Consider the following 114,841-nt stretch of genomic DNA (forward strand, 5'->3'; position numbering starts at 1 on the left):
GCCGAAACCGAAGATCAGAGACAGCGCCCAGGTCGCCAGCGCCGGCGTGTTGTGCTTCACGCCCTTGTAGCGTGCCCAGTAACGGCTGAAGCCGAGTTTCGGGAACAGGTGATGCTCAGCGAAGATGATCCCGCCGACCGGCACCAGCACCAGACCCGCATAGGTCAGCAGCGGCAGCATACTGCGATAGACGAACGGGAAGCAGCTGAGCACGGCAACGCAGATACCCACGGCCAGTGTCGCCTTGTTGCGCGACAGGTTCGGCATCGCCGACTGTGCGGCAAGGCCCGCGCGGTAAAGGTTGGCGTTGGCGGTTGTCCAGCCTGCGACCACCACGATCACGAAGCCTGCGGCACCCAAGGCGTGCAGTGCCACTTCACCCGGTTCCAGCACATCGATGCTGATGCCGGCGACGGCAGCGGTGGCCGCGCCCATCAGGCCGGCGGAGATCCAGGCGACGTAGTGGCCGAACATCATGCCGGTGCTGGTGGCGAGACCGGAGCGCATGCGCTTGGCATAGCGCAGCAGCGCCATGTCGATCAGACCGAAGTGAGAGAAGGTGTTGGCCGCCCAGGCGAAGCCGATGACTTCCCAGATGCCGATGCCGGCTTCACCTTGCGAGTTGACTCCGGTGAATACCGTACTGCCACCGACTTCGATCAAGGTGGCGAAGCTGTCAAAAGTGGTCTCGCCGGTGACGGATTCGGTCAGCTCCGGCAGCAGCACCATGCCGCCGACGGTGAACATCAACATCAGCCAGGGAGCACAGATGCTGGCGAATTCGGTCAGGGCATTGAAGCCATAGACGGCAACCAGTACCACGATGGCGGCAACGGCCAGTGCCAGCAGGATGAACTCGAAGCTGGTGGGGTAGGACTGGGTCTGGGCCGGAATGTCGAACAGCAGCCTGACCGCCGTGGCGGAAACGGTGATCATGGCCGCCGAGATGGCGGTGAATATGATCACGTTGGCCCAGTTGTAGAGCCGTGACATCGAATCACCGGCAATACGGTGAAGATAGGTGAAGAGGCTCAGACGGGTTTCGATCGCGATTGGCGTCGTGATCAACCAGAAGCTGAGCACTGCGAGGCCATTACCGATCAGCAGGCCAAGCAGGATATCCCAGATACCCGCACCGAGCGCCACGAAGGTGGCACCGATGACAAATTCGGTCGCGGCAACGTGCTCTGCGGCATAGAGACCGGCAAAGTGCGGCCACCGATGCAGTTTGTGACGTGGCACCGGCAGTAGCTCATCGTCCATATGGGCGATCTGCCGATCCAAATCTGGCGCAGTACTGGCCATGATTGGCTCCTGTTTTTTTACGGCTTGTCTTGCTGCTCCTACCCGAGATGTCTCGCAGCCGCCTTGGCGACCCTGTCGGCGATGACGAGGGTAGATCGTCTATTGTCGATCAAATGACTCAGGTTTGGTGCAAATGATCGGTGAATGGTCATCAAAACGCAAAGCCCGCGTGCTTGAACTTTGGGCTATGCCTTTGAGTGATCCTGGCTATTGACCTCAGGAATGCGCTGAAGGCCGCATGTAATCTGGGATTGCGCGGGAGTGTCTCGGTTCAATGACACGATTCAGCAATGTGAATTTTTCCGTTCTCACACCTCGTTCGGTGTCTGAAGCATTGTGTCCTGGCTAAACGGACAACGATCCAGGGTCAGATATCCCCCATCTTTGAGGGTGGTCTTGCACCGATGTGGTGCGAGTGGGGGCCAGATATCGCGCCTTCTTGCCATGCCTCAGCAGTCTCCTGATCGAGGCTCGAGAGTCGAATCGACAAGTGGGCCGGCGGAAAGGGTAATGAAGAGGTCAGCGAAAGCCGAGTCGCTATGAAAGGGCGCTATAGAAGTGGCGACATATAAAGGAGGGTGTTGGCCAGTGGCGACATCGAGTTCGGTGTAATGCGACAGAAAGTGCATGAAATAACGACAAAGAGCGAGAAAAATGAGACATCTTGCGGGCTTCCTCGGTTCTCGCTAAGGTTGCGCAACACTGTTTCCTAACCAGGAAGCCCCCAACATGATTCCCGGCGCTGTGATTGGCGGCGGGGCACGGCGAGGAGGCCAGCCATGCGAACGCGCACACTGACCATTCTGATGATGATATTCACGCTGCTGGGAGCCCCGCTGGCTCAGGCAGGACCGCACGATAGAGGCCATGGGCATCATGACCGTGGGCATGGCCACCACGACCGCGGCCATCATCACGGAAAACATCATAAGAAGCACTATAAGCAGAAGCGTCACCATGAACGCCACCGTCATGAGGCGCGACGCCACCACCAGTGGCGCCGTGGCGATCATCTGCCGCGTCATTACTATTCCGACAGCCGCTACTGGGTGAAGGACTGGCACCATCGCCACCTATCCAAGCCGCCGCGTGGGCATCGCTGGCTCAACATCGACGGGCGCTATGTACTGGCGGCGGTGGCGGGTGGCGCGATCACGGCCATCATTCTCAATCGCTGATTTCTGCCGCATGGTCAGACGTCAGACAGCAAGACCAAAGACAAGGGCCTCCAGTGAGGCCCTTTCTTGTGCTCGTCGTCCACGTTATGACATGGCGAGGCTGCCGACGCAGGTCAGGCTCGGGCAGCATTCTCAGGCGTAGGCGCTGCAAACCCAGGTCATGGTCGCCGGGGTGTCACCGTTGTAGGTGATGGCGTGTCCGAGGGTGCTGTCGAAGGCCAGGCTGTCACCGACCCTGAGCAGGATGGGGTCGTAGAGTTCGGTCCAGACCGTCACCTCGCCGCTGGTCACGATGATCTGTTCCTGGCCGGAATGTTTTTGCAGGCCGCCGAACTCCTCGAGACTGCGATTGAGCACGGTGGTTTCCAATACCATGTATTCCTTGGACGCCACATTGTTGCAAAGCGGTCGATAGCGGTAGTTGGGCGTCTCGATGACGTCTCCCTCCTGCGCTCGCGTCAAGGCGAGCCAACCCCGAAATGACGTGTCCTCCGTGTGATAGAACAGCTCGCTGACATCCACCTTCAGGCCTTTGGCGAGGTTCACGATCGCCTCGAAGGTCGGTGAGATGCGTCCATTCTCGATTCTCGACACGCTGGCCGCCGAGATACCTGACGCGCTGGCCACGGCCGCGATGGTCAGCCCCTTCTCCTTGCGTAGTGCCTTTAGATTGTCACCAATGGCGCCTGCCTTGCGTTCTCGGTGCTTCAGGGCGATCGGCGTTTCCTGGTGGGGTGTCATGTCAGCGTGCTCCATCGTGTTCATCTGCTGGGGTGGCGTCTGTCGCTGCTTATGCCGATGTAGCGCAAGAGCACGAGCTTTCAGGTCATGCTGCGGCAGGGAGAGGCATGAACGCCATGATGGCGTCCATTTAGGGCTCCCATGAGAAAAATGTCGAGCCTGATATCCATATTTGACCCAATATTGCATATATGCAATTGTGAAGGCGAATGCGCAATCGACAGTGGCCGCCCACTGGGTGTGTATCCGTCCTCAGCCTGCATCAGGCATTCGCCTGCAAGTGCGCATGGCATTGCGCGCTAATTAAAATAATTACGGGAAAACAATAATGTACAACTTCAAGAAACAGCTCCTCGGCATGGGTATCGCTGCCAGCCTGTTGGCGACTGCCACGACTCAGGCGGCGGACATCGAGTGGAAGATGGCGACACCGTGGGGCGGTGGGCCCTGGCTTGAACGGGATGCCAAAACCTTCGCGGACTATGCAAACGAATTGACCGATGGTGATGTGAGCATCCAGGTGTTCCCCGGCGGCACCTTGGGCGGCGCGCTGCGTGTCACCAATACCGTGAAGTCCGGTGTCGCACAGATCAGCCATAACTACATCAACTATGACTACGGAACTGACCCGACGGCAGCGCTGCTGGCCGGGCACTCCAGCGGCCTGACGCCGGAAGAATTCATGCTGTGGATGTACGAGGGCGGCGGCGTCGAGCTCTATGAAGCCTTCCGTCGCGAGGTATTCGGCGTCGTGGCCTTCCCGTGCTCGACTCTGGGCACCGAGATATTCCTGCACTCGAGCAAGAAGGTGCAGACGCTTGAAGACTTCCAGGGCCTGCGCCTGAGAACCTCCGGTGCCTGGGCGGAGATCGCCTCGCGGCTGGGTGCCTCCACCGTGGTGATGGCCGGCAGTGACATCTATACGGCGCTGGACCGGGGGGTGATCGATGCGGCGGAGTGGGGAAGTCCTGAGCTCAACAAGCCGACCGGTTTCCAGAATGTGGCGCAGTACGTCATCTTGCCCGGCATCCATCAGTCGGGCGGCATTCTTGAGTGTGAAGTGAATGTCGAGGCCTGGGACGGCCTGAGCGAAGCCCAGCAGAGCCAGTTGCGCCTCGCGGGCAAGCTGAGCGTGTTCGAGTCCTGGCTGGATAGCTCCTTTGCCGATCTCAAGGCCTTCAAGGAGCTGGAGGAAGGCCCCAACGAAATCGTGCAGCTGGACCAATCCTTCATCGATGCCATCTACGACGAGACGCGCGCCTGGGAAGACGAGAAGGCGGGCGAGAACGAGTGGTTCGCACGTGTGCTCGAGTCGCAACGTACCTTCAAGCAGAACATGACGACCTGGCAGGACTACCGTTTGCCGATCGGGGGAATGGGGCGCTGAGTCCTCCTGAATGATGTCCATGGCCCGGGCGATACCTGTATCGCCCGGGCTCTTTCCTCGTCGTCAGCTTGGTGAGTTGCCATGAAAATCGTCGCTGTCATTGAGCGCCAGACCCGCTGGGCCGGGTATCTGGGGGCAGTCTTGATACTGCCGCTGGTGCTTGCGTTGGTCTATGAAGTCTTCAGTCGTTATGTGCTGGGAAGGCCCACCTTGTGGGCGTATGAAGTCAGCTACATGGTGATGGGTGCCATCTTCATGCTTGGCATGGCCAATGCCCTGCGTGTCGGCCAGCACGTCAGTGTGGATGTGTTGAGCCAGAATTTTGCACCGCGTCTCAGGGCGGGAGTTCATCTGGCCTGCTATGCGGTATTGCTGCCGGTATTGATGTGGCTTGTCTGGGAGCTTTGGTTCTATGCGCTCGAGGCGTTCTCCAGCAATGAGCGCTCCGGACGTTCTGCCTGGAATCCGGTGATCTGGCCGGTCTTCGGCGTGTGGTGGTTGGGCTTTGTCTATCTGACGCTGCAGGTGATCGCGGAGATATTGAAACTCTGGAGCACACTGCTGGGCCATGATCATGGCGCGGAGGTGTCCTCATGAGCGACTTCATTGCCCTTATCATGTTCCCTGCGCTCATCGCTCTGATCGTGCTCGGTTTCCCGATCGCCTTCTCGATGATCGTCGTCGCTACCGTCTTTGGTGTTGCCCAGTTCGGGGATGCCGCGGCCTATCAACTGCTGACCAAGATCGAGGACACGGCGTCCAACTCCATTCTGGCTGCCGTGCCCCTGTTCATCTTCATGGGCGCGATGCTCGAGAATTCCGGCATTGCCGAGCGACTGTTCGGGGCCATCCATCTGTGGACACGCCGGATGCCCGGCGGACTGGGCGTCGGCGCGGTCATCATGGGCACCATCTTCGCCGCTGCCAGTGGTGTCGTCGGGGCCACCGAGGCCGTGATCGGCATGCTGGCGGTGCCTGTCATGCTCAAGCACCAATATGACAAGTCGCTGATCTCCGGCACTATCTGTGCCAGTGGCTCATTGGGCACGGCGATTCCGCCTTCCATTACCGTGGTCATTCTCGGGCCTGTCGCGGGTGTCTCAGTCGGATCACTGTTCAGTGGTCTGCTGATCCCGGGCCTGCTGATGGCGCTGCTGTTCCTCCTCTATATCGTCGTGGTCTGTGCGCTGAAGCCAGCCCTTGCGCCGCGACTCAAGGAAGATGAGCAGCATCCGGGGTGGGGCAAGCTGCTCACCATTACCCTGAGTGCGCTGCTGCCGACCATGAGTCTGATTCTGGTGGTGCTGGGCACGATTCTGATGGGCATCGCCACGCCGACGGAAGCGGCAGCCTGTGGGGCGCTCGGCTCCGTATTGCTGGCACTGGGGTATCGCAATCTCACGCTGTCCATCCTGTGGAACGCGGCGATACGCACACTCAACATCACCGCGATGATTCTGCTGATCGTGCTGGGCGGCAACATGTTCGCGGGCGTCTTCTTCGCCTCCGGCGGGATGGCCACCGTCCAGTCGCTGCTGCTGGATACCGGCTTGAGCCCGTGGCTGATTCTTGGCGCCATCCTGCTGATCGCCTTCCTGGCCGGTTTCGTGCTCGACATGATCTCGGTGGTCCTGATCGTCATCCCTGTGGCGATGCCGGTCATCGGCCTGCTCGGGTTCGATGAGATCTGGTTCTGCGTGGCCTTCCTGATCGTGATGCAGACGAGTTATCTGACACCGCCGTTGGCGCCCTCCATCTTCTATCTGCGTGCCATCACGCCTCCTGAAGTGACGCTGAAGCACATGTACAAGGGGGTGATGCCCTTCATCTTCCTGCAGCTGATGGTGTTGGCGCTGATCCTGGTCTTCCCGGGGCTGGCGCTGTGGCTGCCTGATGCCATCAGCGGACCGTCATGGAAATGATGGACACCTTATTGGAAAGGAACGAATTCTCATGAGCGATGCAATGAAGGAAGCGGCAGGAATGGACGTCAATCTCGATCGGGCAGCGCTCAAGGCGCTATGTCACAAGGTGTTGAGCCGTCATGGCTTCAGTGAGCCACACGTCGCTGCCATGAGTGATGCGCTGGTGGCGGCGGAAATGGACGGTTGTCGCTCCCATGGGCTCTATCGCCTGATGGGGTTCGTCGCGACGCTGAACAATGGCGGAGTGGTGCCGGACGCCGTGCCGGTGGTCGAGGATACGGCGCCTTCCATCGTCAAGGTGGATGCCAAGGGTGGCTTCTCGTCGCTGGCCTTCCAGCAGGGCGTACCTGAACTGCTCAGCAAGGCGCGAGCCAACGGCATTGCCATTCTGGCCATCAATCATTGCGTGCATGGCACGGCATTGTGGGTCGAGATCGAGAGGTTGACGCGGGAAGGGCTGGTTGCCATCGCCTGCAACCCGACCCAGTCGTACATGGCACCCTATGGAGGCAGCCAGCCCCTGCTGGGCACCAACCCCATTGCCTTCGGCTGGCCGCGCGGGGATGGCAACCCTTACGTGTTCGACTTCGCGACCAGCGCCATCGCACGTGGCGATATCGAGCTGCATCGTCGTCAGGGAGATGAGATCCCGCTGGGCTGGGGAGTCGATCGAGAGGGTACGCCGTCACAGGACCCTGCCGAAGTGCTGGATCATGGGGCGATGTTGCCCTTCGGGGATCACAAGGGCTCTGCGCTGGCGATCATGATCGAGCTGATCGCAGGGCCGCTGATCGGTGACATGCTGAGTATCGAGTCCAGCGAACACGATCAAGGCAAGGGCAGCCTGCCGTATCATGGTGAGCTGATCATCGCGATCGACCCCGCGCGCCTCACGGGTGGCAGCACCCAGCAGAACATGCTGCGCTCTGAAAGGCTGTTCGAACTCGTGAAGCAGCAGGGCGCAAGGCTCTCCTCCGAGCGTCGCTTCAAGGCTCGCCAGAAGCATCAAGAACAGGGCGTCACGCTGTCGAGAGCCTTGTATGACGATATTCTAAAGCTGGCCTCATGAACCTCCGTGTAGACCGAGCAGTAGAGCTCTCGCTGAGAGCACACCTCGAAGAGTCAAATTGCATGAAAAAGAACGGCCGCCCTTGTGCGGCCGTTCCTGTATGAGAGTTTCTGTCGTCGGGCTTGTCATCGGCGTTGTCTTCGGTGCTGCCAACCTCACGCCTGCCAATACTGAGCGCTCATCCAGTTCTGCCTGATAATGCGCACCACTGGTTGAGCCTGCTTTTCAGCAAATGCGCAGATGCTGATAGCGTAAGGTGTAGTGAGGGTGGCTGACGTCACCTGAAGGTCACGCAGGGGAGAGGCACATGACGCTTGAGATGACATCGCGGTTTCGTGGTTGCCTGTTGGGTGGTGCGGTGGGTGACGCCTTAGGGGCGCCGGTGGAATTCCTGTCACACGAGGAGATCCAGGCACGCTTTGGAAGTGATGGCATACGTGACTATGCACCAGCCTACGGTGGGCTGGGGCGGATTACCGATGATACGCAGATGACGCTGTTTACCGCTGAGGGGCTGTTGCGCAGTCATGTGCGTGGCTGTCTGAGAGGCATCACGACGCAAGGCAGTCTGGTCAACAGTGCCTATGAACGTTGGCTTTACACCCAGGGTGAACGCTCGCGGCAGGATACCGAGCAGGAATGGCTGGACAGTGGCTGGCTGATCAAGCAAGGCGAGCTCCATTCGCGCCGCGCCCCGGGCATGACATGTCTGGCAGCGTTAAAGCATGTGCGTCGCTACAGTGACACTGCGCAGAATGACAGCAAGGGCTGTGGCGGTGTGATGCGCGTCGCGCCGATTGGTCTGTTCGCGCATGTGATGGGAGCCTCCCATGAGATGTGCTTCGCACTCGGGGAAGAGGTCTGCGCGCTGACCCATGGGCATGTGACCGGCCAGCTGACGGGCGGCGTGCTGGCGGTGATGATCCAATGTCTGGTGGCGGGGGATTCGATGGCACAGGCACTTGCGCACGCCATGCGCATTCTCGAGCGCAAGCCGGGCTGCGAAGAGACCATGCAGGCTCTGCAGCAAGCCCGCGAGCTTGCCGAGTCCGGCACTGCGCCGCAGGTGGCTGTCGTGATGCTGGGACTGGGCTGGATCGCGGAAGAGGCCCTGGCGATGTCCGTGTATTGCGCACTCACGGCGCGGGATTTCCGCTCCGCGATTCAGCTGGCGGTCAATCACGACGGGGATTCTGATTCTACGGGCGCCATCACGGGCAATCTGCTCGGGGCGCAATGGGGAGAAGAAGTGATACCGAGTGACTGGCTGGCCCCACTTGAACTGCGAGATGTCATCGGTGAGATCGGGCAGGATCTCCACGATTGTCCGCGCTGGGAGCTCTACACCAACGGCGGTGGCAAGGATGAACGGTGGGTCTGGGAGAAATACCCGGGTTATTGAATCGCGATGCAGCAGCATGAAAAGCGCGGAGCCATCTTCCAATGGCTCCGCGTTTTCGTGTCTGGACAACAATTTTCATCGCCCGTCGCGATGAAGGGGAACGCAGAGGTGCAGGGAGCGCTTGAAGCAGGTGACTTGAGAGGGCGCCCACGGGCTTCGTAAGCGGTTGATAATCCTATGCTTATTACCAAAGTCGTAGATGGGTGTCTGTCCAGCTGGTCAGGCGAGTGACGCATTGGTTCGTGATTGGAATCAATGCTGTTCCAGTGGAGGGATATCTCGCGTGGCGGGTTTCGTCCACAATGCGCTCATTCCACATTGCATGAAACGGCAGTCTGGATCGGGTCGATGGCTGGCGTCTGTCAAGACGGCACCACTTTTTTGAAGATGGCATGCATCCAACCCGTTGGCGCAAGCGTAAGACTCTACAAGCACAACGGTGAGGGTTTCAGCAGGGTGGAAAGACATACTGCTGACGAATGCCTTCCTCATGATCGCGACCAAAGTTGAAGTGTCAGGCAGCGGTACCGGAGCAGACCTGAGTGACTGATCGACATTCGATTACTGGCGACATGCACCTTCTTAGTTGTACAGAAGTGATGCAAAAGGCTTGCAAGGGTTTTGCGTAGTGAGGGTTTTCATCACTTGCGGGTACCGAGGCAATGACAAGGCATCGCAATCTGGTTCTTTGATGGAAACAGTGAGCTGCCAGCGACACGGCTAGTGTGATAGCGCAATAATCATTAGTCTGTTAACAAGTTAGACGGGTACAGCCGAGACTGCACACGACATCACAAGGGCAACATCGCCCAGGACAAGCAAAGGAAAATCATCATGAAAACTCTGAACCTCAAGACTCTGATCGCCGCCGCCGCTCTCGCCACCGTGAGCACTGCCTCCTTCGCCGCGGATGACAGCCCGGCCGCACAGCGTGTTCAGCAGTCCATCAGTCAGGACGTCGTCGTCGGCGCTGCCCAGCAGGCACCGACTGCCCAGGCCACCTTCGCCGATACCGGCATGAGCGTTGCCGCAGGCCGTGTCGAGACAGCCCTCAATCAGTCCGCCATCGAAGGCAAGGGTGTGGCCACCGTCAGCCGCGAGCAGGCCTTCGACAATGATGCCGGCAAGAGTGTTGCTGCCACCCGTGTTCAGCACGCCCTGAACGACAGTAACGTCTGAGTCATTCAACCTCTTACCCGGGCGCTCACGCCCACTGACCACTTTGTTCATCGAGGAGATTCATCATGAAAACCATCAAGACTCTGATCGCCGCCGCCGCTCTCGCTACCGTCAGCACCGCCACCTTCGCCGCGGATGACAGCCCGGCCGCCCAGCGTGTCCAGCAGTCCCTCAGCCAGGACGTCGTCGTCGGCACCGCTCAGTCAGCCGCTACCCAGCAAGCCAGCTTTGCGGAAACCGGCATGAGCGTCGCGGCAGGTCGCATTCAGCAGTCCATCAGTGCCGATCGCATCCACGGTCAATCGCACACCGTGGCCACTGCCAGCCAGGCATTCGATAACGATGCCGGCAAGAGTGTCGCAGCGACTCGCGTCCAGCACGCCCTAAACGACAGCAACGTCTGAACCATCGTCAAGCCTGACCTGGATTGCCGGGTCTGATCATCGCTTTGCTTTTTATCGAGGAGATACACCATGAACACTCTCAAGACTCTGATCGCCGCTGCCGCACTCGCCACCGTCAGCACTGCGTCCTTCGCCGCCGACGATAGCCCGGCTGCCAAGCGCGTCCAGCACAACGTCAGTGACAGCGTCATCCATGGCTCTGCCCAGCAAGCTCCGACCGCCCAGGCGACCTTCGCGGAAACCGGCATGAGCACTGCTGCTGGCCGTTTCCAGGTGGCATCCGGTGACGACGAGATCCGTGGCCATGATCGCTCCATCCATCTGCAGGAATTCGATGTTGCCAATGATTCCGGCGATAGCGTTGCCGGCACCCGTGTTCGTCACGCCGTGAGCGACGTCAACGTCTGAGACGCCCGACGTCTGCGTCAGGCGCTTGCAGGCCAGGTGTCTGCACTGACATGACCTTTTTCGACAGGAGAACCCCCATGCAATCCCTCAAGTCTCTATTTGCCATTGCCGCATTGTCCGTTGCCGCCACTGGCGTGGCTTCTGCCAATGACAGCGAAGCCGATGCCCGCGTCCGTGCCACCCTCAGTGATCGCGTGATCATGGGCCAGGCACAGCCGGTGACTCAGCAAGCCGCACTGCATCACGATGATGTCGTGGAAACCGGCATGAGTGTCGCTGCCAGCCGCGTCCAGAAGTCCATCAGCAACGCCGGCATCCAGGGTACCACCCGCGCACTGGCGAGCGATTCGGCGGTTTACGTCAACGATGCTGGCAAGAGTGTCTCTGCCACACGCCTCGAGCATGCCTTGAACGAAAGCGCATGATCTCTCGTCGGCGGATGAACATCCTCCGACTCTGCAAGACAGCCAAGGATGCCGATATGCCATCGACTTGCCCCTGTCAGTTGCTGAATGGTCCCACTGACCATCGTGTCGCGTCATGATGGTCAGTGTCCCAGAGAAGAATACGTGAGAGAGAAGAACGCTTGAGCAAGTGTTTTGGCTGAGTGGAAGCCAGTGTGGAAGTGCGCACTCATCGTCAACTGCAGAGCCCTTGCTCAAACGCTTTCCTGTCCTGAATGTCCTGTCCCGACATTCCCTGCCCGCCATTGGCGGGCTTTTTTCGTTGCATGAAGGTAATCAGCAGCGGAGATCGGCAGCAGGGAGAGGCAGCCGGAACAGGCGGGCGGGACAGAATGGTGGGACAGAAAGCCGGGTCATGCCGCGACCAGCTTGGCCTCCATCAGGGTTTGCACATAGGGCGGCAGATCCCCTGTGGCGAGGCTTGCGACATTTCCCAGATGCTCGGTGCGGCCATTGCGCAGCACCAGTACGCGGTCCGCGAAATGACTGACCAGCCCCAGGTCATGGGTGACGAAGACCAGGCTCAGGCCGCGCTCACGCTTGAGGCGTTGCAGCAGGCGAATGATGGCGGCTTGAACCGAGACATCCAGCGCCGAGGTGATCTCGTCACACAGCAGGATGTCGGGCTCGGCGGCCAGCGCTCGGGCGATGGCGACGCGCTGCTGCTCGCCCCCCGACAGCTGGCTGGGCAGACGGTCGAGATAGAGCGCGGGCAGGCGCACCTCTTCCAACAATGACTGGGCACGCTGGCGGGCGCCATCGCCCTTGAGATCGAACCAGCGAGAAAGCACCGGTGCGAGAGATTCGAACACGGTCAGACGAGGATTCAGCGCCGTGCTGGCATGCTGGAAGATGTACTGGATCTTCTGACGCTGCACCGGACGCCGCTCGGCGACCAATCCCGCCAAGGGCTCCTGACGCAGACTGAGCTGTCCGGAGACGGGGGAGAGCAGGCCGGCCAGCGCCTTGAGGATCGAGGTCTTGCCGCTGCCGGATTCGCCGATCAAGGCCAGCGTCTCGCCTTGCTGGAGCGAGAATGCCACATCGCTGACGGTGAGTGCCGGCGTTTCACCGCGCAGGCGCGCCAGCCAGCCGGGCATGCGATAGCACAGGTTCAGCGACTCCACGGCCAGCAGCGGCGCGATGTCCAGCGACGTGGCTGACTGCGAGTCGTTCTTTACGCGATCCGCCCGCTCATCGGTTGCTGCGTCACTTTTCGTACTTTGGGGTCTTTCCGCACTTTTCCCGCTCGCCTTTGCCGCCATTGCGTGACCTTCCAGCGCATGATGACAGGCGTAGCGACCTTGCCAGCTCGGCACGCTGTCACGGCACGTTACACTTGCGCGCGGGCAGCGCGGTGCAAAGGCACAGCCCTTGATGGCGCTTCCCACCAGGGGCGGCGTGCCTTCCAGCGCGGCGTCAGGTCGATAGCACTGACTGCCCGGCGTCGCGGCCAGCAGCGCGTGACCATAGGGGTGGCGCGGGCCGTTCAGGAAGTCGCGAGTCGCGGCGACCTCCACCAGTTGACCGGCGTACATCACCGCGACGCGGTCACACAGGTGAGATACCGCGCCCAGATCATGGCTGACGAAGACGATGCTCATTCCCAGCTCAGTGCGCAGCGAAGCCAACAGCGCCAGAATCTCATTCTGGGTGCTGGCATCCAGTCCGGTGGTCGGCTCATCCATCACCAGCACTCGTGGGCGTTGCGCCAGGGCCAGCGCCAGACTGGCGCGTTGCTGCTGTCCGCCGGAAAGCTGGTGTGGATAACGCTGCATCAGCACTTCGGGGTGAGGGAGGTGGACGCGTCGCAGCCATGCCACGGCCTGTTGTTCGCGTTCTGTCTTGCCTTTCACGCCCTGCGACAGCAGCGTCTCGCACAGCAGGCTGCCGAGCGTGAGATGGGGCGTCATGGCCTTTTCGGCATGCTGGGACACCAGCCCGAGCCTGAGTTCGCCCAGCCAGCGCCCCGGTTGATGATGAAAACTCAGCTGGCGGTGCTCGTCGTGAAGAGGGTCATGACTGGTAGAGGTAGAGGCGATGGCAGAGGTGGAGGCAGTGGCAGAAGTGGAGGCAGAGGCGGGCGCAGGTAAGGCGACACTCACCTCGCCGGTGCGCACCAGGCTGCCCCGACGCAACAGACCCAGCATGGCTGTGGCCAAGGTGCTCTTGCCGCTGCCGGACTCGCCCACCAGACCCAGAATCTCGCCCTGGCCCAGGCTCAGGTCGATACCGCGCAGCACGGGTCGCCAGGTCTGCTGGCGATCATGAAAGCCGATGTTGAGATCGCGAACGCGGATCACGGTGTTGTCCGTCATGGCGTCACCTTTGGAGTTCGGAATCATTCGGGGCGCCCCGCACGGTCGATGCCCAGTGTCTTGGCCAGGGTGTCGGCGACCAGATTGATGGCGATGATCAGGCTGGACAGCGCCACGATGGGCGGCAGCACGGCCCAGGGCGCAAACGACATGAAGCCGCGGCCATCGGCGACCATCAGTCCCCAGTCCGGGGTCGGCGGGGAGACGCCGAAGCCGAGAAACGACAGCGAGCTGAAGGCCAGCAATGCCCAGGACCAGCGCATCGCCAGCTCGACGAGGATGGTGTCGAGCACGTTGGGTTTGATCTCGCGCCACAGCAGACGCATCAGGCTGTCGCCGCGCAGCCGTGCGGCCTGTATATAGTCAAGGCACAGCACTTCGCGGCACGCAGTGACCATCACGCGCACCACCGCCACGCCATAGAAGATGCCCAGAGTCAGGATGAAGACCAGTGGGCCGGGGCCCATCACGCCGATGACCAGCAAGAGGAACAGTAGCCAGGGAATCGACAGCAGGGCGTCCACCAGACGCATGGCAATGTTCTCGACCCGCCCACCGATGATGGCCAGCAGCATGCCGCAGGCGCTGCCCCATACCACGGCCAGCACGGCGGCCGGCAGCGAGGTGTAGATGGCCTCGCGGCCCCCGGCCAGGGTGCGGCTGAGGACATCGCGGCCGAGCTGGTCGGTGCCCAGCCAATGTTCGGCACTGGGGGGCAGCAGCGAGGCGAGACTGTCGCCCGCGGAGATGTCATAGGGCGCCAGCCAGCGGCCAGCGACGGCCAGCAGAAGGTGCAGGCCGATCAGCACCAGGCCAATCCGGCCCTGGCGGTTGGCCCACAGCAGCGCCAGGGTGTGTTGACCCGGCAGGCTGGCCAGGGCCAGCCGCGGGCCGCGCGCGATCGTCGAGGAAGAAGCGTTCATGAGTGACTCAGGCTGTCTTGAGTTTGGGATTGAGCACGATGACCAGCATGTCGGCGACCAGATTGCACAGCACATAGGTGACGGAGAGCACCAGTGCGCAGGCCTGCACCACCGGCATGTCGCGGTCATTGATGGCCGAGATCATCAGGCGCCCCAGCCCCGGATAGTTGAATACCTGTTCGACGATCACCACGCCGCCCAGCAGCCAGGCGATGGTCATGGCGGCCAGACTGATGGTCGGCAGCAGGGCGGCTGGTGCCAGATGACGGATCACCAGTCGCCAGCGCGGCAGCTGGCGGATACGCGCCATGTTCATGAAGTCGCTGTCCATCACGCTGATGGTGTTGGAGCGGGTCATGCGCATCATGTGTGCCATGGCCACCAGCGCCAGCGTGATGGCGGGCAGCCAGACACCGGGCAGCAGGTTCCACAGGCTCTCGTTGGCACCGGCCACGGTGATGGCAGGGAACCACGGCAGCCAGATGGCGAAGGCCAGGGTCAGCAGGGTGGCGCTGATGAATTCCGGCACCGTCATGGCGATCAGCACCAGGCTGGAGAGGCTGGAGTCGAGCCAGCTGTCGCGCTTGAGCGCCGCGATCAGCCCCAGCAGGATGGCCAGCGGGATGGCCATCACGGTCGCGATGCCGCCCAGCAGCAAGGTGTTGGCCAGGCGCGGCATCAGGGTATCGCTGACCGGTGCACGACTGGTCAGCGAGGTGCCGAAATCACCACTCAGCAACTGCCCCCACCAGCTGACGAAGCGTGTCGTCACCGGCGTGTCCAGGCCAAGCTCGGCGCGACATTGGGCGAGATTGATCGGGGTCATGCTGCGTCCCAGATAGTTGACGCAGAAGTCGCCCGGCAGCATCTCGATCACCCAGAACACCACGCAGGCCACGAAGACCAGCGTGAAGCCGCCATACAGGCAGCGCTGCAACAGCATTGCCCACATCTCAGTTCACCTCTTGAAGATCGCGTGCCCGCTGTGGCGTCGAAGCCTCATCGAGGGGCGGCAGGTCCAGCACCTGACGCAGGCGCGGGTGGAGGGCCAGTGACTCGAGCTCAAGGCGCTCGCCCGCAGTGATTGACGGGCCGTGCAGAACGGCGAAGCGCTGGTCCGACGTTGCGCCGGGGCCGAAACCGTGCGTGGAGACATAGCCGGGCGCCGCCACCAGCTCCGCGTGATGGGCATGCTTGCAGGCGGGTTCGAAGCTCATGCCCGGCGGTGCCTGATAGAGCTGGATATGCCTCACGTCCGGGGGCAGGAAGTCGGCCGGCTCGAGCGGCGTGACGCCGAACTCGGCCAGGCGCGCGGCCTGCTCGCGTTGGCGTTCGTCATCGTCACAGGCCACCAGCAGCAGGCCACCATCACATTGCAGCGCGACATCCGGTAGAAGGCGGTCTGCCACCAGTGCCCGCTGTACCGGGGCATGACCATGATCACTGAAGACACACAGGTGGTAGGTCTCGCGCTTGTTGATGGCTTCAAGGCCGGCCAGCAGGCTGCCGAGCTGGGCATCGACCATCATCAGGGCACCATCGACCAGGGCGTCATCATTGCCATGCACATGCAGGCAGTAATCGGGGGTGTTGAGTTCGAGCAGCACCAGCTCAGGCGTTTCGCGCTCGATCAGCGACAGCGCCTCGTTGAGCAGTTGCTGGTCATTGCTCATCGCGCGCATCAGGGCGTCATTGCGGGCATCCCAGTGATTCAGGCGCGGCGCGGTCATGCCCTTGGCGCGCAGGTCACCTTCCTCCCACCAGGGCGACAGATACCAGTCGCAGCTCTCGGGGCGGGCCAGCCCGAAGCCGAGGCTGGCCACCCGCAGTCCTGCCGCGCGCGCGGCCTCGAGCAGGGTCTCGCCACGCAGGTCCTCGACCCTTGCTGGACGAAAATGCTCTGCAGTGGCGCTGGCGCCTGTGGCGTGACGGTCGCTATCGGTCTCAGCCCCTGTAACAGACGCAAACTCCACCTCAGAACCGGGGCAATGGATGCCGTTGGAATAGATACCGTTTGAGTAGATGCCGTGCACCTGAGCCGGTTGCCCGGTCAGGACACCCGCTCGCGCGGGCATCGAATTGGCATTGGTATCGGCACCCAGGCGCTCGATCAGCAGGCCGTCTCTGGCCAGGGCGTCGAGATGCGGCAGACGCGCCCGCGTCTCGGCGAAGCGCTGACTGCTGATGCCGTCCATCAGAATCAGGATCAAGCCAGGGCGGGACATCAGCTCTCTCCCTGCTTGTCGACCTGGTGCCAGCGAATCGCGAAGTGTTCGACTGCCGGGATATGCACCTCACGCTTCATGACGCGGTTGTTGTTGAGGTGGAAGGGAATCAGCGTCGCGCCGGTCTCGGTCAGCAGCGCCTGGGCCTGGTGATAGAGCTCGGTGCGCGCTTCGTCATCCAGGGTGGCGCGCGCCTTGGCGAGCAGGGCATCGAATTCGGGATTCTGGTAGGCCGACTCGTTCCAGTTGGCCTCGCTCTGGAAGATCTCGTTGAGCACCTGATCGGTCGGGCGCTGGCCCCAGGCTGTGGTGAAGGCCGGCTTCTTCATCCAGGCGGTGTTCCAGTAATCCGCCGCGGGCACGTTGTGCACGTTGACGGTGATGCCGGCCTCGGCTGCCTGACGCTGGTAGAGCTCCGCCATCGGGCGGAAGTAGTTGTCGACGCCGCTGGTGTAGACGTCGATCTCCAGCCCATCGGCATACCCCGCGTCGCTCAACAGGCTGCGGGCGGTGTCGAGGTCCTGCGGGCATTGCTGTGCCAGCTTGTACTGATCGCCATTCCAGACCGGGTTGTCACAGGTAATGGTGGCGCCGCCCTTGCCGAACAGCAGGTTGACCATCTCTTCACGGTCGGCCACCAGACGCAGCGCACGGCGCACGCGCACATCCTGGAAGACCTCGTCGTCGGCGCGGAACACCATGCCACGCCAGTCGCCGGTGGCGATGGAGTCGTAGTGGTAGGCCGGGTTGCTGGAGAACAGGCGCAGCTGCTGGGCGTTGACGCCATTCCAGCCCGACCAGTCAATCTGGCCGGCCAGCAATGCCTGGGTGCGGGCGTTGTCATCGGGGATGCCGATCAGGTCCATGCCATCCAGCTTCGGTGCGCCTTCCCAGTAGTCAGCGAAGGCTTCGAAGGTGGTGGTGCCCTGCGGATCGAATTCGACCAGCTTGAAGGGGCCGGTGCCGATGCCCTGCAGTGAAGTGTCGTCATCAAAGCCAGCCGGCACGATCTTGGCGCGGTAATCCATCAGCAGAATCGGCAGGTCAGCATGGGACTGGCTGAGGCGGAACACGATCTGGCCAGCCTCATTGACGCTGACGTCCTCGATGACGGACAGCGCGGCACGTGCCGGGGCATCGCGCTCGGGGTCGAGCAGACGCGTGAAGCTGTAGATGACGTCATCCGCGCTCAGCGCCTTTCCATTGTGGAAACTGACCCCGTCACGCAGCGTGAAGGTCCACTCATCGGCAGCGGGGTTGGCCTGCCACGCGGAGGCCAGGTCCGACACCGGCTCGCCCTTGCTGCCCTGACGGACCAGGCGGCTGTAGATCAGCTGGTTGGCCGAGTAGAAGCGCGTCGGGGAGATGGGGTCCAGCGACTCCTTGCCACTGAACTCGACCCAATGCGGGGTGCGCAGTGTCTCGGCATGGGCCAGCTGGGGGACGGCAAGTTGGGCAAGCGCGGCAAGGCCGATGGCAGCGATCAAGGGCTTCTTCATGTCAGGCTCCAGGCAAGGGCGACGGTCAGGGACGGTAGTCAGGGACAGTGGTCAGGGGCGGTCGTCAGGTACGGTCATCAGTGACAGCAAGCAGGTTCCGCAAAACCGGGTCAGGCCGACAGGCAGGCCGTTGGATGGCTCATGGCGCAGCCCGCCGGGACGGTCGAACTGCGTCAACGCTGTCGTCTTGAGGCGTCATCTTTGGTGCAGATGATGACGTTTCCGTGACAGATGCCAGCCGTTGGCCGCAACAAAAACTGCGACTGTGCCTTAGAAATTCTGAGGCTCGCGTCTTGCTGCCCGTGCTAGCGGGGCTGAGAGGGCAACTCGCTGGTGACAGGATTGGCCTGAGAGGTGTGCATGGTGCTGCGCAACCAGGCACAGAAATCGTTGACCGCCGGGGCATGGCGGCGTTCTGGAGACACCAGCAGGTACTGACTGCTGGTGCTGGGCATGCGCAAGGCGTGCGCCAGTTGCAGGCGTCCGTTCTTGATCAGATCCATCACGAAGGACTGGCGGACGAGCAGGAAGCCGTGCCCCTCGAGTGCCGCGGCAATCGCCAGACTGGCATTGCCGAACTTGAGACCGGCCGGCGGGATGTGGCCACGAAACTTCTGCAGGCGGAACCAGTCCAGCCAGCTTTCGCGGTAGCCGATGCACTCGATTCTGGGCGCACGGGCCAGATCGTCGAGTGGACTCGCGGGTGAGGCGTTGGGGGCGAGGGAGGAGTGCAGGAAGGTGGGGCTTGCCACGACGACCCACTGCTCATCGGCCAGTTTCTCGTACTCGCGCCCGCACCAGCCGCCGTAGCCATTGATGATCTCGATATCGACATCGGGCTGCTCGTCCGGGAGTACCTGATTGTGTGGCAGCACCGTGACCTGGATGTTCGGATGCAGCCGCTGGAAGTCCTTGAGCCTGGGGATCAGCCAGTATTCGACGAAGCTGTGATTGGAGCGCAGCGTCAGGCTTTGTTGCTCATCGTGCTGGAAGAGGGTGGCGGTACCGCGCTTGAGGGTCTCGAACACGCCACTGACCAGCGGCAGATAGGCATGCGCCTCATCAGTCAGCTCGATGCGATTGCCGCGGCGAACGAACAGGCTGACTTCAAGAAAGTCTTCCAGCTGCTTGACGCGCTGACTGACGGCGCCCTGGGTAATGCACAGTTCGGCGGCGGCGCGGGTCAGGCTGCCGAGGCGGGCGGTGGCCTCGAAGGCGGTCAGGGCATTGAAGGGGGGCAGGCGCTGAGCGAGGCGCTGGGAAGGGTGATAGGCAGGACGCGACATGCAGAACTCCAGCTTGACTGAGCCAGTCGCCGCATCGGCGGCTGGTGCTGAAGCCATGACTGCAGATCCTGCCGCGGCACGCGGCCGGGCGTTCATTCTTGCAGCCGTGCATGACGATGACGTGACAGTCTGCGCGCATAAAAACTAAGGCTCGCCGCCAGAAAGTCTCGCTATGGTCACGGGTCTGCGTTCACTAGCATGGCGGGCATCCACTGGCGGAGCGCTCGTTTGACATGAGCCTTTGCCACACCCGTTCGTCATGCCGTGCCTTGCGGCTTGTGATCGCACTCGACAGACAGGAAGACTCTGCATGCCTCGCCTCGCGTTTGACGCCGAACAGCTTCACCTGACTCTGGATGATGGCCAGACCCTTGCCCAGCATGTGCTGTGGCTGCAAGACCACGACCCCGCCCGTCGCCATGCCAATGGCCAGCGTCTGGACAGTGTGCTCGACCTCGACTGGGACGCCGCCATCAGCGAGGCGGCGCTTGAGGAGGGCGACGTCCTGCGAGTGACACTGAGCAATGCACGCGAGATTCGCTACGGCGTCGATGAGCTGGCCGCCTTGAGCACCGGCTTCCCCGATGAGCGCAGCAGTGCGCACAAGACACTGTGGCAGGGCAGCGAGTTCTCGGTCGCCCGGGTCGAGTGGGCCGATGTCATCGCCGGGGGAGAGGCACGTCGCAAGGCACTGGCCTGGGTCCGTGACACCGGGGTGGTGTGCCTGCGTGGCGTGCCCGTCGAGCCGGGCAAGGTGCTCGAGGTAATCGAGCAGTTCGGGTATGTGCGCGAAACCAATTACGGCAAGCTGTTCGATGTCCGCACCGAGGTCTCGCCGAGCAATCTCGCCTTCAGCAATCTCGGGCTCGGGGCGCATACCGACAATCCCTATCGCGATCCGGCGCCGAGCATTCAGCTGCTGCATTGCCTGAGCAACGAGGTGGAAGGCGGCCAGACCCTGCTGGTGGATGGCTTCGCCGCCGCCGAGCGCCTGCGCGAACTGGCGCCCGAGAGTTTCGCGCTGCTGACGCGCACGCGGGTGCCGTTCCGCTTCCATGACGCGGACCATGCCGATCTCAGAAGCTGGGTGCCGTTCATCGAGACCGACCACAAGGGCAACATCCGCCAGGTGCGTTACAACAACCGCTCCATCGCCTCGCTGCCGCTGCCGCTTGAGGCGCAACGCGCCTTCTATCGTGCCTATCACGACTGGGCGCGCGTGATCGGCCAGCCGGAGCAGGCAACGCGCCTGCGCCTTGCCCCGGGGGACTGCCTGCTGTTCGACAACAGTCGCGTGATGCACGCCCGTACTGCCTTCGTGGCCGGTGGTAATCGTCATCTGCAGGGCGCCTACGCCGATCTCGACAGCCTGTATTCCACTCTCAACCTGCTGGAGAACGCCCGATGATCACGCAGCCTGCCAACGCCGAGGGGATCGTCGGCCTGATCGAGGACATCTTCGCCCTGCACGGTGCGGACTCCTATCTGGGTGAGGAGGTGACCATGGCCGAGCACATGCTGCAGGCGGCGCATCTGGCCGAGCAGCAAGGGGAACCCGAGTCGGTGATTCTGGCCGCCTTGCTGCATGACGTGGGGCATTACGCCAATGCGCTGCCGCCGGAGGTCTTGATGAACGGCCAGGACAATCGTCATCAGGTCAGCGGTGCCGACTGGTTGGCGCGCTTCTTCCCGGCCGAGATCGTCGAGCCGGTACGCCAGCACGTGGCGGCCAAGCGTTATCTGGTCGTGGTGGAACCGAGCTATCGTGCTTGTCTGTCACAGGCCTCGCTGGATAGCCTGGCCCTGCAGGGCGGGGCGATGGAGCCGCACGAGGCCGCGGCCTTTGCCCAGCTGCCCCAGCTTGCGGCCATTCTCAAGGTGCGACGCCTGGATGATGCCGCCAAGGTGGCCGGCATGCAGACGCCGGACTTCGCTCACTACAAGCCGATGCTTCAGCGCTGGGTGCTGGCGGTGGGATGACAGGCTTTCCGGCATCTCAGTCCTGTTGGACATCCCAATAGGGCGGGCTGCCGAAGTATTCGGAGAAGTAGTCCAGAAAGGCGCGCACCTTGGGTGCCAGCTGGCGGTTGCTGGGATAGACCGCCCAGATGCCCGTCTCGCTGATCAAGGGCGTCTCGGGTAGCACCTCTACCAGGCTACCTTCGGCCAGGTGGCGGTAAATGCTCCATGTCGAGGACAGGGTGATGCCCAGGCCGGCGGCGCAGGCGTCGCGAACGGCTTCGCCATTGTCGGTGCGGATGCGTCCCTTGACGCGAATCGGTTCGACGCCGTTCTCGCATTGAAAGCACCACTGGTCCATGCCGATCAGGGTCAGGCATTCGTGTTCGTGCAGCCTCGAGGGATGCGTTGGAGTGCCATGGCGCGCGAGATAGTCCGGCGAGGCGCACAGAATGCGCTTGTCCGGTGCCAGGCGCCGCGCGATCAGACTGGAATCCTTGAGGGCGGAGTTGCGGATGGCGATGTCAAAGCCGCCCTCGACCAGATCGACGATGGTGTCGGTCAGGCGCAGGTCCAGCTCCAGATCAGGGTAGCGTTCGAGAAAGCCGGCCAGACCCGGCACCAGGTGCATACGCCCGAAGGAGGCGGAAGCGGTGATGCGCAAGGTACCGCTGGGGGAGGTCGTGCCGACGCCGACGGCAGCTCGCGCGGCCTCGGCGCTGATCAGCACCTCCTCGGCGTGGGGGAGAAAGGCGCGACCTTCTTCGCTCAGTGCCACATGCCGCGTGGTGCGATGCAACAGGCGCACCCCCAGGCTGTCCTCAAGCTTGCGCAGGTGAGAGCTGGCGACGGCGGGTGACAGTCCCAGGTCCTCGCCGGCCTGGCTGATACTGTTCACGGCGGCGAGACGGACGAACAGCTTCAGGTGCTCAAGATTCATGCGTGTTTCCTCATTTGCGTCGACTCGCGTGGCTCCCGATGACGAAAGGCACGCCAGCAACGGCTTGGCGCAACGTTCGTGACGTCCACTACGCCCAATACATCCAACAAGCTCAATACGCCCAATACGCCCAATACGCCCAATACTTTCAATAAAACCAATAAACTGATTGTAGTTTATCGCCGTTTATCATTCAGGCTTATGACAACTATGCTGGCTCCACATCCACGCAGGAGACAGACTCATGAAAGCGATGCTCGTCAAATCATTCGGTGGTCCCGAGGTGTTCGAAGCGGCGGAAATCGCCAAGCCCCAAGCGGCGGCAGGTCAGGTACTGGTGCGCATCGCCGCCACCAGCATCAATACCGTCGACACCATGATTCGCCAGATGGGCCCTGAGCTGCCGCTGTCTCCGGCGCTGCCGGCGCTGCTGGGCATGGACTTCGCCGGTACTGTCGAAGCCGTGGGCGAGGACGTCGAAGGCTACGCCATCGGGGATGAAGTCTATGGCTGTGCTGGTGGCCTGGCGGACCTTCCGGGCACGCTGGCCGAGTACATCGCCGCTGATGTCCGCCTGATCGCCCACAAGCCGAAGTCCCTGAGCATGGTGGAAGCCGCGGCGTTGCCGCTGGTCGGCATCACGGCCTACGAAGGACTCAAGCGCGCCAACATCGAGGCCGGTCAGAAGGTGCTGGTTCACGGTGGTGCGGGTGGCGTGGGTCACATCGCCATCCAGTTGGCCCGTCACTTCGGCGCCGACGTCGCCTCTACCGTCGGGCGTGATGAGCACGAGACGCTGGTCGAAGGGCTGGGTGCCAGTGCCATCAATTACCGCAATGAGCAGGTCGCCGACTATGTGGCCAAGCACACCGACGGCAAGGGCTTCGACATCGTGTTCGACTCCGTCGGTGGCGCCAACCTGCCGACCTCCTTCGAGGCTGCGGCACTCAACGGCCATGTCTCGACGACCGTGTCCTTCATGGAAATCGACCTGACCACCGCGCACTTCAAGGGGCTGTCACTGCATGTCGTCTTCATGCTGATCCCGATGCTGCATGACTTCCGTCGTCAGGAGCATCACGAGATTCTGGCCGACATGGCGCGTATCGCCGATGCGGGTGCACTCAAGCCGATCATCGACGACAAGGTCTTCCCGCTTGCGGAAGTGGGCCAGGCGCATGCCCGTCTGGGTAGCGGCCAGGCCACCGGCAAGGTCATCGTCGAGGTCTGATACCGAGACCGAAAGCCCCATTGGCAGGATCATCCTGACACTGCGCTGGCACAGATGAACGACAGGGTGTGGCCTTACGGCACACCCTGTCGTTCGCGTCTCAAGCGTCGTGTGACATTTCAAGGAGAGAGCGCATGAAAACCATCCTTATCACCGGTTCTACCGATGGCATCGGCCTGGTCACGGCCAAGGCCCTGCTGGAGCGCGGCCATCGCGTGCTGATCCACGGGCGCAGCGAGCAGAAGGTCAATGGCGTCGTCGCTGAACTTGCGGCGCAGGCCGGGGCTGAGCGTGTTGCCGGTTTCGTGGCCGACCTGTCCGACCTGTCCGCCATCGATTCACTGGCAAGCGACGTGCTGGCGGCCAACGCCAGTCTGGATGTCCTGATCAACAATGCCGGTGTCTTCCAGGCCCCCAGCGTCGTGACGGCTGACGGTCTCGACCTGCGCTTCGTGGTCAATACCCTTGCCCCGTATCTGCTCACCCAGAAACTGGCTTCGGCACTGCGTCCGGCCGGGCGGGTCGTCAACCTGTCCTCGGCGGCTCAATCCTCCGTGGACCTGAAGGCGCTGACCGGCGAGGTCGCGTTCAACGACCACTATGCGGCCTATGCCCAGAGCAAGCTCGCGATCACCATGTGGACCCGCACGCTCGCCCAGGACTGGGGAGGCCAGGGGCCGATCCTGATCGCGGTCAATCCGGGCTCTCTGCTGGCCAGCAAGATGGTCAAGGAAGGCTTCGGCGTGCCGGGCAAGGACCTGGGTATCGGTGCCGATATCCTGGTGCGTGCGGCACTGGATGAGGAGTTCGCCGGCGCCAATGGTCAGTACTTCGACAACGACGCCCAGCGTTTCGCGCCGCCGCACGCCGACGCACTCGATGCTGCCCTGTGCCATGAAGTGGTCGCGACGATGGAGAAGACGCTCGGCTCTCTGGCGGGCTGAAGCGCGCCAGGATCCGCTGTCACGCTGCAATATGACGCCCCGCTCATGCTGATGATCTCTCAGCGTGGGCCGGGCGTCGTCTTATGCAAGGGCATGCAAGGGCATGAAACGGCTGGTGGATGGATGGCGCAGGCTAGCCTCAGAGGCGATCGATCGCGGCGCTGACCTGTCGGGCTCGGAGGAAGACCGGCGTCTTCGATAGGCCATTGATGACTGTCGTTTGCCAAGAAACTTTGCTTGCTAGGGCCTCGGATAGACAAGTCCAGGGAGCATCTCCTCCAACAACATGGCCGCATGCATGACTTTCATGTCTTGGAATTTTCCTCCCACAAGATGCAGTCCGACAGGCTGCCCGTTGTCATCCAATCCGCAGGGGAGTGATGCCGCGGGTTGTTGGGTCAGGTTGAAGGGGTAGCTGAACGGCGTCCAGTCCATCCAGTCAGCGTATTTCTCGCCGGGTGGGACGTTATGACCGGCAGTGAAAGGCGAGATAGGCATCGTCGGCGTTATCAACAGATCCCATTGTTCGTGGAAGGATTGCATGTGTGCGCAAAGTGCAGTCCGTTTTCGTCTTGCCGCCAGATATTGCGACAAGGAAATGTTGTTGCCTCGTTCTGCAATGTCCAGCAAGCCCGGGTCCATTTGTTCTCGCTGGCTGTCGGTCATCTTTTCGACCACCTGGGTGGCACCCGCGAACCACAAGGTATTGAAGGTATCGAGGGGGCAGGCAAATCCGGGGTCTATCTCGATGACGTCAGCGCCCAGTCTCGAGAGTAGAGCGACCGCTTCGTCCACTCGCAGGCGAATGTCCTGCGCAACGTCGACATACCCAAGTGTCGGGCTGTAAGCGATTTTCCATCCCTCAAGAGATAGCGGGGGTGGCGCTTTCCAATCGATGCCATGCGGGTTGCCGAGCAATCCGTCTCGGGCATCCGGTCTTGCCATGCTGGCAAGCATCAAGGCGCTATCGGACGCCGTCCGCGTCATCGGTCCCAGGTGTGAGAGGGTCGACATGGCACTGGTCGGCCACTGGGGAATCCACCCAAACGTGGGTTTCAGGCCAAAGGTGCCGGTAAAACTGCAGGGGATGCGGATCGAGCCACCGGCATCACTGCCCTGATGGAGCATGCCCAGGTTGAGCGCAGCCGCTGCTCCAGCGCCACCTGAGGATCCCCCGGAGGTCAGTGCGGTATTCCAGGGGTTGCGCGTCACGCCGTGCAGCGGGTTGTCAGTCACTCCCTTCCAGCCATACTCCGGCGAGGCTGTCTTGCCGAGAAAGACGGCGCCTGCCTTGCGAAGACTCGCGGCGACGGGGGCATCGACGTCACTGCCACCGTCGGGTGATGTGGTGGCGGAGCCATACCGGGTAGGCATGTCCCGGGACAGCGTCAGGTCCTTGAGGGTTGTCGGTACACCGTCCAGCGGCCCGCAAGGTGTGCCTTTCATCCAGCGGGCTTCGGCGTCTCTCGCCGCCTTCATTGCCCCATCATGGGCGATATGCACTAAGGCATTGATCTTGGGATTGAGCGTGTCGATACGTTCCAGACAATCCCGAGTCAGCTCGACAGGGGAGAGCTCGCCTTGGCGAAAGAGCGTCAGGGCGTCTGTGGCGGTCAATTCCGATAATTGCGTGGGAAAAGAAGCTGGGGTCATGTCAGATCCTGTCCATTGGCTATCAAGTGCCGACTATCAGGTACTGTGATCAAGCACTCGCACGTGGGGCGTTCTTGGCACGTGAGGTGTGCTCGGCAATGAAAAGGGCCTGCGCAATGCAGGCCCTTGTCGCTGGTCAGCGGGCTTCGATCACCTGAGGTGAGGGAGCCACATCATCTTCCAGCTGCTCCGGGTGATATTCCGCGGTGTAATCCCGGCGCGCCTGCGCGAAGCGTTCCACCACATCGGCATCCTTGCGCTGCAAGGCGAGGCTGAGGATGACGAAGGCTGACGCATTGAGGATCAAGCCCCAGATGCCGGCATGCAGGCCAAGCGGGTTGCTGACGCTGGCGCCGTAGGACAGCCAGAGGACGGTCACGATACCCAGAATCAGGCCCCAGAAGGCCGCTTGCGGGTGAGCCTTGCGCCAGGTGATGGCGCCCAGTGTCGGCACGATCAGCTGAGCGGTGCCCGCCAGTGCCGCGATCCCGATGGTGACGAGCAGCCCCGGAACGGTCAGTGCCAGGATGTAGGCCGCCAGAGAGAAGCCGACCAGGGACAGGCGACCGATGTGGACGATGCGCTTTTGATCCGCTTGCGGGTTCACGTAGCGCTTGTAGATATCCATGGTGACGACGGTCGATACCGCATGAATCTGGGAGTTGGCCGTGGACATCGCCGCTGCCGCGCCAGCCGCCATGATCAGCGATGCCAGCAGGTAGGGCGCATAGTTCATCAGCATGACGGGCAGGATCTGGTCAGCATTCTCCAGGCCAGGCTCCAGCAGTACGCCGGTATAGCCCGTCAGTACCGAGCCGAAGTAGGCGAAGGCGGCGAGCCCCAGCAGGAAGGGCATCAAGCCGAACAGCTTGCCGCTTTTCACCGAATACATGCGCAGCCAGATCTGGGGGCCCATGAAGGCGCCGATGGCCACGATCACGAACAGCGAGAACCACATGGAGTAGCCCATGTTGCCATTCGGCCCCGGCAGCGTCAGATGCGCGGGCGAGTCGCTGGCGAGCTGAGCGAACATGCTGGTCGGGCCACCTGCCTGGCCGGCGATGTAGTAGCCCGCATACATCATGCCGAAGAACAGCAGCGCCCCGTAGATCACATCTGTCCAGGCGATGGCGCGAATTCCGCCGACCCACACATAGACGATGATGATGAAGTAGAACAGCAGTGCGGCCAGCCAGAAGGGCACGACGCCACCGGAGGCGACCTCGATCAGGTAGGCGCCGCCTGTCAGCTGGATCTGCAGATAGGGCACGGTGAAGATCAACGTGATGACGGCGACGAGGATTCGCAGCGCTTCACTGTTGTAGAAGTCGCCCATCAGGTCTGACGGCGTCAGGTAGTCGAAGCGCTTGCCGAGATACCAGACGCGCTTGCCTACCCAGTAGTACATGAAGCCGAAGAGCAGATTCCACGCAAGTGCGGTGAGATAGATCGGGCCACTGGTGTAGAAGGTGGCATTCGAGCCCAGGAAGGCAAAGGCGCTCCACCAGGTAGCCGCCACCGTGAAGAACACGGCAATGCTGCCCATGGCCCGCCCCTGAACGAAGAAGTCTTCGCTCGTCGTCTGGGACTTGCGGGCCGAGACGAGCCCGACGATCAAGGGGATGATCATGAAGGCCGCGATGATCAAGATACTTCCCGTCATGATGAGCTCCTCAGCGCTTGCCGCCGGTGGAAGGGGCCTTGGCGCTACCCCAGTTGGTCAGGTAGGCATACAGGAACACGGCGGTGAGGAACCCCCACCACACCAGGTTCCAGACGAGGAAGAACGGGATTCCCATGACCATGGGCTCGATCTTGTTGGCCATCAGAATCATCGGACTCTCGAGCATGAAGAACCCGAGGAGCATGCTCCCGTAGATGGCGACCTTGCGGGTCGTGAAACGCTTTCTCATTGCATTCCCCTTTATTGTGGTTGTGGGGCGTGTTGGACCTGTCGTGGACAACGACAGGGGATCAAGCATGGCAATGTCTCAATTATTGTATTTATGCGTATAAATTAACCAATAGGTGACAATCCCCTTGCCGTCAAGGAAGTCGCGGCGTTTTCGCTTTTCGCCTCACCCGCGACGCACGCCCCCAAAATCTGGATAATGGCGGCCATCGCGTAGCCGCCGGTCTGGCGTGCTGGCGCCCACACTCTTCACAGCGGTGCATCGTTCATGGAAATCAAGGTCAACTTTCTCGACAACCTGAGGCTCGAGGCGAAATTCGACGACTTCACGGTCATCACCGATCAGCCCATCCGCTACAAGGGTGATGGGTCGGCGCCGAGCCCGTTCGACTACTTCCTCGCGTCGTCGGCGCTGTGCGCGGCGTACTTCGTGAAGGTGTACTGCGTGGCGCGGGATATCCCGACCGAGAACATCCGCCTGTCGCAGAACAACATCGTCGACCCGGAGAACCGCTACAACCAGATCTTCAAGATCCAGGTGGAGCTGCCGGAAGACCTCTCCGACAAGGACCGCCAGGGCATCCTGCGCTCCATCGAGCGTTGCACGGTGAAGAAGGTCGTCCAGACCGGCCCGGGCTTCGAGATCGAGACGGTCGACAACCTCGACGAGGATGCTCAGGCATTGCTGATGGCGGAGCCGCCAGAAGGGCAGAGCACCTGGATCGAAGGCAAGGACCTGCCGCTGGAGCAGACCATTGCCAACATGACGGGTCTTTTGAATGATCTCGGCATGAAGATCGAGATCGCCTCCTGGCGCAACATCGTGCCGCACGTCTGGTCGCTGCACATTCGTGATGCTGCATCCCCGATGTGCTTCACCAACGGCAAGGGCTCGACCAAGGAGAGCGCGCTGTGCTCGGCCCTGGGCGAGTTCATCGAGCGTCTGAGCTGCAACTTCTTCTATAACGATCAGTTCTTCGGCGAAGCCATCGCTGACAGCGAGTTCGTGCACTACCCGAACGAGAAGTGGTTCCAGCCGGGCCCGAACGATGAGATCCCGGAAGGTGTGCTGGACGATTACTGCCTGGAGATCTTCAATCCGGACGGCGAGCTGGGTGGCTCCAATCTGATCGACATCAATTCCGGACGTGCGGATCGTGGCATCGTGTCCCTCCCGTTCACTCGTCGCTCGGATGGCGAGACCATCTATTTCCCGTCCAATCTGATCGAGAACCTGTACCTCAGCAACGGCATGAGCGCCGGCAATACTCTGCCGGAAGCGCAGGTGCAGTGCCTGTCCGAGATCTTCGAGCGTGCGGTGAAGCGCGAGATTCTCGAGCAGGAACTGACGCTGCCCGACGTACCGCAGGAGGTGCTGGCCAAGTACCCGCAGATCGTCGAGGGTATCGAGGCGCTGGAAGCCCAGGGCTTCCCGATTCTGGTCAAGGACGCCTCGCTGGGCGGCCAATTCCCGGTGGCCTGCGTCACGCTGATGAACCCAAAGACCGGCGGTGTCTTCGCCTCCTTCGGTGCGCACCCGAGCTTTGAAGTCGCCGTCGAGCGCAGCCTGACCGAGCTGATGCAGGGCCGCAGCTTCGAGGGTCTCAACGATTTCATGCCGCCGACCTTCAATTCGCTGGCCGTCTCCGAGCCGAACAACTTCGTCGAGCACTTCATCGACTCCTCGGGCCTCGTTTCCTGGCGCTTCTTCAGCTCGAAGACCGACATCGAGTTCGTCGAGTGGGACTTCTCCGGCAGCAATGAAGAAGAAGTCGCCAACCTGTTCGGTATCCTCGATGAGATCGGCAAGGAGTCCTACATGGCGGTGCACGAGGATCTTGGCGCGCCGGTGTGCCGTATCCTGGTGCCGGGCTATTCCGAGGTCTATCCGGTCGAGGACCTGGTGTGGGACAATACCAACATGGCGCTGGATTACCGCGAGGACATCCTCAATCTGCATCGTCTCGACGACGATCAGCTGGCGGACTTGGGCGAGCGTCTCGAAGAGAGCCAGCTTGATGAGCACATGGACATCAAGACGCTGATCGGCATCGAGTTCGACGAGAACACCATCTGGGGCCAGCTGACGATTCTCGAGTTGAAACTGATGATCAATCTCGCGCTGGGTCAGCACGAGGATGCGCTGGATCGTGTCGAGATGTTCCTGCAGTACAACGACAATACCGTCGTGCGCGGCCTCTATTATCAGGCCATGAAGGCGGTGCTGGAGATCACCCTCGACGATGAGCTGGAGCTTGAGGACTACCTCTACAACTTCCGCCGCATGTTCGGTGAAGACACCATGGCTGCCGTGGTCGGCTCCGTGCAGGGCGAGGTGCGCTTCCATGGCCTGGAGCCCACCAACATGCAGCTGGAAGGGCTGGATCGCCACCTGCGTCTGATCGAAAGCTACCAGAAGCTGCACGCCCATCGTGCTGCCCTGGCGGCCAAACAGGCCTGATGCTCGCTTGCTGAGTCCTGTGGCACGACCCGGGGCACGACCTGCGGCATGAAAAGAACGGCCCCTCACCGAATGGTGAGGGGCCGTTTTCGTTTCCGGATGCTTGGGTGCGCGTACCAGTGGCTCAGGTCAGGACCTGCTATCCCTGTGCCAGACGCTGACAGCATTCGATGATCTGCTCGCGGATCCAGCGGTGCGCCTGGTCCTTCTGATAGCGGCGATGCCAGCTCAGATGGAAGGGGAAGGAGGCGAAGGCCACGGGTGGTGCCACACGGGTGACGGCAAATTGACGGCTGAAGTGGTCACAAAGGCCGCTAGGCAGACTCGCGATCAGCGGCGAGCGCTCCAGCAGAGAGGGCACGGCCATGAAGTAGGTGACCGCCAGGGCTACCTCACGCTTGAGCCCCTGGCCCTCGAGCTGCTTGAAGATGCCGCTTTTCAGGCGGGTATGAGGTTGCACCAACACGTGGGCGTGGTGCTCGAAATCCGCCTTCGTCATGCGGCCTTCATCATCCAGACGCTCCAATAGCGGATGCCCGTTGCCGACCAGGCAGTCGATGCCCTCCGTGATCACTTCCCTGACCACCAGATTCTCGGGCGGGTCGACCTGACGCCCGAAGGCGAGGTCCGTCGTGCCGCTCATCACGCCGGCTTCACTCATGTCCTGCGAGAGGCGGCGTATCTGAATGGTGATGCCCGGTGCCTGTTTACGCAGGATCGTCGCCAGTTGCGGCAGGATCAGCACCTCAAAGTAGTCATTCGCGGCAATCTCGAAGTGACGGCTCTCGGTGGTGTGGTCGAAGTGTCGCTCGCTGTTGATCAGGCCATCGAGATCGGTCAGCGCCGCCTCGATGGTCGGGAACAGGTGGTCGGCCTTCTCGGTAGGGCGCATGCGCTGGTGGTCGCGGATGAACAGCGGGTCATTGAACAGCTCGCGCAGCCTGGAGAGCGCCGCGCTCACCGAAGGCTGACTCAGATGCAGACGCTCGCCGGCGCGCGTGACGTTCTGCTCCAGATACAGCGCATGGAAGGTGCGCAGGAGGTTGAGGTCGTAGTTGAGCTTCATGATGACTACCAGAGCAGGCGGAGTGTCTCGGCTGCACTCGGGCGAGTGAGCACTATTTGTCTGGATGATAGCAGCTATCCGCACTATCGATTATCGCGATGGGGAACTCAGGCGCTAGGCTATCCATCACAACAGAGTGAGTGATTCACGCGACCCACAGGAGTGAGCCATGAGTGATGTGAAGCGGACACAAGCCGACGGGGAAAAGATCGTACTGATCACCGGTGCCTCCAGCGGTATCGGTGAGGCCACCGCACGTACACTGGTCAAGGCCGGGCACAAGGTTGTCGCGACTGCCCGTCGCAAGGAGCGCCTCGATGCGCTCGTCGATGAACTGGGCAGCGACAAGGTGCTGGCGATTGCCGCTGATGCGACGGACTACGATCAGCTCGCCAAGGTCGTCGAGCAGGCCGTGGCCCAGCATGGTCGTCTGGACGTTGCGTTCGCCAATGCCGGTACCGGCATCAGCCAGCCAGGCACCGAGAACGGCGATCCCGAGGAGTGGAAGCGAGTCATCGACATCAATATCAATGCGCTGCTGTGGACCGCCCACGCGACCCTGCCGCATCTGAGAGAGAGCAAGGGTCACTTCATCCTCACCAGTTCCGTGGCCGGTCGCGCCAACCATGCGGGCTCCATCTACAGCTCCAGCAAGTGGTTCGCCTACGGCTTCGGCCAGAACCTGGCGATGGAAATGGCCGAGTGGCAGGGCCGCTGCACCACCATTACTCCGGGCATGGTCAATACCGCCTTCTTCGACCAGCCCAAGCCGGACAAGCTGGACCCGCAGGATGTGGCGGATGCCGTGCTCTACGCCATCAGCGCCTCGCCGCGTGCCAATATCCGCGAAGTGCATCTGATGCCAACTTACTGATCTGGCAAGTCAGGCCCTTCACAGCTGATCTGCTGACATGGATGTGCATGACCATCTTGAGCTGAGCGACATGCGCACTATTTATCTCAATGATAGTGGCTATCCGGGCTATCGATTATGCCGATGATGGTGAGAGCAGTAGCCTTGATTCAACACAGGGCGAGCACCATTTAGTGACCATCACGTGGTGACCATCACGTGGTGACCATCACGTCGCCGATATCTTTCGTGAAGTGACCATTGCGGGCTATCCCGCACGTAGAGGAGAGCAACATGAGCAAGGTTCTGGTAGTAGTGACCTCCCACGATACGCTGGGTGACACGGGCAAGAAGACGGGCTTCTGGCTGGAAGAGCTGGCGGCTCCCTACTACGTCATGAAGGACGCCGGCATCGAGGTGACGCTGGCCTCTCCCAAGGGCGGTCAGCCGCCGCTGGACCCGGCAAGCCAAGGCGAGGATTTCCAGACGGATGCCACGCGTCGCTTCGACAAGGATGCCGCTGCTCAGCAGGATCTCGCCACCACCGCCGTACTGGCAGACATGAAGGTCGAAGACTTCGACGCCATCTTCTACCCGGGCGGCCACGGTCCGCTGTGGGACCTGACCAACGACGCGGATTCCATCCGTCTGATCGAGCAGTTCCATGCGGCTGGCAAGCCGGTCAGCTCCGTCTGCCACGCCCCGGCAGTGCTGCTGAACGCCCGCAAGCCTGATGGCACTCCCTTCGTGGATGGCGTGCGTGTCACCGGCTTCACCAATGGCGAAGAAGAAAGCGTCGGTCTCACCAATGTCGTGCCGTTCCTGGTGGAAGATGCCTTGCAGCAGAAAGGCGGCATCTATGAGAAGAAGGCCGATTTCACCTCCTTCGCGATTCAGGATGGCCTGATCATCACCGGTCAGAACCCGATGTCCTCCGAAGGTGTCGCTGAGTTGCTGATCGACAGCCTCAAGAAGTAAGCCGGGCGAGTTCAGGCTCCATGAAAAACCCCGCGACCGGGTTACCGGTCGCGGGGTTTTTGTCGATCAGGCGGGACTCATCTGCGCTCGTCCGGTCCAGCTGTCCGGGCCATTGGAATGAGCTCTTGGAATGAGCCATTGCAACGAGCCAGCAGAACGAGCCAGCCGTCATCAGTCCTTAGCGGCTTCTGCGGCACGCGACAGCTCGGCGATATAGGCATCCAGCACTGCCGGCATCGAGAGGGGTGTCGGGTTGGCCGCCGTGCCCATCGGGTCATTCTCCAGCAGGATGACCCTGTCATTGCTGAAGGTAGGCAGGTCATTGTCCGCGAGGTGTTGGTTGAGGCGCTCGATCAGCGCCTGGCCGCCATAGGTCAGGAGGATATCGACGTCGGCCAGTTCCGCCAGTTGCTGCGGGGGCACCCGCCCGCCAATCTTGCCGTCGCTGGCACTTGCCGACACGAAGGACGGGGAGGTCAGCCCCAGCTCGGCAAGGAAGCGCAGCCGAGTATCGTTGTCGTTGTAGAAGGCGATCCGGGTCGGATCTTCGGGATCAATATAGCGCAGAATGATGGCCGATTTGCCCTGGATCTCCGGATGGCTTGCGACATTCTCGGCGACCTGCGCCTCGAGACGCTCGATCAGCGCTTCGCCCTCGGCAGCCATGCCCATGCCGGCACTGTCGAGGCGAATCATGTCACGCCAGCTGGAAGACCAGCGCGGGCCCGGACGCGCCACCACGGGGGCTATCTCGCTGAGTCTTGCATAATCGTCTTCGCTCAATCCTGAGTAGGCAGCGAGAATGACATCCGGTTTGCTCGCTGCCAGTGCCTCGATATCGGGGGTTCTGCCATCCTCACGCAACACAGAGGCATCCCCGCCCAAGGCCTCGAGACGTGTCTTGACCCACGGCATCATGCCGTCGCCATCATCATCTCCGAACCCCTGGCGGGGGAAGCCCACCGGCACGACGCCCAGTGCCAACGGCACTTCATGATTGGCCCAGGCGACGGTGGCGATACGTTGGGGCTTATTCTCGATGACGGTCGTGCCGAAAGCATGTTGGATCGTGAGTGGATACTGAGCCGTTGTCTCGGTGACATCTCGGGCAGGCGAGGAGGTGTGGGTGTCAGCCTGTGAAGAGTGTGACTCGTGTGCCTGGGCGGCAGGCATGAAACAAGTGGCCATGACGGCCAGGCCAATGGCGCAGGAAAGTCGCGTGCGTCGCAAGGGAGAATCCTTTTGTGATCGTGTCGCGGTGAATACCGCCATCAAGATGAGACCAGACAGACCCTGTCGGTGAGGGCCTGTCTGGTCGTCGGATACAGAGAAGGTTCCTACAGGGAATGCTCGACTCAGAAGTCGTAGGTCATGCTCAGCAACGCACTACGCGGCGCGCCGTACAGGTACTGGCTGTAGAAGCCCTGCTGCGTGTAGTACTCCTCATCGAAGAGGTTGGACACGTTGAGCTGGGTGCTGAAGTTGTCATTGAAGCGATAGCGCGCCATGGCGTTGGCGAGGAAGACATCGCCTTGGCCGACCTTGGCGGTACCGGTGGGCGTGTCGGTCCCCTTGTAGGTATCCCCCTGCCAAGTGCCGCCGGCGCCCAGGGTCAGGCGTGACCAGTCGCCGGGCAGCTGCCAGGTGGCATAGACCTTGGCCTGCTGGCGCGGATAGCTGGTATTGAGCTGGGTGCCATCGGAGTCCTCGGCATCCACCAGTGCGTAGCTGGCGGAGAGGTTGATGCCCGGCGCGACTTCACCGGCCACTTCCAGCTCGAAGCCTTCGACCACGGCACCGTCTGACTCGGTATAGGCCTGATCGGTGGTGCCTTCGACATAGACGCCCGGAATCTCGACGGCCAGATTGTCCTGCTCGCTGCGGAAGACGGCGAAGGACACGTCGGCGCGGTCATCGAACAGCTCGGCCTTCAGGCCCGCTTCATAGCTGGTGCCTTCCAGCGGATCGAGCAGGGCGCCATCGGGGGCACGCTCACTCTGGGTGTTGAAGATCTGCGTATAGCTCGTGTAGGCGGTGAGGTTGTCGGTGATATCGACGATCAGGCCGGCATAGGGCGTGAACTCGTCGTTGTACTCGTAGCTGCGCTCACCGCGATAGTCTTGGTCGATCTCCCAATCCGTCAGGCGGGCACCGAGGATCAGGTGCACGGGGTCTGCCAGCGAGAAACGCGTGACAGTGTAGAAGCCTTCCTGCTGGGTCTCGGTGTCGTCCGTCAGGCCCCACTCGCCCCATTCGGGCTCGGCCAGTGCCGGGTCGTCACGATCAGTGAAGCTGCCCAGCGCCGGTACGCTGCCCGCCGGGGTGCGGCTCCAGATCTCGTACTCTTCCTTGAGCTGCATGTAGCCGAAGCCCAGCTGGTGCTCACGGCCAAACAGCTCGAAGGGGCCCTCGGCACTCAGGTTGAGATTCTTCTGGGTGCGGTCCCCGCGGTAGTCGACCAGATAGGAGGCCGTTGGCACCTGGCGATTGGTGTCGTAGTAGAGGATGCCGTTGTCACGATCCACATAGCCGCCACGGTAGTTGTAGGTCAGGCCGTAGTTGGCATCGCCATGACTATAGGCGGCGGTCGCCTTCCAGCCGTTGGAGAAGTAGTGGGTCAGGTCGGCGAAGCCGCGCGTATTCTCGGTGAAGAAGTGCGCCCACTCGGTGTTGTTGGCGGTCGACTGATCGAAGTCGGTGCGCGTGCCGTCGGTGTAGTAGAGCGGCACGCCCAGATAGGCACCGTCTTGGTCGTAGCGCTGATACTCGACCCCGACGTTCAGCTCGGTGTCCGGCGTCAGTTCCGCGGCGATCACCCCGTAGAGGGTCTCGCGGTCATTCTCGACATCATCCATGAAGCTGTCGGAGCGGTCCTTGGCGGCCACGAAGCGCACGCCGACCTTGCCGGCATCATCCAGAGGCGTGCTGACATCCACCACGCCACGTCGACGGTCCCAGCTGCCGACAGCGCCTGTCACGCTGGCGGCGGCTTCGTCCAGCGGCTTCTTGCGCACGAAGTTGACGGTGGCGGACGGGTCGCCCACGCCAGTCATCAGGCCGGTGGCGCCGCGGACGACTTCGACGCGATCATAGATGGCGGTATCCCACTCGGCGTCGCCGAAGGGCCAGAAGCCGCTGGTGTTGCTCTGCTGGCCATCGAACTGGAAATTGCGGATGGTATAGCCGCGTGACTGGAAGCTGGCGCGTGTGCCATCGAGGCGATTGGAGGATACGCCCGGCAGGCGCTTGACGGCTTCAGTGGTGCTGGTCAGCGCCTCGTCGTCCATCTGCTGGCGGGTCAGAAAGCTGACAGACTGCGGTGTCTCGCGCGGTGACAGCGTCAGGCCATTGGCACTGGTGCTGGAGTCGACCGTATAGGCCTGAGTCTCTTCCGTGGTACCGCCTTGCGCCTCGCCGACGATGGTCATCGCCTCAAGTGTGCGAGTCTCATCCGCGAAGGCGGTGGCACTGAGCAGTGAGGAGGTCGCGAGGGCAATGGAGAGGGCGAGTGGCGAGCGAGTGAAACCTGGACGGCGGAGTGAGTGAGCCAAGACTGCGTTCCCTAGTTGTTTATAATAATCATTATTATTTACCCGCCGGCGGCACTTTTGTTTTGCGAAATGCCAGACATGCTTTGCGGGATGCCAAGAATGAAAATTTCGGGGAACTTAGCTGAAGATCTCAAGGCTTCGTTTTTATCGTTAAATTAATGTTTAATGTGATTCTATGCCACGAATGAATTTGTCATGTTAAACATCTTGGCCGCAGATTCTGAGTGCAACACCTGAGTTTCCCTGTAAGGTATTGCGCTCATGTCATACTCAGAACTCAGCATCACCGATCGTGCCACTATCCAGGTTTGCCTCTCTCAAGGCCTGAGCCTCCGAGCCATTGCTCGATGCCTAAGTCGTTCTCCCTCCACTATCAGCCGCGAAATTCGCCGAAATAGTGTACCGGGCAACGACTACCGAGCTGAACGCGCGCAAGTGTCGCGACTCAAGCGTCGGCGCTTTTGCCGGCCCAAGCGAAAGCTTTCCATCGGTAGTGAGCGGTTCAGGCTTGTCGAGTACCTTCTTCGTCGCTACTTGTCTCCTGAGCAGATCGCCGGCAAGCTTCGACACATGAATTTACCCAAGCTTGAAGACGCCTACGTCTGTCGCGAGACGATTTACACCGCCATCTATGCGCTGCCGGTTGGGCAACTACGCAAAGAGCTCATCCATTGCCTGCGGCATGGCAAAAGTACGCGTAAGCCTCGCCGTGGTGAGACGGACCGGCGAGGTCAGATCCCCGACATGGTCAGCATCCACCTTCGCCCGCCCGAGGTGGACAAGCGCGAGATGCCTGGGCATTGGGAAGGCGACCTGATCAAGGGAAAAGGCAATGCCTCAGCGGTTGGCACTCTTGTAGAGCTCAGTAGCGGATACTTGATACTGGCAAAGATGCATGATGCGACTGCGACCTCAGCCGTAGAGGGCTTCAGTGCCGCGCTGAACAGAATGCCATTGGCAGCACGAAAAACCCTGACGTATGACCAAGGACGAGAGATGGCCAGACATGCCGCTATCACGCAAAATACTGGCGTCGCCATCTACTTCTGTGATCCCCATAGCCCTTGGCAAAGAGGCAGCAACGAGAATATCAATGGCCTTATTCGCCAGTATCTCCCCAAGGGAACGGATCTGTCACTGACCAGTCAGGAAGAGCTGGATGCCATTGCCTTCGAGCTGAATATGCGGCCTCGAAAACGCTTCGACTTCAAATGCCCTATCGAGGTGATGAATGAACTGATGGCAAAGCACAATGAAGCACCACCCTCAATTCAATAGGGTGTTGCACTCAGAGCCTGCATCCGCCCATTCATAGTTTTGTGGAATACAGTAAGACCAAGATAATTTTTGTTAATACTTGTCGGGTTCCGTCTGATTGACTATAGCTTGCGTAAACAGCTCAGGTCGTTCGACCTGCCACTCCTTCATTGCTGCTATAGGCGCTTTGTGGTGTAGTGCCTTCTGAGGAATGTGGTGGTTATAGAGCCAGCAATAACGCTCGAGTGTCTGTTCTAAATCCTCACTTGAGTCATAACGCCGAGTCGCCAGAACATCGCTGATACGCCCATTGAAGCGCTCCACCATCCCGTTCGTTTGGGGTCTGCCTGGCCTGATCAATCGATGCTCAATACCATGGTTCTGACATTCCTGATCGAAAAGATGATTTCCACTGGGCTTACGTTCGCCACCCACGGTGAAGCGATCGGTAAAGGATTTACCATTGTCCGTGAGCACGGTTCGAATCGTGAAGGGAGCCTCCTCTTCTGCACGCTTCATGAACGCCTGGGCGTCCTTTGCAGATTGACTTGATCTGACCTCCAGATACACCCACCGAGTGGCACGATCAATCGCGACGTAGAGATAACGCTTCTGATCTTCGTCAGGCATTTGGGGCAGGTGCTTGATATCAATGTGCACATACCCGGGCTCATAATCCTTGAAAGGCCGATGCTTGGGCTTCTCGTCCTCCTTCGCATCTTGACGCGCCAGCTTGGCGAGAGTCGGTACATCACGTCGTTTGAGCATGCGCTGAAGCGCGGAACGCGACAGATTGGGGTTCAGGAATTCCCGAGCAACGACAAGTAGATCATCGAGCCCCAAGCGAAGCAGTTCACGAGCGGCAATGACGATCTCTTCCTGTTCTGAGGTCAGAGTCGCGAGTAGGTTATGACGTGTGTGGGAGCGATCCAGGACATCATCACGATAGCGCCAGCGCTGTATAGTTGAGACGCTGACCCCGAACTGACGAGCGAGATCTTTGTTCGTCATGCTCGAAGGAGCTGCTTGGATGTCGGCACGGATTTTCGGTGTCGTCGTCGCTTGCTTATGCAGCTTGATGTCCATGAAGCTTTTCCTGAATCAATTGCTTGATGAGCTCACGAGAGGCTAACAAAGGATAGCTTCGTTGTGAAATCCGATCATCCGGCACCCTACAAATACTGACAAGGTGATAAATGGCTATAAAATATATAAAATAATTTCCTTGTAGTGAATGTTCTGCATTTTTGAGTCGATTTAGTGAATTACGTTTTACGTATAGGATGGTTTATCCAGTATCCACTTAGCCCTAGAGTCGCTTCAAGATATTTTTGTATTTCATTTGTGTTGTTTTCAGTGTTGCGGTAGTAGTATATGTGATGCAGTGGCGCCGCAATAGCATACTTATATTTGTTGATAACAAAGCGCCATCTGTTATCCGATAACTTCCTGGAAAAGAAGTAGCATATATAAACAGGACTGCTGTCAATTAGTAGTAAAATTCCAATTGTATATTTTTCTTCTATAATGCTTTCTAGTTTTATTGTCTGGCTATGCCATCGATTCTTTAAGATTTTCCCCTTATGCTTGACGGCAGGCAATAGCACCCTCTGTTTTTTTATAATTTCATTAGTTATGCTCTTGATGAACTCATCTTTAAGGTATCTCTCTTCTCTTTCTTCCGCTTCACGATCTTGTCGTTCTTTGTTGAGCTTTTCCGTAGCTTTTTTTGACTCTTCAAGGGCTTTTGTACAGCTATTTAAAATCTCTCTATCCGCCTGATCCCTGAGCTCAATTGATCTGCAGTGATGTACCCAGCTAACATTGGCTATATCATGTATTGCTTCGTATATAACTGTAGGGTCCGCCATTCTATCGATTTTTGATAGATCTATTTCAATGCAGGAATAATTGTCAGATATTATTTTTTGCCTTTTGTTCTCATCTACTTCATGGGTAACCTTTATCTCAACCAAGAGTCGATGTATTTCGGAAGGGTTTTTTTTGCTACTTCTGTAGAGAGTTAGATCTGGTCTGTAAGAATTAAAGTTAAGCTCTTCAATAACTTTATCGACTTTAAAGTATTTCATTTCCCTCGCGATATGGATTATTTTTTCTCTATATATAAATTCAACTTTGTGGCCTATTTTAGCGTCTAAGGGTGGTGCGCTAACACATCTTGTGTTTCTGATTATTTCCTTGGCCTTTAGGTGAAGTCCGCTCTCCGCCGCAGTATTACAATTAGTAAGTCTGAAGTGAGCGAAATGAGCTTGATATTTACCAGAAAGACTTTTGGCTATTAGTTTTTCACCACAGCTAGGTTCTGTACGAAAAATCAGCTCGTAGGCAGCGACGTATGCAAGCTAGGCATACCATCGCATAAAAGCTACGGGCCAACTTCTCGTACCGCGTCGCAATACGACGGAACTCTTTCAGCCAACTGAAAGAGCGCTCCACGATGTTTCGCTGACGGTACATGGGTTTATCGAAACCCCGTGGAAGGCCTGGACGGGGTTTTCGCTTCATCCTTCGTTGGGCGATGATCGGCTTGATACGAACGCGGTCGCAGTAACGGCGCAGCTCATCACTGTCATAGCCCTTGTCTGCCACGATGTAGCGGCAACGTTTTCGTGGCCGACCGAGACTCCCCGGTAGATGAACTCTTTCCAGGGTGGGCATGAAGTATCGGGTATCCGACTCTTGACCTCCCGATAGTGTGAAAGCGATGGGCCAGCCAAGACGATCACAGATCATATGAATTTTGGTCGTGATGCCCCCACGACTCCGGCCCAACGCATGGTCTAAGGGTTCTTCAGATCCCCCTTTTTGCCTCCACCAGCGGAGGCACGTGTTGCACGAACGGCGGTTGAGTCGATCATCCAGGTCTCGAGATCCATCAGGCCATCTTCGCGAAGCTGGAGTTGAAGACGCGACAAGACTGCCTCAAAGGTGCCGTCATCACGCCATTGTCGAAACCTGGCGTAGACAGTGCTCCAAGGGCCATAACGTTCGGGGAGGTCACGCCACTTGGCACCAGAGCAGAGGGCCCAAAAGATGCCGTTCAGCATCTGTCTGTCGTCTTTCCTGGGCCTGCCCATCGATTGAGCCGGTGAGACAATGTCTTCGATCAACTGCCATTGGCTATCTGAGATTTCGTATCGTCCTGCCATACCGCACCTATGCTGGATGTGCATGGGGCACATTAGCAAAAATGACTTTTCGTACAAAACCTAGGGCATGTACAGTTACAACTTAATCCAGACTCATGCTTCTTAAGTTCAGTTATATGTATGCAGTTGTTGTCTCTTAAACCATACGGTATAAGCGTATTTGTGTTTTTCACAGGTTAGCATCCTTGCTAGTAAGTAAATTGTTTATATTTTTGGCGATATGTTATTGCAGTCAAAGTAGTGTCGCAACAATAAAATGTTGCCTGCCACTTTAGCCAGTGGCAGGCAAGAATTCTCTCGATTAAAGGTGTCGTTACTCCTCAGCGCTCCACCCACGCCTTCCAGCCGCCGTATTCGCTGATGTCCGTCATCGGTACGCCGCTGTCAGCGGAGACTGAGCAGATGAAGCCCGCGACCCAGCGGCCATCTTCGAGTTCGATCTGGCCCAGGCCCAGCGGGAAGGGGATGCCAGCGAGGAAGCTGCCGACACTGGCGATGGGCAGCGACCAGACCTCCAGCGCGATGCTGGTACCGTCTTGCGGGGCGCGTAGCATGGCCGGTTTGGCGGGTGTCGCATCGTCCAGCTGATAGAGGCGGTAGCGGGGGGCGCTGTGAGTGCGCGCGACCAGGCGTGCATCGCGCTGGGTGAGCTGGTGATTGAGCGGCATGCCAGTGAGATGTGCGCCGCAGACGGCGATCTCGAGGCGGCCATTCTGCGCCATCGGCAGATCGCTGTCGGCGAGACGTGCCTGGGGGCGGGCGACCGCGCTGGCCCCCAGCGGCAGCGCGAATTCCTTCTCGAGCAGCCGGGCGATGCTGAGCAGTTGCAGGTCTTCGAAGGCGGGCGCGAACAGCGTCACGCCGCCGGGCAGGCCTTGGCTGTTGAAGCCGACCGGCACGGCCAGTGCGCTCAGGTCCAGCAGGTTCATGAAGTTGGTCCAGGTGCCCAGCTCCGAATTGACCGCGATCGGCGCCTCGGCCAGTTCCGCCTTGGTGGGCAGACGCGGGGTAGTCGGCGCCAGCATCACGTCCACCTGCGCCAGCAGCGCCTCGGCCTGACGGCGGTATTCGGCCAGCTGATAGCGGGCATCGAAGGCATCCACCGCCAGCGGCGAGGCGCCGCCGAGGGTGATCTCGCGGGTCACCGGATGCAGCGCCTCGGGATTGCGCTCGATCAGCTCGCGCACCGCGTGATAACGCTCCGCCACCCAGGGGCCTTCATACAGCAGTCGCGCGGCGGCCAGCAGCGGGCTGCAATCCAGCTCGACCAGCTCGGCTCCCAGTGCCTTGCACTGACGAATTGCCGCTTCCATGTAGCCGCTGTAATCGGCATCGGTGTGCCACTGGGTACGCGGCGGCACGCCGATACGCAGGCCGGCAAGGTCCGGCAGCACACCATAGGCCTGGCCGTGAACGGCGAAGTCATGCTCGCGCGCCCAGCGGTTATCGGCATCGAACTGTGCGGTGACTGACAGCACCTGCGCGGCATCATCGCAGCCCAGCGCGAAGATGGAGATGGTATCCAGGGTGGCGCAGGCCGGTACCACACCGCCCGCGCTGAGCAGGCCGAGCGTCGGCTTCACGCCCACCAGATTGTTGAAACAGGCCGGCACCCGACCGGAGCCCGCCGTGTCCGTGCCCAGCGCGAAGCTGACCTGGCCCTGGGCAGTGACGACGGCGGAGCCACTGCTGGAGCCGCCCGGCACATAGGCGGGGTCGAAGGCATTCGCTGGAGTGCCATAGACCGGCAGGGCGCGCTCACCGACCAGGCCGGTGGCGAACTGATCCAGATTGGTCTTGCCCATCGGGATCGCGCCTGCCGCGATCAGCTTCTTGACCACGAAGGCATCATCGTCTGGCGTATAGGCAAAGTCCGGGCAACCGGCGGTGGTGGTGATGCCGGCCAGATCGATATTGTCCTTGATCGCGAAGGGGATGCCGTAGAGCGGCAGTGACTCGGGCGCCACGTCGTCCAGACGTGCCAGATAGGGCTCCAGCTCATCCACGCTCAGGCGAGTGATCCAGGCGGCGTCCTGCTCAGGTTGCGCGGCCAGCAGTTCATTCACTAGTTGGCGCGGCGTCAGTTCACCGGACTGATAGGCCTTGCTCAGCGCCGTGATGCTCAGATTGTGCGGGGTATGGGTCATCATCACAGCGTCTCCTCGGAGGACAGGGTCGATTGGGCGTTGTCTGGTGCGCTGGCATCAGCTGTGTCAGTGGCTTCCACGGCGGTCGACAGCACGATCAGCGGCTGGCCGGGGGCGACGCCACTGCCTTCCTTGATCGGCAGGCGCACGACGCGGCCTGCAGCGTGGGAGCGAATCTCGACTTCCATCTTCATCGACTCGACCAGCGCCACCACCTGGCCGGCCTCGACGAGATCGCCCTCGGCGACTTCCAGTTTCCACAGGCTGCCGGTGACCGGCGTGTCGATGCCCAGCTCGTCATCGCTCAGGCTATCGGCTTCCTGCACCTCGTTGATCTGGTCCTCGAAGATGAACTGGCCGCGCGCATGCCAGTCGTCGATTTCCTGCTGGAAGGCCGCCTGACGGCGTTCACGGAAGGCATCGGTCTCGGCCTGATGCTCGGCGATCTGGGCCTGATAATCGGCGAGACGGAAGCGGGTCTTCTCGATCTTGAGGTCGTAGCGTCCCTGGGGATGGTCACGACGGATCTGTTCGAGCGCCTCGTGGCTGACCGGGTGGAAGCGCAGCTGATCGAACACGCGCAGTAGCCACGGGCTGGTGAAGTGTTCGGTACGGCGATAGCGATTCCACATCTGCAGCGTGCGACCGACGAACTGATAGCCGCCGGGGCCTTCCATGCCGTACACGCACAGATAGGCGCCGCCGATGCCCACCGAGTTCTCGGCGGTCCAGGTGCGTGCCGGGTTGTACTTGGTGGTCACCAGACGCTGGCGCGGGTCCAGCGGCGTTGCCACCGGCGCGCCGAGATAGACATCGCCGAGGCCCATCACCAGATAGCGCGCATTGAGCACGATCTCGCGCACCGCGGTCTCATCGGCGAGGCCGTTGATGCGGCGGATGAACTCCAGGTTGCTCGGGCACCAGGGGGCGTCCGGGCGCACCGAGCGCTGGTACTTGTCGATGGCCTGCTGACACGCCGGGTCATCCCAGGACAGCGGCAGGTGCACGGTGCGTGCCTCGATCTCGATGTCCTCGACATCCTTGAGCGCGACCTCGGCCTGCTCCAGGTGCGTCATCAGCGTGGCGAGCGTCAGGCTGCGCGGATCGTAGTGCAGTTGCAGCGAGCGGATGCCCGGGGTCATCTCCATCAGCCCGGGCAGCGGATGCTCCTTGAGCCACAGCATCCAGGCGTGGGCGCGGAAGCGCAGCGCGATATCCAGTTCCATCTGGCCGAATTCGATCAGCAGGAAGTCATCGCCGGCGCGGCGATAGACGATCTGCTCGCCGCCTTGCTCGGCGCTGAGGCGCTTGAGCACCGGCGAGTCATCGGGACGCGGGCGTTGCTCGGCGATATCGCTCAGCGTGGCAATGCCGCTCAGTGTGTTGCTGGTCGCCGCCAGAGGTGACTCCAGTGCGTCGAGCTGGCCATTGGCGAGGGCTGCGATCACGGCATCCTGCTGCACCTCGATGGTGCGGGCTTCCTCCAGGGTCAGCGCGACGAAGCGGATGCGATCACCGGCGGCTAGCTGGCCCAGCTTCCAGCGTTCGGCGCGCACCACGGTGGCCGGGCACACGAAGCCGCCCAGTGACGGGCCGTCCGGGCCGAGGATGACCGGCATGTCGCCGGTGAAGTCGATGGTGCCGAAGGCATAGGCGTTGTCGTGGATGTTGGAGGGATGCAGACCGGCCTCGCCGCCGTCGGCGCGTGCCCACTGCGGACGCGGACCGATCAGGCGCACGCCGGTGCGGCTGGAGTTGTAGTGCACTTCCCAGCGGTGGCCGAAGAAGGTGCTGATGTCGTCTTCGGTGAAGAAGTCCGGCGCACCGTGCGGGCCGTAGAGCACGCCGATCTGCCATTCGCGGCCCGTTGTCTTGCCTTGTTCCTTCTTGCCTTGATCATCATCGATGATGCTGGCGCCCTGCGGGATCAGCGCCTCGGGCAGCTGGGTCAGGGCGGGCTTGTGGCACTCGGCGAGATCCGCCAGCGGCAGGGTGTCGCCACTGCGCAGCGCACGTCCGGCATGGCCGCCGAACTGACCGAGGGTGAAGGTCGCGCGCGAGCCCAGATACTGCGGGCAATCGATGCCACCGGCGATCAGCAGATAGCTGCGCGCGCCGGCGGCGACCTTGCCCAGGCTCAGGGTGCTGCCAGCGGCGATCTCGTGCACCTGCCACAGGGCAAGCTCGTGAGTCGCCAGGTCAGCGGAGCTGGCGTCAGATGCTGAAACGGACAGCGTGGCGGGCATGGGCGCACCGGCCAGCACCACGCGCGTGGCACGATTGAAGTGCAGCGTCGGGCCATTGAGGGTGATCTCGAGGCCAGCGGCATCGGCGGCGTTGCCCAGCAGCGCATTGCCGAGTCGGAAGGCGTAGTCATCGAAGGGGCCGGAGGGCGGCACGCCCACATCCCAGTGGCCCTGGCGACCCGGCATGTCCTGCACGGTGGTCAGGGTACCGGGAGCGATCACTTCAAAGGTCGGCGCGTCCCATTCGAGGCCTTCCAGCCAGCGGGTGTAGATCACGACATTGATAAAGCGCGGGTCCTCCAGCAGGTGCGACAGCCACTGGCGGTTGGTCTCGATGCCGTAGAGGCGAGAGGCCGCAAGCGCATTGGAGAGATCGCCACGCGCCTGTTCGCGGGTCGGGGCGTGCACCATCACCTTGGCAAGCATCGGATCGAACCAGGCGGGGACCTCGAAACCGGCCTCGATGGAGTGATCCACCCGCAGCTGGCTGCCCCCGGTGAGGGCGGCGGTCACTGCGTCGTTGGCGAACTCCACCTCGGTGAGCAGGCCGCTTGAGGGGCGGAAGTCGTGCTGCGGATTCTCGGCATAGACGCGTGCCTGCATGGCGTGGCCACGCGATGTGAGCGGTGCGACCAGCTCGCGCAGACTGCCCAGTTCGCCGGCGCCCAGCTTGAGCATCCAGGCGACGATGTCCACGTCCCATACAAGCTCCGTGACGCCGTGCTCGACCTGCAGGCGGGTATTGACCTCGAGGAAGTAGAAGGCCTGACGCTCGGCGTCATAGATGAATTCGACGGTACCGGCGCTGCGGTAATTGACGGCTTCGCCCAGGCGGATGGCGGTGGCGATCATGTCTTGGCGAACGCGCTCTGGCAGGTCGGGGGCCGGGCATTCCTCGATGACCTTCTGGTGGCGGCGCTGACTGGAGCAGTCGCGCTCGCCCAGCGCGATCACCGTGCCTTCACCATCACCGAACAGCTGCACCTCCAGATGGCGGGCGCGGGCGATGTACGCCTCGAGGAAGACGCCGCCATCCCCGAAGTTGCGCTCGCCCAGCCCCTTGACCGAATCGAAGGCGCGGCTGAGGGAGGCTTCTTTGTCACAGACCTGCATGCCGATGCCGCCGCCGCCGGCGGTGGACTTGAGCATCACCGGATAGCCGATACGTTCGGCCTCGCTCAGTGCGCTCTCCACGTCGTCGAGCAGGCCGGTGCCGGGCACCAGCGGCACACCGGCATTCTCGGCGATGGTGCGCGCCTCGTGCTTGAGGCCGAAGGCGTGGATCTGCTCGACGGTCGGGCCGAGGAAGACCAGGCCGGCGGCATCACAGGCCTGGATGAAGCGGGTGTTCTCGGACAGGAATCCGTAGCCCGGATGGACGGCCTGGGCGCCACTCTCACGAGCGACAGCGATCAGCTTGTCGATGTCGAGATAGGTCTCGGCGGCGGCACCTTCGCCGAGGCTGTAGGCTTCATCGGCCTCGCGCACGAAGGGGGATTCACGGTCGGCTTCTGCGTAGACGGCGACGCTCTGGACACCGAGGGCACGCAGTGTGCGCTGGATTCGGGTGGCGATGGCGCCACGGTTGGCAATCAGGACCTTGTGGAACATGACGGAGTCATCCTTCCGGCGGCGGGTCGTCCCGCCTTCAAACTGTAAGCTGCCGGTCGTCCGGTAGCCGGGCGGAGCCTTGAGGGCTGACGAGTGATGCAGAAGAGATGACATCGTCAGGTGTGGCTCGGCCGTGTCTTGTCGTATTCGAATGCTTCGGTGCAGCTTTACGGCTCAGCTCGGCGGCTCAATCCAGCGGCGAGTCGCTGATGCGGATGGCAACCGGTGTCGGGTCGTAGCCATTGCAAGGGTTGTTGAGCTGCGGGCAGTTGGAGAGCAGCACGTAGACGTCACGCTCGGCGACCATCTCGACGTACTTGCCCGGGGCGGACAGGCCATCCTCGAAGCTCAGGCCGCCATCGGCGGTGACCGGTACGTTCATGAAGAAGTTGATGTTGTGGCCGATGTCGCGCTTGGTCAGGTCGTACTTCGGGTAGCGGGCGATGGCCAGCATCCAGTTGTCACGGCAGGAGTGCATATGGCGCTTCTCCAGGTCGTAACGCACGGTGTTGGACTCGCTGGAACAGGCGCCACCCAGGGTGTCGTGACGGCCACAGGTATCGCCGGTGATGGTCAGCAGCGCACGGCCACGGGTGGAATAGAGCACCGTGCCGGTGGTCAGGTAGACCTTGCCCTGCTCGCGCACGGTGTCCATCGCGCTGTAGCGCTCGGCGGTGTCGTCGGCGGAGAAGAACAGGGTGTCGGCGGCCTGATTGCCGTGCAGGTCGGTGATGCGCAGGTGCTGGCCGGCGCGGACCAGACCGATGAAGTGATCGCCGGCCTCGACGGTGCGCTCAAGCTCGCGTGGCTGCTCGGCCGGGTCGGCGTAGCTCAGCGGTGTGCCATCGGTGGTGGTCGAGGTGTGGGCCTGGGGGTGTTCAAGCGTCGAGGTGCACATGGGGTTGTCCTTTGTCCTTGTCATCTAAGGCGTCGTCGCCATTTGCCAGTCGGCGTGGCGTCGGTCTCTGTTCGGGAAACGTCTCAGCCTGCCAGGTGATAGAGCTGGTTGTTGGCGTAGGCGCGGGCATTCTCGGGGCGCGACAGATAGCAGGCGTCGTGCTCATCCATCGCTGTCGCGGTCCCGAAGGTCATGTCCACGCCGCGCAGCGGATATTCCTCCGCGGGGTCCAGCGGATGCGGGCAGGTATGCAGGATGACGATGGTGTCCATCTCGAAGCGCAGGGTGACGCTGTCGCCGGCGGCGCAGTGGTCCGCGACGTAGTGCAGGTTGGCGTCTTCATCGGCACGCACGCGGGAGAACAGGTTGAGGTTGGCGCACAGGTCGCGCTCGCCCAGGCCGTACTTGGCCATCTCGATCAACAGGCTGTCGTGACCGCTGGGCGTGAAGTCATTGAAGGCTTGCTGATAGGCCTTCTTGTGCCAGCCCTTGGCGGCGAAATGATGCTCCATCAGGTTGCCGCTGGCGCTGTCATGCCAGCCGAGGTCGTCCTGGATGATGGAGGCGAAGATGCGGCCCATGTCGGAATACAGGCAGTGACCTTCGGTGAGGCGGAAGGTGTGCTGACCCTTGAGGGTATCCGGCAGGTTGAGACGCTCAAGCAGATCCAGCGGGTTGTACATCACCAGGCCGACATTGGCGTTGGCCTGGCTGGCGGTCAGCTTGAGCGCGCTGCCACGCGGCATGCGCATCGACCAGTGATGGCCGCCGGGCAGGTGCGTCTTGTACTTTGCAGTAAAGCTGGCAGGTGTGACGCTATTGGCGGTTTCAAGCGGTGCGTTCATTGAGGTGGCCTCCAGGGGTGTTGGCGTGTGCGCTGGCATGAGCGCTGGAAGGGGCGTTCGTTCGGGAGCAAGTCGCGGTGCCCGTAGCCGGTGCCTCGGCGGCCGGCGTGGCGGCGGAGCCGGAGCTGATGGCCGAGTCATCGCCTGGTGCACTGGCAGAACGCTTGCTGCGCTCGGTGGGCAGGTCATAGGTGATGGTCGAGCCATAGGCCTGCGGGGCCTGCGGGTCGACACGCACCTTGTCGAACACCCAGACGCGTGAGCCCAGCTCGAAGGCTTCCTTGAGGTCATGGGTGATCATGAAGATGGTCAGCTGCTGTTCTTCCCACAGACGCAGGATCAGCTGATGCATGTCCTTGCGGATGCCCGGGTCCAGTGCGCCGAAGGGCTCATCCAGCAGGAGAATGCGCGGCTTCATCATCAGCGCCTGGGCGATGGCGAGGCGCTGCTGCATGCCGCCGGACAGCTCATGCGGGTACTTGTCCAGCGCATGGGACAGGCCGACTTCTGCCAGACGTTTCTCAGCAGCGACCCGGGCTTCGCGACGCTTGGCACCGAACAGCTTGCCGGTCAGCGGGGCGCGCGCCAGCTCCTCGGCCATGATCACGTTGCCCAGCACCGTGAGGTGCGGGAAGACGGAATACTTCTGGAAGACGATGCCGCGGTCCGGCCCCGGCTCGCCGGGGATGGGCTTGCCATCGAGCAGCAACTCACCGCGCGAGACGCCCTCGGTGCCCAGCAGCAGCTTGAGGAAGGTGGTCTTGCCGCAGCCGGAGGCGCCGACCAGGGTGATGAATTCTCCGGCCTCGACGGTCAGGTTCATGCGTTCCAGCACGACCTGCTCACCGTAGTGCTTCTCGAGACCCTTGGCGTGGATCAGGCTCATGATTGGCTCTCCTCAGCGTGGTACCAGGGGAAGGCGCGGGTCGAGACGAGCACCAGCAGACGGTCGAGCAGGAAGGCCAGCAGCGTGATCCAGGCCACGTAGGGCAGGATGATGTCCATCGCCAGATAGCGGCGCACCAGGAAGATGCGGTAGCCGAGGCCATCCTGGGCGGCGATGGCTTCCGCGGCGATCAGGAACAGCCAGGCGCTGCCGAGTGCCAGGCGCGTGGCGCTCAGAAGGCGCGGGGTCAGCTGAGGCAGCAGGACGCGGGTCAGCACCTGCCAGGAGCTGGCGCCCAGGGTCTGGGCCTTGATCAGCTGCTCATCGGGCAGGCGCAGGGCCTGATTCTGCAGGTCGCGAATCAGGAAGGGCGTGATGCCGATGACGATCAGCGCGATCTTGGCCAGCTCGCCGGTACCGAAGGCGATGAACAGGATCGGCAGAATCGCCATCGGCGGAATCAGGGACAGCACGGTGATCAGCGGTGACAGCTTGGCGCGCAGCAGCGGCAGGCCACCGGTGAGCAGGCCGACGCTCAGGCCGATCAGCGCACTGATCAGCACGCCGGCCAGCAGGCGTTCGAGACTGGCGAAGGTGTCGGTCCACAGCGGCAGGTCGCCGGTGCGCACGTTGACCTCAGTGGCTAGTCGGGTGAAGGACTCGCCCATGGCCGCGAAGGACGGCAGCAGGCGGTCATTCGGGTTGTCGAGCAGTCGCTGGTTGGACTGCACGATGTAAGGGATGGCCAGCAGCGCGAAGGGCAGGCCGCCGAGCAGCCAGCGGCCACCACGGGAGGGTGTCAGGTTGATCAGACGTTTCATGCGCGGGCTCCACGGGTGCGTACGAAGGTGCGAACAAAGATGCGGTCTAGGGAGGCGCTTGGTTCACGTTCCGCGGGGCAGGCTGTCCCGCGGAGCGTTTGCGGCATCCACCGCGTGGCGTTACTGGCTGTCAGCCAGTGCGGCGGTGTAGCTCGGGTCGAAGCGCAGCATCACGTTGCCCTCATCGCCGATGACACCGGCGGGGGTCTCGATACCGATGAAGCCGGAATCCGGCGCACCTTCGCCCAGCAGCCCCTGCGCGAAGCTGAAGTCGGCGATGTGCTGCATGGTGTCCTTGAGGCCTGGCGCATTGAAGGCGGCCACCGACTCGGCGGGGGTGTAGTACATGTGGGTCGCGGCCAGCTGGGACTGATAGCCGGCGAGATCGGTGCCGGCGGCATCTGCCATCTGGGTCAGCGCAGCCTCGTCACCGGCCTTCATCTTCTCCATCACCTCATACCAGGCGCCGACCAGCGCATGGCCGAAGTCCGGGTTGTCCTTCAGCGTCTGGGTATTGACGACCATCAGGTCGAGAATCTCGCCGGGGATGTCGCTGGAGTTGAAGACTTCGGTGTAGCCGGGCATGTCCTTGAGGGTGGCCAGCTGCGGGTTCCAGGTCACCACCGCCTGGGTATCCGGGTTGCTGGCCAGCGCCACGATGTCGGCATCGCCGGTATTGGTGGTGGTGAGGTCTCGCTCGCTCATGCCGACGCTGTCCAGCGCACGTGCCAGCAGGTAGTGGGAGACACTGAACTGCACCAGATTGACCTCACGACCCTTCAGGGACTCGATGGAATCGCCGTCGCGGACCATCACGCCGTCATTGCCATCGGAGTAGTCGCCCAGAATCAGCGCGGTGGAATCCACGCCGCTGGCGGCGGGCAGGGTGAGGGCGTCCATGTTGGTCATGGCGCAGCCATCGACATTGCCGGAGGTGTACTGATTGGTGGACTCGACGTAATCGTTGACCTGCACCACATCGATGTTGATGTCGTACTTCTTGGCCCACTTGTCGACGATGCCCTGGGTGTCCGCGTATTCCCACGGCATCCAGCCGGCATACACCGACCAGCACACGCTGAAGGAATCTTGCGCCATGGCCTGCGGGCTCAGCGATGCGCCAAGCAGCAGGGCGCCGGCCAGCGCAGCACGTTTGGAAGCGTTTCGGGAAACGGTAGATGAAGCAGATGAGACAGCAGCGGATGACACCTGGGCGCTGGCATCCGAGGGGGAAGTCGCGGACTGGGAAAGGCGAGTGAGCTGGGTCATTGTCGTTATCTCCGGCGGAAAAAGTGAGAGGCGCCGACCTTTTCAGGCGTTGCGTCTCCCGGGCTTTTGTCCCGCCGTGTAACCCCCAGCTTGGAGGTCGAGTGCTCTCGGACCAGTCGTGACGGCCATCAGCCAGTCACCGGAACCCTAGCGCTCCATTGGTGTAGATTTTCGATTGTTGTATGCCTATCGGTGCCTCGGTGAATGTCTAGCAGGAAGTGTGCCGGAGAGAATTTCTTCATATAAAACAATGCTATATAAGATTTCATGCAGCATGGATATGCATATCGGAATCGTACACTGCACCAATTTGATGAATTTTTCCGTCTCTTGCACCTTTGTGAAGTCAGTCGAGAGTGAGTGCTATCCAGTGGCCAGTGAGAAAGAAATCCAGAGATATTTTTAATACACAGTTGGTTGTTTTCAAAATATGGTGAAGATAATATGTGATTATCTTGGATAATTGATGGCTAAATCATGGATAAAAATAAACTCAGAAGCTTGGTAGGCGACTTATATAATATTGTTAATGAGCTGGAAGAAATGTTCCCCGGGCGACATTTCACTCCGGATGGCCATATGGTAGGGAGTCTAGGAGAGTGCCTAGTTGCCAATGCATATGATCTAGAGCTTCTGACTGCTTCCAACAAAGGGTATGACGCTATCGCCAAGTGCGGTACCAAGATCGAAATCAAGGCAACACAAGCGAAATCGGTTGCATTTCGCAGTGAGCCCGAGCATGCAATTGTGATCAAGATTTTACCCGATGGTAGCTTTGAAGAAATCTATAATGGCCCTGGATCATTAGTATGGCAGCAGTTTTCTGAAAAGAAACTACCTAGTAACGGACAGTTTCAGATTTCTCTTGCAAAACTGAAAGTGATGAACAAGTCAGCTTGGCCGCAGATTCTGAGTGCAACACCTGAGTTTCCCTGTAAGGTATTGCGCTCATGTCATACTCAGAACTCAGCATCACCGATCGTGCCACTATCCAGGTTTGCCTCTCTCAAGGCCTGAGCCTCCGAGCCATTGCTCGATGCCTAAGTCGTTCTCCCTCCACTATCAGCCGCGAAATTCGCCGAAATAGTGTACCGGGCAACGACTACCGAGCTGAACGCGCGCAAGTGTCGCGACTCAAGCGTCGGCGCTTTTGCCGGCCCAAGCGAAAGCTTTCCATCGGTAGTGAGCGGTTCAGGCTTGTCGAGTACCTTCTTCGTCGCTACTTGTCTCCTGAGCAGATCGCCGGCAAGCTTCGACACATGAATTTACCCAAGCTTGAAGACGCCTACGTCTGTCGCGAGACGATTTACACCGCCATCTATGCGCTGCCGGTTGGGCAACTACGCAAAGAGCTCATCCATTGCCTGCGGCATGGCAAAAGTACGCGTAAGCCTCGCCGTGGTGAGACGGACCGGCGAGGTCAGATCCCCGACATGGTCAGCATCCACCTTCGCCCGCCCGAGGTGGACAAGCGCGAGATGCCTGGGCATTGGGAAGGCGACCTGATCAAGGGAAAAGGCAATGCCTCAGCGGTTGGCACTCTTGTAGAGCTCAGTAGCGGATACTTGATACTGGCAAAGATGCATGATGCGACTGCGACCTCAGCCGTAGAGGGCTTCAGTGCCGCGCTGAACAGAATGCCATTGGCAGCACGAAAAACCCTGACGTATGACCAAGGACGAGAGATGGCCAGACATGCCGCTATCACGCAAAATACTGGCGTCGCCATCTACTTCTGTGATCCCCATAGCCCTTGGCAAAGAGGCAGCAACGAGAATATCAATGGCCTTATTCGCCAGTATCTCCCCAAGGGAACGGATCTGTCACTGACCAGTCAGGAAGAGCTGGATGCCATTGCCTTCGAGCTGAATATGCGGCCTCGAAAACGCTTCGACTTCAAATGCCCTATCGAGGTGATGAATGAACTGATGGCAAAGCACAATGAAGCACCACCCTCAATTCAATAGGGTGTTGCACTCAGAGCCTGCATCCGCCCAGTCTGTTTCGGAGAGCGTATAAGGCCGTAATATAAATGCATTATGCATATGTCAACCTTCTATGAGTAGTTGATCATGGCACTTTCACAGATGCAGATCATCCAATCCTTGGGTGAGGCGATGGCCTGGTTTGAGCGAGAACTGAACTGGGGCGTGCCGCCGACTGAGCTACGTCATCTTTGCGGACGCATTGGTGAGCTTTACGCTGCATTGATCACCAATGGTCAGATGGCGACCGAGGTGAATCAGCGCGGCTATGACGTGGTAAGCGGTGACGGTGAGCGAATCTCGGTCAAAACCACTGCGATGATGAGCGGTGGAGGCCATGTTGCTTTCAATCCCCGCTCGTTGGATGAAGTGGAGCGCATCATCATCCTGCGTATCAATACAGAAGAGATGCAGATCGAGAAGTTGCTGGATGCCACAGTGGAAGAGGCAAGGTCGTTGATGTCACCGGAGCGCGCGGGCAAGCAGAGTATCTCGTTGTCTCGATTGGCCAAGACTACGAAGCCGCGCAGCGAGCTGAAAGCCGTGCGTGAGGTCATGTACGCGTCTTGTATTGTTCGCGAGCTTGAGAACGGCAGCATCGAAGTCGAGCGTGATGATGGTCAGGGGATGCAGTCAGTGAGCCCTGTTCAGCCAGTGCTGCGTGAATTGGCAAAACAGTTGAATCTGCCGCTGGTGAATGGCAACGGCAATCCGCACAACACTCGTCAGCTGGGTAGCCTGGTCATCAGGGAGATTGCTCAGGAATCCACTGGGTGATTCAGCTGTGATGGGTTTCAAGACACCGGCCATTGGCCGGTGTCTTCGTATCTTGGGCTTGCTTCCAATTCGGCTCTATCCAGCGCTCACAATGCAGCACGTGGCTTCCCGAGGGGTTGCCCTTGTCGCGGCGCATTGTTGCGCGATCCGGCGCGTCGTTTCGTTGTGCCTCTCACCAAAGTCTTATACGTTGGTGGTGCTTTATTAGCACATACAAAAACAACGGCTTGCTCCCGATGGCCCGTGTGCCTTCACACAAGGGGGAAGGGCAGCAGCGATAGACAAAGGACACACGATGACAGACGTAGTCGAGAAGGATCTGCAGGAGTCTTCTGAGGTTCAGGCGGTTGAGAAGGGCTCTCCATCATCGCGTTCGCGTCGTGGTTTCCTGGGCATGAGTGGGGCGGCAATTGCCGGGGCGGCGTTGGGTCAGTTCTTGCCGGAGATTCCCAGTGCCTTTGCCAAGGAGACGGCACCAGCGGCGGCGGTGCTCAAGCCTTCCGCCAAGTCACCGGTGCGACTCAATTACAACGAGAATGCGCTTGGTATGGCACCGTCTGCACAGCGCGCCGCAGCGGCATCTATCCCGCATTCCAATCGTTATCCCTTCGCCCATCTGGGCAAATTGCAGTCATTGGTGGCGACTCACCACAAGGTACCGAGCGAGAGCATTCTGTTCACGCCGGGCTCCTCGGATGCGATCCGTGCCAGTGTGCTGGCCCATGCGACTCCCGATACCCAGCTGGTGATTCCCGAGCTGACTTATGGCGATGGCGCTCTGTATGCGGGCTTCTATGACCTCGCCATTCGCAAGGTGCCGTCCTCGCGCGAGGACTGGTCATTCAAGATTTCCGACATGAAGCAGGCCGTGGCCGACCACTCCGGCCCCTCCATCGTCTATCTGGTGAATCCCAACAACCCGACCTCGACCATCATTTCCAGTGATGAACTGGAGGCCTGGGTCAACGACAGCCGCGACGATACGCTGTTCATCATCGATGAAGCCTACGCCGAATTCGTCAATGACCCGGCCTTTCGCTCCGCCGATCATCTGATTGCCGGTGGCGCGAAGAACGTCCTGCTGCTGAAGACCTTCTCCAAGATACACGCCATGGCTGGCCTGCGTGTCGGCTACGCCGTCGGCGATGTCGATCGTCTCGAGCACGTCTCCCACTACGTCGAAGACGATGCCATGACACTGTCGTACCCCGGCGTGATGGCGGCGACGGCCTCCATGCTGTCACCGGAGTTTCTGGTCCACAGCAAGCAGAGCAACGATGAAGCGCGCGCCATCTTCACGGCGACACTCGACGAGCTGGGCTGGGAGTATCTGCCGGGGCAGACCAACTTCGTCTTCCACCGTATCTCCAGGCCGCTGAAGGAATTCCAGACCGCGATGAAGGAACGCCATGTGCTGATCGGGCGTGCCTTCCCGCCGGCAGATGGCTGGTGCCGCATGTCACTCGGCACGCCGGAGGAGATGCATTATGTCGCCGCCGTGCTGCGCGAAATGAAGGCCAAGGGCGTCGTCTAGTCGTGACGATTTCCCTTGCAGAAAGACGCAAACGCCCGCCATTTGGCGGGCGTTTCTCATGCGTGGCTTTTTCTTGAGTCGCGTAGCACTTGGGTCAGTGGCTGCGCGTCAGGCGAGTGGCCAGCCACCAGCCCAGCAGCATCGTCACCAGAAAGCCCGCCAATGGCAGAGTCATGGCGCTGCTGGAGACGATGGCAGGCCCGGGGCAGTAGCCGCTCAGCCCCCAGCCGACACCGAACAGCGCCGCGCCTAGCAAAAGACGCCCATCGATATCGCGACGCGTGGGCAGCTGGAAGCGCTCGCCCAGCAGAGGAGTGCCACGCCGCCAGACGAGGCGATAGCCGAGGAAGGTGGTGATGACGGCACCGCCCAGCACGAAGATCAGCGTGGGGTCCCAGTCTCCGGCCACGTCGAGAAAGCCGACCACACGTGCAGGGTCGGTCATGCCGCTGAGTGTCAGTCCGAGGCTGAAGACCAGGCCGGTGAGAAAGCCGATGACCGTTTTCATGGTGACTCCCCCAGCAGATGTTGGCTCACGAACACCGTCAGCATGGCCACAGCCACGAACACCACCGTGGCCACCAGCGAGCGAGGGGAGAGGCGCGCGATACCGCAGACCCCATGACCACTGGTACATCCGCCGCCGATGCCTGTTCCGATACCCACCAGCAGACCGGAGAACGTCATGCTCAGTACCCCGCTGGCGGGATTGCCGATCAACGCATCCGTGCTTGCGGCCACATTGCCCCAGTCAAGATTGAGTAGCAGGAGGAGTAGTGGGCCGCTGATCAACCCCAGCACGAAGGCGATACGCCAGCGGCGGTCCGGGCCTGATTCCAGCAGCGCGCCCCGCGTGACGCCACTGATACCGGCGATACGTCCCAGCGATGCCATCAGCATCACTGCCGAGAGACCGATCAGGACCCCGCCGGCGAGTCCTTGCATGCTGCTTGTCATGTCCATGTCGTTCATCCTCGTGTCGCGATCATCCTGCGGTGCGTCGATGATATGCTCGCGGCTGGTGAGCGCCAACCGGCTGTCTGGCCGCTTGGCTGCACGACCAGGACGCCGACCTTTCGATGGAGGGCACCGCAGGAGCACCATGAACGAACTGACCCAACGCCTGCGCACCTTTCTCAAGGTGGCGGAGCATCAGAGCTTCAATGTAGCGGCGCGGGAGCTGGATATCGCCAGTTCCACGGCGACGCGTCACGTCAATCATCTGGAGCGCCAGCTGGGCGAGCCGCTGCTGGTGCGCACCACGCGCCATGTCCGGCTGTCGCCGGCCGGCGAGCGCGCCCTGATCCGCTTTCGCGCCATTCTGGCCGAGGTGGATCAACTGGAGGATGAGCTGGAGACGCTGAGTGAGCGGGTCGCGGGGCCGCTGCGCATCTCGGTGCCGTGGCGCTATTCGCGTCTCTATCTGGCACCGCTGGTGAGCGAGTTCATGCAGTGCTATCCCGAGGTGGCGCTGGATATCGTCAGCAGCGACCAGCGGGTGGACCTGGTCGAGGACCACTTCGACGTGGCCCTGCGCATCGGCCATCTGGAAGACTCCAGCCTGATCGCGCGCCATATCAGTGACCAGCGCTTCGTGCTGGCGGCCGCGCCGTCCTACCTCGCCGCCCAGCCACCTATCCAACATCCTGAGGATCTGGAACAGCACCGTCTGCTGACCTTCAGCTATACCACCGCCAATCATCACTGGCGGCTGGTGCAAGGCGAGCGGGAGCATCGCATCTCGGTGCGCGCTCGCGCGCTGCGCACCAACAATGCCGACATTCTCACCCAGGCGGCGCTTGGGGGTGCCGGCGTGGTAGTGCAACCGCTCTGGGCCATTCGGGAAGAGCTGGCAAGTGGCCGCCTGCTGGCGGTGCTGGAGGACTTTCAGGTCACTTCATCGGATTTCGACACCGGTATCCACGTCGTCTTCGCGCGCGAGAATCAGCACAACCCGCGCGTACGTGCCTGGGTCGACTTCCTGCTCGCCCGCCGCGAGCGGCTGTCCTGCTGACACGCCCTGTGAACGACACGCAGGAAAACACGAAGGGCCCGGTCTCCAGAGATCGGGCCCTTCGTGTTTTCAGGCTGCGCGCTGGGTACTTACCGGGCGGCACCTGCCAAGCGGCGCCTGGCCACTGATGCTCAGGCAGCCATCAGTAGAGGATATCGCTGCGGATGATGTACTTGGCACCGTCGCGGATCGGCTCGCTGGCATGCACGCAGTGCTGCGGATGCGAGCCATGCGGGAAGCACAGTACGCCACCCTTGGGCGTGGAGACCGAGACCTTCTGGATATCATCCTGCGACTGGGCCGGCTTGCCGGGGTCGCGACGGCTGACCAGAAACTCGGTGCGCCCGCCGGTATAGCCATCGCTCAGGAAGATGAGGAAGGTGTACTGGCTCATCAGGCCTGGATAGGCGTCCTGAACGATCTCGCCATTGATGACGCGACTGCCCGGCCAGGCACCATCGGTGTGCGGCTTGAAGAAGTCGCCGGCCTCGTAGCGATAGGTACGAAAGCGCGCATTGATGCCCTTGGCGCCTTCGCCCTGGATCTGCTCGGTCACCAGCGGCGCCGAGCGCTGCCAGATGACCTGATCGACCGCTTCACTGACGACCCAGTTGACGTTGTGGTTGTGGCGTACCGAACGCGGCAGGGAGACGGGCGCATCTTCCTGGAAGCCCATTTCCTCAAGCGCGGCGACGAAGTGGTCGGCCTCTGCGGGTGTCAGCACATTGAGCAGCTGGAAGGCACCCGGGACGCCCTCGACCTCCTGACGGACCACCTCTGGTGCCGCGTCGGCCTCGAAGAGATCAGACACGTCGCCGTTGTCGGTCCAGATGGGCAGTGGCGTGGGGGAGAAGCCGCGTTCGTGGCGGACGACATGGAAAGACAAGCTCATGGCAAAGCTCCTGAATGACGAAGAATGTATGACGAGAACGTGGTGGCCGCCACGCGGTGGCCGCCAGGCGTTGGTCGCCAGGCCTGCAAGGAGGGAAGCCCGGACGACGGTCATCTGGCGGCGAGTGCCGATAGGGGCGGGCGAGCGGCGAGAGAGGAGCAGCTACCCAGATGGGCCAGGTGTCTGCCATCTCGACCGCGGCGCTCAGCCGCCACTAGCCAGTCGTTATCAACCAACGGCCGTGGCATCTCAGTCGGGATAGCGGACCAATACCCGCGTCTCGAGACTGGTGCGTGTCGGCGCATCGTCGGGCGTATCGAGCAGCTCGGCCGCGGTATGCGCGACCGGTGGCTTGCCGGCGCTGTCGAAGGCGTTGAAGATGATGGCTTCGTCGGGGCGCATCTCGGAGGCGAAGTACCAGCGGTGAGCCAGATTGTGCACGAGGCCCTGGATCTGGCCGCAGCGGTCCGGATAGAGGATCTCGATGTTGACCCAGTCCTCGTCTTGCACGCTCCGGGTATCGGCGAAGGCCAGCGGGTCACGTGCGACGGCCTGCTCGACCGGCTGCCAGACATTGACGATGCCGTAGTGGCCGCTCAGCCACTGCTCCGCCTGCTCGGGTGGGAGCAGATCGCGCACGCGCTGCGGGCCAGAGCGCGGCGAGTAGTCGACATGCACATGCTGTGCCGGCACGCGCTCCCCCTCGAACCCGCGCAGGGTGTGGTCGAACACCTGCACTTCACTGACGCCGAGCTGCTGCTTGAGCAATGCCTCGATGGCCGGTGTGTGCAAGTGATTGCGCACCTTGGGATCGCGTACATCGACGGCAAGTTCTGGCGTGTCGAGAAACAGCAACCCCTGGGAGGCGAAGCTGGGCGGTGTGGAGCGCAGGTCCTGCAGCCTGACACCGCGGCGGTCATGCTCCGGCTCGATGCGGCGACCGGTCTCGCCGTTCGGGTCCACCTTGATCTGCAGACCTTCCGGGCGGTCGAGCTGATAATTGACGAACGCCATGCGGGTAGGGACGGGCGCTGACATGAACGAGACCTCCTTCACGATGGGTTGTCAGAGGATGCCGCAGGGACAGGCACTCAGGCTGATGCCTTCAGTGCCGAGTCCGGGAGGCTGGTTCACGAGGCTAGTGCACTGGCACGGGCAGAAAAAGGCGCCGGTCGGCAATTGGTCATTGCATAAGTTGCAATAATCAGCCGTCGATTGTCGCTCAATGCCCGCCGGACAGGTGCAGACCGGCGATGGACAGCAAGATGACGCCGATGCAGGCCATGCGGCGAAACGAGAAGTGCTCGCGCCAGAACAGCACCCCGATGATGGCGCTGACCACGGTGCCGATGCCGGAGAACACGGTGTAGGCAATGCCCAGACTGATGGTGTCCATGGCAGGATACAGCAGGCTCAAGGAGGAGCTGAAGCCCAGCGCGACCAACAACACGCCCATGCGGCGATGCTGATTGGCGTACTGGTTGAAACCGGTCACGCCGACGACCTCGCAGCAGCCGGCGGCGATCAGATAGACCCAATCCATGCTGTCACTCCTGTTCATTCATTGAAGGTGGGCTGTGGTGTGGCATTCATCTGAGCCCGCTTGTCAGCAGGTGCGCTGGGGGCCGTCTTGAGCACAATGATGCCGATCAGCATCAGCACCACGAAGCCCAGCGTGGACCACTGGAATTCGAGATCGAAGAACAGCAGATCAGCGACGACGGTGCCGACCGTGCCCAGGCCGACGAAGATGGCGTAGGTGGTGCTGGCGGGCAGTGTCTTGGCGATCTGGGTGACCAGACTCAGGCTGATGATGACCAGCAGTACCGTCAGTGCCCATTCCAGCGGGCTGTCGGCGACCTTCAGGCCCGTGGCCCAGCCGATTTCGCACAGGGTCGAGATCAGGAAGTAGAGCGTGATACGCATGATGATCGGATGTCCTTGTGAAGTGTCGGGAAAGTGGGGCGTTCAATCGCTAGCGTAAGACGTGTGTTGCATGAATGCGGGGCTATATGAGTTTTTGAAGATGTTTCGATTCAGGAAAAGGCGGAGGGAGCCCCTCCGCCTGTTGTCCCTCCACCTGCTGCCAGCAAGTCGTTGGTGCAGCCTCGTCTGACTCGCGTCCCCGTGAACAGAAGTTCTAGTGAACAGTGATCGGAACGCGTCAGGAGGCCAGCGGCGTGGTCGTCGCCTGAGTCGCTGACTCCTCGTGTGGCGCCAGCGGGAGGATTCGCCGCGGCGGGCAGCGCCTCAGTCTGCTCCTGCTCGTGCTCCTGTTGATGTGTAGGTGCCTGGGAGTGTCGTTCGCGCTGGCGGTGGTCCTGCTGCAGACGCCGGGCGAGCAATAGCAAGGTCTCTTCCTCCAGCCCCAGTTGCCGTCGACCACGGCCTGCAGACGCTCGAGAATGCGTTCGGGGTCGGTGTCCTTCATCAGGTAGCCATCCGCCCCTTGCTGGATGGCATCCAGCAGGTGGCGGCTGTCATCGGAGGCGGTCAGCAGCACTACCTTGAGAGTGGCATCATGCTGCTTGAGATGGCGCATCAGGGTCAGGCCATCGAGCTGTGGCATCTGCCAGTCGACGATCACCAGCTCCGGGGCAAGGGTGGGCAGGGTCTCCAGCAGGTCACTGCCGTCATCGAAGTCGGCCACGACCTCGAACAGGCCACCTTCACTGAACAGCTCGGCCAGCCCGCGCCGAAACAGCGGATGGTCGTCGACGAGCACGACTCGTGTCGGGGGTGTCGAGGGTGTCTGGTGTGTCGAGGACATCTGGCGAGTCACGGTCATGTGTCGTGGCGCTCCCAGCTCAGTATCACGCGGGTACCGCCCTGGCGGGGTTGGGTGATGGCAAAGTCGGCCCCGAGCTGGCGTGCGCCATCCTGCATGATGCCCAGCCCGAGGTGCGCAGGGGGAATATCGGCGAGATCAAATCCGCAGCCGTTGTCCTCGATGGTCAGCAACACCCGCTCCGCCGGCTGAGGCCCTGAAGATTGATGAGGCCCTGAAGACTGGTAGAGCAATTGCAGGCGCAGGTGGGTGGCTCGGGCATGGCGCACGCTGTTGGTCATCGCTTCACGCACGATGAACATTACCTGCAGGGCCTGGGCATCGGGGAGGTGCAGTGACTGGATGCGTTTGTCGAGCTCGAACACCATGCCTGAGTGTGTCTCGAATTCCTCGATCAAGTCATCCAGCACGCGGGCCAGCGGCGCGTCACCCCAGGTGGCGTGCGCGCCGTTGATCAGCTCCCGGGTCTGGCGCAAGGCGCGCCGGGCCTGGGTATACACGTCCTCGGCCAGTGCCTGCACCTCCTGTGACGCATGGCGGGCGGCGCGACTCAGGCGTGCGCTCTGCATCTGCAGATAACTCAATTCCTGGGCGAGGGTATCGTGCAGCTCCGCTGCCAGATGTCGGCGCTCGTTCTTCAGCGCCTCTGCCACCGCTGCCTTCCTGTCTTCGGCGTGACGCGCCTGTTGCTGCTGATGCAGTGCCAGGCCACGGCTCAGGGCGTCGATGACGGCGCTCGCGTGCCGCGATTCGAGTGCGACGGCTGTCGACTCACCGAGCCATAACCAGTCATCGCCCGTCGTCACTCTGCCCGTTTCCTCTCTGTCCATCATCCCTCTTTCAGGGAGGGGCGTGAGGGCGATCAGCACGCCATCTGGCGTGCCGCTCGTGTCAGACACCTGCTGTCGGGCGCCGGGATCGCGACCGATATCCCTGATGGCTTGCTGCAATCTTTGACGCGTCGCGGTTGGCAGGGCGAGGCCGGCTTCCCGAATGTCGGCGAAGGTGTGCCGGACGTTTCTTTCACCGGCCAGCTGACCGGCGCGGTGGTGATGGCACTGACGGGCTTCATTCCGGGCTGGGGCGTGGCCTATCTGCTCAAGAAGTTCAACCTGCTGCGCGTACCGCCGCATGTCGAGGTACTGGGGCTGGACCTGTTCTAAGTCCCGGCCAAGGCCTACCCGGAGAGTATGGCAACTGAGTCATCTTCGAGTGTGCCGGCACGTTCCGGTGGGGTGGTGGCAGCGCCCATGGACAAGCGCCCGGACATCAGCTGAGCCCTGGTAGCTGAGCCTCGGCGCACATCCTGAAAGGGTCAGTCTGTCGAGATAAGTGCGGACTGGCCCCGTTATTGCAGTACTGGTAGACCCAAACGATATCCGCTTTCGCAAGGAGTCTTGCAATGGAAACTGTCGATACTGTGGTACACGCTGGCAACTACGCCTTCTTCTTCAGCAACTCTGGTGCCGTGGCGGTGTGCCTGCTGGTTGCCGCTGGCGCCTGCATTGCGCTGAGCGCCAACATCCTGCGCCACGAGAAAGCGTCCTTCGAGAGCAAGAAGACGCCGTGATGCTCCTGGCATCATGACCCGCACCTATCAAAAACGCCGCAGCGCTCAGCGCTGCGGCGTTTTTGATAGGTGCCATGCACCCGAGTGGCTTTGTGCGAAGAGAGTGTGGCATGCGTCACGCAGTCGTCACCTGAGGGCTTGATAATGGCAGCCCCTCAAGGTGGCACTCATGGAACGCGCGATAGCATGAAACTGATTCATCTGACCGACACCCATCTGGTCGCTCCTGACAAGCGACTTTACGGGCTGGACCCACGTGCACGGCTGGCCGCTGCTGTCGCTGATATCAATCTGCACCACGGCGATGCTCAGGGCGTGATCATCAGCGGTGACCTGACCGATCGCGGTGAGCCGGCCGCCTTCCAGGCACTGCGTGAGGTACTGGAAGAACTGTCGATGCCGTATTTCCTCGGCATGGGCAATCACGATGCGCGTGAGACACTGCAGGCCGCCTTCCCGGAGCTGCCCTGTGATGACGGAGGCTTCGTGCAGTATGCGCATGCCTTCGGCCCCGACGCCGATGATTGCGTGCTGGTGATGCTCGATTCGGCCGTCGCGGGGGAGCATGGCGGTCTGCTGTGTGAGTCTCGCTTGGCGTGGCTGGATGCCTGTCTGGCTGCGCATCACGATCGCCGTATCCTGCTGGCGCTGCATCATCCGCCCATGGCCCTCGGCATCCGCTATATGGATGACATTCGCTTGCAGAATTCACAGGCGCTGCATGACGTGATCCAGCGGCATGGCAACGTCGAGCACTTGCTGTTCGGGCATGTGCATCGTCCGGCCAGCGGTGTCTGGCGGGGGCTCTCGTTCTCGACCTTGCCGGGCGTCAATCATCAGGTTGGGTTGGATCTGGTCTCCGCGGCGGACTGTCTCGCCGGCAGTCATGAGCCGCCGGCCTATGGCGTGCTGATGATAGGCGAGGAGCAGATCGTCAATCACCTGCATCTCTACATGGATGACAGTCGCCGCTATTTCTTCCACGACACGCTCGAGGCCGCCCAGTCGCTGGAGGCGCTCGATGAATTGATCGCTCTGCAGCGCGATGAGCGGATTCCGACTCGCGAGCGCGAGCCGTTGAGCAACACCTTGCAGGCAGCTGAGGCAGCAAAAGAATGAACAAAGCGTTATATGTCTTTGATTTTGATGGTGTGATAGCCGACAGCCTGACACTGTGCCTCAAGGCCTGTGAACATGCGGCGCACCTGGAAGGGCGGACGATCGTGCTGGAACGCGATAGCTGGGAGTCGCTGGACAACGTGACCTTTGAGGAGATGGCGCGTGTGCAGGGCTTCACGGACGAGGCTGTCGCGCGCTTTGCCGCGCATGTCTTTGCCTATACCCGCCAGGCGACGCCGCCGGCGGTCTTCACTGGCATGCGCGAGGCCTTGTCGGCACTCGCCGAGCAGGGTGACGTCATGGTGTTGTCGGCCAATCACAGCGAGATGATTCGTGCCACGCTCGCCGCCGCCGGCCTGTCGGACTGCGTGTCACAGGTGCTGGGCGGTGAGATCGCGGGCAGCAAGGGGGCCAAGCTGGCGCGTCTGTTGGCAGCGCCGCACGTGGCGGTGGAGCGCAGCTGGATGGTGGGCGACGCTGTCAGCGACATTCGCGCCGCGCACGAGGCAGGATGTCGTGCCGCTGCGGTCAGCTGGGGATGGCAGAGCCCCGAGCGGCTGACCAGCATGGCGCCGGAGCGGATCATCGCGCAGCCTCAGGCGCTGATGATGCTGAGTGACCCGAGCATGACCCCGTCATTGACTCACGTTTGAGTCGCTGGAAACACGATCCATGGCGTTGAGTTGTCGACGCTGTATTTTCAGTGCTCAGCCCCTCGCCAAGGATTGATTTGTGCTTGGCGAGGTCTATAGTCGCGGTGTTGATTCATCGACGACAGGAGATCATCACGATGACCCACAAGCGAAAGGTGCAGGACAACGCGCTCAAGGCGGTGCTGCGTACCCCGATGTTCAAGCAACGCGTGGTAAAGGCGCGCAAGGGCAAGGGCAGCTATCAGCGCCAAGGCAAGTCGCAGGGAAACAGGGGCGGCAGTGAAGCGCCTTCAGTCAGTGTGCACAACGCTGCCTGAAGACGCTTCATTGGTGTGGTTCTCCACGATCTGACTTGCACCATCGCAAGAGACTGAAACATGAACGCCGCAGCGTCAGCGCTGCGGCGTTTTGCGTCTGTTCTATTTTTTCGTCTGACCTACTGAGAGCGACTCAGCTCGAGAAGTGCGCATTCCAGGTCTCGGCGCGTGCGGCGTCGCGGGCTTCATAGTCGGCCAGCACCGTCTCCAGTTCGCCCAGTGATTCATGCTCACGATCCTCACCCAGCTGCGTCAGGCGCAAGGTATACCAGGCTGTCACCCCGCCTTCCGGCGGCGCGCTGAAACGCGGAAATTCTGGTGCGGGGCATTCTCCGGCCTGCCAGAGGGCGGGTAGTGACGGGTGCAGCGCTAGAGGGCGGGCCAGGCCGACGAGGTCGACGGTTCCCTGTACCACGGCGTCTTCGGCCTGGGCGAGTGTCTTGAAGCCGCCGGTTGCCATCAGGGGCAGGGTTGTCACCTCGCGTGCACGCTTGGCGAATTCGACGAAGTAGGGGCCGCTGGCACTGGCATCTGACGCGGAGCTGGCGCCGGGGAAGTAGGTACCGCCACTGATGTCAATCAGATCGATGGGCAACCCATCGAGCGCTGCTATCACCTGCAGCGCTTCGGCTTCCTCGAAACCGCCTTGCAGTTGATCACTGGAGTTGAGCTTCACCATGACCGGGAAGTCGTGGCCGACGGCCTCACGCACGGCAATGATCACTTCCCGCATCAGCCGCATGCGGTTGTCGAGGCTGCCGCCGTAGTCATCCGTGCGCTGATTGAAGAGGGGAGACAGAAACTGGCTGAGCAGGAAGCCGTGTGCCGCATGTACCTGTACCCCGCCAAACCCGGCGTCACGGGCCAGGCGCGCCGTCGTTGCCATGGCCGCGGGCAATGCCTTGATGGCCTCAAGGCTCATGGCCTCGCAACGTAGCCCGGGAATATCCAGTGCACTGGGGCCATGCGCCGTGCTGGTCGGTGGGTAGGCCATCGCACCGGCGTGGCCGAGCTGCAGCCAGAGGTCTGCACCGTGCTGTTGACCGCGCTGGGCCAGTTGCGTGAAGGCCGCGAGATCGGATTGCGCGTTGAGCACCAGATTGCCCGGTTTCTCGGCATGCTGGTGGTCAGGCTGTACCTCACCGACCAGTGACGCCGCCACGCCACCCTCTGCCCAGCGCTCGTAAAGGCGCATCTGTGCCTCGCTGGGGTGTCCCGTGCCATCGCCGAGAGAATCCGACATCGCCGCCTTGACGATTCGGTTGGCGAGCACCCGGCCGCTTGGCAACGTGAAGGGCGTGAACAGGGCGGAGGCTGTCGGCTGGTCTGTCATGGGAGATGTCTCTTTTTGCATGGGGCAGGCACTTTACCTGATACAGAATGTGGCACTGAACCTGGCATTTCAGGAACTGAGGATTCCTCTCAAATTCTCTGGAAACCCTGCACGCCGCCTGTCTGGTAGCCATGGCGTTGCCTGTCTACCGTAGTACCTGATCGCCGATGACCTGGTTTCTGGACGCTTGGTCCCGCTGCTGGAGGACATACGTGGGGACGGCGTAGATGCCAGCATCTACATCGTCCGCCCGGAGACGCAGATTATTCCTCGGCGAGTGAGGGTGCTGATGGGTGCCTTGATAGAGGGATTTGACACCGGCCAGGAGGCGTTTGCCAAGGGCATGACTTATCTGGTGATCATCATGGTCATTACATGACATATTATCTCCAGGAGAGATAACAGGATTTCAGTGACGTACATCATGGAGCGATACATGTCACAGATAGGACGCAATAGATTGGCGGTACTTATTGATGCTGACAATGCGCAGGCTGCTATCTGCGAAGCGTTGCTGGCAGAGATTTCAAAATTGGGAATCAGCACCATAAAGCGGGCTTACGGAGACTGGACGACGCCGAATCTTGCGCCATGGAAAGAGCATCTTCTGCGTCATGCCATTCATCCCGTTCAGCAGTTCAGCTATACCCAGGGCAAGAATGCAACTGACTCTGCGTTGATCATCGATGCCATGGACTTGCTGTACTCGGGGAACGTGGAGGGGTTCTGCCTCATCTCTTCGGACAGCGACTTCACGCGCCTGGCGGCTCGTTTGAGAGAGAGCGGCATGCTGGTGTATGGCTTCGGTGAAGACAAGACGCCTCAGCCATTCGTGTCTGCGTGTGACACATTCATCTTCAGCGAAGGACTGCGCAAAGCTACTGAGAAGCCTGTCCCGGCCATGCCAGTCAGCAAACCAGCTGCTGAGCCGGTAGCGCTCGTCAAGCCGACCAAGGCACAGAGGCAGTTGAGGTCGCATATCTTGAATGCGGTGAATGAACTGCAGCAGAAAGATGGCTGGACTCCCTTATCAGCAGTGGGAAGTTATCTAAAGAAGAAGATGCCTGACTTCAAACCGTCTGATCATGGTGCCAGCAAGCTTGGAGCGATGATTCAGAAACTGGATTATCTGGATGTCTGTCGTAGGCCTGTTAAAGGGGGAAGTATGCATTTCTATATCCGAAAAAAGGTTAGCCTGCCTGCAAAGGCCAGCTGATCATGCAATCTCTAGAGCTAGTCAGTCACACAAGCAGATGGATAACAATCAGCGGGTCTTTCCAGATAATGAGCAGTCGTCGCTTTACTCAGCCGCCATCATTCGCTCGTACAGCCCATCCTTGAGCAGGCTGCGCTGGTGCTTGAGTTGGTGCATGGCGTCGTCGCCGATCGGTGATTCATCGACTTCCAGGGCGTGAATCTCGGTATCTATCCGGGTATAGGCTTCCGCGATGCGGGCGAACTCTTCATTGCCATTGATCAGGCGCAGAATGAGTTCACGTTGCTGAGGGAAGTCATTGCACAGGGAGTGGTCATCGATATGCATGGTGTAGCTCCGGAACAGGGTGGAAGAATCCAAAAAGAGGGAGTGTTGCCACTCCCCTAAAGGGCATCCTTGCTTACGTTGCAGGACGTATTCTCAGACGATGGACTGGACATCGATCACGATCTGATCCCAGTTGCGCTGGGCGTTCATGTCGTTCTCGACATCGCTGTCATAGGCATTCTGGAAGCGCTTGATGGCGGCGGTCTGACTGGTGGCCTGATAGAGCCAATAGGCCTCTTCCTTCAAGGCATCTTCGATTGGCTTGTCGATGGAGGCGTAGATGGCCTGCTTGCAGGCGTTGATGGCGGCTGATGGCCACAAGGAGATTCGCTCGGCCAGCGAGTCGACGAAGGGGCCGATCTCCTGCGGGTCCAGCGCACGATTGATGGTGCCGTATTCGGCGGCCTGATCGGCATCGAAGTCCTTGGCGCTGAGGATGATTTCCAGCGCTCGGCCAAGGCCTGCCTGACGTGCCATGCGTGAGGCACCGCCTCCGCAGGGCAGAATGCCCATTGCGACTTCCATTTGCATGAAACGAGCCTTGCCCCGTGCGGCGAATCGCATGTCACAGGCCAGGGCAAATTCGTGACCACCACCGCGGGCAAAACCTTCAATCTTGGCGATGGTCGCCTGGGGCAGGCGGCTGATGCGCTCAAGGACCACCTGCAGGTCCAACAGCTTGACCTCACTCTGATGAACCGCATGCGTCGACATGTCCTTGAGGAAGTCCACGTCGGCATGGGCGACAAAGATCTCTGGATTGGCTGACTGGAAGACCACCACCTTGGTATCGCTGTCCCGCTCGAGCTTCTGCGACAGCATGGTCAGGTCGGCCAGCATGGGAATGTCCTGAATATTGACCGGCGGATAATCGAAGGTCACATACAGAATGGCGCCTTTCCGTTCAGCACGGAACGTCGTAAATTTGTTGTATATCATGATGTTACCCCGATTCGATCGCCGCCCGTCGTGTGTAATCAACGTTAGCACCGAGTCAGGAGCTTGATTACCGAGAGATGTGTGGAAAGACATTATTCGATTGGTTGAGACTGGGCATTCTCAAGAGAAATCAGTCGGTTATCAGACGGTATCAAGCGACGGCAATAAAAAAGTCCCGCGATGGTCGTGGCTGGCAGCGACCTTCGCGGGACTCTCGCCTCAGAGGGAGGGGGCAGAAAAGTAGAGAGATCCTAGTCCTGGTGGCTCTCGGCGTGGTTGGCGCCGATACGCTTGGTCCAGCGCTGGCGGGCGAAGCGGCGCAGATTGGCCACGTTGTCCGTCTCGTCGATGATGTCCTCGCCGAGAATCGTTTCCATCACGTCTTCCAGCGTGATCACGCCCAGCCAGTTGCCGAGGTTGTCATAGACAACGCACAGGTGCTGGCGCTCGCGTTGCATCAGCCCGAAGGCCTGCTCGACGTTGTCCTCGGCATGCAGTTCGCTGATCGGGCGCATCAGGTCCTTCAGGGGAGTGGTGGGCTCTGCCTGATGGGCGTCGGCACGGTGGATCATGCCCAGCGTGCGTTCATCGGCGGTCATCACCGGGTAGCGGCTGAAGGGCCAGGTCGCCAGCTGGTCATTGAATTCGGCCACGCTCATCTCGGGGCTGACCGTCTGACAGACCGGGCGTGGCGTCAGTACGTCACGCACCTTCATCTCATGCAGATTGAGGATGTTGGTGATGACGCGCTGTTCGTCATTTTCCAGCGCCTTCTTCTCCAATCCCATCTGCGCCAATGCCTTGATCTCGCCACGTACGTCGATGTCATGCGCATCCTTGCCAATGCGCGAGGTGATCAACTCCGATAGCCAGATCAGCGGCTTGAGCGCGACGACCATGACATTGAGCACGCCGGGCAGCATCGGCGACAGCTGACGCCAGTAGGTGGCACCGATGGTCTTGGGAATGATTTCCGAGGCCACCAGGATCAGCAGCGTCATCACTGCCGAGGCCACGCCGACCCAGGCTTCCCCGAAGACGGCCGATACCTGTGCGCCCACCCCCGTGGCACCGACGGTATGCGCGATGGTGTTGAGCGTCAGGATGGCGGCCAGCGGCTTGTCGATATTGTCCTTGAGCTTGGCCAGTGCGGCGTGGCGCTTGGGGTGCTGGTCTCTCAGGCTTGCCACATAGCTGGGGGAGAGCGACAGCAGCGCCGCCTCGAGCACGGAGCAGATGAATGAGATGCCGATCGCGACGGCAGCAAACAGGATCAACAGAAACATGAGGCGTGCTCCTAGGGGGAAGGCATCTATTAGTGACATACGACGCAGTACTGTCAAACCCGTGAATTATCGCAGAGTTTTCTGCCTGCTGGCCAAGCTTGCCAGTCTGTCTGGAAAAGTGCCGTTGACTCGAGAAGTACAGAAGGTGGGCAAGACTTTATATGAGACAAGAACTAATTTTAGATGATAATGAGATTGTTTTGCTTTAGGCATTCATTGTATTTTGTGGGCGCCCGCTATATTCGCAAGCCGCGGCCGGGCATGGCAGTTGAGTGGCAACGTGCGTAAATTCAGCCGTCAGTGCGGCCCGCAGCAGGCGGTAGGCCTTCACCAGGATTCACAATGCAGGGATTTGCAGCGACATGGCAGAGCCACTTGGAGACATGGCCGACAGTCAGACCACTCGCCGCGTCATGGCCTCGCCTCAACAGCGCCCTTCATCGCTCAGCGAGCGGCAAGGCTGGCGAGCAGCAAAATATCCGCATTGCGAGGGGCAGGTGCATGACCTGCATCCCTGGCGAGACGCGCATCTGACGCTGTGTGATCTAGAGGTGTCACGCGCCTATCACGGCCAGCATCAGTTTCATGAGGGCCTCTATCTCTGCCTGGTGTTGGAAGGACGATTGACGCTATCAGGCCTGGACGGCGCGCGGATCGACTTGTTCGCGGGGCAAGGGGGGATCTTCCGCCCGCCGAGTACGCAGTCTGCGCCAGCGACGCTGAAAAGCTACCATCCTCAAGGCCGCCTGCGTTGTATCAGTTTGTACCTAGAGGATGAGGCCAGTCAGTCCCTACAGGTGCGGCGGGGTCTGGCGAACTGGGATGCATTGCCGTGCGCGCGTCATTCTCAGCCGCTGGGCTGGACACCGGGGCGCTGGCTTCATCAGCAACTGGATGAGCGTGTCAGAGCCCCTGATGGTGAGGGACCGCAAGGAGATTGCGATACGCCGGCGTTCACCGCCTGTGAGGGCGATATGCTGGAATGGCAGGGGATTGCGCTGCAGTTGTTGGGGGCGGCGCTCAAGCGCCGCGCTGGTGAGGCACAGGATGTACCGGCGTCTCCCGCATCGTCATTAGTGTCCCCATCGCGACCCCACAGCGTCTGTCGACACCTGGAGGCGGTACGCCAGCGCCTTGCTGCCGTGCCGCATGGCGCGTACTCGCTGGAGGAGCTGGCACGAGTGGCCTGCATGAGCCCCTCCGGCTTGCGCCAGAAGTTTCGCCAGGCCTTCGGGCAGTCGCTGGGCAGTTATCAGCGTGAGTGTCGCATGCGGTGTGCCGAGCAGGCTCTGCGCCGTGGAGTGAGCATTCAGCAGGTGGCGCATCAAGTGGGGTATGCCCATGCCTGCAACTTCGCCACGGCCTTCCGGCGTCATTTCGGGGTGTCGCCACAGGAGGCCCGCGCCAGGTTTCATCGCGTCGATTGAGCCGCAATGGTGACGAGCACCTGAAAGCGAGCTTGAGATTGTCACAATACGCAAGCGGGCACCTCATGGGTGCCCGCTTGCGTATGTCGTACTCGAAGGTTCAGTGCTGCATCTTGCTGGTGATGCGAGCTGGTCTTACAGGAAGGGAACCATCGGCAGTACCACGTCATCCAGCAAACCTGTCGGGTAGTACAGGTTCATTGCCGCCTGCATGCCGAGCAGGAAGACTGCCACGCCCAGCGCGAAGAGTCCTGCGAACAGCGGCGACTTGCGTGCAATGGTGAGCTGGAAGCCCAGGCAGAACAGCACGGCGGTGGAGACGAAGCCCAGCAGCGCACTGATACCGATCAGTCCGAAGAAGCCAAGTACCACACCCACTGCCTTGAAGGCCGGTTGCTGGACGCGAATCATGCCACGACGCCAGCCATTGAAGACCACGGCGATCACCGAGAGCAGTGTGATGAAGGCGGCCAGCGTGGGGAAGGCCTTGCCCAGCGGCATCAGATTTCTGACGTCATAGAGCGCCCACAGGGCGGCTGCGCCCATCATCAACAGCAGCAGGAAGTCGACGCCACCGAAGCCACGCGATTCCAGCACATCTTCTTCCGGGGACGGTGCGCTCTCCACCACTTCATGGGTCTGCCGACGACGCATGATCGCCTTGCGGATCACCGGCAGGAAGAAGGCCAGCAGGATCAGGCCGAGGATGATCAGTACGCCCGGACGCAAGAAGGCTTCGGCGCCGTGGAACTGCATGCTCTGATAGAAGTAGTTTTCGGCGCCTGGTGCCAGCACGAAGCCGATCAGGAAGGCCGGACGCGACCAGCCAGCACTCTTGAACAGTACACCGATCATGCCGATCATGCCCAGCGCGGCCCAGTCACCCAGTGAGCGGCTGGCCTGATAGGCAGCGAACAGGATCAGAACGGTGATGGCAGGGGCCAGAATGGCGAAGGGCACACGCGTCAGCTGCGCGACCGGACGCGCCAGCATCAGACACAGGCCCGCGCCCAGGATATTGGCCAGCGCCAATGACCAGATGATGGTGTAGGTCATGTCCAGATTGGTGGTGATCATCGACACGCCGGGTTCCAGTCCCAGCAGCAACAGCCCGCCCAGGAAGACCGCCGCCGTGCCGGAGCCTGGCACCCCGAACAGCAGTGTCGGCACCATGGCACCACAGGCGCAGGCATTGTTGGCGGATTCCGGCGCGATGACGCCGCGGATGTCACCCTTGCCGAACTGGCTCGGGTCCTTGGCGCTCTTGACCGCGAAGCCGTAGGTGATCCAGTCGACCACGGAGCCCGCCAGGCCCGGAATGGTGTCGATCAGGCTGCCGATACCGGCACAGCGCGCAACCAGCCACTTGTTCTTGACCACATCCTTGATGCCGGCAGACCAGCCTTTGCCCAGGTCCGTGTTGCCGTCCTTGGCGATACTGCCACGTCCCAGCAGCAGCTCGACGATTTCCGGCAGGGCGAAGATGCCCAGACCCAGCACGATCAGCGGCACGCCGTCGTACAGGTAGTCGATATCCAGGTTCATGCGGTACTCGCCGGTCGCCGGAGCGGCGCCGATGGCGCCGACCAGCAGGCCGAGGCCGCAGGCTGCGGTGCCCTTGAACAGGTTCTTGCCGGAGAGAACGGCAACCATCGTGAGGCCCAGCAAGGTCAGCACGAACAATTCGGCTGACGAAAAGGCCAGTACAAGAGGGCGTGCGACGAGGATGAAGCCGGTCAGGATGATGGCACCGATCACGCCACCACACAGGGAAGACAGGAAGGCACTGGTCAGTGCGCGGGCTGCCTGGCCTTTCTTGGCCAGCGGGAAACCATCGAGCACCGTGGCTTGCGAGGCGCTGGAGCCGGGGATCCCCATCAGAACCGAAGCGAAGGTGTCGCCGGTGGGAATGACGGCGACCATGCCCATCAGCATGCCCAGGGCGTAGCCCGGGTCCAATCCATACAGGAAGGGCAGCAGTAGGGCCATGCCGGCGATGCCACCCAGGCCGGGAATGATTCCGACCAGCAGGCCGACGAAGATACCGACCATCATGAACAGCAGATGCGTCAGCGTGAAGACGTGTCCAATGCTGGACAGGAGGGTGTCGATCATGGCGTTACTCAACCTCTTGTTCTTCTCTAGATGCTTCTCTAACACTCAGAGGCGGTGCCGGGGAGAGCATGGCGAGGCAGGGAGGGAAAGGCTCACGGAGCTGCTGGTCGGCAGCCCCGTGGGTGGGTCCCCATCACATCCGGGCGTTCAGGTCATTACGGGTGTGATTGCATGCCTCAACGAGATTGCAGGCGGATATTGTGGCGCTCCATCAGCCAGTTCTTGACCCATTCATGCTCGGCTTCGCTCAGCTGCATGGCGTCCTGAAGCTGGGTCGCGGCGGCCTTGCCGACCATCAGTCCATAGGGCCCGACCTTCTCGGTGGCTTCCTTGAGGAACTCGGGGTCTTTGGCCAGATCACGCGCGGCCTGGCGGTAAAGCTCCAGCAGCTCCGGGTCCACGCCCTTCGGCACCAGCAGCATCTTCTGCATGGCGTAACCGGAGGCGAAGAACTTATGGAAGATCTGGTAGGCCTCGTCATCACGTGAATGGCCTTCCTGGGCCAGATACAGTTCGGAGAAGGTCGGCAGGTCCGGGAAGGACGGATCGCGCTCGATATGGCCTTCGTCATCCATCACGCCAAGGCTGAACAGCGGTACGGCCTGGCCGGCATCGACCAGCGGCGTGACGTTGCTGTTGTAGGCGGAGGTGGTCTGGAAATCGAGGGCGACTTCGCCACGCTCGAAGGCCAGACGGCCTTCACCACGGCTCTTCATGCCGAAGACCGGGTTGACCTGGAAATCGAGAAGATCGAAGGCCATCAATACCGGCATCTCGAGTCCGGTCGGGTTCTGTCCGGCGAACTTCACCTCCTGGGAGGCGAGAGCCTCGAGTGCGCTGGCGCTATCCTTGCCCAGTGAGCTTGAGGCATAGACGACGCCGCCTGTCGGTGCGGCGAAGATCGGCTCCCAGTCGGCATAGTCATAGCGCACGCGACGGTCGCGCAGCATGGCCGGATACTGGGTAGAGGCCGAGGTGACGACCATCTCGTCGCCGTCATCGCCGGCACGCTTGCTGAACAGGTTGACGCCGGTGATGGAACCACCGCCCGGAACGTTGTCGATGACGACGGCCGGGTTGCCCGGCAGGTCCTTGGTCACCCAGTTGGACATGAAGCGTGCCCAGACATCCGTGCCGCCCCCGACACCGAACGGCACGGTCCAGGTCAAGGTGTCAGGGACTTCCGCCGCGGCGTGAACGGCTGAGGACAGTGGCATCAGGCCCATGACGGGCAGCATGAAGGCCAATGCGGTGGTACGGGCATGACGCTTGAGGGTCTGGCGCTTGGGGGGAGACACGATGAGGGACATGGTCTGACTCCTGATTATTGTTGGAATGCGTTGTCGATCAGTGATGCGCTATCTGCATGGCGGCGCAATCAGGCTATTTGGTTGGCGAAAATTCATTGTAAATCAATATACTGCAGTACCAGCTCGTTGCCTGTCGACGATGTCTCCACATCTGGCGCTTGCCAGCGCGGTCGTCTGGCGTGTCATGCACGCCCAGGCATTTCCAGCGAGTCGGGGAGGTTCAAGAACACCTCGCCACTCATGATCTTGCGTGCCGTGCGCAGCAGAGACACACGGGCGGGGGTCATCGGGTCGGCATTGGTATGCTCGACCTCGACATCCAGAAATCCGGCGGGATGTTCCAGATGAACGTTTGCCGCCAGGCTATCCGGTGCCAGAGTGCCGGCTGCGAGTGCTACACGATTGGCCAAGGAGCCCGGGATGCTGGTCGCAACGGCCAGCGTGATGGCACCCGTGACGGCCAGGGCGCCATGGCAGCGATGCGGCACGAAGTAACGGGCGCAGAGAGTGCCGTCCTGGGTGCGCGGGGCGGAGAGAATCACCGGCTTGGGCAGCACCGAGCCGCTGACGTCGCCCATGCCCATCAATTCTCCCGCCTTGAGGCGAATCTGCTCGAGGCGTGCCATCGCCTCGCGGTTGGCGTCCATCTCGGCCGGCGCTTCGTTGCCCGCCCAGCCCAGACTTGCCGCTTCGACCAGCACTACTGGCGTGGCGGAGTCGAGACAGGTCACCTCGACGCCATCAATCACGTCGATGACCTTGCCGCTGGGCAGCATCTTGCCGGTCTTGGCGCCCACCGCGCCGAGGAAGCCCAACTTGATGGCGCTGCCGGCGCCGGACACGCCACTGATGCGCGTGTCACCCTGGTAGGCCACCGCGCCGCCGGGCGTCGGTACCTGGCTGTCGATCAGCGTGCGGGTATTGAGGTTATGAATCCGCAGAGGCGTCAGGTCACCCTGCGGCGCGATCATGCCGGTCTCGATGGCGTAGGGGCCGACGGCGGCCAGCATGTTGCCGCAGTTGGGCGAGAAGTCGACCTTGTCGCCTTCCACGTCGACCTGAGCGAACAGGTAATCGACATCAGCTTCAGGATGACTGGGCGGCCCGACGAGGGCGACCTTGCTGGTCAACGAATTGCCGCCGCCCAAGCCATCGATCTGCAGTACGTGGCCGGACCCCATGACCTGACGCAGAACTTCGCGACGGCCTTCGTCATCGGCGGGAAGGTGATCCAGACGCAGGAAGGGACCCCGAGAGGTACCGCCACGTAGGATCATGCAAGGAAGTGAATGCATCATGTTGGAACGCGCTCCTGTCTGTTTGCGCCTTCGTGAAGCATCACAGCCGATGATCTATGCATCAAATGCAAATAAAACCTATACTGTCATCATTGTGCGCATTAATCCGAAAGCTGAAACAATAAGGTAGTTGCATGCATAGATTGGAGTTTCTGGACCTATCGGCGTTTGTCGAGGTTGCCGAGAATCATTCCTTCAATGAGGCGGCAGAAAGGCTGCATATTTCGCAGCCGGCGTTGTCGCGCCGCATCCAGAAACTGGAGGAGGTTCTGGGCGCCAAGGTGCTGGAGCGCACTACGCGAAGAAGTCGTTTGACGCCCGTTGGTCGTGATTTCCTGCCCAAAGCCCGCAAGTTGCTCGAAGATTATGAGTCGTCTTTGGTCGGCGTCCGCGAGCTTGCCACCCACCGCAAGGGGGTGCTGACCATCGCTTGCCTGCCCACGGCAGCCTTCTACTTCCTGCCCAGCGTGGTGCGCGAATTCAATACCGCCTATCCCGGTATCCGGATTCGCATTCTGGATGTCAGTGCCAATGAAGGAGTCGAAAGGGTGGTCTCGGGGGAGGCAGACTTTGGTATCAACATGGTCAGTGCGCACCATCCGGCGGTGGATTTCACCTCCATCTATCGTGATCCCTTCGTGCTGGCCCTGCGTCGAGACCATCCTCTTGCACAGAAACAGCGCGTGGAATGGAGCGACCTGGACGATGTACGCCTGATCACGGTCTCGCGTGACAGCGGCAACCGCATTCTGCTCGACAACACACTGCTGTCCGCCGGCCTGCATCTGGATGGCTTCTATGAGGTGCAGCATCTCTCGACGTCACTGGGTCTGGTCGAGAGCGGGCTGGGCGTCGCCATCCTGCCGTCGATGGCCATGCCGGGGCCGGAACACGAGGTACTGTGTCAGCGTGAACTGCCCGAACCGCGCATTGATCGCACCATCGGCCTGCTGCGGCGACGAGGTGAGTCCTTGTCGCCAATCGCGGAGCTGTTCATCGAGATTCTGCTCAAGCGCTGGAACTGAGTCACTCGTCTGGGGCGAAGAGGGGCAAGGCCACAATGGAAAGCAGAGTGGCAGGCACCTCTCGTCAGGGTTGGCGCGGCGTGGCCTAGTACATAAGATGGTTGTGTATAAGACATTAATGTTTCACGGCAAGGCCGTTGAAACCGTCTTGATGTCGCGTGGTCAGCTGCCGCCGGGTGGCGGTGAGGTTCTTCTCCTCATCCCTTGTCTCTCCGGCCATTGATGACGCGGCGTCTTGCCTAACGCAAGGACTTACATGCCCATGAGTACCCGCACAACCACTCACGCTACCTCTCGTCAGACGGCCCTCGCGCTGGGTCTGGCACTCGGGCTCGGCAGCGCACTGCCTGTCAGCGCAGACGAGCCGATGGCGACCGATGACACGGGCAAGCGCGCACCGCAGGGTGAACATACGCTCAAGCGTGCCCAGTTGGTCAGCTTGATCGAACAGGGCCATCAGGAGCTGGCGACGGACTTCAATGACTTTCTGACCCAGGTAGCCGAACGCAATTCACAGGACACGGCGGTCAGGGCCGCCATCGAGCAGTATCAGGCCGGTGAGAAGCTTGAGGGCGATGCCTTCGTCAACATCTATCGTCTGCTGGGGGTCTACAACCGTTTGCAGTACGGCGATGACGTCCAGGCGCTGCTCAAGGAAATGGTCGCGATCCCGACCGCCAAGGTAGGGGAGAAGCCGCAATTCGAGAATCCCGAAATCGCGCGCTTCGGTGAGCTGATCAAGGCGCGCGCCGAGGCGTTCGGCCTGACGTTCCGTAACGTCGACAACCGCGTCTTCGAGGTGGAACTCGAGGGAACTGGCGATGACGTATTCGGCATTCTTACCCACGGCGATGTGGTGCCGGCAGGCGAGGAGGGCTGGACACTCGACGATGGTACCCATCTCGATCCGTTCGCGATGACCGAGATCGACGGCAAGCTCTACGGGCGCGGTACCGAAGATGACAAGGCCTCGATCGCCGCGGCGCTGTATGCCATGAAGTCGCTCAAGGAAAATGAGGTGCCGCTCAAGCGTACCATTCGCCTGATGATCGAGACCACGGAAGAGACCGGTGGTGATGGCTTCGAGTACTATAAGGCCAGAAATGACCTGCCGGAATACAACATCGTGCTCGATAGCGGTTACCCGGCGATCACGGCCGAGAATGGTTTCGGCACCATCGATGCGCGCTTCCCCTTGACGCCTAAGACGGGCGAGGTCTCATCTGATCAGGCAGTCGACGCTCTGCCGACGATCACCGACTTCAAGGGCGGTCTGGCGACCAACCAGATTCCGGAGCGCTCCACCGCTACGCTTCACGCGGCTGATGCAGCGGGCGCCAAGGCGCTCAGCCACAAGCTTGAAACGCTAGGCAGCCGCTACGTCAAGGAGCATGGTCTGGACTTCAGCGTCGCCAGTGAGGTGGAAGGCGAAGAGGTCAGCGTGACAGTGACCGGCAAGTCGGCCCACTCCTCGGCGCCAGCCAACGGCGTCAATCCTGTCACACGGCTGGCAGGCCTGCTTGCCACCTCCGGCATCGATTTCCATGACAATGCCTATGAAGATGCCATTCATTACCTGAGCGACAACTACGGGCTGGACTATCACGGCAAGCAGCTGGGCATCGCGTATTCCCATGATTTCATGGGGCCGCTCAAGGTAACGCCGACCTTCTTCGCCAAGGAGAATGATGCGCTGCGGGTCGCGGTCAATGTACGTGCGCCCGCTGGTGAGAAATCACCTGAGGAATTGAGCCAGACGATTCAGGACAAGCTGAGCGCCTATGCCAGCGAGCAGAGCATGGACATAACGCTGAACGTCGAGATTCGCGACTGGATGCTGCGTGACCCCAGCGGTGCCTGGCTGCAGACGCTGCTCAATATCTTCGGGGATACCACCGGCATGAAGGCCGAGCCGCGCTCCTCTGCGGGCAGTACGACCGCCAAACTTTTACCCAATGCGATCAACTTCGGCCCGTCCATGCCGGGCGAGACCTATACCGGGCATACCTCCAAGGAGTTCAAGCGGATCGATAACCTGATGCTCGACATCCAGATGTTCACCGAGATGATGGCGCGTATAGGCAATCAGGATTCGCTCAAGTAATTCCGGTATCGCTAGTCCGTCGGTGTCTATGTCGCCCAAGGGAGTGCTCGCGCCAGTTGTTGCCACTCATCGATGACGCCGCGAATGCAGTGCTCGGTGAGGTAATGCCTGGCGCGTTCACGCACATGGGCGATCAGTCGATCTTCGCTCAGCTCGCTGGACCAGTCTTCGCCGTGGTGCCCGTTATCCCTGGTCTCACAGTTGAGCGATAGCCATTTGGCGCACCAGCTAAGTGACCAGAGCCACATGGCGCGTCGCGCTTGCAGCAATGTCTGACTGTCATGGAGCGCGGGGTCGGCACTTGTCGCCATCATCTGCTGACACCAATGACGATAGGCGTCGGCGACCTGCTCTGGCGTGAGGATGGCGTGACTGGCGACATCCCAGGTCGTGGAGGTGTAGAGCGTGGCATGGGCGAGATCAAACCCCGGCAAGCCGTAGCGGCACTTTTCGAGATCCACCAGTACCGCGCGGGTGGGCACGGAATTCGTGCGATCTTCCTCGATGAGAAAGTTGCCGGGGTGGGCGTCGAAACTGATCAGGCTGATGGCAACAGGTGCCTGCTGCACAGCCACGAAGTCCTTCAGCGCCTGCAACTCGCCTTTGATCAAGCGCTGACCTTCCAGGGGCAGGCCGGCGCTCTCCAGGTAGCGGCATTGGAGTTCAATCTCGTCGAGCATGGCGCGCCATGGGCAGTCAGGCGCCAGCAGAGGCACACGCTTGTGCACGGCCGGCAGTGGCAGAGCGTGAATGCTGGCCAGAGCTTCCGTGATGGCGCGGAGATCTTCCGGCAGTCTTGCGGGGCGGCCCTCGATGGCTTCCACCAGCAGGCCGCCGCGCGGCAGGTCAGGTTGAGGTGCAAGGCCGCCCTCCAGTCGCGGAGTGTGACCACTGGGCTGACAGCGCTCGAAGCATGCTGTCTGGTAAGTGAGATTGTCGGCGGCCGAGAGGCGCATCTGGCTCTGCTTGGGTAAGCGGGCTATCCATTCCTGCGTCTCCTCATGGCGAGCAGGAGGCAGTTCAAGCCGAAAGTGGGCGTGCGCCAAGCCGCTGTCGGGCAATGGTCGAATGGCGGAGGTGGTGATGCCGGCGTGATCGAGCGCCAGCGCCAGGCCGTTGCGCAACTTGGCCAGAGGCGTGCAGGCGTGAGTGTCCTGCGATGATTGAGTAGCGGCTGCCATGAAAGCTCCCGGTCTGCATGTGACCCAATGTGGCCACTTTGTCTTTCGTTACGCAGCATGACAGCCGTATGGATTCAAGTCGCGCTGCAGGGCTCGGCGGGATGCGCGGTCGGGTAGGCATCCATATAGGCAGCGGCAGCCCGCAGCAGTCGCACGTCATCGTGCTTGCCGCCGGCCAGCTGAAAGCCGACCGGCAGTCCTCGGGTGGTGAAGCCGCAGGGGATGGAGGCGGCAGGTTGACCGGTGAGGTTGAAGGGATAGGAGAAGGGCGTCCATTCCTCCCAGTCCCTGAGCTGGCTCGCGGGCGGTACCTGATGATCGAGTGCAAAAGGCAGAACGGCGACGCTTGGCGTGAGCAGCAGGGGGTATGTCTGATGGAAGCTTGCCAGTTGCTGAGTCAGTCGTTGTCGAGCCTCGCTCGCCTCGAACAGCTCCAGTGATGACCAGGCGCGGGCACGCATGGCGTTCTCCACCAGTCCCGGGTCGAGTTGCTCACGTTGCTGCTCGTCACAACCTTGCCAGAGGTCCAGCGAGGCGGTGAACCAGATCTTGCGAAAGGTCTCCAGGCTGGCCTCGATGGGGGGATCGACCCTCACGACTTCCGCGCCAAGGCTTGCCAGGCGTTGGGCGGCGCGCTCGACCAGGTCGGCGATCTCGGGGTCGACCTCGATACCTCCGAAACATGGCGAGTACGCGATGCGCAGTCCTGCCAGCGACTCGCCGATTTCCATGCCCCAGTGCTCGGGTTGTCCGTGCAGGGCGTAAGGGTCCTGGGCGTCATGACGACCGATGACATCGAGCATGGCAGCGGCGTCACGTGGGCTGCGGCACAGCGGGCCGATACTGGAAAGCGATGCCGCCTGGGCAGGTGGCCACTGAGGTGTCCAGCCGAAGGTGGGTTTGAAGCCGAAGATGCCACTGAAGGCGGCAGGAATACGGATCGATCCGCCGGAATCACCGCCCTGATGCAGTACACCCAGATTGAGGGCGGCGGCGGTAGCTGCGCCACCGGAAGAGCCGCCGGGTGTCAGTTGGGTATTCCAGGCATTGCGGGTGGTGCCATGCACGCGATTGTCAGTGACGGCCTTCCAGCCGAACTCGGGAGTGTTGGTCTTGCCCAGTAGAATCGCGCCTGCCTCACGCAGACGGCGTACCGGTGGCGCGTCCTGCTGACAGGGTTCGGGCGAAGTGGTGAGCGATCCTTCCCGCGCTGGCATGCCGGCCACCTCGGTCAGGTCCTTCAGCGAGGTCGGGATGCCATCAAGCGGGCTCAAAGGCTTGCCGGCCTGCCAGCGCTGCGTGGATTCACGCGCCTCCTTCAATGCAGTGTCATGAGCGACATGCACATACGCATTGACGAGTGGGTTGAGTCGCTCGATACGATCGAGCACCGCTCGGGTCACCTGCAATGGGTCGAACTCGCCGCATTGGTACCCGCGTGCCAGTTGCTCGGCGTCCAGCGCCGTCAGGTCATCCTTGGCAGTATGGGGCGAAAGATGTTGAGGAAATTCGACGTCACGCATGGCGGCTCTCCTGCTGCTGGATAGCGATATTCTTGCTGAGGACGGACATCTGTCTCTCCTGCATGGCCTTGGGTCAGAGCGGGAAAACTCAAGGTATGGCGAGGATTGAAAAAGGGGAGTAAGGGCCGCATAGCCTGATGGGAGCGACAGGAGCGACAGGTCGGGTGAGCGACAGCCGGCCACCGTCCAACGAATGTGCCAATAGGGAGGACAACCATGCCAGCCAAGTCCAAGGCACAGCAGATGGCAGCCGGAGCAGCACTGTCAGTACGTCGCGGCGAGCAGAAGGTCAGCGAACTGGATGGCGCTGCCCGCTCGATGTATGACTCCATGAGTGAAGAGGAGCTCGAGAAAATGGCCTCGACATCACGTGAAGGCAAGCCGCGATACGACAGTCAGAGCTGAGCCCTGCGGGATGCCCGGTGTGGCTTCCTGACGCGATAGCTGAAACGACAAGGCGCCTGGCAAATGATTGCCAGGCGCCTTGTCGTAAATGCATGTCGTTGGTGCGTGTCGTGGCTTGTGTCGCTGATGCGCCGCTGGCCTCAGCGGCTGTCGTTCAGGCTCTCATGCGGCGGCTGGTGGGACTCGCTGTCGGGCGGGGGCGGGCCACCGTTGGCCTTGGGGCTGACATCGGGCAGCGGAATCTCGGCGCGCTTCCGGCAGCGCTCCTCGTCGATCTGACCATTACGGGTGAAGGCCATCATCAGCTGCGGGATACCGTAGGAGAAGTCGTCGCGGTCGATCTGCCAGGTGTGGAAGGTCTTGCCGTAGGTGGTAACGAGGTCCTCGAAGTAGCTGCGCTCGGCCAGTGCCTTGCCTCTGAAAATCCTCGCCAAAGACTGCTGCAGAGTGTCGGGATTGCTTTTCAGGTTTCTGCCCTCATCAATAAGGAATATCACTTCTTGTGGCCGCTCAATGCCTTGCGCGACAAGGTGTCTTGTTCATCACGTGTTTCGGCCATCTTTTCTCGAATTGGAGCTCGCATGAAGCAACTTATCTTTGATTGTGACGGTGTATTGGTGGATAGCGAGATCATCGCTGATGGCGTGCTCAAGGAGAAGCTTCCCGTCTGGCTGCCAGACCTGGGGAGTGCAGAGCAGATCGAGCATGAGCTGGACCGCTGTCTGGGCATGATGACGCGAGATATCCTGCTGGATCTGGAGGCGCGCAGTCAGCACACGCTGCCCGTGGATGCGCTCGACCAAATACGCCATCTCGTCGATGCCCGCCTGGCCGACTCGCTCCAGGCTATGCCCGGGGTGCGCGAAACGCTGGAGTGGATCCGCGACCAGCGTCTGCCGCTGGCGATCGTGTCCAACAGTTCTGCGCAGCGCATGAAGATCAATCTCGAGAGCTCGGGGCTGCGTGGCATTCTCGATGAGATTGCCGCGGCCAATGGCGACGAGCGGCTGCCGATCTTCACCTCTGATGAGGTCATGAACCCCAAGCCGGCACCGGACCTCTATCTGCTCGCGCTCAAGACGCTGGGACGCTCCGCCGAGGAATGTCTGGTAGTCGAAGACAGCCGCACGGGAATGCAGGCAGCCGTGGCCGCAGGTCTCAAGGTCGTCGGCCATCTGGGTGCCAGCCACATTCCGCCGGGCCACGCCGAGGTACTGCGGACCACGGGCGCCTGGCAGGTCATGAAACACTGGGATGAATTCAGCCGCCTATGCGCTGATGCCGGTTTCGTGGCCAAGGGAGAAGTCGTCAACCCTTGAGGTGCTTCCAGGCTCTTGGCGTTCTCGGCAGGGCTTGAGCCGCGAGCATTCTGCTGAGATCTGGCCGGATGAGTCACTTGTGATATGGCAGATCATCACACAAAAGCCGCCTCCGGAAGGGGCGGCTTTTGTGTGTCTGAATCGACATTCCTGAGCGGAGCACTCTATCGGGTATCACTTGAAACAGATGCGCGTGCCCCAGGCGAGCAGTTCTTCCTGATTGAGGCTGCGTGATTCGACCCCGATCATTTCATCCCCCCACTGATCCGCCCAAGTCAGCACGCCGTGGCTGATGCCGCGTGCGCCCATCAAGTCGCGTATCTCGCCGGTGCCCTTGAACCAGAGTGCGCTGTGGTCGTTGCGCGTCAGGTCCGAGACGCCGTGGCAGTGGTGAATTCTCACCTTGTAGATGCCATCCAGTGACATGACCTCGACCACCGGCACCATGCCGTGCTGCAGTGCGCGTGCCAGCGACTCGAGTGTCATGCTGGTCTCGTCCTGGTGGGCGAGCGGCTGATCGGCGAGCTGGCTTGGGGGGAGTGGGGTAGCAGGCGACGCGTGGGCGGGGGTCACAGCGGTGCGTGGCGGGTTTGTTGCAGTAGTGGGGGCAGGCATCGGGAATGTCCTCAGTGGGATGTCATTTCGGCGGTGAATCGCGTTTTATAACTATCGTACAAGTAATGTAGAGGTTGTCTGGCGATCTCGCCATCGTGACTGGCCAGCTTGCCCGGAACTTCCCGTCTCTCTGCTTCTTCATCACTGCCTTTGAATGTTTGGCGTTGTCTACCTGTCGTACCCACCGTGGCCAAGCTGGGACAAACGCCCACATGTACAGACACTGACAAATTTCCTGAGCTGCTGGCGTCATCTGTCCTTGAAGTTTTGGGGAATCAGGTTCATGTCTAGAAGGCACTGCGAATATTCGTTGGCGATACGCTACTCGTTTCTCGCTGGTGCGCGATCCACCTCACCGCTGTCACAGCTCACAGGGAGTAGCGACTTATGACATCAGGAGGAAAGCGCGTATTCAGCGCGTCGGTCATCATCATTCTCGGGCTGGTCGCCTTGGGGGCAGGATTCCCCACCCGGTTTGGTGAATTGGCAGATCAGGCGCTCGGCGCCGTCACCAGCATGTTCGGCTGGTTCTATCTGATATCCGTGTTTGGTTTCGTGATCTTTCTCATTAGTCTCGCGTTGAGCAAATACGGCAAGATCCGGCTTGGGCCGCAGGATAGCCGGCCTTCCTATACCTTCTTTTCCTGGGTCAGCATGCTGTTGGCAGCAGGGTTCGGTGTCGGGCTGGTGTTCTATGGCATGGCGGAACCCATGCAGCACTATCTGAAACCGCCGTTTGCCGATATGCCGGGCGAGACGCCCGAGTCTGCGCGCTATGCCATTCAATATGCCTTCTTCAATTGGGGCGTCCATCAGTGGGCTGCCTTCTCGGTGGTCGGTCTTATCATTGCCTATTTCCAATTCCGCAAGGGGCAGGCGGGGCTGGTTTCCTCGGTGCTGTCATCCGTGACGGCCAAGCATCCCAAGGTGCGCCGCTATGGCCCGGTACTGGATGTCTTTGCGGTGGTGGCGACCGTGATGGGGGTCGCGACATCGCTGGGCTTGGGCGTGTTGCAGATGAATGGGGGGCTGCACTTCGTCTTCGGCGTGGAAGAAGGCTGGCAATGGCAGTTCATCATCATGGGCGTGATGTTCTGTGCCTATATGGCCTCGACCTGGTCCGGGCTCGACAAGGGCATCAAGCGCCTCTCCAACCTCAACATGAGTCTGTGCATCGCGCTGATGCTCTATGTGCTGTTCACTGGCTCGACACTGGATATCCTCAAGACGATCACCCTGGGCATCGGCGATTATCTGCAGAACTTCATCGGCATGAGCCTGCGCATGTCCCCTTATTATGGCAATGAGTGGAACAGTTCGTGGACCGTCTTCTACTGGGCTTGGGTCATCGCTTGGTCGCCGTTCGTCGGGACCTTCGTCGCGCGTGTCTCGCGTGGCCGCACCATCAAGGAATATGTGGTGGGTGTGCTGATCGTGCCGCCGCTGCTGGCATGTCTGTGGATCGGCGTCTTTGGTGGCGCGGCCATCAACATGGAGCTGGCGGGTGATGCGGGGCTGGCAGCCGCGACGGATGCCAACATCACGTCTGCCTTGTTCGAGATGTTCGACCTGATGCCCTTCAGCAGCGTGCTGTCAGTGGTCGCGATCATGCTGATCTTCATCTTCCTGGTGACGTCTGCCGATTCGGCGTCCTACATCGTGGCGCAGATGACCGACGGCGGCTCGATCAATCCGCCGCTCTACAAGCGTATCGCCTGGGGCGTGCTGATTGCGGCCATCTGCCTGACGCTGATCTCGACGGGCGGTCTCAAGGGGTTGCAGTCAGCCTCGGTACTCTCGGCCTTGCCGTTCACCTTCATCATCTACGGGATGATCGTGGTGCTGGTGAAGGAGCTGCGGGCTGATCGTCGCCAGATGCTCAGTCAGCTGTATCGCCGTCATGGTGAGACACCGGTCGGTGCGGATATCTTCGAGGCTGACAGCTTGGCGGAGGAAGACCGCATCCGCCGTGCGCCGGACGTCAAGAATCGTCGCGTGAACCCGCGCGACCATCATTGAGCCGAGTCGTGACATGAACTTATCGACTTGAGCTCATCGCCTTCGGCTCATTGCCTTGAGCTCATACGTCAATGCGTGCCTTCACGGCAGGCTCAGAACGACAGACGCCGCTCACAGGAGATGTGAGCGGCGTCTTGTCTTGGCAAGCCAGTCAGCGTGAAGGGGCTCACGTCATTGACTGGCGGCCGGCGTCCGGCGGCCGGCGACCTCGGCGAGTATCTCGTAGCTCTTCAGGCGGTCGGCATGCTCATAGAAATCCGAGTTGAACATCAATTCGTCGGCCTGGGTCACCTCCAGCAGATGCTCGAGTTCGCTGCGAATGCGCTCTGGCCCGCCGATGATGGCAGCGGCCAGATTCTGGCCGACTATGGCTTCCTCGCGTGCTGACCAGTCCAGTGTCTCGCATGGGGGCAGGGCGCGCGTGCTCTTGCCGCGGATCAGATTGAGGAATTTCTGTTGCTGGGTGCTGGCCAGGAAACGGGCGCGTTCATCGCTGTCGGCGGCGATCAGTGGCAGTCCGAGCATCACGTAGGGCGCATCCAGCACCTCGGAGGGTGTGAAGTTCTCGCGATAGAGCTTGATGGCCTCCAGCATGTAGCCGGGGGCGAACTGACCGGCGAAGGCGAAGGGCAGACCTTTTTTCGCTGCCAGGCGTGCGCTGTAGTCGCTGGAACCCAATAGCCACAGGGGGACATGAGTGCCTTGCCCCGGCATGGCCTTGACGCGCTGACCGGGTGAGGCCTCGCCCAGATACTGCTCGAGTTCGGCCAGCCGCTGGGGGAAGTCATTCACGCCGGCGGAAGGGTCGCGGCGCATCGCCTGCATGGTGATGCCATCCGAGCCCGGCGCGCGGCCAAGTCCGAGATCGATCCTGTCGGGGTAGAGCGTGGCCAGGGTCCCGAACTGTTCCGCCACCACCAGTGGGGGATGGTTGGGCAGCATGATGCCGCCCGAGCCGACCCGCAGGCGGGAGGTCTTGCCCGCCACATGACCGATCAGCACCGAGGTGGCGGCACTGGCGATGCCATCGATGTTGTGATGCTCGGCCAGCCACAGGCGATGAAAGCCCAGCGCTTCGACATGCTGGGCGAGACTGACGCTATTGTGGAAGGTTTCAGCAACACTGCCGGTATCGCGGATGGGGGCAAGGTCCAGCACCGAGAGCGGAATCGTGCCCAGGCGTGAGGTAGGGGCTGTCGTCATGTGCGCTCCTGATAGCGAGTTGGCGTGCAGAGAGCAGCTGGGGCGTGGCCCCTATAGGCATGTAGCTGGTCTGCTGAATGGCGTCCAGCATAATGGACAGCCTTTTGTCTGACAGCGTCTCGCCTTTCATTTCACTGTTTCTGATATGGCATATATGAGGCGGTCGATACGTCATGCCATTCACGGTAGTCAGTCACCCTGGGGCAGGTGAAGCCCAGGGCAACGTGTACAGGAGTCGAACATGAACGGTTTGCAGCACAAGCAGCGCCGCAAAGGCATGGGGCTCACGTTGGTCTGCCTCGTGGTCATCGGCTTGGGCGTTGCGCTCCAGCGCGACATCATCGTGCTGGAGCGTTGGATACCCGCTCACTACCTCCCGTGGGAGCCACTGCAATTGGAGGACCCGTCCGGCATGGTGACCGGCTGGAAGCTATCACGCTTGAACGAGAATCCATCCGCCTGTCGCGCATTTCTCGAGCGGGAAGCCCCGCAACGGGTGACCTTCCTGCCGGATCGCCCCAGCGACAATGGCTGTGACCTCATCAACAGCGTACGCATGCATTCGTCGTCAGGCACGAGTGGTGAGCAGGGCGTTCGCTTCAACCAGTCTTTCATTGCCAGCTGCCCGCTGGCGGTGAGCTGGCTGCGCTTCGAGCGCCATGGGCTCAGGTCAGCGGCGCAGGAGGTCATGGGAAGCGAGGTGACGCATGTGTCCCATGTGGGCAGCTACGCCTGCCGCAACATCTATGGACGAGAGAACGCACGCCGCAGTGAACATGCCACTGCGGATGCGCTGGATGTCACAGGCTTCACGCTGGCGGATGGCCGTCAGATTCGCCTGCCGCGCGACTGGACGGCACCCGCAGATGAAGATGCCCCGGGCCGCTTCCTGCGCGCCGTGCAGGACGCCGCCTGTGAGAGTTTCGGCACCGTGCTGGGGCCGGATTACAACGCAGCCCATCGTGATCACTTTCACCTCGGCACGCGGGGCTGGCGATTCTGTCGCTGAGCTACACTGCACGCTGCGTCGGGCAAGAGAGCGACAATACTGGCATCCGTGCACGCTGTCAGTGGGTCATGACTGGCTCGGTGTAATAAAGGGGACTCCTATTTGTCGTGCCTGTCGTCATTTGTCGGTGTCACTGAAAGAGGCTCGCGCTTGCATGGGGGAATGACGCTTGATCACGGGCAGATTCCTCGCATTTATTTGTTTTCACTAATACCCTGCGGACAAGAATGCCTTCCTTGGCATATCTCGCGATAAAGCCTCTTGTTCAATGACAGGGAGTCAAGAATGACAGGGATGACGAAGGCGTTACTGGCAGCTTCAATCACCTTCGTGATGGCAGGCTGTACCTCGGTGCAGGTTCAGCCTCTGGAGCGCATGTCCTATCTGGATACCGTGTGTATCGAGCGCAATGAGGCCGTGATCGTGCCCGGCTTCCTGAATGTGATTCAGCAGGGCTTCAGTCGCAATGGCTTGAATACGCGAGTCTATGACGCGCCGGTGCCCGGATATTGCGAAGTAGTTCTGAAATATACCGCGCTGCGCTCATGGGATTATGTGACATACCTTTCTCACGCAGAACTATGGCTAGACGATCCGTATGGCGATGAAATCGCCTATGCGCAGTATCATCTAATAGCAAAAGGGGGATTGGGGTTCTCTAAGTACGCCAGTGTCGAAACCAAGATGAACCCGGTCATCGATGACCTGCTCGTCAACTACTGATTTGTTTACCGTGATGGGCATCCAAGCCATTTCCTTGCACGCCTCACCAGAACGTCATTTCTCGCCATGATGGCGCACTTGATAGCGGGGCCGGCGCTCTTGTCATGCGCCGGCCCAGCGGAGACTCTCGATCCATCTGGTGTGCTGGGCTCTCAGGGTGCCATGCCCATGCCTCGGCTGATCGTCGGGGCGCAGCGCTCGGGGTTGATGCTGACCATGCGTAGGCGATGCCCATCGGGGAGCACGCAATCGAGCACCTGCCAGGCACAGCCGGGGGCGCTGCTGCCGTGACTCTCGATAAGATGCGCTCCCTGGGCCTGCCATTGCTCGCGGAAGCGGGCAAAGTCCGCTCGCTCGATTTCCAGCGTCAGCTGGCGGCTGTCGGGTTGCTCGGCACTGCGCTGCAGCAGCAATACGCTGGTCTGCTTGTCTCGACGATGGTTCAGCTCCAGGGTCGCGCTGGTGGCATTGCGCAACAGGATGTGCAGGGCGAGTGTTTCGGTGAAGAAACGGCAAGCGGCATCGAGGTCGCGCACTTCAAGGATGGCTGGGTGCAGGGAAAGGCGCTGAATCATGGCGAAGCCTCATGGCGTGAGGGGAAGAAGGGCTTGGGGGACTGGCTCCATTGCAGGAGCATGGAGACAGTGTCGTATCCGTCCGGGAGAGGCGCACTTTGAATCTGATGATGATGGTGATGGCTTTACGCTATCTGGGGCCTTGTCGCGCCCGCTGAGCCCCGGGGCAATCGCTGTGGCAACTTGTCGCATTAGTGGTTTTGCGGGTGTGAATGGTTAGCATCCCTGTCATCGACCCTGCTGCCTTTACCTTTTCTGCACGCCACGCTGGAGTGTTCATGTCGCCGCGCAAGCTGATCCTGATGGGACTCAGTGCTTTTGCCCTCGTCATTATCGCGTTGATCACGGGGCTTTCTGCCTCGCATCAACCGCGTGATGCGTGGCCGACGACGCTCGAGCTGCCTTCCACGCGGGGACTGCTGCACGCGGACACCCTGTCTCGGGGGGAAGCGGGTCACCTGAGCGTGATGGTTCCCGGCTTTACGCATTGCCCGGACATCTGTCCGTTGTCGCTTGCTCGGCTGCAGATGGCCTGGCAGCGCCTTGATGAGACGTCACGCGCGCATCTGCATCCGATGTTTCTGACGCTGGATCCGGCGCGCGACACCCTGCCAGTGCTGTCACGTTATCTGTCTGCCTTCAGCCTGCCGGTGACCGGCCTTCGCCTCCCGTCACATGACGATACGCGCCTGAAGGAATTCACTCAGCGTCTCGGCATCCAGTTCCAGCAGCGAGACCCCGAGCAGAGGCATCCCCCTGAACACGCGCAAGCGCAGTCGTCGGCCGGTGAGGCCGATTACATGATCGACCACAGCGTGGCGATCTTCGTGATCGATGAGCAGGGCCGGCTGCGTGACACCTTGCCGCTCAGTCAGACGCCTGCGCAACTTGCCGATCGCCTGACGTTCCTGCTCCAGTCCGTAGCCGCAGCGCCGTCTTCTGACAGTGTTGCGACCGTCAGCACGAGCGCAGATACGAACGCTGATGCTTCGGCCATGGGGGGCGCATGACAGCGAATTGTCCCTCGACTCGCCAGGCCAGGCGTGAATCCGTCTCCTATCATCGCGCCTTGTCGCGACTGACTGCGGCCAATGGGCATGTCGTCTTCGTGATGTTGATCGCGTTGGCCGCCATGCTGGTCATGCCGCTGGCGGCCCCACGTGTGGTGATGGTCAACGACCATGCTGTCTTCGAGAGTGTCGGTACCGGGCGTTGGGTGAGTGCCGATAGCGACTGGATAACCCGCGCCGCTCGCGAAAGCGGTTCGCAGGCGCAGATCACCCATAGTTCCGCTGCCTCAGATTGTCCGTTGGCCAGCATGGCGGCCTTTACGCTGGCATTGGTCGCCGTTGCCCTGTTGCTGGCGTTGGGGCGCTTGTCTCGCGACGCGGCCCCGCGTCCCTGCCTTGTCGCGTTTCGCGACATCAATGTCTATCTGCGTCCGCCCGGGCGCGCACCTCCCCACGATTCCCACGCGCCATGAATTGATGGGCTGCCTTGTGGCGGCTCTCCATAGTGTTCGGTGACCGCACGTTGACCGACGGACAAAGTATCCGTCGCGCGTCGTGGCACCTGTCGATGGGTAATCGAGATGAGTTCAACCACCAATACCGAGTCCGCGGGTCGCGCCGCTCGCGGTTTCAGCGATATCTACCGTGCCGTATGGCGCTGGCATTTCTATGCCGGCCTGCTGGTGCTGCCTTTCCTGACCTTGCTGGCCGTCACCGGCGGTCTTTATCTGTTCCGTGAAGAGATTGACCACTTCGTGCATGCCGACCTGATGAAGGTCAACACGCCGGTGGTGCAACAGGCCAATGGCCAGGCACAGGCGAGTGTCCCGCTGAGCGAGCAGGTGCGTGCCGCCGTGCAAAGTCTGCCCGGCAAGGCCGTGCGTGTCGTGCCGCCTGCGGCCAGTGACCTGACCACGGAAGTCGATATCGTGGCTGCCGATGGCAGTGGCAAGCAGGCGGTCTACGTCAATCCCTACAGCGGTGAAGTGCAGGGGCAGATGGCCTACCGGGACAGCATCATGTGGACAGTGCGCAATCTGCACAGCCTCGCCATCACCGGCCCCATCGGCAATGCCGCGATCGAGATCGCCGCCGGCTGGAGCATTCTGCTGGTACTCAGCGGCCTGTATCTGTGGTGGCCGCGGGGCCAGAAGGGTGGCGTCGTCACGCTGCGTACCACGCCTGCGCGCCGCCTGTGGTGGCGCGACCTGCATGCCGTGTGTGGCATCTTCGCCGCTGGTTTCATCCTTTTCCTCGCCGTGACCGGCATGCCGTGGTCAATGGTGTGGGGTGCCAAGGTCAACGAGTTGGCCAACGGGCATAACTTCGGGTATCCCGATGGCGTGCGCGTGAATACGCCGATGTCCGATACGCGTCTGGTGGATCAGGAGCGGACGACCTGGTCACTCGAGCAGGCCGTTATCCCGTTATCCTCCTTGCCGGCGGCTGCGACAAGCCACGTCGTGGACGAGGGAGAGCATGCCGGACATGGCGGTGGTAGCACCAAGTCTGGTGCCGAGCAGGCCTCCGGCGCAGCGGGCGTGCCGCTGAGCGCCGCCGCGATTGCCCATGCCGATATCGGCCTCGATCAGGCCGAGCGCATCTTCGTTCGCGAAGGGCTGGCACCGGGTTACGCCATCAATCTGCCGGGCACGCCGCAGGGCGTCTACACCGGCTCCATCTATCCGGATGCGCTGGAGCGTCAGCAGGTGGTGCATGTGGATCGCTATTCCGGCGATGTGCTGCTGGACATGCATTACGCCGATTATGGCCCGCTGGGTCGAGCGCTGGAGTGGGGCATCAATGTTCACTTGGGTCAGCAGTACGGGCTGATCAACCAGCTGGTGCTGTTACTGGCCTGTATCGCGATGGTGATGATGAGCGTCGGTGCGGGCGTGATGTGGTGGAAGCGTCGTCCGGTGGGCGGTATCGGTATCCCGCCGCTGCCCAAGGAGCGCAAGCGTATCGCCGGTGTCTGGGGCTTGATGATGATCATCGGTGTCATCTTCCCGCTGGTCGGCCTCTCGCTGATCGTGATGGGTGCGCTTGATTGGCTGTGGATTCGTGTCACGCACCCGCGCGGCAATGACCTCGAGGAGGCCAGCGCATGACACAGTCTCTCGTCGTTTTTCCGACTCATGCGCGTGGCCTGTCTGCGCCAGTGAGCGCATTGCTTGGTCCTCTGCCCTTGGCCATTGCTGCCGCGATCGCGGGTAGTGGCACGCTGCCGGTTTACGCCGATGCTGACACCACCAGCGTATTGCCGTTGATCCGTATCGAGGCTCAGGCGCCCATGGCCAGCCCCGTCCACGCGGTAGATGAGGGGCACGCCAAGGGCAACATGGACCTCGGTGAACAGCTACGCGAGGTCAATGGCGTCAGTGGTTCGCGCCTGGGTAGCCACGGTATCTCGCCCATTTTTCGTGCCCAGGGCGGTGAACGTCTGATCCAGGAGGTGGATGGGGCATCGCTGTATCCGGCCTGCCCGAGCGGCATGGACTCCACGCTCGGCTATGCCACCACCGGTAGCCAGTCGGACCTCACGCTCTACAAGGGCGCGCAGACCGTCAGCCGTGGCCCCAACTTTGCCGCGGGCAGTATAGAGGCGACGCGTCACACGCCAACGCGCAGTGATGATGATGGGGTGCATGGCACGCTGGGCGCTGGCTGGCGCAGCAATGATGATGCCACCAGCGAGACTCTGTCACTGACCGCCAAGCAGGGCGATGTCTGGGCTGCGCTGGACTTCGAGCATTCCGAGCGCAACAACTACGAGGATGGCAACGGTGATACCCAGCCCGGCGCCTATCGCAGCGACAACGGCAGTCTCCGAGTCGGCGCCTTTGCCAGCGAGGATGTCGCCATTGAGGCGGGCGTCGCCGTGGTGCGCATCGATGATGCGCTGTATCCGGCGATGGATGCACCACGCAGCGATATGGACCGCCAGTATCTCAAGCTGACCATCGACAACGTCGGACCGTTCTCGCACACCGAGACACAGGTCAACCATGCTCGCGTCGTCCACGACATGGATAACGTCACCCTGCGTGACTTTGATGACTCCTCGATGAGTATGGATATGGGCTCTGGCATGGACATGAGCTCTGGCATGGATATGGGTTCGGGAATGGACATGAGTGACATGGCCATGTTCTCCAGCGCGACCACCGAGACCTGGTACGCCAGCACCCAGGGCGATATTCCGCTGACTGTTGGGGGCCATGACGCGATATTGACGCTGGGGGCCGATGCCGAACGGCTCGAGAGCAACACCCACTCCCGGATGGGCATGTCACTGGATAGCCTGTTGGATAGCCAGACCTGGCCGGATGTCGTGCGGACGCGCGGTGGGGTGTTCGCGGAACTGGATACCACCCTCGATGCCGACAATCGGCTGGTGACTGGCGCACGCTATGACGTTTCCATCAGTGATGCGCGAGATGCCGATGAGGTAGTGGGCAGCAATGCCTCGGCTATCTCCGCCTGGCGTGCCCAGTACGGCGATGATGTAGAAGCCAAGCAGCGTGACGGGGAGTTCAGTGCGCTGGCGCGGCTGGAGCATCGCTTCAGTGAGGAGGTGAAAGGCTACGCAGCCCTCAGCCGCAGCGTACGTTTTCCTACCGCCACCGAGCGTTATTACAATCGCCAATCGGACAGCAATGCTTGGTTGGGCAATCCGGAGCTCAACCCCGAAATCCATCAGCAGCTCGAGCTCGGGGTGGCGGTCAGGCAGGGCGCCTGGCGGTATTCGGCCGATACCTACTATAACCGGGTGCATGACTGGATCGAGCTGAGCGAAGGTGACTCACTGACTACCTACGACAATGTTGAAGCCGAGATCTACGGTCTCGAGCTTGAGGCCAGCTGGCAGCGAAGCGGCTGGCGGCATTCTGCCGGCGTTGCCGCGACACATGGCACCAATCTGAGCGATGGCACGCCGCTGTCGCAGGTCGCCCCCTTCAATGGCTATCTGGCGACTCGTTATGATGCGGATCGCTGGTGGGCAGGTGCACGTCTGGATGCGGCTGCACGTCAGTCGCGCATTTCCGACAATGAAGAGGCGACGGCAGGCTTCGGTATCGTCGGGCTCGAGGGTGGCTACCGCGTCACGGATGCCATCGAGCTGAGTGCCGGTATCTCGAACCTGTTTGACAAGACCTACGCCTATCACGTCAATCGTTTCTATGACGATCCGTTGCAGGGCGATGTCCAGGTCACCGAGCCGGGGCGTATCTTCTGGACGCACGCCAGCTGGAGTTTCTGAGAACCATCACCCTTGCCCTGGTGCCTGACGGACCATCGCCGTGAGACGTGACAGGTACTGAAACGACAAGCCCGCCACCGGTTGCCAATCAATGGCCGGTGGCGGGCTTTTGCGTGTACGGCCCGTCAGCGAGAGCCAATCAGCGAGCGCCAGTCAGGCGCTTGGGTTGCTGTTGGGTAATGCAGTGGATGTTGCCACCCCCCCAACAGAATTTCACGAGCATTGACGCCAAGAATCTGCCGAGTCGGGAAGATGGCCTGGAGCTTCTCACGTGCTACGTCATCCAGCGCCGGGTCCAGCAATGGCATGACGATAGCCTCGTTGGCGATGTAGAAGTTCACGTAGGAACCTGCCATCCGATCGCCGGGACGTCTCGGGTGAGAGCTGCCCAGGCGGTCCAGACCATTGGCTTCATCTTCTTCGATATACAGCGGGCCGGGCTGGGGTAGCAGGTGTACCTTGAAGGCGCGCCCTCTGGCATCCACGGAGTTCTCGAGAACCTCAAGCGCCGCCCTGGAGATCGCATGCTGTGGGTCCTGGGGATCATCGCTCCAATTGAGGGCGACTTCTGCAGGCCCGACGAAGCAGCACAGGTTATCCACGTGACCATCGGTCTCATCCAGATGGCAGCCATTGGGAAGCCAGATGATGGTGGTGACACCGAGATGGTCCTTGAGGATCTGCTCTATCTGCTCGCGACTCAGATCAGGGTTGCGATTAGCGTTGAGCAGGCACTCTTCGGTGGTGATCAGCGTCCCTTCGCCGTCGACATGAATGGCACCGCCTTCCAGCATGATCGAGGCATCAAAGCGCGGAACATCCAGAATCTGTGAGATCTTGGTGCGGATTCTGCGGTCCTTGTCCCAGGGGAAATAGAGCCCTCCATTGAGGCCGCCCCAAGCATTGAACTCCCAGTCGATCATGGCGATACGGCCATCCGGATGAGTCAGGAAGGTCGGGCCGACATCGCGCATCCAGGCGTCGTTGCTGGATATCTCGACGACACGCACATGCGCAGGCAGTTCATTGCGTGCGTTTTCGTACTGTTCATCATTGACGCCGACGATGACGGTCTCGCTGCCGGCGATGGCCGTGGCGACCTCCACGAAGGCCTGTTGAGCGGGCTTTGCACCGTAACGCCAGGTGTCCGGTCGCTGTGGCCAAAGCATCCAGCAGGCGTCATGCCGAGCATATTCGGCAGGCATGAAGAAGCCCTTGGCAGCAGGCGAACCCGGAGTGAAGGCATCAGAAGGAGAGGGCATGGGAGAAATCATGATGTTCGTCTCACAGGTAGCCGGCAGCAAGGAAGATGAGAGCGGAAATGAAGGCCGCGACCAGGACATACGGCAGTTGGGTCAAGGCGTGTGCCATCGGCGAGCAGCCACTGCCCTGTGCCGAGAGCACCGTGGAATCCCCATAGAAGCAGGCGTGACTGCCGAAGGCACTGGCTGAGATCAGTGCGCCCACGACCAATGGCATGTTGGCATCCATGCTCATGGCAAGCGGTAATACGATCGGCATTGCCACCGCAAAGAGGCCCCAGAAAGAGGCAGTTGCGAAGGCCAGCAAGGCCATGGTTAGGAAGATGACCATCGGCAGCAGCCCCGGCGTCATGATCGGTTGCACGTGGATAATGACGAAGGTAGTCAGGCCCAGGGTGTCGTTGACTTCCTTCAGGAAGAAGCCGGCAACCAGTGTACCCAGGGGCAGCAGCATTGACTTGAAGCCTTCCAGTGCCGTGTCGAAGGTGTCATTGAAGCTGAGAAGGCGCTGCGCAAGGATCATCACGAACAACACCAGCAATGCCACGATCACGCCACGCAGAATGTCAGTGTCGAAATACCAGGTAAAGAAGACCAGCGCGAACATCGGGATCAGGAAGTTGAGCAGATGTGGCGGTGTCTTGCCGCTATCTTCGACTTCCAGAGTGGTATCCGTAGTGTCATCCGGAATGGTCTTCCCGGTAGCGGCACGCCTTTCGGCGGCTTTCATCGGGCCGAAATCGGGCACCCAGCCCATGGCGACCATCGGGACGATGGCGGCCGCTACCCAGGCATAGAACATGTACGGAATGGCTTCGATATACATGCTCACGCCATTGCCCGGGATGCCATTTTCTTCCAGCAGGCCCGAAAAGAAGACCGCCCAGGTCGAGAAGGGCACCAATACGCAGACGGGGGCTGCGGTGGAATCGACGATGTAGGCGAGCTTTTCGCGCGATATGTTGAATCCATCGGTAATCTTCTTCATCGAAGCACTGATGGTCAGCGCATTCAGATAATCGTCGACGAAGATCGCCAGACCCAGCAGCCAGGTGGCCAGCAAGCTCTGGTTTCTGCTGCGGATGCGGCTGCCAAGTGCCGCTCCGAAACTGAGGACCCCTCCCGTCTTCACCAGCAGGGCGATGAAGCTGCCGAACAGACCACAGACGAGAATGATCCAGGTGACCGTATCATTGGCCAGCACGCTCAGCATGGTGTCTGCGCCGTCTGAGATGGCAGTGTAAGGATTGATCATCAGTAGGCCGACGATGGCGCCTGTCATGAGGGACTCGATTGTTCTGCGGGTAATGAGTGCCATGATGAGCACGACCGTGGTCGGTATCAGGCTCAAGTATCCAAAATTTTCCATGAGATGCCTTTGGTTCTGTCATTGTATTTTTTATATCGCCATGTCTCAGGCATGGCCGCTGGCGGGGAGAAAGCCTGGTCGCCAGCGGCAGTTCTGCAGGGGAGCGACTCTGCAGGGGAGCGACGCTATAGAGGAGCTACGGCGGCTCAGAGGAAACCGTCACGTGACAGGGATTCGGTCACGGCGGTGAAAGAGGCATCAAGAATGGCGACGACTTCATCGACGACGGCTTCATTCCAGATGAGCGTCGGAGAGATGATGTTCAAGTGGCCGACGGGGCGAATGATCAGGCCACGTTTCTGAGCTTCTGCCGCGACCCTGTCTCCGACACGCGCTTCCAGTGGCAAGAGTTCACCGGTTGTCTTGTCTGCCACATTTTCCAAGCACATCATGAAGTTACTGCCGCGAACGTCGCCAACCGTAGCGTGATGCCCCAGGGTTTTCAAGCGTGCCTCTAGATAGGGACCGACACGCTGGATGTTCTCGCACAGCGCCTCTCGCTCCATGATCTCGATATTCTTGAGTGCAGCGGCGCAGCTGACGGGATGACCTGAGTAGGTGAAGCCGGTGCTCAGCACTCTTCCCTTGCCTTGCGGTGTCCCCAGGACGTCATAGAGAGAATCAGAGATCAGCGTGGCGCCCAGCGGTGAGTAGCCGGAGGAAAGTCCCTTGGCACAGGTGATGATGTCCGGGCTGAGTCCGAAGACCTTTTCGCTGCTGAAGAAGTGGCCAAGGCGACCAAAGGCAGTCACCACTTCATCGACGATCAACAGGATATCGTGCTGGCGGCAGAGGGCCTGCATGCGAGTGTGGTAACCCTCGGGCGCGACGAGAACGCCACCCGCTCCCATGATGGGTTCCATGATGAAGGCCGCGATATTGTCAGCGCCGAGCGTATCGATCCTGTCCGCGAATTCATTGATCAGCTGATCGCAATATTCCGCCTCGCTCATGCCCTGGGGGCGACGATAGCAATTGGCTTCACTGAGATAGCTGACATGGGATTCCAGGGTATCGAACATCCAGTTGTTGCTTTCGATACCTGTCAGGGTAGCCGCCATGTAGGTGGTGCCGTGATAGGCATTTTTGCGGGAGATGATCTTCTTCTTCTGCGGCTTTCCGATACGGTTGTAGTAGTAATGCACCAGGCGAATGGCGACATCATTCGCGGTGGAACCTCCACAGGTATAGAAGACGTGGTTGAGATGTGCCGGTGCCAGACTGGCAAGCTTGGCGGACAGCTCTGCTGCCGGGATATTGGTCAGATTGTTGAACGTCGAGAAGTACGTCATGCGCGTGGCCTGTTCCGCCATCGCATCGCCGATTTCCTTGCGCCCATGCCCCACGTTCACGCACCACAGCCCCGCGATACCATCGATGAAGCGGTTGCCTTCGATATCTGAAACATAGATACCGTCGCTATCACTGATGATGTCGCAACCCTGCTCGTGGAAGGTCGAGAAGTCAGTGAAGGGGTGGATGAAGTGATTTCTGTCCTTCTCCCAGACAGCCTGAGCATCGCCGCTCAGGCCATGGGCGGAATGTTCGGATGGCGCATTGATCGATGAGGTGTGATCCAGAGTGTTGGTGGTCATCAGTGTTGTCTCTTGTTGTTGGTGATGGCGGAGAGCCAGTAATTGTCTCGGTCTGGTGTCGTGCAGCGTGCCAAGCGCTCTTCACTGTCGCTTTCGCTGCAATCGTTCACTGGAGCCAGCGTATCCAGATCGGATAGCCGCCCGGTATATCCCAATGGGGGTATTCCGCTCCTGGTGCGTGAGTTTCTAAGGTGACGGTCTACTCGATGTGACGGCGGGGTGCTGATCGACAGATCGGTACACGCCCATCGACATACGGACACAAGAACAAGAGGACGTAATCATGCGGGCAGTTGCACAAGAGGTTCAGGCGCTCAGGGTCGATCAGCAACGTCTCTGGGATAGCCTGATGGATATGGCGAAGATCGGGGCCACGGCCAAGGGCGGCTCCTGCCGTCTTGCGTTCAGCGAGGAGGATACCCAGGGACGCCGCCTGCTGATGCAGTGGTGCGAGGCACTTGGTTGTCAGATGCGCGTCGATGAGGTCGGAAATCTGTTCATTCGTCGTGAGGGCAGCGAGCCGTCGTTGGCCCCGGTCTCGACCGGCAGCCACCTGGACACTCAGCCCAAGGGCGGACGTTTTGATGGCATTCTCGGTGTGCTGGCGGGACTTGAGGTCTTTCGTGTGCTGGATGCGCAGGGCATTGTCACGCGCCGGCCGCTGGAATTGATCGTATGGGGCAATGAAGAAGGCAGCCGCTTCTCCCCGGCGATGGTGGCCTCCGGCACCTACGCGGGCGTCTTTGAGCCGACTTATACCCTGGCGCGTGAAGACAGCGAAGGCATTACCTATGGTGAAGCGCTGGCGAGCACCGGACTGCGCACGCCAGATTTCAAGACGGGTCCCAGGTTGGACAGTTATTTTGAGCTCCACATTGAACAGGGGCCGGTGCTGGAACAGGAAGGCAAGTCACTGGGGGTTGTCACCGGCGTTCAGGGAATTCGCTGGTTTGATGTCACGATTTCTGGTGTCGCGGCGCATGCAGGGCCGACGCCGATGCGTTACCGCCGCGATGCGATGATGGCGGCTGCGCGCTTGATGGATCAGGTCCACCAGCATGTGCAATCAGACCCGACGGGGAATGCACGTGTCACGGTGGGCACCCTGAATATTCCCTCCGCCTCGCGCAACGTCATTCCGGGCGAGGTCAGCATGACGGTGGACCTGCGCCATGTGAAAGAAGCCGAGCTTGAGTCACTGGAAGCCACGTTCATGTCGATGCTTGAGAAGGTGTCGGAGGAATATGGTGTCAGTGTGACGCAGGAGCGCATCTGGAAGTCCGAAGTCGTCGACTTCGATGAGGCATGCATCGAGGTCGTCAGGCAGGCCGTCGCCAATCAGGATGCCCCCTCACGAGAGATGATGAGCGGTGCTGGCCATGACGCCGTCTATGTCTCGCGCGTGGCGCCGACGGCAATGATCTTCGTGCCGTGTCTCGATGGCATCAGCCACAATGAGGCGGAATATGCTTCACCTGAAGACTGTGCCCTCGGCTGCCAGGTACTGCTGGAATCCGTGTTGGCGCGCGCGGGTCGCTGATTTCTCCACCGTTGCCATCTCGTTCTCACGTCTTTTCCGCCGCAGTCATCCCCCGGAGCCATACCATGCCACTCACTCATGCCCAATGGCAGCAACGTGCCAGCCAGCTGTCCTTTGAAACTCGCGCCTATCTCGATGGCGAGTTCACCCACGCCGCCAGCGGCAAGACCTTTCCCTCTCTCAATCCTGCGACGGGCGACACTCTGGCACAGGTGGCATGCTGCGAGGCGCCCGAGGCAGAACGCGCCGTGGCGTGTGCCAGAGCTGCCTTCGACAAGGGCGATTGGTCGCGGCTGTCACCGGCAGCCCGCAAGCGCACCTTGTTGCACCTGGCAGAACTCATCGCCGAGCATCAGCAGGAGCTCGCACTGCTCGATACACTCGATATGGGCAAGCCGATCACCAGTGCGCTGGGCGATGTGGCCTCTGCCATTGAATGTCTACGCTATACCGCTGAGTCCCTGGACAAGCTCTATGATCAGGTCGCGCCGACCGGCGAAGAAGCACTGGGACTGATCGTGCGTGAACCCCTGGGCGTGGTTGTCTCCATCGTGCCCTGGAATTTCCCGTTGATGATGACGATCTGGAAGATTGCTCCAGCGCTGGCGACTGGCAACAGTGTCATTCTCAAACCCTCCGAGAAGTCATCGCTCTCGGCACTGCGCCTGGCGCAACTGATCGCGACGACGGATATTCCCCGTGGCGTCTTCCAGGTACTGCCGGGATTCGGCGCAGATGTCGGCAAGGCCCTGGCGCTTTCGATGCAGGTCGATGCCATTGCCTTTACTGGCTCGACTCAGGTGGGCAAGCTTCTGACGCAATATGCGGGTCAGTCGAATCTGAAGCGCACTTTCCTCGAGTGTGGTGGCAAGAGCCCGAATATCGTGTTCGAAGACTGTGCTGACATCCCGGGCGTCGCACGTCAGGCCGCTGCCGCCATCTTCCATAATCAAGGAGAGGTTTGCATCGCAGGTTCCCGCCTGTTGGTGCATAACCGTATTCGCGAGCCATTCGTTCGTGCGCTGTGTGAAGCTGCCAGGAGCATGCAGCCGGGGGACCCGTTGGACCCGCAAAGCTTCATGGGCGCCATCGTCGATCAGGAACAGTACGACAAGATTGCCAGCTACATCGCGCTCGGTGAGCAGCAAGGGGCAAGACGTGAGACGATCATCACGGACGACAATCGCCGGGGTGAGGGCTGTTTCATCGCACCGACCATCTTCACTGGCGTGACGCCAGACATGGCCATTGCCAACGAGGAGATCTTTGGCCCGGTTCTCGCCGTCATGGGGTTTGATGATGAGGAAGAAGCGATTGCGATCGCCAATGACTCTGACTATGGGCTGGCAGCAGGGCTCTGGAGTCAGGACGTCAACCGGGTGATTCGTGTCGCGCGCCGACTGCAGTCTGGGCAGGTCTACATCAACAACTGGGCAGGGCCGGATATGACGATGCCCTTTGGTGGTGTGAAGCAGTCCGGTAATGGCCGCGACAAGTCATTGCAGACACTCGGTGAATATACCGAGACGAAGTCCATCTGGTTGGCCATTACCTGAATGATGGTGGCGGGAATGAGCCGTGCTGGGCGTTCTGACACGAACAAGCGTCTTGCAATGAAAGCGCCAGGCATGAGCCTGGCGCTTTCATTGGCGCTCGGGGCGTGACCGCTCCGGATGCGCCAGCGTTTTACCTTCGTTCGCTATGCTAGGATGTCTCGATACGTCACCAGGGTCGGCTCATGATTCACAAAGAATTGTTGTGCGCTCCAGAAATATCGAGCTGGCATTGCGTGCTGGCGAAGCTGATGACATCGGCATCTTCGGTAGAATTCCCTCGCTTGCTCCAGGACGTCTTCCACGACCTTCTGCCTTTTGACACGATACTTGTCAGTACCTACAAACAAGGGCGTGCACCCATCCTGATCTATGACAACTATCCCCCTGAGCGTCGGCAGCAGGGGGTAGAGCGTTATATTGGCGATGCCTACATATTGGATCCTTTCTATACCTCGACCCAGCAAAGCTGTCGTCCCGGTGTCTACCGCCTGAGTGAGCTGGCGCCTGATTGCTTTGAGGACAGTGAGTACTACAAGCATTATTACGGCGCGTTGGGACTCAAGGATGAAATTGGCATCTTCATACAACTGCCCGGCGACATCGTGATGGTGTTTTCGCTGGGATTGCATGAGACTTCTCTGCCGCTGACTCGAAAATCACTGCTGGCGCTCAAGAACCTGCAACCGATCCTCGAGCCCCTCGCGCGCGAGTATTGGAAGTGGCAGGGCGTCAGTTTCGTGGATCGCCTGGAGCATCATGAGCCGGTAGAGGCCGCCTTCGATAGCTTTGGTGATGGTCTTCTGACGCAGCGTGAACAGGACATCGTCAAGTTGTTGCTGGCCGGACACTCCACCAAATCTGCCGCGCGTGAACTCGCAATCAGCGATGGCACCGTCAAGGTACATCGCAAGCATATCTATCAGCGTCTGGCCGTTTCGAGCCAGGCCCAGATGTTCCGCCTGTTTCTGGATCACGTCTCGCTCGTCTCTCGCCAGAGCGGGGCACTGAGCCAGGTCGGGCCTTGATAGGTGTCCTCGAGCGTCGGATTATCGGTAAGCGTTCGGGCATCACCGCTTGCGAGTGATCACGCAGTATGCTGCCAATGATGGGGCAGAAGTTCGTGCACTTGGCTAGCCTTTTGGGTCGGCAGCCTTTCCAACACATTCTTCAGGTAGGTATAGGGCTCATGGCCGTTCAGCTTGGCACACTGAATGAGGCTCATGATGGTGGCAGCACGCTGGCCACTGCGCAGAGATCCGGCGAACCCGCAGCCGTTGACGCTCTTCCGCACTGAGTGACTATACCTCACGCTCCACCTGCTCTCGAACGCGCTCTAGGCGCCCGAGCGCCAGCGCCGTCTGGTCCACCACGAGATGGTTGGAGATCACTTCGATCTGAGCGGCACCGGCCAGATCACTTCGCTTGGCATGCCAGTCGAGTTCCATGTTCAGTCGTCCAGGCCGTCATCGCGGACATGCCGTTCGGCATCGATATGCGCCTGCAGAACGCGCCCATGCACCTGCCGAGTCCGTTCGACACGGCCGATGAAGCCCGGTGCCTTGGCATAACCGAAGATGGCGGTATGTCGCTCGCTCTTGCCAGACACCACGCGGTGCATCGAGAAGCGTCCCTTGAAGATCTGCAGGTCACCCAGTGCCAGTGACAGGCTGCGGACCTTGTCACGCTTTCCGTCCAGCACAGCCTGCACATCAGCGTAATGCTCGTTGCCTGGCTCGCGCAGATCCGGGCAATACTCGAATTGGCCGCCACTGAGCGGAGCCCGGGTCAGCAGGCTGACGATGAATTCGTTGGTATCGTAGTGCCAGGGAAGCGAAGACCCCTCAGGCATGATGTTTGCCACCACACCTGCCAGCGGGTCATCGAAGGTATAGAGCTGGGTCTCTTCCAGACAGTCGGTGATGAAACGCTGAAAGGCTGGATGGTGGTAAAGGCTCAGGCAGAGGCCTTCGACCGGAAACCAGTCCATGGCCACGAAGGCATTGGAGAATTCGGCAAAGCGGCGGCGCGGGTGATTCTCGGAAAGCTCGGGCTCATCGGCATTGAAGTAAGGAGTGATGGTGCCATGCGAGTAATGGCCCTTGTCCGCAATGGCGGCGACCTCTGCACCAAGCTGAGCATGATGATCGGCACGAATGAAGCCATCGATTCTGGCACAGCCCTTGTCGTTGAGCGCCGCACGAACCTCGTCGACGCGCGCCCGGTAGGCATCGCTATGTGGGCGATCGATGGGCCAGGCGTCAAGATCGATGCAATCCAGTAGCGTGGCATGGGAGGTGGGGGCAGCGGCAGTCTCGGTCAGCATGGCAATATCCTGTGTCGCAATGAAAGAAGTTGTACTTATGGTAGATGGCCAATAGCCTTGCTGTTAAATGGGTAATTCATGCACAAGGATAAGGTTATCTAATGTATCGTTTGGATAGAACGCACTGGATGCTACTTGCCGCACTCCAGCAGAGTGGCACGATCACGCTGGCAGCCGCCTCGCTCAACATCACGCAATCTGCTGCCAGTCAGCGGCTTGGCGAGGCTGAACGACGTCTCGGAGTCTCGCTGGTCAGAAAGGAGGGAAGGGCTCTGATGCTGACGCCGGCGGGCGCCACCATCGCCAAGGCCGCCACGACAACGGCCCCCATGCTGCAGGCTGCGGAATCCGATGCGATCTGGCAGGGCAAGCTCAGCCGCAATCGGGTCAGGGTCGCCTGGTCACATTTTGATCCTTCCCGGCTCGCCAGCAAGTTATTGACGGCCGGACGTGAGATGCAGCCGTGCGTGAATGTCGAATTGGTGCGTGTCGCGAGCGAGGCACCGACAAGCGCGTTGAATGGCCAGTCGGCGGACCTGATGCTGGCTCCGGGGGAAGGGCATGGGCCGCGCCTCACCGCGCTGACCAGCATGACGCTATGTCAGGACCGTCTGGTTGCCGTCGTGAAACGGGATTCCGCCCTGGCCGACAAGGCCGTCATGACGCCCGAAGACTTCGATGGAGAACGCTTTCTCACCTATGATCTGCGCCCGGAACCCGGCTGGGAATATGAGACCTTCTTTGCGCGCGGGCAGCGTTTCCCCTCTCAGGTATCGCGGGTGGAATCCACGGAACTCATCTGCCAACTGATCGCCAGCGGTCAGGGCGCCTCGATATTGCCTGCCCTGTGCGTGGAATTCTCCGCCTGGCGCGCTAAGCTGTGCATCGTCGAGCTGGATGTCGCCCCCATCACCTTTCCTTGGCAGATTCACATCATGCCCGGCCAAGAGACGGAAGCTTCACTGGCCTTTGTCCTTGCAGAAACCATCGTCGCTGACATGACCACGATCTCTTGAGGGATGAGGGTGGGCTTCGTCAAGTCAGATTGATTTCATTACGACCGATCGTGTTTTTCTGGATGACACCGACTGTGGAACGCCCATGAAAGTAGAACAATTACTGGTCCTGGAAAAATGATTGCGACAAACTGATCACTCTATTGAATGACTGTGTCGAGAGTGGTGCCTCCATCGGATTCATTGCTCCACTGGAGACGGGGGAGGCAGAGAGATACTGGCGCGGCGTTGCCAGTGATATTGCCGAGGGGTATCACGGTTTGTGGGTAGTGCGTGACGGCGAGTTCATCGTGGGGGCCGTTTAGCTACGTTTCTGTGCCAAGAAGAATGGCCGTCATAGAGCGGGAGTTGAAAAACTCATGGTCCATACGGCATTTCGTCAGCATGGTATTGCGCGGTAACTGATGATGTAAATAGAGCAACAGGCAAAAGCACATCAATGTACGCTACTGGTTTTGGACACCCGCAGCGATGACACGGACTCGTTGCTATACCGTAATGCGGGTTATCAAGAGGCTGGCAGGATTCCACAATACGCCAAGAGTTCTGCGGGAGATCTGGATAGCACCACCTTCTTTTACAAGATCATTTGAGTCCTGGTGCTCTGTCATTCATTCAGCGAATGATGATGCATCCTGGTATTCACTGTGTGCATCAATGCTGTTGGCAGGCGCCCACCAGTTTCTCACCTCAGCCTCGCTGTTGTTCCGAATACACGAAAGGCTGCCCATGGGCAGCCTTTCGTGTATTCGAGAGCTTGAGAGAGGCGTCATCAGCTCAGACTGTATGACGCCCCGAGCCTTCAGGCGCGGCCGACATGCTCGCGAAGGTGCTCACGATAGGCTTGGGTATAAGCGGGGATGTCCGGATTCTTGATTACGTCATTGGCCAGATAGGTCGGCAGTCCCTCGAGACCGACGAATTCCATTGCCTTGTGCACCGGATAGTAGACAGCGTCGATACCTTTGCCTTCGAAAAAGTTGCCCGCTTCATCGAAGGCTTCGATGGGAGCATTCCAGGTCAGTGACAGCATGTACTGGCGGCCCTGCATCAAGCCGCCAGTGCCGTAGCCCTGGGTCGGGCTGGTGCGATGACGGCCATCGCTGGCGTACAGCGCGCCGTGGCCCTCAGTCAGTATGTCATCGAGATACTTCTTCACGGTCCACGGCAGACCCATCCACCAACCTGGGGTCTGATAGATGATCAGGTCCGCCCATAGTTGCTTCTCGATTTCCGCCTTGGCCTCGAAACCTTCCTCGATGACGGTTTCACGCACTTCATGCCCCAGCTTGGCTAGCTCACTGCGCGCCAGTTCATGCAGCGTCGCGTTCAGCTCGCCATTGGAATGGGCAAAGGCCTTGCCGCCGTTGATCAGTAGAATCTTCATGCCGGGTACTCCAAAACTGTTGGCTTTTCAGCAATGGCGCACAGGATGAGTGTTCGCAAGTCATTGATAAAGCGGCACTGGCGTAAAACACCTTTGCTATGGGTGCAACAATCCGATCAGATTGCGCGCGATATCTACGCATTTAATCCCTTCACGCCCTCTGCGGTATGAACGCCCAGGAAAGGGATTGTATTGCTGATGGTTGTGGCGGTCGAAATTGCGCTCAGAGCTTTCGGCCAAGCCCACTAACGCAACCGCTTCAATTCCTGCCAGTTGGTGGTGTAGCGGGCGCTGCGGTGGGCGCAGCGCAGTTGCCAGGCGGCGTCGGGGCGTGCGACGCCCAGACGCACGGTGCCGCGGCCCATCTTCTGATTCATGGCGTCCAGTGTCGCCATCAGCTGCTGGCTGCGTTCACGCCTGGCGATGTCCTCTTCGCTTTCCAGCAGCGAGAGTTGCTCGCGTGGCTGGTCGATGAGGTCGAGCAGCATCACGCCAGCCTTCATGAAGCGATAGCCGCGCAGGTAGATATGCTCCAGCGCCTGTTGCGCGGCGGCGAGTATCTCGCGGCTGTCATTGGTGGGGGCGGGCAGTTCGACGATGGTGCTGGGTGAGTATTGCGGCAGGTCGGGTCGGTGGCGATTGCTCTTGAGGAAGACCAGCACGGCGCGTGTCAGGCTGCCTTGGTGGCGCAGCTTCTCGGCGCCGCGTTGGGCATGCTGGCGGATGGCGTCCCTGAGTTCATTCAAGTCACCGGTCATGCGCCCGAAGGAGCGCGAGGTCATGATGCGCTGGCGAGCCTCGTCGGCATCATTCATCTCGAAGCAGGGCGTGCCTTGCAGTTCGCGCGCGGTGCGTTCCAGTACTACGGAATAGCGCTGGCCGATGGCGCGCGGGTCGGCGCAGCGCAGGTCCCAGGCCGTATGCAGGCCTTGCAGTGCCAGGCGTTCGACCAGACGTCGGCCCACACCCCAGACATCGCCCAGTGGCGTATCGGCCAGCAGGCGCTGGGTGCCGACTTCATCGGGTTCCAGCACGCAGACACCGCCGAATTCCGGACGCTTCTTGGCCGCGCGATTGGCCAACTTGGCCAGCGTGCGAGTTGGCGCCACCCCGACACATACGGGAATGCCGGTGAACTTGCGGACATTGCGGTGCAGAGTGCGGCTCAATGTCAGCATCGAGTTGCGATCAAAGCCATCGAAACGCACGAACATCTCATCAATGGAGTAGGGCTCGACTCCGGCGGAATATTCCTCCAGCACCTCACGCACGCGCGCCGACATGTCGCCATACAGCTCGTAGTTGGAGGAGAGCAGGTGGATGCGCCCCTCACGGACGAGTGGCTGTAGCTGGAAGGCGGGGGTGCCCATCTCCACGCCCAGCGCCTTGAGTTCGTTGGAGCGCGCGATCACGCAGCCGTCATTGTTGGACATCACGCCGACAGGGCGGCCCTCCAGGCGCGGGTCGAACACTCGCTCGCAGCTGGCATAGAAGTTGTTGCAGTCGACCAGTCCGATCATTGGCGTCTTCATACCGCGTATTCGTGGATGACGGAACGCACCACCCCCCAGACCTGGCATTCGAGGTCGAAGATCGCGACCGGCGGATACAGCGCATTGCCGGAGCTCAGATAGGGGCGCTGACCGATCATCTCATAACGCTTGACCACCACCTCACCCTCGACCAGTGCCACCACGATATGCCCGGGGCGGGCATCGATGGAGCGGTCTACCACCAGGGTGTCGCCCTCATAGATGCCGAAGCCTTCCATGCTGTCACCCGCCACCGTCATGAAGAAGGTCGCTGCCGGGCGCTTGATCAGCCGCTCGTTGAGGTCCAGCGTGCGCCCCGCGTAATCCTCGGCCGGCGAGGGGAAGCCGGAAATACCAGCGCGCCCCGTGATGTGAGGGTGCGGAAGTGCACAGGGCTCCGGCGCTGGATGGGGGCGAGCCAGCGAAGCGTGGGACGGTTGAGCGGCAGATACGGTCATGGGTGGGGTCTCCTTTCGATACTGTAATCATATACAGTATCGGCGCTGAGAAGCCCTCAGGCAACCGATAATCCCTGCGAGTGCTGCACATTTACGAGACGCAGATCAGATGAGGTGCACCTGTGTTCAATGGTGGACGGCAGGCAAAGCTGCTAGCGGATATTGCTCACCGGTATCTCACGAAAAAGCCCGACCTCCTGGAGGCCGGGCTTTTTTGGGTCTTTCCCAATGCTGTTCTATCAGCCCGCCGGGCTCAGGATGCGGATATCGCCATCGGCGATCCAGTCACCGGCATTGTCGCGGAAGCGCTGCATATGTTCCGTCTCGCGGTGGGCCTGCAGGGCATCGTGGGATTCCCAGGCTTCTACCACGGTGATGGTGTCGGGGCGTGGGTCGTTGTCCTTGTCGGCGGCGCGCTCGGAGTCCAGGCACGGATGGTAGGCGTGGCAGCCATCTTCTTCTCGCACGGTGGGCGCGACGGCGCAGAGTTCATTGAAGACATCCTGAACGTGGCCTTCCTTGGCAGTAACGGTGGCGATTACCCAGATCATCTTGGCTCCTTGTGACGGTGCTGACCGCCGATGTTGTCGGGATTCTCGTGATGAGATGTCCCGACTATGTGGAGGCGTTTCTGGCCACTGCAAGGGGCAGGGGCTGACTGCCGGCATGACCCTGCATGATGAGCACACGAAAGCGCCGGACAGCAGGGCTGTCCGGCGCAGTTGTTATCAGACGCAGTTGTTATCAGATGATGATCCGCGGATCAGAACGGGAAGGCGATGGTTTAGGACGGGAAGGCGAACTGGGCGCCTTCACGCAGGCCGGCGGAAGGCCAGCGCTGGGTGATGGTCTTGCGGCGGGTGTAGAAGCGCACCGCATCCGGGCCGTAGGCGGACAGATCGCCGAACAGCGAGCGCTTCCAGCCGCCGAAGCTGTGATAGGCGACCGGTACCGGCAGCGGCACGTTGATGCCGACCATGCCGACCTGGATATGATCACTGAAGTAGCGGGCGGCTTCGCCATCCCGGGTATAGATGCAGGTGCCATTGCCGTATTCGTGATCATTGATCAGCTGCATGGCGGCTTCCATCGAATCGGCGCGCACGACCAGCAGCACCGGGCCGAAGATCTCTTCCTGGTAGCAGGTCATCTCCGGGGTGACGCCATCGATCAGGGTGCCGCCGACGAAGAAGCCGTTCTCGCCGCCTTCCACCTGCGGATTGCGGCCATCGACCACGACAGTGGCACCTTGCTGCTCGGCGCTGTCGATGTAGCCGACCACCTTGTCGCGATGGGCCGCGGTGATCAGCGGGCCGAAATCATTACCCTTGTCGCTGTAGATACCGACCTTGAGGCCTTCCATCTGCTGCTTCATCTGCGCGATCAGCTTGTCGGCGGCGTCATCGCCCACGGCTACCGCGACGGACAGTGCCATGCAGCGCTCACCGGAGGAGCCGAAGGCGGCGCCATTCAATGAATTGGCCACGTATTCCATGTCGGCGTCCGGCATCACGATGGCGTGGTTCTTGGCGCCACCGAGGGCCTGACAGCGTTTGCCGTTGGCCGCGGCGCGGCTGTAGATATACTCGGCGATCGGGGTGGAGCCGACGAAGCTGACCGCCTGGATGCGCGGGTCGTCCAGCAGTGTATCGACGGCTTCCTTGTCGCCATTGACGACATTCATGACGCCGGCCGGAAGCCCGGCCTCCATCAGCAGCTCTGCGATGAACAGCGTGGAGGTCGGGTCGCGCTCAGAGGGCTTGAGGACGAAGGTGTTGCCGCAGGCGATCGCCATCGGGTACATCCACAGCGGCACCATGGCCGGGAAGTTGAACGGCGTGATGCCGGCAACCACGCCCAGCGGCTGGAATTCGCTCCAGGAATCGATGCCCGGGCCGGTATTGCGGCTGTGCTCGCCCTTGAGCAGTTCCGGGGCGCTGCAGGCATATTCGACATTCTCGATGCCGCGCTGCAACTCGCCCAGCGCATCGTGACAGATCTTGCCGTGCTCCTGACCGATCAGGCGAGCGATCTCGTCGGCGTGTTCTTCCAGTAGCTGCTTGAAGCGGAACATCACTCGGGCGCGCTTGATCGGCGGCGTGTTGCGCCATTCCGGGAAGGCCGCCTCGGCAGCCGCGATGGCTTCCTCGACCGTTGCCTTGCTGGCCAGGCGCACCTGGCCGCCGACTTCGCCGGTGGAGGGATTGAAGATGTCTTGGGTACGACCTTCGCTGTGATCGATGTTGCCGTTGATGAGGTGTCCGAGCGTCTTCATTGGGTGGGCTCCCTGAGATGACTTGTAAATGAATGGCGATGAATGAAGTGGTGTTGTTCGTCAGTTCTGAATGTTGATGGTCAGTCTTGAGCGTCGATCGTCAGTCCTGGGCGGCGAAGGCATCGCCGAGGGCATTGATCAGGCGGTCCAGCTCGTCGTGTTCGGTGATGAACGGCAGGCCCAGCTGGATGGTGTCGCCGCCGTAACGGACATAGAAACCGGCCTTCCAGCAGTGCATGGCAATCTCATACGGGCGCCGCGCCGGCTCGCCGGGATAGGCCTCGACCTGAAGGGCGCCGGCCAGGCCGTAGTTGCGGATGTCCGTGATGTAACGGGTGCCCTTGAGCTCGTGCAGCTTCTTCTCGAACACCGGACTCAGCTCGCGGACGCGGGAGATGAGCTGGTCGTTCTCGAGCACATCGAGAGATGCCAGCGCCGCGGCACACGCCACCGGGTGGCCGGAATAGGTGTAGCCGTGGGGAATCTCCATCATGTAATCGGGGCCGCCGTTGTCCATGAAGGTCTGGTAGATGTCGCCCTTGACGACCACGGCACCCATCGGCACCGCACCATTGGTGATCTGCTTGGCGACGTTGAGGATGTCCGGCGTGATCCCGAATTCCTCGGCGCCGCTCATGGCGCCCATGCGTCCGAAGCCGGTGATGACCTCATCGAAGATCAACAGGATGTCGTGCTGGTCGCATATCTCGCGCAGGCGCTTGAGATAGCCCACTGGCGGCGGCAGCACGCCGGCCGAGCCTGCCATCGGCTCGACGATGACGGCGGCGATGTTGGAGGCATCATGCAGCGCGATCAGCTCCAGCAGCTCATCGGCGCGCTCGGCGCCGGTCCTGGGCATGCCGGGGGTGAAGGCATTCTCCTTGAGCAGGGTATGCGGCAGGTGATCGGCATCGACTCCCTGACCGTAGAGCGTGCGATTGGCGCCGATGCCACCGACGCTGAAGCCGCCGAAGTTGACGCCGTGATAGCCCTTGCTGCGTCCGATCAGCTTGGTCTTGGTCGGCTTGCCCTTCTTGCGCCAGTAGGCACGCGCGATCTTCAGAGAGGTGTCGGCACTCTCGGAGCCGGAACCGGTGAAGAAGACGTGATCCAGCCTCTCGGGCATCAACGTCTTGATGCGGTGCGCCAGCTCGAAGGCCTTGGGATGGCCGTACTGGAAGGCGGGCGCGTAATCCAGCTCGCGCAGCTGCGCACTGACCGCCTCGGCGATTTCCGGGCGGCAATGGCCGGCACCGCAGGTCCAGAGGCCTGACAGGCCATCGAAGATCTGACGGCCCCGGGAGTCCGTGAAGTAGGCCCCCTGCGCCTTGGTGATGATGCGCGGGTCCTGCTTGAACTGCCGATTGGCCGTGTAGGGCATCCAGTAAGCATCGAGCTGCTCCTGGCTCAAGCCTGCCTGGGCGGAAGGGGATGTATCGAAGGCGGTCATGATGTCTCCCACAGAGTGTGTTGTTGTTGGTTCTCGGCTCCTGTCGACTAGATTAGGAAGTCCTTTTGGTAAGATAAATGTCATTGTCTTTATCTTCAGGAAAGCATTTACTTAACTTTCCATGTCGTGAAACTCAGGAGGGCAGACCATGCGCAAGGACGGCATGAGGGGGCAGCTTGGCGATGCCGATCTGCGCTTGCTGCGCATCTTTCGCAAGGTGGTGGAGTGCGGCGGTTTCTCGGCGGCCGAGATCGAGCTCAATATCAGTCGCTCCGCCATCAGCATGGCGATGAGTGACCTGGAGGCGCGGTTGGGCCTCAAGCTCTGTCAGCGGGGGCGCAGTGGTTTCGCGCTCACCAATGAGGGAAAAGACGTGCATGAAGCTGCGATGCAGATGCTGGCGGCGGCAGAGGGCTTTCGCACCCGCATCAATGGTTTGCATGCCTGGCTCAAGGGCGAGCTGAACATCGGCATCACCGACAATCTGGTCACCATGCCCGAGATGCACATCACGGATGCGCTGAGTGCGCTGAAGGGCCACGGCCCGGAGGTGATGATCAACATCCGCATGATTCCCCCCAACGAGATCGAGCGTGCCGTGCTGGATGGCCGCCTGCATACCGGGGTGATCCCGACGCTCAAGACGCTGCCGGGGCTCGAGTATCGCTCGCTCTATGAGGAAACCTCCTGCCTTTACTGCGCGCGGGGCCACGCGCTGTTTCGCGAGCCCCGCGCGGGCGATACCCTTGCGCGGGGGCGTCCGGTGGGTGAGGAAGAGATTCGCCAGCATGA

99 protein-coding genes and 5 pseudogenes (2 of these 104 cut by a window edge) are annotated in these 114,841 nt (G+C 60.8%); 47 read left to right on the forward strand and 57 right to left on the reverse strand.

Annotation, left to right across the window (positions count from 1 at the left end):
* Nucleotides 1-1,305: the 5' portion of a hypothetical protein gene (locus FLM52_07235; GenBank protein ID NVN55577.1), read on the reverse strand. The gene continues 456 nt to the left of window position 1, outside the view; the window shows 1,305 of its 1,761 coding nt (coding positions 1-1,305); its start codon is at nt 1,303-1,305; its stop codon lies beyond the left edge, outside the window.
* Nucleotides 1,306-2,084: 779 nt separating this feature from the next.
* On the opposite strand from FLM52_07235, the gene FLM52_07240 reads away from it, so the two are divergent.
* Nucleotides 2,085-2,483, forward strand: a complete 399-nt coding sequence (locus tag FLM52_07240; protein NVN55578.1) for an RcnB family protein — start codon at nt 2,085-2,087, stop codon at nt 2,481-2,483.
* Between the two features lie 132 nt (nt 2,484-2,615).
* Here the strand turns inward: FLM52_07240 and FLM52_07245 are convergent, their stop codons facing one another.
* Nucleotides 2,616-3,413, reverse strand: a complete 798-nt coding sequence (locus FLM52_07245; protein NVN55579.1) for a helix-turn-helix domain-containing protein — start codon at nt 3,411-3,413, stop codon at nt 2,616-2,618.
* Nucleotides 3,414-3,552: 139 nt separating this feature from the next.
* On the opposite strand from FLM52_07245, the gene FLM52_07250 reads away from it, so the two are divergent.
* From FLM52_07250 to FLM52_07290, 9 genes are all read left to right on the forward strand, one after another.
* Entirely contained in the window at nt 3,553-4,611 is a 1,059-nt protein-coding gene (locus tag FLM52_07250) for a C4-dicarboxylate ABC transporter substrate-binding protein (protein ID NVN55580.1), read from the forward strand.
* Nucleotides 4,612-4,692: 81 nt separating this feature from the next.
* Entirely contained in the window at nt 4,693-5,208 is a 516-nt protein-coding gene (locus FLM52_07255; GenBank protein NVN55581.1) for a TRAP transporter small permease subunit, read from the forward strand.
* A complete protein-coding gene (locus FLM52_07260) occupies nt 5,205-6,533 on the forward strand; it encodes a TRAP transporter large permease subunit (protein ID NVN55582.1) in 1,329 nt (442 codons plus the stop codon). The genes FLM52_07255 and FLM52_07260 overlap by 4 nt, the downstream gene beginning before the upstream one ends.
* A gap of 43 nt (nt 6,534-6,576) precedes the next feature.
* Nucleotides 6,577-7,605, forward strand: a complete 1,029-nt coding sequence (locus tag FLM52_07265; protein ID NVN55583.1) for an Ldh family oxidoreductase — start codon at nt 6,577-6,579, stop codon at nt 7,603-7,605.
* A 319-nt stretch (nt 7,606-7,924) separates the two neighbouring features.
* The gene (locus FLM52_07270; GenBank protein ID NVN55584.1) at nt 7,925-9,007 is read left to right on the forward strand and encodes an ADP-ribosylglycohydrolase family protein; all 1,083 of its coding nucleotides are present in this window, start codon (nt 7,925-7,927) and stop codon (nt 9,005-9,007) included.
* A gap of 834 nt (nt 9,008-9,841) precedes the next feature.
* Complete coding sequence (locus tag FLM52_07275; GenBank protein ID NVN55585.1) at nt 9,842-10,186, forward strand: hypothetical protein; 345 nt, start codon at nt 9,842-9,844, stop codon at nt 10,184-10,186.
* Between the two features lie 65 nt (nt 10,187-10,251).
* Nucleotides 10,252-10,590 (forward strand): hypothetical protein, encoded by a 339-nt coding sequence (locus tag FLM52_07280; protein ID NVN55586.1) that lies wholly within the window; start codon nt 10,252-10,254, stop codon nt 10,588-10,590.
* A 69-nt stretch (nt 10,591-10,659) separates the two neighbouring features.
* Nucleotides 10,660-10,998 carry a hypothetical protein gene (locus FLM52_07285; protein ID NVN55587.1) on the forward strand — a complete coding sequence of 113 codons (339 nt, stop codon included), beginning with the start codon at nt 10,660-10,662 and terminating at the stop codon, nt 10,996-10,998.
* Between the two features lie 77 nt (nt 10,999-11,075).
* Nucleotides 11,076-11,423 (forward strand): hypothetical protein, encoded by a 348-nt coding sequence (locus FLM52_07290; GenBank protein ID NVN55588.1) that lies wholly within the window; start codon nt 11,076-11,078, stop codon nt 11,421-11,423.
* Between the two features lie 392 nt (nt 11,424-11,815).
* Here FLM52_07290 and FLM52_07295 read toward each other — a convergent pair whose 3' ends face one another.
* The 6 genes from FLM52_07295 to FLM52_07320 form a co-directional block, all read right to left on the reverse strand.
* Nucleotides 11,816-13,780 carry an ABC transporter ATP-binding protein gene (locus tag FLM52_07295; protein ID NVN55589.1) on the reverse strand — a complete coding sequence of 655 codons (1,965 nt, stop codon included), beginning with the start codon at nt 13,778-13,780 and terminating at the stop codon, nt 11,816-11,818.
* A gap of 23 nt (nt 13,781-13,803) precedes the next feature.
* Nucleotides 13,804-14,703: an ABC transporter permease gene (locus FLM52_07300; protein NVN55590.1), complete on the reverse strand. Its 900-nt coding sequence runs from the start codon at nt 14,701-14,703 to the stop codon at nt 13,804-13,806.
* A 7-nt stretch (nt 14,704-14,710) separates the two neighbouring features.
* Entirely contained in the window at nt 14,711-15,655 is a 945-nt protein-coding gene (locus FLM52_07305; GenBank protein ID NVN55591.1) for an ABC transporter permease, read from the reverse strand.
* 1 nt (nt 15,656) lies between these two features.
* Nucleotides 15,657-16,928 carry an alkaline phosphatase family protein gene (locus tag FLM52_07310; GenBank protein ID NVN55592.1) on the reverse strand — a complete coding sequence of 424 codons (1,272 nt, stop codon included), beginning with the start codon at nt 16,926-16,928 and terminating at the stop codon, nt 15,657-15,659.
* Nucleotides 16,928-18,427 (reverse strand): ABC transporter substrate-binding protein, encoded by a 1,500-nt coding sequence (locus FLM52_07315; protein NVN55593.1) that lies wholly within the window; start codon nt 18,425-18,427, stop codon nt 16,928-16,930. The genes FLM52_07310 and FLM52_07315 overlap by 1 nt, the downstream gene beginning before the upstream one ends.
* A 305-nt stretch (nt 18,428-18,732) precedes the next feature.
* Nucleotides 18,733-19,809 carry a LysR family transcriptional regulator gene (locus FLM52_07320; GenBank protein ID NVN55594.1) on the reverse strand — a complete coding sequence of 359 codons (1,077 nt, stop codon included), beginning with the start codon at nt 19,807-19,809 and terminating at the stop codon, nt 18,733-18,735.
* Nucleotides 19,810-19,954: 145 nt separating this feature from the next.
* Between FLM52_07320 and FLM52_07325 the strand changes: the two genes are divergently transcribed.
* Together FLM52_07325 and FLM52_07330 are read left to right on the forward strand one after the other, a co-directional pair.
* Nucleotides 19,955-21,121 carry a gamma-butyrobetaine hydroxylase gene (locus FLM52_07325; GenBank protein NVN55595.1) on the forward strand — a complete coding sequence of 389 codons (1,167 nt, stop codon included), beginning with the start codon at nt 19,955-19,957 and terminating at the stop codon, nt 21,119-21,121.
* Complete coding sequence (locus FLM52_07330) at nt 21,118-21,693, forward strand: HD domain-containing protein (GenBank protein ID NVN55596.1); 576 nt, start codon at nt 21,118-21,120, stop codon at nt 21,691-21,693. The genes FLM52_07325 and FLM52_07330 overlap by 4 nt, the downstream gene beginning before the upstream one ends.
* Nucleotides 21,694-21,709: 16 nt before the next feature.
* On the opposite strand, the gene FLM52_07335 is transcribed toward FLM52_07330, so the two are convergent.
* The gene (locus tag FLM52_07335; protein NVN55597.1) at nt 21,710-22,612 is read right to left on the reverse strand and encodes a LysR family transcriptional regulator; all 903 of its coding nucleotides are present in this window, start codon (nt 22,610-22,612) and stop codon (nt 21,710-21,712) included.
* A 244-nt stretch (nt 22,613-22,856) separates the two neighbouring features.
* Between FLM52_07335 and FLM52_07340 the strand changes: the two genes are divergently transcribed.
* Nucleotides 22,857-23,843 (forward strand): zinc-dependent alcohol dehydrogenase family protein, encoded by a 987-nt coding sequence (locus FLM52_07340; protein ID NVN55598.1) that lies wholly within the window; start codon nt 22,857-22,859, stop codon nt 23,841-23,843.
* Nucleotides 23,844-23,977: 134 nt separating this feature from the next.
* A complete protein-coding gene (locus FLM52_07345; protein ID NVN55599.1) occupies nt 23,978-24,787 on the forward strand; it encodes an SDR family NAD(P)-dependent oxidoreductase in 810 nt (269 codons plus the stop codon).
* Nucleotides 24,788-25,027: 240 nt separating this feature from the next.
* On the opposite strand, the gene FLM52_07350 is transcribed toward FLM52_07345, so the two are convergent.
* The 3 genes from FLM52_07350 to FLM52_07360 all read right to left on the reverse strand — a co-directional run bounded on the left by FLM52_07350 (nt 25,028) and on the right by FLM52_07360 (nt 28,353).
* On the reverse strand, nt 25,028-26,440 hold the full coding sequence (locus FLM52_07350) for an amidase (protein ID NVN55600.1): 1,413 nt from the start codon (nt 26,438-26,440) through the stop codon (nt 25,028-25,030).
* A gap of 136 nt (nt 26,441-26,576) precedes the next feature.
* Nucleotides 26,577-28,103: a sodium:solute symporter family protein gene (locus FLM52_07355; protein ID NVN55601.1), complete on the reverse strand. Its 1,527-nt coding sequence runs from the start codon at nt 28,101-28,103 to the stop codon at nt 26,577-26,579.
* A 10-nt stretch (nt 28,104-28,113) separates the two neighbouring features.
* On the reverse strand, nt 28,114-28,353 hold the full coding sequence (locus tag FLM52_07360) for a hypothetical protein (protein ID NVN55602.1): 240 nt from the start codon (nt 28,351-28,353) through the stop codon (nt 28,114-28,116).
* A gap of 267 nt (nt 28,354-28,620) precedes the next feature.
* Here FLM52_07360 and FLM52_07365 point away from each other — a divergent pair, with 267 nt between their 5' ends.
* Nucleotides 28,621-30,813, forward strand: a complete 2,193-nt coding sequence (locus tag FLM52_07365; protein ID NVN55603.1) for an OsmC domain/YcaO domain-containing protein — start codon at nt 28,621-28,623, stop codon at nt 30,811-30,813.
* 139 nt (nt 30,814-30,952) lie between these two features.
* Here the strand turns inward: FLM52_07365 and FLM52_07370 are convergent, their stop codons facing one another.
* Entirely contained in the window at nt 30,953-31,879 is a 927-nt protein-coding gene (locus FLM52_07370; GenBank protein NVN55604.1) for a LysR family transcriptional regulator, read from the reverse strand.
* A 169-nt stretch (nt 31,880-32,048) separates the two neighbouring features.
* On the opposite strand from FLM52_07370, the gene FLM52_07375 reads away from it, so the two are divergent.
* Together FLM52_07375 and FLM52_07380 are read left to right on the forward strand one after the other, a co-directional pair.
* A complete protein-coding gene (locus FLM52_07375; GenBank protein NVN55605.1) occupies nt 32,049-32,753 on the forward strand; it encodes an SDR family oxidoreductase in 705 nt (234 codons plus the stop codon).
* Nucleotides 32,754-33,026: 273 nt separating this feature from the next.
* A complete protein-coding gene (locus FLM52_07380; protein ID NVN55606.1) occupies nt 33,027-33,710 on the forward strand; it encodes a type 1 glutamine amidotransferase domain-containing protein in 684 nt (227 codons plus the stop codon).
* 171 nt (nt 33,711-33,881) lie between these two features.
* Here the strand turns inward: FLM52_07380 and FLM52_07385 are convergent, their stop codons facing one another.
* Nucleotides 33,882-34,883: an ABC transporter substrate-binding protein gene (locus FLM52_07385; GenBank protein ID NVN55607.1), complete on the reverse strand. Its 1,002-nt coding sequence runs from the start codon at nt 34,881-34,883 to the stop codon at nt 33,882-33,884.
* 182 nt (nt 34,884-35,065) lie between these two features.
* The gene (locus tag FLM52_07390; protein NVN55608.1) at nt 35,066-37,138 is read right to left on the reverse strand and encodes a TonB-dependent siderophore receptor; all 2,073 of its coding nucleotides are present in this window, start codon (nt 37,136-37,138) and stop codon (nt 35,066-35,068) included.
* Nucleotides 37,139-37,522: 384 nt separating this feature from the next.
* Here FLM52_07390 and FLM52_07395 point away from each other — a divergent pair, with 384 nt between their 5' ends.
* The gene (locus FLM52_07395) at nt 37,523-38,539 is read left to right on the forward strand and encodes an IS30 family transposase (protein ID NVN55609.1); all 1,017 of its coding nucleotides are present in this window, start codon (nt 37,523-37,525) and stop codon (nt 38,537-38,539) included.
* 72 nt (nt 38,540-38,611) lie between these two features.
* Here the strand turns inward: FLM52_07395 and FLM52_07400 are convergent, their stop codons facing one another.
* From FLM52_07400 to FLM52_07445, 10 genes are all read right to left on the reverse strand, one after another.
* The gene (locus FLM52_07400) at nt 38,612-39,604 is read right to left on the reverse strand and encodes an IS481 family transposase (protein NVN55610.1); all 993 of its coding nucleotides are present in this window, start codon (nt 39,602-39,604) and stop codon (nt 38,612-38,614) included.
* 179 nt (nt 39,605-39,783) lie between these two features.
* On the reverse strand, nt 39,784-40,608 hold the full coding sequence (locus FLM52_07405) for a hypothetical protein (protein NVN55611.1): 825 nt from the start codon (nt 40,606-40,608) through the stop codon (nt 39,784-39,786).
* A gap of 226 nt (nt 40,609-40,834) precedes the next feature.
* Nucleotides 40,835-41,688 (reverse strand): IS5 family transposase gene (locus FLM52_07410; protein ID NVN55612.1). Its coding sequence is split into 2 segments (ribosomal slippage): nt 40,835-41,346 and nt 41,346-41,688, totalling 855 coding nucleotides; the frame shifts between segments, so codons are not numbered across the junction.
* 320 nt (nt 41,689-42,008) lie between these two features.
* The gene (atzF, locus tag FLM52_07415; protein ID NVN55613.1) at nt 42,009-43,835 is read right to left on the reverse strand and encodes an allophanate hydrolase; all 1,827 of its coding nucleotides are present in this window, start codon (nt 43,833-43,835) and stop codon (nt 42,009-42,011) included.
* 2 nt (nt 43,836-43,837) lie between these two features.
* Nucleotides 43,838-47,692 carry an urea carboxylase gene (uca, locus tag FLM52_07420; protein NVN55614.1) on the reverse strand — a complete coding sequence of 1,285 codons (3,855 nt, stop codon included), beginning with the start codon at nt 47,690-47,692 and terminating at the stop codon, nt 43,838-43,840.
* Nucleotides 47,693-47,879: 187 nt separating this feature from the next.
* Nucleotides 47,880-48,590, reverse strand: a complete 711-nt coding sequence (locus tag FLM52_07425) for a DUF1989 domain-containing protein (protein ID NVN55615.1) — start codon at nt 48,588-48,590, stop codon at nt 47,880-47,882.
* A gap of 83 nt (nt 48,591-48,673) precedes the next feature.
* Nucleotides 48,674-49,435, reverse strand: a complete 762-nt coding sequence (locus FLM52_07430; protein ID NVN55616.1) for a DUF1989 domain-containing protein — start codon at nt 49,433-49,435, stop codon at nt 48,674-48,676.
* Entirely contained in the window at nt 49,419-50,321 is a 903-nt protein-coding gene (locus FLM52_07435) for an ABC transporter ATP-binding protein (protein NVN55617.1), read from the reverse strand. The genes FLM52_07430 and FLM52_07435 overlap by 17 nt, the downstream gene beginning before the upstream one ends.
* Complete coding sequence (locus FLM52_07440) at nt 50,318-51,142, reverse strand: ABC transporter permease subunit (GenBank protein ID NVN55618.1); 825 nt, start codon at nt 51,140-51,142, stop codon at nt 50,318-50,320. The genes FLM52_07435 and FLM52_07440 overlap by 4 nt, the downstream gene beginning before the upstream one ends.
* Before the next feature lie 120 nt (nt 51,143-51,262).
* The gene (locus FLM52_07445) at nt 51,263-52,411 is read right to left on the reverse strand and encodes a lipid kinase (protein ID NVN55619.1); all 1,149 of its coding nucleotides are present in this window, start codon (nt 52,409-52,411) and stop codon (nt 51,263-51,265) included.
* 474 nt (nt 52,412-52,885) lie between these two features.
* Between FLM52_07445 and FLM52_07450 the strand changes: the two are divergent.
* The 4 genes and pseudogenes from FLM52_07450 to FLM52_07465 all read left to right on the forward strand — a co-directional run bounded on the left by FLM52_07450 (nt 52,886) and on the right by FLM52_07465 (nt 56,707).
* Nucleotides 52,886-53,305 (forward strand): annotated as a pseudogene (locus FLM52_07450) (hypothetical protein).
* A gap of 56 nt (nt 53,306-53,361) precedes the next feature.
* Nucleotides 53,362-54,378 carry an IS30 family transposase gene (locus tag FLM52_07455; protein ID NVN55620.1) on the forward strand — a complete coding sequence of 339 codons (1,017 nt, stop codon included), beginning with the start codon at nt 53,362-53,364 and terminating at the stop codon, nt 54,376-54,378.
* 105 nt (nt 54,379-54,483) lie between these two features.
* Nucleotides 54,484-55,173, forward strand: coding sequence for a hypothetical protein (locus FLM52_07460; GenBank protein NVN55621.1), 690 nt, complete (start codon nt 54,484-54,486; stop codon nt 55,171-55,173).
* Between the two features lie 295 nt (nt 55,174-55,468).
* On the forward strand, nt 55,469-56,707 hold the full coding sequence (locus FLM52_07465) for a histidinol-phosphate aminotransferase family protein (GenBank protein NVN55622.1): 1,239 nt from the start codon (nt 55,469-55,471) through the stop codon (nt 56,705-56,707).
* Between the two features lie 94 nt (nt 56,708-56,801).
* Here FLM52_07465 and FLM52_07470 read toward each other — a convergent pair whose 3' ends face one another.
* A complete protein-coding gene (locus FLM52_07470; protein NVN55623.1) occupies nt 56,802-57,215 on the reverse strand; it encodes a YeeE/YedE family protein in 414 nt (137 codons plus the stop codon).
* Entirely contained in the window at nt 57,212-57,670 is a 459-nt protein-coding gene (locus FLM52_07475; protein ID NVN55624.1) for a YeeE/YedE family protein, read from the reverse strand. The genes FLM52_07470 and FLM52_07475 overlap by 4 nt, the downstream gene beginning before the upstream one ends.
* On the opposite strand from FLM52_07475, the gene FLM52_07480 reads away from it, so the two are divergent.
* Entirely contained in the window at nt 57,651-58,721 is a 1,071-nt protein-coding gene (locus FLM52_07480; protein ID NVN55625.1) for a LysR family transcriptional regulator, read from the forward strand. The two genes, FLM52_07475 and FLM52_07480, sit on opposite strands and share 20 nt — an antisense overlap.
* Nucleotides 58,722-58,863: 142 nt before the next feature.
* On the opposite strand, the gene FLM52_07485 is transcribed toward FLM52_07480, so the two are convergent.
* The 6 genes from FLM52_07485 to FLM52_07510 form a co-directional block, all read right to left on the reverse strand.
* A complete protein-coding gene (locus FLM52_07485) occupies nt 58,864-59,613 on the reverse strand; it encodes an oxidoreductase (GenBank protein ID NVN55626.1) in 750 nt (249 codons plus the stop codon).
* 249 nt (nt 59,614-59,862) lie between these two features.
* Entirely contained in the window at nt 59,863-60,651 is a 789-nt protein-coding gene (locus FLM52_07490) for a hypothetical protein (GenBank protein ID NVN55627.1), read from the reverse strand.
* Between the two features lie 184 nt (nt 60,652-60,835).
* Nucleotides 60,836-61,174, reverse strand: a complete 339-nt coding sequence (locus tag FLM52_07495; GenBank protein ID NVN55628.1) for a multidrug efflux SMR transporter — start codon at nt 61,172-61,174, stop codon at nt 60,836-60,838.
* Entirely contained in the window at nt 61,171-61,539 is a 369-nt protein-coding gene (locus FLM52_07500; GenBank protein ID NVN55629.1) for a QacE family quaternary ammonium compound efflux SMR transporter, read from the reverse strand. Before FLM52_07500 ends, FLM52_07495 begins: the two co-directional genes overlap by 4 nt.
* 238 nt (nt 61,540-61,777) lie before the next feature.
* A complete protein-coding gene (locus tag FLM52_07505; GenBank protein ID NVN55630.1) occupies nt 61,778-62,401 on the reverse strand; it encodes a response regulator transcription factor in 624 nt (207 codons plus the stop codon).
* On the reverse strand, nt 62,398-63,234 hold the full coding sequence (locus FLM52_07510; GenBank protein NVN55631.1) for a hypothetical protein: 837 nt from the start codon (nt 63,232-63,234) through the stop codon (nt 62,398-62,400). The genes FLM52_07505 and FLM52_07510 overlap by 4 nt, the downstream gene beginning before the upstream one ends.
* 153 nt (nt 63,235-63,387) lie before the next feature.
* Between FLM52_07510 and FLM52_07515 the strand changes: the two are divergent.
* From FLM52_07515 to arfA, 4 genes and pseudogenes are all read left to right on the forward strand, one after another.
* Nucleotides 63,388-63,561, forward strand: a pseudogene (locus tag FLM52_07515) (ammonium transporter).
* A 554-nt stretch (nt 63,562-64,115) separates the two neighbouring features.
* Complete coding sequence (locus tag FLM52_07520; protein NVN55632.1) at nt 64,116-65,090, forward strand: phosphodiesterase; 975 nt, start codon at nt 64,116-64,118, stop codon at nt 65,088-65,090.
* A complete protein-coding gene (locus FLM52_07525; protein ID NVN55633.1) occupies nt 65,087-65,743 on the forward strand; it encodes an HAD family hydrolase in 657 nt (218 codons plus the stop codon). Before FLM52_07520 ends, FLM52_07525 begins: the two co-directional genes overlap by 4 nt.
* 137 nt (nt 65,744-65,880) lie before the next feature.
* Nucleotides 65,881-66,060: a ribosome alternative rescue factor ArfA gene (gene arfA / locus FLM52_07530; protein NVN55634.1), complete on the forward strand. Its 180-nt coding sequence runs from the start codon at nt 65,881-65,883 to the stop codon at nt 66,058-66,060.
* A gap of 133 nt (nt 66,061-66,193) precedes the next feature.
* Here arfA and FLM52_07535 read toward each other — a convergent pair whose 3' ends face one another.
* On the reverse strand, nt 66,194-67,393 hold the full coding sequence (locus tag FLM52_07535; protein NVN55635.1) for an oxidoreductase: 1,200 nt from the start codon (nt 67,391-67,393) through the stop codon (nt 66,194-66,196).
* A 187-nt stretch (nt 67,394-67,580) separates the two neighbouring features.
* On the opposite strand from FLM52_07535, the gene FLM52_07540 reads away from it, so the two are divergent.
* Together FLM52_07540 and FLM52_07545 are read left to right on the forward strand one after the other, a co-directional pair.
* Nucleotides 67,581-67,772: a hypothetical protein gene (locus tag FLM52_07540; protein ID NVN55636.1), complete on the forward strand. Its 192-nt coding sequence runs from the start codon at nt 67,581-67,583 to the stop codon at nt 67,770-67,772.
* 57 nt (nt 67,773-67,829) lie between these two features.
* Complete coding sequence (locus FLM52_07545) at nt 67,830-68,609, forward strand: NYN domain-containing protein (GenBank protein ID NVN55637.1); 780 nt, start codon at nt 67,830-67,832, stop codon at nt 68,607-68,609.
* Nucleotides 68,610-68,693: 84 nt separating this feature from the next.
* Here FLM52_07545 and FLM52_07550 read toward each other — a convergent pair whose 3' ends face one another.
* The 3 genes from FLM52_07550 to FLM52_07560 form a co-directional block, all read right to left on the reverse strand.
* Nucleotides 68,694-68,936 carry a DUF465 domain-containing protein gene (locus tag FLM52_07550; GenBank protein NVN55638.1) on the reverse strand — a complete coding sequence of 81 codons (243 nt, stop codon included), beginning with the start codon at nt 68,934-68,936 and terminating at the stop codon, nt 68,694-68,696.
* 93 nt (nt 68,937-69,029) lie between these two features.
* Complete coding sequence (locus FLM52_07555) at nt 69,030-69,875, reverse strand: enoyl-CoA hydratase/isomerase family protein (protein NVN55639.1); 846 nt, start codon at nt 69,873-69,875, stop codon at nt 69,030-69,032.
* 251 nt (nt 69,876-70,126) lie between these two features.
* Nucleotides 70,127-71,161 (reverse strand): DUF21 domain-containing protein, encoded by a 1,035-nt coding sequence (locus FLM52_07560; protein ID NVN55640.1) that lies wholly within the window; start codon nt 71,159-71,161, stop codon nt 70,127-70,129.
* A 362-nt stretch (nt 71,162-71,523) separates the two neighbouring features.
* On the opposite strand from FLM52_07560, the gene FLM52_07565 reads away from it, so the two are divergent.
* Complete coding sequence (locus FLM52_07565) at nt 71,524-72,588, forward strand: helix-turn-helix domain-containing protein (GenBank protein ID NVN55641.1); 1,065 nt, start codon at nt 71,524-71,526, stop codon at nt 72,586-72,588.
* Nucleotides 72,589-72,723: 135 nt separating this feature from the next.
* On the opposite strand, the gene FLM52_07570 is transcribed toward FLM52_07565, so the two are convergent.
* The 3 genes from FLM52_07570 to FLM52_07580 all read right to left on the reverse strand — a co-directional run bounded on the left by FLM52_07570 (nt 72,724) and on the right by FLM52_07580 (nt 77,311).
* Nucleotides 72,724-74,703 carry a tripartite tricarboxylate transporter permease gene (locus FLM52_07570; GenBank protein NVN55642.1) on the reverse strand — a complete coding sequence of 660 codons (1,980 nt, stop codon included), beginning with the start codon at nt 74,701-74,703 and terminating at the stop codon, nt 72,724-72,726.
* Nucleotides 74,704-74,879: 176 nt separating this feature from the next.
* Nucleotides 74,880-75,920, reverse strand: a complete 1,041-nt coding sequence (locus FLM52_07575; GenBank protein ID NVN55643.1) for a tricarboxylate transporter — start codon at nt 75,918-75,920, stop codon at nt 74,880-74,882.
* 275 nt (nt 75,921-76,195) lie between these two features.
* On the reverse strand, nt 76,196-77,311 hold the full coding sequence (locus FLM52_07580; GenBank protein NVN55644.1) for a 4-oxalomesaconate tautomerase: 1,116 nt from the start codon (nt 77,309-77,311) through the stop codon (nt 76,196-76,198).
* Nucleotides 77,312-77,445: 134 nt separating this feature from the next.
* On the opposite strand from FLM52_07580, the gene FLM52_07585 reads away from it, so the two are divergent.
* A complete protein-coding gene (locus FLM52_07585) occupies nt 77,446-78,336 on the forward strand; it encodes a LysR family transcriptional regulator (protein ID NVN55645.1) in 891 nt (296 codons plus the stop codon).
* Nucleotides 78,337-78,598: 262 nt separating this feature from the next.
* Complete coding sequence (locus FLM52_07590) at nt 78,599-80,440, forward strand: dipeptidase (protein NVN55646.1); 1,842 nt, start codon at nt 78,599-78,601, stop codon at nt 80,438-80,440.
* Nucleotides 80,441-80,466: 26 nt separating this feature from the next.
* Here FLM52_07590 and FLM52_07595 read toward each other — a convergent pair whose 3' ends face one another.
* Together FLM52_07595 and FLM52_07600 are read right to left on the reverse strand one after the other, a co-directional pair.
* The gene (locus FLM52_07595; GenBank protein NVN55647.1) at nt 80,467-81,621 is read right to left on the reverse strand and encodes an aminoglycoside phosphotransferase family protein; all 1,155 of its coding nucleotides are present in this window, start codon (nt 81,619-81,621) and stop codon (nt 80,467-80,469) included.
* Between the two features lie 74 nt (nt 81,622-81,695).
* On the reverse strand, nt 81,696-83,144 hold the full coding sequence (locus tag FLM52_07600) for an amidase (GenBank protein NVN55648.1): 1,449 nt from the start codon (nt 83,142-83,144) through the stop codon (nt 81,696-81,698).
* 216 nt (nt 83,145-83,360) lie between these two features.
* Here FLM52_07600 and FLM52_07605 point away from each other — a divergent pair, with 216 nt between their 5' ends.
* On the forward strand, nt 83,361-83,549 hold the full coding sequence (locus FLM52_07605) for a DUF3008 family protein (GenBank protein ID NVN55649.1): 189 nt from the start codon (nt 83,361-83,363) through the stop codon (nt 83,547-83,549).
* Nucleotides 83,550-83,689: 140 nt separating this feature from the next.
* Here the strand turns inward: FLM52_07605 and FLM52_07610 are convergent, their stop codons facing one another.
* The gene (locus FLM52_07610; protein ID NVN55650.1) at nt 83,690-84,064 is read right to left on the reverse strand and encodes a DUF1264 domain-containing protein; all 375 of its coding nucleotides are present in this window, start codon (nt 84,062-84,064) and stop codon (nt 83,690-83,692) included.
* A gap of 66 nt (nt 84,065-84,130) precedes the next feature.
* Here FLM52_07610 and FLM52_07615 point away from each other — a divergent pair, with 66 nt between their 5' ends.
* Nucleotides 84,131-84,868 carry an HAD family phosphatase gene (locus tag FLM52_07615; protein NVN55651.1) on the forward strand — a complete coding sequence of 246 codons (738 nt, stop codon included), beginning with the start codon at nt 84,131-84,133 and terminating at the stop codon, nt 84,866-84,868.
* A gap of 174 nt (nt 84,869-85,042) precedes the next feature.
* On the opposite strand, the gene FLM52_07620 is transcribed toward FLM52_07615, so the two are convergent.
* Nucleotides 85,043-85,354, reverse strand: a complete 312-nt coding sequence (locus FLM52_07620) for a hypothetical protein (protein NVN55652.1) — start codon at nt 85,352-85,354, stop codon at nt 85,043-85,045.
* Nucleotides 85,355-85,870: 516 nt separating this feature from the next.
* On the opposite strand from FLM52_07620, the gene FLM52_07625 reads away from it, so the two are divergent.
* Nucleotides 85,871-87,502, forward strand: a complete 1,632-nt coding sequence (locus tag FLM52_07625) for a BCCT family transporter (protein ID NVN55653.1) — start codon at nt 85,871-85,873, stop codon at nt 87,500-87,502.
* A gap of 171 nt (nt 87,503-87,673) precedes the next feature.
* Here FLM52_07625 and FLM52_07630 read toward each other — a convergent pair whose 3' ends face one another.
* Nucleotides 87,674-88,705 carry an LLM class flavin-dependent oxidoreductase gene (locus FLM52_07630; GenBank protein ID NVN55654.1) on the reverse strand — a complete coding sequence of 344 codons (1,032 nt, stop codon included), beginning with the start codon at nt 88,703-88,705 and terminating at the stop codon, nt 87,674-87,676.
* A 277-nt stretch (nt 88,706-88,982) separates the two neighbouring features.
* Between FLM52_07630 and FLM52_07635 the strand changes: the two genes are divergently transcribed.
* Together FLM52_07635 and FLM52_07640 are read left to right on the forward strand one after the other, a co-directional pair.
* The gene (locus FLM52_07635; GenBank protein NVN55655.1) at nt 88,983-89,714 is read left to right on the forward strand and encodes an extensin family protein; all 732 of its coding nucleotides are present in this window, start codon (nt 88,983-88,985) and stop codon (nt 89,712-89,714) included.
* Between the two features lie 285 nt (nt 89,715-89,999).
* A complete protein-coding gene (locus tag FLM52_07640) occupies nt 90,000-90,437 on the forward strand; it encodes a hypothetical protein (GenBank protein ID NVN55656.1) in 438 nt (145 codons plus the stop codon).
* Nucleotides 90,438-90,589: 152 nt separating this feature from the next.
* On the opposite strand, the gene FLM52_07645 is transcribed toward FLM52_07640, so the two are convergent.
* On the reverse strand, nt 90,590-91,012 hold the full coding sequence (locus tag FLM52_07645; protein ID NVN55657.1) for a hypothetical protein: 423 nt from the start codon (nt 91,010-91,012) through the stop codon (nt 90,590-90,592).
* A 212-nt stretch (nt 91,013-91,224) separates the two neighbouring features.
* Between FLM52_07645 and FLM52_07650 the strand changes: the two genes are divergently transcribed.
* From FLM52_07650 to FLM52_07665, 4 genes are all read left to right on the forward strand, one after another.
* Nucleotides 91,225-92,022, forward strand: a complete 798-nt coding sequence (locus FLM52_07650; GenBank protein NVN55658.1) for an SCO family protein — start codon at nt 91,225-91,227, stop codon at nt 92,020-92,022.
* On the forward strand, nt 92,019-92,495 hold the full coding sequence (locus FLM52_07655; GenBank protein ID NVN55659.1) for a hypothetical protein: 477 nt from the start codon (nt 92,019-92,021) through the stop codon (nt 92,493-92,495). Before FLM52_07650 ends, FLM52_07655 begins: the two co-directional genes overlap by 4 nt.
* A gap of 108 nt (nt 92,496-92,603) precedes the next feature.
* A complete protein-coding gene (locus FLM52_07660) occupies nt 92,604-94,133 on the forward strand; it encodes a PepSY domain-containing protein (protein NVN55660.1) in 1,530 nt (509 codons plus the stop codon).
* Nucleotides 94,130-96,286: a TonB-dependent receptor gene (locus FLM52_07665; GenBank protein ID NVN55661.1), complete on the forward strand. Its 2,157-nt coding sequence runs from the start codon at nt 94,130-94,132 to the stop codon at nt 96,284-96,286. Before FLM52_07660 ends, FLM52_07665 begins: the two co-directional genes overlap by 4 nt.
* Nucleotides 96,287-96,425: 139 nt before the next feature.
* Here the strand turns inward: FLM52_07665 and aguA are convergent.
* The 3 genes and pseudogenes from aguA to FLM52_07680 all read right to left on the reverse strand — a co-directional run bounded on the left by aguA (nt 96,426) and on the right by FLM52_07680 (nt 100,512).
* Nucleotides 96,426-97,548, reverse strand: a pseudogene (gene aguA, locus FLM52_07670) (agmatine deiminase).
* A gap of 22 nt (nt 97,549-97,570) precedes the next feature.
* On the reverse strand, nt 97,571-98,917 hold the full coding sequence (locus FLM52_07675; protein NVN55662.1) for a sodium:proton antiporter: 1,347 nt from the start codon (nt 98,915-98,917) through the stop codon (nt 97,571-97,573).
* 146 nt (nt 98,918-99,063) lie between these two features.
* Nucleotides 99,064-100,512, reverse strand: coding sequence for an aminotransferase (locus FLM52_07680; protein ID NVN55663.1), 1,449 nt, complete (start codon nt 100,510-100,512; stop codon nt 99,064-99,066).
* Between the two features lie 283 nt (nt 100,513-100,795).
* Here FLM52_07680 and FLM52_07685 point away from each other — a divergent pair, with 283 nt between their 5' ends.
* From FLM52_07685 to FLM52_07695, 3 genes are all read left to right on the forward strand, one after another.
* Entirely contained in the window at nt 100,796-102,052 is a 1,257-nt protein-coding gene (locus FLM52_07685; GenBank protein NVN55664.1) for a Zn-dependent hydrolase, read from the forward strand.
* Nucleotides 102,053-102,117: 65 nt separating this feature from the next.
* Complete coding sequence (locus FLM52_07690) at nt 102,118-103,608, forward strand: aldehyde dehydrogenase (protein ID NVN55665.1); 1,491 nt, start codon at nt 102,118-102,120, stop codon at nt 103,606-103,608.
* A gap of 182 nt (nt 103,609-103,790) precedes the next feature.
* The gene (locus FLM52_07695) at nt 103,791-104,633 is read left to right on the forward strand and encodes a helix-turn-helix transcriptional regulator (GenBank protein ID NVN55666.1); all 843 of its coding nucleotides are present in this window, start codon (nt 103,791-103,793) and stop codon (nt 104,631-104,633) included.
* 59 nt (nt 104,634-104,692) lie between these two features.
* Here FLM52_07695 and FLM52_07700 read toward each other — a convergent pair.
* Both FLM52_07700 and FLM52_07705 read right to left on the reverse strand, forming a co-directional pair.
* A pseudogene (locus tag FLM52_07700) lies at nt 104,693-104,872 on the reverse strand (transposase domain-containing protein).
* A gap of 183 nt (nt 104,873-105,055) precedes the next feature.
* On the reverse strand, nt 105,056-105,931 hold the full coding sequence (locus FLM52_07705; GenBank protein NVN55667.1) for a hypothetical protein: 876 nt from the start codon (nt 105,929-105,931) through the stop codon (nt 105,056-105,058).
* A 101-nt stretch (nt 105,932-106,032) separates the two neighbouring features.
* Between FLM52_07705 and FLM52_07710 the strand changes: the two genes are divergently transcribed.
* Together FLM52_07710 and FLM52_07715 are read left to right on the forward strand one after the other, a co-directional pair.
* The gene (locus tag FLM52_07710; GenBank protein NVN55668.1) at nt 106,033-106,947 is read left to right on the forward strand and encodes a LysR family transcriptional regulator; all 915 of its coding nucleotides are present in this window, start codon (nt 106,033-106,035) and stop codon (nt 106,945-106,947) included.
* A gap of 131 nt (nt 106,948-107,078) precedes the next feature.
* A pseudogene (locus FLM52_07715) lies at nt 107,079-107,540 on the forward strand (GNAT family N-acetyltransferase).
* A 209-nt stretch (nt 107,541-107,749) separates the two neighbouring features.
* On the opposite strand, the gene FLM52_07720 reads toward FLM52_07715, so the two are convergent.
* From FLM52_07720 to FLM52_07745, 6 genes are all read right to left on the reverse strand, one after another.
* Nucleotides 107,750-108,334 carry an NAD(P)H-dependent oxidoreductase gene (locus tag FLM52_07720; protein ID NVN55669.1) on the reverse strand — a complete coding sequence of 195 codons (585 nt, stop codon included), beginning with the start codon at nt 108,332-108,334 and terminating at the stop codon, nt 107,750-107,752.
* 245 nt (nt 108,335-108,579) lie between these two features.
* Nucleotides 108,580-109,854: a Y-family DNA polymerase gene (locus tag FLM52_07725; protein NVN55670.1), complete on the reverse strand. Its 1,275-nt coding sequence runs from the start codon at nt 109,852-109,854 to the stop codon at nt 108,580-108,582.
* A gap of 8 nt (nt 109,855-109,862) precedes the next feature.
* Nucleotides 109,863-110,324, reverse strand: a complete 462-nt coding sequence (gene umuD / locus FLM52_07730) for a translesion error-prone DNA polymerase V autoproteolytic subunit (GenBank protein ID NVN55671.1) — start codon at nt 110,322-110,324, stop codon at nt 109,863-109,865.
* 239 nt (nt 110,325-110,563) lie between these two features.
* A complete protein-coding gene (locus tag FLM52_07735; GenBank protein NVN55672.1) occupies nt 110,564-110,992 on the reverse strand; it encodes an antibiotic biosynthesis monooxygenase in 429 nt (142 codons plus the stop codon).
* Nucleotides 110,993-111,108: 116 nt separating this feature from the next.
* Nucleotides 111,109-112,599 (reverse strand): CoA-acylating methylmalonate-semialdehyde dehydrogenase, encoded by a 1,491-nt coding sequence (locus FLM52_07740; protein ID NVN55673.1) that lies wholly within the window; start codon nt 112,597-112,599, stop codon nt 111,109-111,111.
* A 100-nt stretch (nt 112,600-112,699) separates the two neighbouring features.
* Nucleotides 112,700-114,049: an aspartate aminotransferase family protein gene (locus FLM52_07745; protein NVN55674.1), complete on the reverse strand. Its 1,350-nt coding sequence runs from the start codon at nt 114,047-114,049 to the stop codon at nt 112,700-112,702.
* Between the two features lie 148 nt (nt 114,050-114,197).
* Here FLM52_07745 and FLM52_07750 point away from each other — a divergent pair, with 148 nt between their 5' ends.
* On the forward strand, nt 114,198-114,841 hold the 5' portion of the coding sequence (locus FLM52_07750) for a LysR family transcriptional regulator (GenBank protein ID NVN55675.1). Its footprint extends 319 nt past the window's final position; only the first 644 of its 963 coding nucleotides appear in the window; the start codon lies at nt 114,198-114,200; the stop codon falls past the right edge of the window.

This window comes from bacterium Scap17, assembly GCA_013376735.1.
In the GTDB taxonomy this organism is placed as follows: Bacteria; Pseudomonadota; Gammaproteobacteria; order Pseudomonadales; family Halomonadaceae; genus Cobetia.

Bases quoted from the DNA above. Each gene is read 5' to 3' on its own strand.
- FLM52_07240 (NVN55578.1), top strand. From the start codon at position 2,085: ATGCGAACGCGCACACTGACCATTCTGATGATGATATTCACGCTGCTG.
- FLM52_07245 (NVN55579.1), bottom strand. From the start codon at position 3,413: ATGCAATATTGGGTCAAATATGGATATCAGGCTCGACATTTTTCTCAT.
- FLM52_07250 (NVN55580.1), top strand. From the start codon at position 3,553: ATGTACAACTTCAAGAAACAGCTCCTCGGCATGGGTATCGCTGCCAGC.
- FLM52_07255 (NVN55581.1), top strand. From the start codon at position 4,693: ATGAAAATCGTCGCTGTCATTGAGCGCCAGACCCGCTGGGCCGGGTAT.
- FLM52_07260 (NVN55582.1), top strand. From the start codon at position 5,205: ATGAGCGACTTCATTGCCCTTATCATGTTCCCTGCGCTCATCGCTCTG.
- FLM52_07265 (NVN55583.1), top strand. From the start codon at position 6,577: ATGAAGGAAGCGGCAGGAATGGACGTCAATCTCGATCGGGCAGCGCTC.
- FLM52_07270 (NVN55584.1), top strand. From the start codon at position 7,925: ATGACATCGCGGTTTCGTGGTTGCCTGTTGGGTGGTGCGGTGGGTGAC.
- FLM52_07275 (NVN55585.1), top strand. From the start codon at position 9,842: ATGAAAACTCTGAACCTCAAGACTCTGATCGCCGCCGCCGCTCTCGCC.
- FLM52_07280 (NVN55586.1), top strand. From the start codon at position 10,252: ATGAAAACCATCAAGACTCTGATCGCCGCCGCCGCTCTCGCTACCGTC.
- FLM52_07285 (NVN55587.1), top strand. From the start codon at position 10,660: ATGAACACTCTCAAGACTCTGATCGCCGCTGCCGCACTCGCCACCGTC.
- FLM52_07290 (NVN55588.1), top strand. From the start codon at position 11,076: ATGCAATCCCTCAAGTCTCTATTTGCCATTGCCGCATTGTCCGTTGCC.
- FLM52_07295 (NVN55589.1), bottom strand. From the start codon at position 13,780: ATGACGGACAACACCGTGATCCGCGTTCGCGATCTCAACATCGGCTTT.
- FLM52_07300 (NVN55590.1), bottom strand. From the start codon at position 14,703: ATGAACGCTTCTTCCTCGACGATCGCGCGCGGCCCGCGGCTGGCCCTG.
- FLM52_07305 (NVN55591.1), bottom strand. From the start codon at position 15,655: ATGTGGGCAATGCTGTTGCAGCGCTGCCTGTATGGCGGCTTCACGCTG.
- FLM52_07310 (NVN55592.1), bottom strand. From the start codon at position 16,928: ATGTCCCGCCCTGGCTTGATCCTGATTCTGATGGACGGCATCAGCAGT.
- FLM52_07315 (NVN55593.1), bottom strand. From the start codon at position 18,427: ATGAAGAAGCCCTTGATCGCTGCCATCGGCCTTGCCGCGCTTGCCCAA.
- FLM52_07320 (NVN55594.1), bottom strand. From the start codon at position 19,809: ATGAACGCCCGGCCGCGTGCCGCGGCAGGATCTGCAGTCATGGCTTCA.
- FLM52_07330 (NVN55596.1), top strand. From the start codon at position 21,118: ATGATCACGCAGCCTGCCAACGCCGAGGGGATCGTCGGCCTGATCGAG.
- FLM52_07335 (NVN55597.1), bottom strand. From the start codon at position 22,612: ATGAATCTTGAGCACCTGAAGCTGTTCGTCCGTCTCGCCGCCGTGAAC.
- FLM52_07340 (NVN55598.1), top strand. From the start codon at position 22,857: ATGAAAGCGATGCTCGTCAAATCATTCGGTGGTCCCGAGGTGTTCGAA.
- FLM52_07345 (NVN55599.1), top strand. From the start codon at position 23,978: ATGAAAACCATCCTTATCACCGGTTCTACCGATGGCATCGGCCTGGTC.
- FLM52_07350 (NVN55600.1), bottom strand. From the start codon at position 26,440: ATGACCCCAGCTTCTTTTCCCACGCAATTATCGGAATTGACCGCCACA.
- FLM52_07355 (NVN55601.1), bottom strand. From the start codon at position 28,103: ATGACGGGAAGTATCTTGATCATCGCGGCCTTCATGATCATCCCCTTG.
- FLM52_07360 (NVN55602.1), bottom strand. From the start codon at position 28,353: ATGAGAAAGCGTTTCACGACCCGCAAGGTCGCCATCTACGGGAGCATG.
- FLM52_07365 (NVN55603.1), top strand. From the start codon at position 28,621: ATGGAAATCAAGGTCAACTTTCTCGACAACCTGAGGCTCGAGGCGAAA.
- FLM52_07370 (NVN55604.1), bottom strand. From the start codon at position 31,879: ATGAAGCTCAACTACGACCTCAACCTCCTGCGCACCTTCCATGCGCTG.
- FLM52_07375 (NVN55605.1), top strand. From the start codon at position 32,049: ATGAGTGATGTGAAGCGGACACAAGCCGACGGGGAAAAGATCGTACTG.
- FLM52_07380 (NVN55606.1), top strand. From the start codon at position 33,027: ATGAGCAAGGTTCTGGTAGTAGTGACCTCCCACGATACGCTGGGTGAC.
- FLM52_07385 (NVN55607.1), bottom strand. From the start codon at position 34,883: ATGCCTGCCGCCCAGGCACACGAGTCACACTCTTCACAGGCTGACACC.
- FLM52_07390 (NVN55608.1), bottom strand. From the start codon at position 37,138: ATGACCATCGTCGGCGAGGCGCAAGGCGGTACCACGGAAGAGACTCAG.
- FLM52_07395 (NVN55609.1), top strand. From the start codon at position 37,523: ATGTCATACTCAGAACTCAGCATCACCGATCGTGCCACTATCCAGGTT.
- FLM52_07400 (NVN55610.1), bottom strand. From the start codon at position 39,604: ATGGACATCAAGCTGCATAAGCAAGCGACGACGACACCGAAAATCCGT.
- FLM52_07405 (NVN55611.1), bottom strand. From the start codon at position 40,608: ATGAAATACTTTAAAGTCGATAAAGTTATTGAAGAGCTTAACTTTAAT.
- atzF (NVN55613.1), bottom strand. From the start codon at position 43,835: ATGACCCATACCCCGCACAATCTGAGCATCACGGCGCTGAGCAAGGCC.
- uca (NVN55614.1), bottom strand. From the start codon at position 47,692: ATGTTCCACAAGGTCCTGATTGCCAACCGTGGCGCCATCGCCACCCGA.
- FLM52_07425 (NVN55615.1), bottom strand. From the start codon at position 48,590: ATGTGCACCTCGACGCTTGAACACCCCCAGGCCCACACCTCGACCACC.
- FLM52_07430 (NVN55616.1), bottom strand. From the start codon at position 49,435: ATGAACGCACCGCTTGAAACCGCCAATAGCGTCACACCTGCCAGCTTT.
- FLM52_07435 (NVN55617.1), bottom strand. From the start codon at position 50,321: ATGAGCCTGATCCACGCCAAGGGTCTCGAGAAGCACTACGGTGAGCAG.
- FLM52_07440 (NVN55618.1), bottom strand. From the start codon at position 51,142: ATGAAACGTCTGATCAACCTGACACCCTCCCGTGGTGGCCGCTGGCTG.
- FLM52_07445 (NVN55619.1), bottom strand. From the start codon at position 52,411: ATGACCCAGCTCACTCGCCTTTCCCAGTCCGCGACTTCCCCCTCGGAT.
- FLM52_07455 (NVN55620.1), top strand. From the start codon at position 53,362: ATGTCATACTCAGAACTCAGCATCACCGATCGTGCCACTATCCAGGTT.
- FLM52_07460 (NVN55621.1), top strand. From the start codon at position 54,484: ATGGCACTTTCACAGATGCAGATCATCCAATCCTTGGGTGAGGCGATG.
- FLM52_07465 (NVN55622.1), top strand. From the start codon at position 55,469: ATGACAGACGTAGTCGAGAAGGATCTGCAGGAGTCTTCTGAGGTTCAG.
- FLM52_07470 (NVN55623.1), bottom strand. From the start codon at position 57,215: ATGAAAACGGTCATCGGCTTTCTCACCGGCCTGGTCTTCAGCCTCGGA.
- FLM52_07480 (NVN55625.1), top strand. From the start codon at position 57,651: ATGCTGCTTGTCATGTCCATGTCGTTCATCCTCGTGTCGCGATCATCC.
- FLM52_07475 (NVN55624.1), bottom strand. From the start codon at position 57,670: ATGGACATGACAAGCAGCATGCAAGGACTCGCCGGCGGGGTCCTGATC.
- FLM52_07485 (NVN55626.1), bottom strand. From the start codon at position 59,613: ATGAGCTTGTCTTTCCATGTCGTCCGCCACGAACGCGGCTTCTCCCCC.
- FLM52_07490 (NVN55627.1), bottom strand. From the start codon at position 60,651: ATGTCAGCGCCCGTCCCTACCCGCATGGCGTTCGTCAATTATCAGCTC.
- FLM52_07495 (NVN55628.1), bottom strand. From the start codon at position 61,174: ATGAACAGGAGTGACAGCATGGATTGGGTCTATCTGATCGCCGCCGGC.
- FLM52_07500 (NVN55629.1), bottom strand. From the start codon at position 61,539: ATGCGTATCACGCTCTACTTCCTGATCTCGACCCTGTGCGAAATCGGC.
- FLM52_07505 (NVN55630.1), bottom strand. From the start codon at position 62,401: ATGACCGTGACTCGCCAGATGTCCTCGACACACCAGACACCCTCGACA.
- FLM52_07510 (NVN55631.1), bottom strand. From the start codon at position 63,234: ATGATGGACAGAGAGGAAACGGGCAGAGTGACGACGGGCGATGACTGG.
- FLM52_07520 (NVN55632.1), top strand. From the start codon at position 64,116: ATGGCAGCCCCTCAAGGTGGCACTCATGGAACGCGCGATAGCATGAAA.
- FLM52_07525 (NVN55633.1), top strand. From the start codon at position 65,087: ATGAACAAAGCGTTATATGTCTTTGATTTTGATGGTGTGATAGCCGAC.
- arfA (NVN55634.1), top strand. From the start codon at position 65,881: ATGACCCACAAGCGAAAGGTGCAGGACAACGCGCTCAAGGCGGTGCTG.
- FLM52_07535 (NVN55635.1), bottom strand. From the start codon at position 67,393: ATGACAGACCAGCCGACAGCCTCCGCCCTGTTCACGCCCTTCACGTTG.
- FLM52_07545 (NVN55637.1), top strand. From the start codon at position 67,830: ATGTCACAGATAGGACGCAATAGATTGGCGGTACTTATTGATGCTGAC.
- FLM52_07550 (NVN55638.1), bottom strand. From the start codon at position 68,936: ATGCATATCGATGACCACTCCCTGTGCAATGACTTCCCTCAGCAACGT.
- FLM52_07555 (NVN55639.1), bottom strand. From the start codon at position 69,875: ATGATATACAACAAATTTACGACGTTCCGTGCTGAACGGAAAGGCGCC.
- FLM52_07560 (NVN55640.1), bottom strand. From the start codon at position 71,161: ATGTTTCTGTTGATCCTGTTTGCTGCCGTCGCGATCGGCATCTCATTC.
- FLM52_07565 (NVN55641.1), top strand. From the start codon at position 71,524: ATGGCAGAGCCACTTGGAGACATGGCCGACAGTCAGACCACTCGCCGC.
- FLM52_07570 (NVN55642.1), bottom strand. From the start codon at position 74,703: ATGATCGACACCCTCCTGTCCAGCATTGGACACGTCTTCACGCTGACG.
- FLM52_07575 (NVN55643.1), bottom strand. From the start codon at position 75,920: ATGCCACTGTCCTCAGCCGTTCACGCCGCGGCGGAAGTCCCTGACACC.
- FLM52_07580 (NVN55644.1), bottom strand. From the start codon at position 77,311: ATGATGCATTCACTTCCTTGCATGATCCTACGTGGCGGTACCTCTCGG.
- FLM52_07585 (NVN55645.1), top strand. From the start codon at position 77,446: ATGCATAGATTGGAGTTTCTGGACCTATCGGCGTTTGTCGAGGTTGCC.
- FLM52_07590 (NVN55646.1), top strand. From the start codon at position 78,599: ATGAGTACCCGCACAACCACTCACGCTACCTCTCGTCAGACGGCCCTC.
- FLM52_07595 (NVN55647.1), bottom strand. From the start codon at position 81,621: ATGGCAGCCGCTACTCAATCATCGCAGGACACTCACGCCTGCACGCCT.
- FLM52_07600 (NVN55648.1), bottom strand. From the start codon at position 83,144: ATGCGTGACGTCGAATTTCCTCAACATCTTTCGCCCCATACTGCCAAG.
- FLM52_07605 (NVN55649.1), top strand. From the start codon at position 83,361: ATGCCAGCCAAGTCCAAGGCACAGCAGATGGCAGCCGGAGCAGCACTG.
- FLM52_07615 (NVN55651.1), top strand. From the start codon at position 84,131: ATGAAGCAACTTATCTTTGATTGTGACGGTGTATTGGTGGATAGCGAG.
- FLM52_07620 (NVN55652.1), bottom strand. From the start codon at position 85,354: ATGACACTCGAGTCGCTGGCACGCGCACTGCAGCACGGCATGGTGCCG.
- FLM52_07625 (NVN55653.1), top strand. From the start codon at position 85,871: ATGACATCAGGAGGAAAGCGCGTATTCAGCGCGTCGGTCATCATCATT.
- FLM52_07630 (NVN55654.1), bottom strand. From the start codon at position 88,705: ATGACGACAGCCCCTACCTCACGCCTGGGCACGATTCCGCTCTCGGTG.
- FLM52_07635 (NVN55655.1), top strand. From the start codon at position 88,983: ATGGGGCTCACGTTGGTCTGCCTCGTGGTCATCGGCTTGGGCGTTGCG.
- FLM52_07640 (NVN55656.1), top strand. From the start codon at position 90,000: ATGACAGGGATGACGAAGGCGTTACTGGCAGCTTCAATCACCTTCGTG.
- FLM52_07645 (NVN55657.1), bottom strand. From the start codon at position 91,012: ATGATTCAGCGCCTTTCCCTGCACCCAGCCATCCTTGAAGTGCGCGAC.
- FLM52_07650 (NVN55658.1), top strand. From the start codon at position 91,225: ATGGTTAGCATCCCTGTCATCGACCCTGCTGCCTTTACCTTTTCTGCA.
- FLM52_07655 (NVN55659.1), top strand. From the start codon at position 92,019: ATGACAGCGAATTGTCCCTCGACTCGCCAGGCCAGGCGTGAATCCGTC.
- FLM52_07660 (NVN55660.1), top strand. From the start codon at position 92,604: ATGAGTTCAACCACCAATACCGAGTCCGCGGGTCGCGCCGCTCGCGGT.
- FLM52_07665 (NVN55661.1), top strand. From the start codon at position 94,130: ATGACACAGTCTCTCGTCGTTTTTCCGACTCATGCGCGTGGCCTGTCT.
- FLM52_07675 (NVN55662.1), bottom strand. From the start codon at position 98,917: ATGGAAAATTTTGGATACTTGAGCCTGATACCGACCACGGTCGTGCTC.
- FLM52_07680 (NVN55663.1), bottom strand. From the start codon at position 100,512: ATGACCACCAACACTCTGGATCACACCTCATCGATCAATGCGCCATCC.
- FLM52_07685 (NVN55664.1), top strand. From the start codon at position 100,796: ATGCGGGCAGTTGCACAAGAGGTTCAGGCGCTCAGGGTCGATCAGCAA.
- FLM52_07690 (NVN55665.1), top strand. From the start codon at position 102,118: ATGCCACTCACTCATGCCCAATGGCAGCAACGTGCCAGCCAGCTGTCC.
- FLM52_07695 (NVN55666.1), top strand. From the start codon at position 103,791: ATGATTCACAAAGAATTGTTGTGCGCTCCAGAAATATCGAGCTGGCAT.
- FLM52_07705 (NVN55667.1), bottom strand. From the start codon at position 105,931: ATGCTGACCGAGACTGCCGCTGCCCCCACCTCCCATGCCACGCTACTG.
- FLM52_07710 (NVN55668.1), top strand. From the start codon at position 106,033: ATGTATCGTTTGGATAGAACGCACTGGATGCTACTTGCCGCACTCCAG.
- FLM52_07720 (NVN55669.1), bottom strand. From the start codon at position 108,334: ATGAAGATTCTACTGATCAACGGCGGCAAGGCCTTTGCCCATTCCAAT.
- FLM52_07725 (NVN55670.1), bottom strand. From the start codon at position 109,854: ATGATCGGACTGGTCGACTGCAACAACTTCTATGCCAGCTGCGAGCGA.
- umuD (NVN55671.1), bottom strand. From the start codon at position 110,324: ATGACCGTATCTGCCGCTCAACCGTCCCACGCTTCGCTGGCTCGCCCC.
- FLM52_07735 (NVN55672.1), bottom strand. From the start codon at position 110,992: ATGCCGGCAGTCAGCCCCTGCCCCTTGCAGTGGCCAGAAACGCCTCCA.
- FLM52_07740 (NVN55673.1), bottom strand. From the start codon at position 112,599: ATGAAGACGCTCGGACACCTCATCAACGGCAACATCGATCACAGCGAA.
- FLM52_07745 (NVN55674.1), bottom strand. From the start codon at position 114,049: ATGACCGCCTTCGATACATCCCCTTCCGCCCAGGCAGGCTTGAGCCAG.